A 115,343-nucleotide genomic window follows, 5' to 3' on the forward strand; every position below is an offset into this window, starting at 1 on the left:
AAATAGAATATTAGAATTTAACACGCTGAAAAATAATAGTTTAATAAAGCGAAAAGAATAGAAAAAGGACAGGACAATGGTTAATAACAGCATCACAGCATCCATTAAAAAACACACAGAAGCGATGATTACTTTTCGTCGCGACCTTCACTCACATCCAGAATTGCCTTTTGAAGAAGTGAGAACCACGAAGCGTATTGCTGAAGAATTGGCAAAAATTGGTATTGAGTATCGCCTCACTGAACCTACCGGAATTATTGCGGACATTAAAGGCGGTAAACCCGGAAAGACGGTTGCCTTACGTGCGGATATCGATGCATTGCCCGTTCAGGAATTGAATGATTCCCTTGAGTATAAATCGACAAATAAAGGGAAGATGCACGCGTGTGGGCATGATGCACATACTGCGATGTTATTAACCGCAGCCAAAGCGTTACATGAAGTGCGCGATGAGTTGAAAGGAAATATTCGCCTGATTTTTCAACCGGCTGAAGAAATAGCGCAGGGCGCTAAAGCGATGGTAAAACAAGGCGCGGTGGATAATGTCGACAACGTGTTTGGTATGCATATTTGGTCTACGACGCCTTCAGGAAAAGTATCGTGTAATGTCGGCGGGACATTCGCCTCTGCGGACTTATTGGTCGTGAAATTTAAAGGGCGTGGTGGACACGGTTCGATGCCGGAAGCGACTGTTGATGCTGCAATCGTTGCCTCATCATTTGTGATGAATTTGCAAGCGGTGGTTTCCCGTGAAACTTCTTCGCTAGACTCAGCCGTTGTGACTATCGGAAAAATGGACGTGGGCACCCGATTTAACGTGATTGCAGAAAATGCGGTACTGGATGGAACGGTACGTTGCTTTGACATTGAAACCCGTACTCGCATTGAAGCGGCGATCCGTCGTTATGCCGAACATACTGCCGCAATGTACGGCGCTACCGCTGAAGTGGATTATATCTATGGTACGCTGCCTGTGATTAACGAAGAGCGCAGTGCATTATTGGCGCAGTCGGTGATCAGTGAAGCGTTTGGTGAAAATGCATTAATGGCAGAAAGACCCACACCAGGCGGGGAAGATTTCAGCTTTTATATGGAAAACATTCCGGGGTGTTTTGCATTATTAGGTTCAGGTAACCCAGAAAAAGATACTCAATGGGCGCATCACCACGGCTGTTTTAATATTGATGAAGATGTGATGGCATCAGGCGCAGAACTGTATGCGCAATATGCGTGGTCTTATTTGCAGCAAGATAAGTTTTAATAAAAGAATGAGATTTAATGCAGTAAATAATCTGTTCGGGTTTCACGACATCATAATCGATTATTAAATTAAGCCTGAGCAATAAATAGATTGCTCAGGCTTTTCTTTTGTATTTTAAATCGAGATATGAACCGCCAAATCCCATTTAATTAAACGCTAATTGGGAATTTTATTACGAATTATGGTGAACAAAAATAGCGTCTCTAAGACGTTGTTGCAGCTCGAAGCGTTGTTCTTGGGTAAGCTTATCATCATGAGAAAGCTGCATTAGCATTTCATTCATATTATGAACGGAGTTTTCATCCAGCAATAAGGCGACTTTGTTTGTTATTTCTTGATAGTAATTCACAGCAAATCCTCCAGCTTATTGGGCTAATTAATTCTGTTTATCAATCACCATGACTGCCATGGTGTTGGGTTCAAGCGCGCGCATAATGTGGGGTTCATCACCTCTATAATGAATATAGTCACCGACATTGAGCTCAACAGGGTTGTCGAGTGGTCCAACTAATGCTCGACCTGACATCAAAATAATATGCTCAGTGACATCATGCATATGGGGCTCTGAAACGCGGTCTCGACCGGGTTGAGCGATAACCGTATAAATATCTCGCTGAGAATTAGAGGGCGCAGAAGAGAGCAAATAGGCCAAATAGTTGGCGTGCTCTGCACTTACTGGGGTGCCTTCGCCATGGCGGATCACCGTCACTGCTGCGCGTTTTTCTTCAATTAAACGGGAAAAAGGGATATCCAGAGCAACACATAATGCCCATAGGGTTTCAATGCTGGGATTGCCGCTACCGGCTTCCAATTGGGATAGTGTGGATTTAGCTATTCCCGCTTTACGCGCAAGTTCAGAGAGAGAAAGCCCACTTTTTTGCCTTTCACAAGCCAATGATTTTGAGATTAATTCGATAGGGGGCGTGAATAAGGTCAACTTTAACATCCTATTTGATTGCACTTAGCCTAAAGTAACGACATAATGAACGAATGTTTTTTATATCGAACGGTCGTTCTATGCAGGCATCTTCATTTCAGTTTTCTATTCTCCATAATAGCACAGTGAAAAATATTGCACTGGTGTGTATTGCAGACTTAATTGTGGGGATCTCCTACGGTGCATTAGCCCATTCACAAGGTTTTGATTGGTGGGTGCCGTTGATGCTGTCCATTTTTGTGCTAGCGGGTGCATCCGAGTTTCTGTTTATTGGCGTGGTATTTTCAGGGGGAAGCCCGCTGTCTGCGGCCTTAGCTGGGCTATTAGTCAACTCGCGCCATATTCCATTTAGTTTTGCCGTCAGTGAATTAACGGGAAAAGGGATAAAGTCGCTGCTGGGATATCACATTATGAATGATGAAAGTGTGGTTTTTGGCTTGGCGCAAGATAGTGAACGCGAGAAAACCGCCGCATTTTGGTTATGCGGATTAGGGATTTTAATCTGCTGGCCTGTCGGTGTGGTCATCGGAGAAATTCTGGGAAGCTTTATTCAAGATACCCATGCGCTAGGGATGGATGCCATGTTTCCCGCCATTATCTTAGCGCTGAGTTTACCCGCATTGAAAGATAAGCACTTAAGACTCGCGGCGATAGTCGGGGCTGTGATTGCTGTGGTAGCAACACCGGTATTACCGGCGGGGATCCCCGTTTTACTGGCTTTGTTGAGTTTAGTTATCTATATAAGGAAATCATGATGATGGAACATCCTTGGTTAATCGTCAGTGGGATTTTCATTTTAGCGGTTGGGACGTACTTAATGCGGGCATCCGGCGCATTGCTAAAAGGGCGGGTCAATTTAACAGAACAAAATAAAGCCCTATTTTCAGCTGCCGCCATTGTGATTTTATTTTCAGTCGCGATGACCTCAACGCTCTTTTCAGGTAATGAATTATCGGATTTACCGAAAATAATTGGGGTGGTGGTGGCAGGTATCCTGACTTGGTACCGTAAGCCATTTATTGTGATTGTTTTGTCGGCGGCGATAGTCACAGCGCTATTGCGCTGGTTATTTTAGTTAAAAAAAAGCCCCTATGGCATTAGGGGCTAAAATTAGGGATATACCTAAACGTTATTGTGTCTATTAAGATACTGATTTTTAATTAACAATGCCAAAAGTTTGATGTTATCAGTGTAACAGGCACAGCCTATGGTTTAGGTTGATTCATTCATTATTTAGCTGCGGGTGCTGTAGCAGGAACCGGCATTGGCATCGGTTGTGCTGGTTTGAATTCAGGTACTTCCACGACAGACATCTTCACCATGTAGCGTTTGCCATCTTCAATTTTAGGCGTATCGTTCGCCAGTTTTTTCAAGGTTTCATTCGGTTTGGTGGTTTGTTCAGTCACGCTATACACCATATTATGATGATTTCCACCGTGATGGCGTGGTGATTTGTTCATATCAACATTAGCGGCTGCGGCAGCAAAGCCGACAGACAGTAAAACGGCAGCAAGTAAACCTTGGTTTAATTTGTTCATCTTTTATCTCCTCATTAACGTGATGAGAGGATAATTCATCAATTAGATTTCCCTCGCAATGGCTTTTACCTGCTTTGACTGAAGCTCCATATTTCCTGCACGTTTTATCCTTTCTTTACACATTTTATTGAAAATAATGAGATTATTTTACGTAGGAAAGGGCGTGAGAGGGTAAAGAAGATAACCCAGAAAAATATCTGGGTCATTGACGGTTAGCACGCGATTTGCGGTTGCTGTGGCTCGAGAGGAGGTAAACCATAGGCTGCGCGAGCACGGTCACAGGCTTCATTGTGGATGCCGTTATGCCACGATTGTTCGAATTCTCGGCATGGCGTAGGGCGCTGTTCATAAATAGAGCAAGAGACACATTCCCCGACGGTGCCACCAAGTGCAGTACAGCGGGTATTCGGCTTTTGATTTGTACCTTGCATGCAGCTCATAAAGGGGGTGATTTGCTCTGTTAAATGTTGAGGCACCGAACCACCGCCAGCTTCTGCTTCTGCCCAGTAAAATGAGACGCGAAAGTAAGCACAACAAGCACCACAGCTGACACAGGGGTTATCTGAAGGATCAGTTTTTAGTATATGAATAATATTGGTCATATAAAAAATCTAACAATGAAGTTGATAGTTCCCGTAGGAAACGGGAGACGCAACACAGGCAGGAGGCCTAAGAAAATGTTGCTCAGCCGCTATTATGTTACGCGGCTTTACGTATTGGCAATATTTTTTAGAGTAAAAGACCTGTATTTCCAATAAAGTCAAAATAAAGTAAAAATTTCAAGCTGTTGCAGTTTGATGACATATCGAGAATGGAAAATAGCAGACACAAAAAAACCTGCCGTTTGACGGGCAGGTTTCAATGAGTGTTAGGAGATTAGGACGATTAAACGTGTTTTAAATCACCGTCGTCATCTTGGTTGAAGATTGACTTGTCCGTTTCGCCCATTAACTGGCTAGTGACGGTACCCGCTGTCATGGAACCACTCACGTTCAGAGCGGTACGACCCATATCAATCAGAGGCTCGACTGAAATTAACAGCGCAACTAACGTGACTGGTAATCCCATAGCTGGCAGTACAATCAGTGCGGCGAAGGTTGCACCGCCACCCACACCAGCAACACCGGCAGAGCTGATAGTTACGATACCGACTAAGGTTGCAATCCACAGAGGGTCAAATGGGTTGATCCCCATAGTTGGTGCGACCATCACGGCTAACATCGCAGGGTAGATACCCGCACAACCGTTTTGACCGATAGTTGCACCGAAAGAAGCCGAGAAGCTTGCGATAGATTCTGGCACACCAAAGCGGCGAGTTTGCGTTTCAATATTCAGTGGAATACTGGCTGCGCTCGAACGGCTAGTGAATGCAAATGTCAGTACTGGACCTGCTTTCTTAAAGAACTTGATTGGGTTTAAGCCTGTTGTTGCCACTAAGATACCGTGAACCACAAACATAATAGCTAATGCAACATAGGACGCGACGACGAAAGTTCCTAAGTTAATGATATCGGCTAAGTTAGAGCTTGCGACCACTTTGATCATCAGCGCCATTACACCGTAAGGGGTTAAACGCATGACTAAGCGAACGAGTTTCATTGCCCATGCTTGCATCACATCGATAGCCGCTAATGCTTTTTCACCGCGCTCTTTATCATCTTTAAACAGTTGCAGCGCAGCTACTCCTAAGAAGGCAGCAAAAATAACTACACTAATGATAGATGTTGGGCTTGCACCCGTTAAATCCGCAAACGGGTTTTTCGGGATAAAGGACAGGATTAACTGAGGAACCGTTAAATCTGAGACTTTACCAATATAATTTGTTTCAATGGCCGCTAGACGTGCAGTTTCAGATTGACCTTGAACCAGACCTTCAGCGGTTAAGCCGAACAGGTTTGCGATCAAAATACCCACTAAAGCCGCAATGGCTGTGGTAAACAGCAATGTGCCAATGGTTAAAAAGCTAATTTTCCCTAAAGAAGATGCCTTATGAAGTCGAGCGACCGCACTCAGAATAGAGGCGAACACCAGAGGCATAATCACCATTTGTAACAGTTGAACGTAACCATTACCGACGATATTAAACCAAAGAATGGAGTCTTTTACCGTTTGGTGACCGGAACCATACACGAGGTGAAGTCCGACACCATAAGCAACACCGAATACGAGACCCAGTAAAACTTTTTTGGACAGGCTCCAACCATTCGATCCGAGTTTTGCTAACAGTATTAATAGTGCTACGAAAATCAGCACATTGATAATCAGAGGAATATTCATTCCGCACTCCAAATTGTAATTATTTTACATAATGATTCTTGTTGTTAATCCTTAATAGGTATAAGGATTTCATTTCTTCTAACAACTGGTTATATGATATCAGTTGAAGTTAGTCATTACTTATAATCAAAAGTTATAATTTAGGTTGATTCATGCTTACAGTATATTACAAAAGTGAGCTTTTTGTCGGTAAGTGTATATTTATCTGATTATTAAAATAATTTAGTGCGCTTTCAATTTGCTGGAACCAATCAGCGGAATGACCCGTTGGAATTAAGACCGCACAGACGGTCAAAAGCACAGCAATAAAGCGTTCCCCGCGTTTACTGGACTTACCGCGTAAGATGGGAAAACAAAAACGTGTTGGTAGAGGCCATAAAAAAGGTACTCCAGATGGGGTCAGCATATCCGCCACTAAATGACTCATATAACCTAATAAGAACGCTTGGATAAGGTCGCTAGGTAAGTCCCAATAGTGAGGTAGCCATTGGTAGCTGCTGATCAGTAAAATGAGCCAAGCAATCAGGCTGTGAGTGAACCCGCGATGTCCACACAGTTTTGATATCGGTAATGAAATAATGCGAAAAAGCCGCCCGAGGATAGATGAAGGGTGGTCAATATCCGGCAATAAGGCACCCAGCAACACCCCTGGCACCATATGCAGCCAATCACCCTGAGCGAACTCTGGGGTAATTTGCAATTTATGAGCCATTACAAGTGAGGCGACGGAAAAAAGCAGATGCCCTTCAGCAGTCATGGTGGATAAAATACCATCTGTTTATCTATACAGTAGGCGGGCAGTATAAAGGGTTTGCAGGAAATATGGTAGTAGGGGAGAGTTAAAAAAATTCTTATTTATTAGTTAATAACCGTAGGTTTTTATACTTTTTTGAAATTTCCCCTACGTGAAAAACGTAAGGGAAATCGTGTTTCGTTAACGTCTTTAAGATTAACGTAAATTTTCTGGGCGTAAATCGTTCAATGAGGCGATTTTAACATCAGCCAGACCCCAACGAGGATCATTGAAATGCTTGCTATCAGGTACAACGATAGAGCGCATTCTCGCCGCTTTTGCAGAAATCATCCCATTAAAGGAGTCTTCTAAAGAAGCACAATGGATAGGCTTGGTGGATAACTCGGCCGCGGCTTTTAAATACACTTCGGGATGAGGCTTACTTAATGGTAAGTCTGCTGCTGAAACGACGGCAGAAAAATAATGGCGGATATCAAATAAGTTCAGCACTTTTTCCAGCATATAATCCGGAGACGCAGAGGCTAAAGCGATGTTCAGATCCATTGAGCGGCACAGTTCAAGTGCATGCTGTACACCTGGCAGTAATGGGCGTTTTTCTTCCACTAAACCAATGACGCGGTCAATGATACGCTGTTTTGTTGCTTCTAAACTACAACCTTGCCAAGGAGATGCGTTGTACCAAAGTTCAACAACGTGATCGATACGTAAACCGAGGGTGTCAGGAAGAGTGTGCTTAATGGATAAATCGACGCCTAACTCTGCAAAAACTTCATCTTCCCCTTGTTCCCAAAAAGGTTCCGAGTCAATCAGCAAACCATCCATGTCAAAGATGACAGATTGGATAGGTAATTTATGATACATAGCAAACTCCATTCATTTAGATACCCGCTTAAAAATAGGGTATGGGGATTGTCGCTGTACTTTAATCACAGTCATTTTGGTTTCTGAAACGATTCTAACAAGCTATGACTTGGGGTTATAGAGATATCTGTGCTATCACATGATTTTATTGAAAATTTGAGATTAGTTATTGATGTAGATTCGATTCACTCTTTGAATAATCCGAAACTCGGTTTTTAACTATCATTTTTTTATAGAAATTTGGAGCCAGCAAATATTATCAGCTATGATTAGCGTAGAAAAAAACTTTAAGGAATAGTTGTAATGAATTACCACAAGGCAAATTCTCTTGCGATTGGCAAACGTATTTTGGGCTGGATCGTATTTTTTGTGGCGTTAATTTCCACATTGACATCGTTAATTAAATTAGCGGCTCTGAAAGGAATTCAAGGCGAAGGTATTAACGCAGTTGCCAATGATTTTGTTAAATTAATGGCGGAGATGACTCGACAAAGCACGCCGTTTCTCAATGTATTCTGGAATAATTCACCAGTCCCTGAAGTGAGCCATGGTTTTTCAGGTAGCTGCATCGGATTTTTTGTTATTTTTATTTTTATCTTTGTGGGGCTTGCTTTAAGCGCATCAGGCTTACGCATGTATCGACAAATTAAATTCATTCGCGAAAGCATTGAAGATCATGTCATTCTTGAAAATGCAAAAGGCAGTGAAGTGACTAAAGAAGAGTTAGAATCCAAAGTCACTATTCCTCGACATACTATTTTCAAACAGTTCTTTTTGATGTATTTCTGGCCGATTGTTTTAGGGATCGCCATTTATTTTGCATTGAAACTTCTGAATTGGTAGTTTTTTATCATGTAGGTAGCTTTTCATAATGTAGGCCGCTTTTCATTATGTTGGCTTTTCATTATGTTGGCCTTTCATTATGTTGATAGTGCCCATCATGTTGATATTTCCCCACCATAAAAAATGCACAGCACCGGTATTTATTCCGCTGCTGTGCATCTCTTATTTTCGTCTAATTGATTCGCTGCTATTCGTCGTCTAATAAATTATCAATAATGCTGCGAGCATGCAGATAGCTTTGCTCATTACCAAACATGTTGGCTTGATTGAGTAAAAAATAGAGTTGATAGAGTGGTTGTCTGTCTAAAAAGCCCGTTGGTAATGGCCAAACACTTTGGTAGCCATCAATAATTTGAATCGGAATTTCTTTATATAATGGCAGCATCGCGATATCACATTCCCGATCACCCCAATAACAGGCCGGGTCATAGAGTACGCCATCCATTTGGTTGGTGACTGCGCAGTTTGCAGGCCACAGATCCCCATGTAATAAAGAAGGTTGAGGTTGATGGCCGGATAAACGGTGCTTAACAATATCCACCAGTCTTTGAATATCACCAAAAATCATGCCTTTTTCAGATGCAATTTGTAATTGAAGACCGATACGTTTTTCTGCAAAGAATGTATTCCAACGTTTTTCCCATCCATTTGGTTGAACAATGGTACTGAGCATAGTATCAAAATCGAACCCATAACTTGGCTGTTCTTCCCATTGATGTAATCGCGCCAATTGTTGACCAAAGTGCCATGCATTAGTGCTATCAAAATGTTTTAACGGGAAGTATTCGAGGAGAAGAAAGCTATGGTGCTTGTTGCTACCCAAGCCGTAGACTTTGGGAACGGTGATAGTTTGGCTTTTCGCTAGCATTTCAAGCTGCTCTGCCTCTTGTTTAAAAAGAGGGAGAAACTCGCGGCGATTTTGTTTTACGAACACTGTATGCTCGCCATAATCGATTCTTAAGGTGTGATGAATATCCCCACCAGAAAGAATCACTTTATTTCGCAGCTCTGCCTCACCAAAGTGTTCAATTAATAAACGATTCATCGCTTGCCACATGATCCACCTCGCTGTGATTTGGTCTTCACTCATACCATACTATAGCGTCAATTTAGGAATTAACAGTGATCATTGTTTAATAATTACGCCTTATTCCGAAATGATTGATGGCTGATTTTGTTCAAAAATTGGGGGATTGCTTTTGATGATAACAGGTGGATATCGCTTTTTTCTTTTATAGAGAGCAAGCTTCAAAATAGAAGAGAGTCAAATAGAAGAAAGAAAAAGCTGAATAGGTTTTTAGCGTATTCAGCTTTATATCATTAGGCCGTATGCAAATCTTGGCGTGTGGTGTGGGATTTGCGGCGTGCGAGAATTAATTTGCTATAGAGTAGGGCGATAACAAAGTAGCCCGCTTGGATCACCACAATGGTTGGGCCTGTTGTCGCATTGATATGGAAGCTGACAATCGTACCCAGCACGCTGGATGTGACTGAGGCGATAATCGCGACCACCAACATCCAACCAAAGCTCCGGCATAGGACAAAGGCGATGATCCCCGGAGAAATCAACATTGCAATCACCAGAATGATCCCAACGGCCTGTAGTGATGCCACGATGGTTAACGCTAATAGCGAAAGTAATCCGTAATGCAGCCATTTAACCGGCAAGCCGATAACACGCGCTTGGTTTGGGTCAAAGCAATACAGCATAAAGTCTTTACGTTTGAGTAAGATAATCGCAATGGTTATCCCTGCAAACAGTAAAATTTGTTTAAATTCTTCGTCGGTGATCCCCAAAATATCCCCGAATAAAATATGAGTAAGATGCTGTTCAGTATCGATTTTCGCGAACATAACCAAACCGACAGCAAACATACCCGAGAAGACAATCCCCATGACAGTGTCTTCTTTTATTCGACTGTTCTCTTTTAAATAGCCAGTAGCAACTGCGCAAAATAGCCCTGAAACAAAGGCGCCAATCGCCAGTGGAATGCCAATTAGTGACGCGATAATAATTCCGGGTAATACCGCATGGGAGATGGCATCTCCCATTAATGACCAACCTTTCAAGACTAAAAAGCAGGATAAAATAGCGCAGACGGTTCCTGTAACAATCGCCGTGATCAGGGCTTTTTGCATAAATGGAAATGCAAACGGAGCCATCAGTAAATCCATAAAATCACTCATGGGTCGCTCCTTGTTGCTTACTTTGATGCAGATCAGCGACTTCGCTACGGGCTTTGCGACGAGAAGCAAAGAGCCCATGTTTTGGTGCAAAGAAGAACGCCAGTAAGAAAATCACCGTTTGGAACGTAACAATTAGCCCGCCCGTTGCGCCATTTAAAAAGTAGCTGAGGTAGGCACCAATTGCGCTGGTGGCCGTTCCGATAGAGACGGAAATGATCAGCAAAGTTTTAAATTTATCTGTCAGTAAATAGGCCGTTGCACCCGGAGTGACCACCATAGCAATAACCAGAATAGCCCCGACAGTTTGCAGTGCGGCAACGGTACATGCGCTTAATAAAGTGAAGAAAATAATTTTCAGGCGTAGTGGATTTAAACCGATGGAACGAGCATGGCTTTCATCAAAAAAGACTGCCAGTAAATCTTTCCATAGGCACATCAGGACAACAAATGAAACGGCGATAATAATCTCGACTTGAAGAACATCAGCATCGGCGATCCCTAAAATATTACCGAAGATAATACTTTGCACGTTCACTGAGGTTGGGTTCAACGAAACAATCAATAGTCCCGCCGCAAAAAAGGTGGAAAAGATAAAGCCGATAACGGCATCTTCCCGTAAGCGGGTGAGATGTTTAACAAATGTCATGGCAAGGGCGGCGAGAATACCGGTAAAAAAAGCCCCTGCGGCGTAAGGTAATCCAAGCGCATAAGCGCCCGCCACACCGGGTACAACAGAGTGGGAGAGGGCATCTCCCATCAGCGACCAACCTTTGAGCATTAAGTAAGCTGATAAGAAAGCACACACCGCTCCGACGATGGCACTCACCCAAATAGCTTTAACCATAAAGTTGTACTCAAAGGGTTGCAGTAACAACTCAATCATTCAGATTCCTTAGGCTGATTCTTTCTAACCGGTGCATCGTGATCGTGACCATAGAAGACGGCGGCACGTTCGTCATCAGTAATCACCGTGACAGAGCGTGGGTCATCATCGTCGTGAAGCTCTTGACCAGACAGGTTAATATGACGCAGTACGCCACCAAATGCTTTTTGTAGATTACGCTGGGTAAAGGTGGTTTCGGTTGGACCACTCGCCAGCACAGTGCGGTTTATTAAAATCACATGGTCACAAAATTCAGGCACGCTTCCCAAGTTATGGGTTGAGACTAGAATTAAATGTCCTTCATCGCGCAGACTGCGGAGTAGGTCAATAATGGCATTTTCTGTTTTTACATCGACCCCAGTAAAGGGTTCGTCGAGTAACAGAACTTTACCTTGCTGGGCGAGGGCTCGAGCCAAAAACACCCGTTTTTTCTGACCGCCGGAAAGTTCACCAATTTGGCGATGTTCTAATCCTGCTAAATCTACACGTTCTAAAGCCATTTTTACGGCGTCTTTATCTTCCTTTTTAGGAATACGAAAGAAACCCATTTTGCCGTAACGCGCCATCATCACCACATCAGAAACTAGCACTGGAAAATTCCAATCCACTTCTTCTGTTTGTGGTACGTAGGCAATAACATTCTCTTTTAATGCGGCTTTAATCGGCTGGTCATTGAGAGTCACACTACCGGACGATGGCGTCACTAACCCCATAATGGTTTTAAACAGTGTAGATTTACCACTCCCATTCACGCCCACAAGGGCGCAAATGGAACCACCGTGAATATTGAAACTTGCATCATAAATCGCGGTATGACCATTGTTGTAGGTGACAGTTGCGTCATCAACAACCAGAGTCGGATGTTCGAATTGATTTGTATGGCTCATTTACTGTGAAAATCCTTTTGCGATGGTATCGACGGTTGTGTTCAACAGGTCTATATAAGTTGGTACAGGGCCTTCAGCGGTTGAAAGTGAATCGACGTATAATACTCCGCCGTATTTTGCGCCAGTCTCTTTACTGACCTGCAGAGCCGGTTTGTCTGAAATAGTACTTTCGCTGAAAACAACGGGAATGTTGTGCTCACGAACCGTATCAATCACTTTTTTAACTTGCATTGGTGAGCCTTGCTCTTCAGCATTGATGGGCCACAAATAGACCTCTTTAAAGCCATAATCTTTAGTGAGGTAGCTAAATGCGCCTTCACTGGTCACTAACCAACGCTTATCTTCAGGAATACGATTCAAACGTTCACGTAAAGGTGCATCAAGTGCCGCAATTTCTTGGGAATATTTTTTCGCGTTTGCATTATAGGTGTCTGCATTTTCTGGATCATATTTCACCAGTGCCTTACGGATATTTTCGATATAAATTTGTGCGTTAGCAGGTGACATCCAAGCGTGAGGATTCGGATTATCTTTATATTCCCCTTCACGGATTGGCATCGGCTCAATACCTTCAGTGACGACAACCGCAGGCACATCTTTAAGGTTTTCAAAGAAACGCTGGAACCAAACTTCCAGATTCATTCCGTTCCATAAGATAAGGTTAGCATCGTAGGCTTTCATAATATCTTTTGGTGTCGGTTGATAACCGTGAATTTCTGCTCCCGGTTTAGTGATGGATTCGACAATTGCGGCATCACCGGCTACATTTTGAGCAATGTCTTGTATTATAGTAAATGTGGTGACCACTTTAAATTTTTTAGCTAAAGCGGGTTGGCTGACAAATAAAACGGCAGCTAATGCAATAAATGTAGTACGTAATAGCGTTGATAATCGGAATAAACGGTTTGTCATAAAATAGATCCTAACGTTGGGTCACGAGTTCTATTAACTAAATTAATCTCATTAAATGGTTAATCTAAATAAGTGCGTTGTTGGGTTTGAATATAGCTTCTCATTTATATTGACCTATTTGACTCTACAATGAGTATGGTCTTTCTGGCTGATAGTATTTATATCCCAATTGATAATGATTATCAATATCAATTATGAAAAATCCCGTTAAATGGTAAAAGGGTTATTTTTGTAATCGATGAGTTGCTGGTTATCATTATTATTTAACACGACTAAAACACGTCCAGAAGTAAAAGTTAAGTAAAAAATGTATTATTTTTCTAAAGATTAGCTATTCTTTCGGTGTTTTAATTTGCAGAGGATACAACAGTGAAAAAAATGGTCGGCAGTGCGCTTGTACTTTTGCTATTGGCAGGTTGTTCAAGTGATCCCAATAAAACCGCGAACAGAACAAGAATGCTAGATAATCGCAATCAAATGCCAAATACGGCAGCTAATACTAGCTATCCGCGAACCCCTTATGATGAGTTTATTCGTGAATCCGCGAATCGCTATAGTGTGGATGAAACACTGATCAGAGCCATTATTGAAGTAGAATCTAACTTCCGACCTGAAGTGGTGAGTAAATCTAATGCTATTGGTTTAATGCAAATTAAAGCATCAACAGCAGGGCGTGATGCATATCGTTATCAAGGACGTTCTGGTGAACCAAGTTCTAGCGATTTAAAAGATCCACGCAAGAATATTGATATCGGCACAACGTATATTCGTATTCTCAAAGAGCAACATTTGGCGGGTATTAGCCACCCGCAAACGATGTATTATGCGACCGTTGTGGCTTACGTGAATGGGGCCGGGGCATTATTAAGAACATTTGATAATGATAAAACTAAAGCTATCGCGATGATAAATAATTTATCGCCAGAAGAATTCTATCAACATGTTCAGTCTAAACACCCCGCACCGCAGGCTCCACGCTATTTGTGGAAAGTTAAGAATGCGTATAATGCATTAGCGGTGAATTACTGATATTCCGTCATTAAGTGTGGGAGTTGCGCGATAATTTCAACGATGCCGTTGATGACGAATTGCACTCCCATACAAATTAATAAAAAACCCATTATCCGCCCAATTGCATCAATCCCACTGTTCCCTAGCCATTTCATAATTGACGTTGCGCCCCGTAATCCAATCCAAACAAACACACTGGCTATTAGAAAAACAATAATGGGTGCGACAGTGATAACCCATGGCGCAAAACCAATATCCCCTTGCAAAGACGCGGTGGAACTAATAATGATTGCGATGGTACCTGGACCTGCGGTACTTGGCATCGCGAGGGGGACAAAGGCAATATTTTGGTTGCCTTGACGTTTTTTGGGAACACTTAAATCATCAGTGGAGACATTACTGTTGTCTTCACTATTTTCTGAATTAGGAAATAGCATCCCAAAACCAATAAAGACCACGATAAGTCCCCCTGCAATACGTAGTCCAGGAATAGAAATTCCGAAGGTGTTCATAACTAATTGGCCCGCATAAAAAGCGACGAGCATGATACAAAAGACATAAATTGCAGCCAGCAGTGATTGGTGGTCACGTTGTTCTTTGGTCATGTTGGCGGAAATACTGAGCATCACGGCAATGGCGGTCAGTGGGTTAGCCAGTGGAAGGAGTAAAACTAAGCCAAGGCCAACGGCTTGAAAAAGTTGTAAAATATCTTGCATGTCGAAAATTACCCTCCAAATTAATCTAGAATGGCTTCTCGTTGGAACTATAACAAACATTGTTACTAATTTGTGGAATCAGAAGGGTATTCTCCCATCAAATATAGGATAAAGAGACTTTTTTTACGTGAAATTGCGTAATGTTTTCACTTAATGAATGACAAAGTTGTTCACATTAACTGTGGATAACATCCCGATTCATGTGTGAATAAGTGTATTTATTTGTTGAATAACAAAGAGGTATGCCGCTGGATTAAAAACATTCAATATTTTGAGCAAAAAAAAACCTTTTTATGTGAGATAAAAAGGTCAAGGGCATTATTGCTAGAGGGGGTTTATGTTCATTTGTTAGTGAGTATATACAGTGCTATCTGTTTTACTGACAGGTTATGTAAATTCGTTAAAAGATTATTGTCAGGCGATAATCTTATTTCTTGGTAATATAATTGGAATATTCTTTACAAACTCTTTTTTATTTTAAAAACTGCTTTACGGTTTATTGTGTATTCTAAATTCCATGTTAAATAGAATTTTAGGATAGCCAATGAGAAAGTTACTGTCGCCATTAGTTACTTCATCAATGCTGCTTGTTTTGGCTATTGCTGCCGTGCTGATCCTATTTCCACAAACGTGGAAACAATCTATTTTTCCTTCGCTCTCTCAATTATTACCCGCTTCAGTCAATTCCTTTATGGAACAAAACGGATTGACGAATAATGCGTGCGATAGTTTAGAAAATAATTTAAGAAGCTTTACAGATTATCTGCAAGCAAATGCAGATGTTGTCGAAGTGAAGGGAATGAATGGGTTAGAAGAGCAACTTGCTAATATCCAAGCCAGATTAAATAATTTACCCAGCGATGTGCGTAATTCTGTATGTGAACAAGAGTATGCCAATCTTGAAGGTCTAAAAAGCGTTTTTTCTTTAGGATATCGTTCATAAAATAACAGAGTATCCCTTCACTCTGTGTTATGAAATATTATTGACATCGGTGCCAATTCTTATCGTTTTATCCATGATATGCTTGCCAGATGAATATCAATTTAGGATCTGTGATGAGCATTTTTAAACTTCCATTTGTGAATTGGTTAGCGCTCAATGGATTTGCTGCTTATTATCTGCATATCAAAGAGGGTTTTTTCTGGAGTTTTTCTGGTTGGATGGGAATTATCGGCATCCTGATTGCCTTAGAGGCTTTCGGCTGGATTGGCGCAAGTTTATATTATTTTGTTCAGCAAAAAACCTCACCAAATCCTATTAGCCCCGCGTCTTCTCTTATTACTAGAGGCCCTTATCGGTTATCTCGTAATCCGCTGTACCTTGCTTTTACCTCGATGAGTTTAAGCTTCGCTTTATTTTCGCATTCACCTTATTTCTTGGTTTCAGGTTTGGTTTTCTGGTTAATTACTGATTTGTATACTATTCCCCAAGAAGAAAAATTCTTATCTGAGCGCTTTAAAGAGGAGTGGGCTAATTATATTCAGCAAACTCGGCGTTGGTTATGATTTATCTTGGTCTAATTCGTTAATTATTCATTTTTAATAAGCGTTTTTACCTATTTAATTGTGAGTTATTGTCATCATCATCTGATAATTTAGCTTTTGATGCGAATTTTGACATTTTTCAAGGCGGTTTCCCTTCGGTAAAAGTAAACTGGTATAACCCAAAGACTTGTGAGGTTATTGCCGTGAACAAAAAAGTGTTATTAGGTGCTATCGTTTCTTCAGTATTACTGTATTCGGCATCGGCTGCTGCATGCCCTTACTGCAATGGAAACTATGATCACCGCTATCAAAACAATTATCACCAGAACAATTATCGACAAAACGATTATCGCCAAAGTAATGAAATCGCTAAGTTAGCGAAAGAGTTTGATGATAAGCGTTTTGAATTGAATAAGCTGTACGATGCTGGCGCCAAAGATGATGATGCGAAAGTGAAAGCGCTGGTGAAAGAGCTTGATGATTTATCACTGCAACTTCGAAACGAAGAAGACAAACAATATAACCGCCCATATCGTGATGGTGGATGGGGTGGACGCGGTAATCATCGCGGTTGTTGGTAACGTTTTGTTGTAATAAGGCTATTCAAAGTCATGTTGAGTAGCCTTATTGTCGTTTTTTGCAGGATGATGGAATGGTATTTTTCTCCCCTTAAGGATTTATCGTAAAAAAGTGTGGTGAGAGATGAAAAAAGGCATAATTACCACGTTATTGGCGTTATCAACCTTTGTGTTGCTGGCTCCGAGAGCCTCTGCACAGCTTGTTTATACCGCAGATGAAATGAGTGCAATCATCGATAAGCAAGGTATCCCGTATCATGAGGATTGGCATGCTATTTATGCTGATCATATTAATTTTGAACTCTGTTCAGCCACCACAGATTTAGCCTATCTTATTAGCGCATTAGAGCATCCGACAACCCTGAATCTTTCATTATCGCGTTCAAAATCACGTATTGCTTGGTTACCTGAATATGCGGTGAGAACGGATTGTAATGGCTATGGTAATAATGTTCTTATTATGTCGGCGGACTACACGTTAATGAGCTCGGAGCAACAGTAATTTTAGCGCTAGAATAATCAACAACTGGCTATCGCCATAAAATATGTCTGTGTTATGATTACGAGTTGAGTTGCTAGCGATGTGCATAATTGCGTTATCAATTATATCTGCCTCGGCTTATATAATGTGTACATAGTTGTGTGCCTATCTCGCATAGTGAAGTGAGAAATCGTCAGTAACGTATTGATTTATAAACTTTGGAATAATCAAGCAAGTGATCTTTCGTGTGGGTCACCACTGCTGATAAGGATTTTTTAATGCCTGTTATTACTCTTCCTGATGGAAGTCAGCGTCAATTCGACCATGCAGTTTCTGTCATGGATGTGGCTCGCGATATCGGTGCCGGCCTAGCAAAAGCATGTATCGCTGGTCGTGTTAATGGTGAGCTGGTGGATGCTTGTGAACTGATCGAGCATGACGCAAACCTGTCAATTATCACGAGTAAAGATGATGAAGGTCTAGAAATCATTCGTCACTCTTGTGCTCACTTATTAGGTCATGCAATTAAACAATTGTGGCCAAATACCAAAATGGCAATCGGTCCGGTTATCGACAACGGTTTCTATTATGATATTGACCTTGACTATACGCTGACCCAGGAAGATTTGGACAAGCTAGAAAAGCGTATGCTTGAGCTTGCCAAAACAGATTATGACGTGGTTAAAAAACGTGTTTCTTGGGCGGAAGCTCGTGAAACATTCGTAAACCGTGGCGAAGATTATAAAGTTGAAATCTTGGATCAAAATATTAGCCAAGATGATCGCCCAGGTTTATATCACCACCAAGAATATATTGATATGTGTCGCGGTCCACACGTACCAAATATGCGTTTCTGTCACCACTTTAAATTACAAAAAGTAGCAGGAGCATACTGGCGCGGTAACAGCGACAATAAAATGCTGCAACGTATTTACGGTACAGCATGGGCAGATAAAAAGCAGCTTGCTGCGTATCTGTTGCGCTTAGAAGAAGCGGCGAAGCGTGACCACCGTAAAATTGGTAAGCAATTAGATTTATATCATATGCAGGAAGAAGCGCCGGGTATGGCGTTCTGGCATAACGATGGTTGGACAATTTTCCGTGAACTGGAAACTTTTGTACGTACCAAACTGAAATCCTACAATTACCAAGAAGTTAAAGGCCCATTCATGATGGACCGCGTATTGTGGGAAAGAACAGGTCACTGGGAAAACTACAAAGATGCAATGTTCACAACCTCATCTGAGAACCGTGAATATTGTGTTAAACCAATGAACTGCCCAGGTCACGTTCAGATCTTTAACCAAGGGTTAAAATCTTACCGTGATTTACCATTGCGTATGGCAGAATTTGGTAGCTGTCACCGTAATGAGCCTTCAGGTGCACTGCATGGTTTGATGCGCGTACGTGGCTTTACCCAAGACGACGCCCATATCTTCTGTACTGAAGATCAAATTCTGGGCGAAGTGACTAGCTGTATTGAGATGATTTATGACGTTTACAGCACTTTCGGTTTTGAAAAAATCGTTGTAAAACTGTCTACTCGTCCTGAAAAACGTATCGGTACAGACGATATGTGGGATACGGCAGAAGCAGACTTAGCCAATGCGCTGAAGTCGAAAGGTATTGAGTTTGAATACCAGCCGGGCGAAGGTGCATTCTACGGTCCGAAAATTGAATTTACACTGTATGACTGCCTTGACCGTGCATGGCAATGCGGTACTGTACAATTAGACTTCTTCTTACCAGGTCGTCTAAATGCTTCTTATGTTGGTGAAAATAATGAGCGTATTACGCCAGTTATGATCCACCGTGCGGTTCTGGGTTCACTAGAGCGCTTTATCGGGATCTTAACGGAAGAATATGCAGGTTTCTTCCCAACATGGTTAGCACCACAACAAGTTGTTGTGATGAACATTACAGATAGTCAAGCAGACTATGTTCAAGAATTAGTTAGCAAGCTGCAAAGTGTTGGCATTCGTGCGAAAGCGGACTTACGTAACGAGAAAATCGGCTTTAAGATCCGCGAACACACCCTGCGTCGTGTTCCTTACATGTTGGTTTGTGGTGAGAAAGAAGTTGAATCAGGTAAAGTGTCTGTTCGTACCCGTCGTGGTAAAGATTTAGGCAGCCTTGATGTTAACGAATTCATGACTAAACTACTGGAAGAAATTCGCAGTCGTCAGCTCAATCAGATGGAGGAATAAGGTATTAAAGGCGGAAAAAAACTCCCAACAGCACGCCCGAATCGTATTAACGAAGAGATCCGTGCAACTGAAATCCGTGTTACTGGCATTGACGGTGAACAACTTGGTGTAATGAGTGTGCGTGACGCACTTGCCAAAGCGGAAGAAGCTGGTGTTGATTTAGTTGAAATCAGCCCAAACGCAGAGCCACCAGTTTGTCGTATCATGGATTACGGCAAGTATCTTTATGAGAAGAGTAAATCTCAGAAAGAGCAGAAAAAGAAACAAAAAGTTGTTCAAGTGAAGGAAATTAAATTCCGTCCGGGAACAGATGAAGGAGACTACCAAGTTAAATTACGTAGCCTCATTCGTTTCTTAGAAGATGGTGATAAAGCGAAAATCACACTGCGTTTCCGTGGTCGTGAAATGGCTCATCAACAAATCGGTATGGAGATGCTTAACCGCATCAAAGCTGATTTAGAAGAGCTAGCCGTCGTTGAATCATTCCCTTCACGTATTGAAGGTCGCCAAATGATCATGGTGATGGGGCCTAAGAAAAAATAATAGGTCATGATTAAGAACGCGAGTGGGGGATTGCACCTCACTCGCGTTTTTTTATTGTTAGACTTGGCTATTTACATGATCCTCTGCGAATAATTTGAATATCTGCTTGAGTAATCTCACAATAAGCAGTAAAATCCGCGGTCGAATCGCTTTGTAAAACTCGCTTTGTTCGAGTTAGAGCCAAAAAAGAATATCGCGTTTGGGTAATAAATTGTTTAAAAAGACATTACCGAGGCGCTTGCTTTAGAGAATGTAGCAAATCTCTTTATCCAGTTGGAGGAATGAAGTATTAAAGGCGGAAAAAGAATCCCATCAACACGACCAAATCGTATTAATGATGAAATCCGTGTTCCTGAAGTCCGTTTAACCGGTTTAGACGGCGAACAGTTAGGCATCATGAGCGCACGTGAAGCGCTTGAAAAAGCTGAAGAAGCAGGTGTAGACCTCGTTGAAATCAGCCCAAATGCTGAACCGCCAGTTTGTCGTATCATGGATTACGGCAAATTCCTTTATGAGAAGAGCAAGTCTCAAAAAGAACAGAAAAAGAAACAAAAAGTTGTTCAGGTGAAGGAAATTAAATTCCGCCCTGGTACAGATGAAGGTGATTATCAGGTCAAACTACGCAACCTGATTCGCTTTCTAGAAGATGGTGATAAAGCGAAAGTAACACTGCGTTTTCGTGGTCGTGAAATGGCTCACCAGCAAATCGGTATGGAAATGCTTAACCGCATCAAGTCTGATTTGGAAGAGTTAGCATCTGTTGAATCATTCCCTTCGAAGATTGAAGGGCGTCAAATGATTATGGTGCTAGCACCTAAGAAGAAATAATTAGGCAACCAAGTAATAGTTTCACAGTAATGTGAGTATTATTCGCCTAATTAATTCGTAGTTAATCACAATGCGAAGTTGGAAATAAAAGAAATGCCAAAGATTAAAACTGTACGTGGCGCAGCAAAGCGCTTTAAAAAAACTGCAGGCGGTGGCTTTAAGCGTAAGCATGCAAACCTTCGTCACATTCTGACTAAAAAGTCTACTAAGCGTAAACGCCATTTACGTCCGAAAGGAATGGTATCTAAGGGCGATCTGGGTCTGGTTGTTGCTTGCCTGCCTTACGCATAAGTAAACATTTAGTTAATTAAGAATAAAGACGATAGGAGATAGCTATGGCTCGCGCAAAACGTGGTGTAATCGCACGTGCACGTCACAAAAAAATCATGAAACAGGCGAAAGGTTACTATGGTGCACGTTCACGTGTTTACCGCGTAGCATTTCAAGCGGTAATCAAAGCTGGTCAATATGCTTACCGTGACCGCCGTCAACGTAAACGTCAGTTCCGTCAACTGTGGATCGCACGTATCAACGCTGCGGCTCGTCAGAACGGCCTGTCTTACAGCCGTTTCATCAATGGCTTGAAAAAAGCTTCAATTGAAATCGACCGTAAGATCCTAGCAGACATCGCAGTTTTCGATAAAGCAGCATTCACTGCTTTAGTTGAAAAAGCAAAAGGCGCTTTAGCTTAATGTTTGCTTGAAGAGAGGAAGGAAACTTCCTCTTTTCATTTATAATGTTTGTATTAAAAATCAGCTTGTGTTAATACTTTCAGTCAATATTAGTCACTTTAAACCTGTGTTTTTGAGACTCTTTTAATGAACAACGTTATTTTTCGTTTCTTTTTTTACTTTAGCACCTGAATCTCGGGGGCTTTTGCGTATAGCGAGTAGAATAGAAACGAAAAGTTACGCTAAAGCCTCCGTCAGGAGGCTTTTTTGTTTTTGGTTTGATAGAAAATACAGTAAAATCAGTCAGGTATTCACATCTTATTAATATGACTTGTGAAATTTGATAAATTTAGTGAATAACTAGCAAAAGACCGAGTGGTCATAAAGGGGAAACAATGCCACATCTCGCTGAATTGGTTGCACAGGCAAAAGCAGCCATTGAACAGGCCCAAGATGTTGCGACGTTAGAGTCAGTGCGTGTTGAATTTTTAGGCAAAAGCGGCCACTTCACACTCCAGATGAAAACGTTGCGTGATCTGCCTGCGGATGAACGCCCAGCAGCAGGGGCTGTGATTAATGAAGCTAAAGTCCAAGTTCAAGATGCACTGAACGCCCGTAAAGATGCAATGCAAGCCGATATTCTGAATGCACGTTTAGCATCAGAAAAAATCGATGTTTCATTACCGGGCCGCCGTATGGAAAATGGTGGATTACACCCAGTAACTCGCACCATTCAGCGAATTGAAGAATTTTTTGGTGAGTTAGGTTTCTCTGTTGAGACAGGGCCTGAAATCGAAGATGACTACCATAACTTTGACGCTCTGAACATTCCGGCTCATCACCCAGCGCGTGCTGATCACGATACTTTCTGGTTTGATGCGAAACGTTTATTACGTACCCAAACATCCGGTGTGCAGATTCGTACTATGAATGGTCAGCAGCCACCAATCCGCATCATTGCGCCAGGTCGCGTTTATCGTAATGACTATGATCAGACTCATACCCCAATGTTCCACCAAACTGAAGGTCTGATTGTTGATAAAGACATTAGCTTTACCAACTTGAAAGGTACTCTTCATGACTTCCTGAACAACTTCTTTGAAGAAGAAGTTCAAGTTCGTTTCCGTCCTTCCTATTTCCCGTTCACTGAGCCTTCTGCTGAAGTTGATGTTATGGGTAAAAACGGTAAGTGGCTGGAAGTATTAGGTTGCGGTATGGTTCACCCTAATGTATTACGCAATGTCGGTATTGACCCTGAGGTCTACTCTGGATTTGCATTCGGTATGGGAATGGAGCGCTTAACCATGTTGCGTTATGGCGTATCTGACCTTCGTGCATTCTTCGAAAACGATCTTCGTTTCCTCAAACAGTTTAAATAAGGCGGGTCTATCTCATGAAATTCAGTGAACTATGGTTACGCGAATGGGTGAACCCGGCGGTAAGTAGTGAAGAATTATCAGACCAGATCACAATGGCAGGTCTGGAAGTTGATGGCGTTGAAACCGTTGCGGGTCAATTCCACGGTGTTGTTGTGGGTGAAGTTGTTGAATGTGGACAACACCCTAACGCAGACAAATTGCGTGTCACAAAAGTGAATGTTGGCGGTGACCGTTTATTAGATATCGTGTGTGGCGCGCCAAATTGCCGCCAAGGCTTACGTGTTGCCGTGGCAACCGTTGGAGCTGTATTACCGGGTGATTTCAAAATTAAAGCGGCGAAATTACGTGGCGAGCCATCAGAAGGCATGCTGTGCTCATACTCTGAGTTAGGTATTTCTGATGACCACAGCGGCATTATTGAATTACCACAAGACGCGGTTATTGGTACTGACATCCGTGAATATCTAAAATTAGATGATCACGCGATTGAAATCAGCATTACACCAAACCGTGCAGATTGCTTAAGTATTTTAGGTGTGGCGCGTGATGTAGCGGTTATCAACAAATTAGATTTAGTTGAACCTGCAATTAGCCCAGTAGCTAGCACAATTAAGGACACGTTCCCAATTCGTGTTGAAGCACCTGCTGCCTGCCCACGCTTCTTAGGTCGTGTGATCAAAAATATCGATGTTAGCGCACCAACGCCAATGTGGATGAAAGAGAAACTGCGTCGTGGTGGTGTTCGTTCTATTGATGCAGTGGTTGATATCACGAACTATGTTCTGTTGGAATTAGGTCAGCCACAACACGCTTATGATTTAGATCGTTTAAATGGCGCAATCGTTGTGCGCATGGCGAAAGATGAAGAGAAGTTAGTACTGCTAGACGGTACAGAAGCTACTCTGAAATCTGACACGCTGGTTATTGCTGATGAAACTCAAGCTTTGGGTATCGCAGGCATCTTTGGTGGTGAGCACTCAGGTGTTAACACTGAAACCAAGAACATTTTATTAGAATGTGCATTCTTCGAACCTCTGGCTATCACAGGCCGTGCTCGTAATTACGGTCTGCACACTGATGCTTCACACCGTTTTGAACGTGGTGTTGACTCTCAGCTACAATTTAAAGCGATGGAACGTGCAACCGCATTGATCGTGGGAATTTGTGGCGGTGAAGTTGGCGATATCATTGATGTTTCTAGCGAAGCTCATTTACCGAAACAGGCAAACATTAAGCTAACGCGCAAAAAGTTAGACCGTTTAATCGGTCATGTGATTGCAGACGAAACGGTGACCGATATTCTGACGCGTTTAGGTTGCCAAGTACAAGTTTCCGCGGATTGCTGGGATGTTGTGGCGCCAAGCTGGCGTTTCGATATGCAAATCGAAGAAGACTTAGTTGAAGAAGTCGCTCGCGTATACGGATATAACAATATCCCAGACGTACCGCTGCGCGCAGATTTGATCATGACTGACCATAAAGAAGCTAATTTACCGCTGAAACGTATTAAAGCGATGTTAGTTGACCGTGGTTATCAAGAAGCGATTACTTACAGCTTCGTAGACCCTAAAATTCAGAGCCTATTACACCCGCAGGAAGAAGTGCTTTCCTTGCCAAATCCAATTTCAGCTGACATGTCCGCAATGCGCTTGTCTCTGTTGACTGGTTTATTAGGCACTGTGGTCTATAATCAAAATCGTCAACAAAACAGAATTCGTTTATTTGAGACAGGTCTACGCTTTACGCCTGATAATCAAGCAGAATATGGTATTCGTCAGGAAAACATGCTGGCGGGTGTGATCACGGGCAACAAATTCGATGAACATTGGTCATTAGATAAACAAGTTGTTGACTTCTTTGATTTAAAAGGTGATCTTGAAGCTGTTTTTGAATTGACTGGAAAACTAAATCAAATTACATTTAAATCAGAAGCACATCCAGCACTGCATCCTGGGCAAAGTGCTGGGATTTATCTGGAAAATGAACATATTGGTTTTATCGGTGTTGTTCACCCAGAACTAGAACGTAAACTCGATTTAAATGGTCGTACAGTCGTGTTTGAAGTTCGTACTGATGCAATCGCACAGCGTGTTATTCCAGAAGCGAAAGCGATTTCGCGTTATCCGTCGAACCGTCGTGACATTGCTGTGGTTGTGCCAGAAACTGTAGCAGCTGCCGAAGTTTTAGCAGAATGTAAAAAAGTTGGCATAAATCATATAGTTGGCATAAACTTATTTGATGTGTATTGTGGTGAGGGGATAGCAGAGGGTTATAAGAGTCTCGCTATCAGTCTCGTCTTCCAAGATACCCAGCGTACCATGGAAGAAGAAGAGATTACCGCGACCGTTGATCTGTGTGTTGCTGCGTTAAAACAGCGATTCCAAGCCTCCTTGAGGGACTAAACTTATGGCGCTTACTAAAGCTGAAATGTCAGAAAATTTGTTTGAAAAACTAGGTGTTAGCAAACGTGATGCGAAAGACCTTGTTGAAACTTTCTTTGAAGAGGTTCGCCTTTCCTTAGAAAACGGTGAGCAAGTTAAATTATCTGGATTCGGTAACTTTGATTTACGTGATAAAAATCAACGTCCCGGTCGTAACCCTAAAACAGGGGAAGATATTCCAATCACTGCTCGTCGTGTTGTTACTTTCCGTCCAGGCCAAAAATTAAAAAGCCGTGTGGAAAAAGCAACGCCAAAAGAGTAATCCTATTCTCTGAATAGCAGAGTAATAAAAAAGACCGCCTAGGCGGTCTTTGTTTTTAAGTAAAACATTTTTAAGTAAAAGACATCTTTTAAAGACGGTGAAATAGACTTTTCTCTTGATGGATTAACGCGGCAATATAATTTTCAGCGAGTTTAGTCACTTCAGCTTCTTTTCGGAGCTCAGCAAGAGAATCCTGACTATTATGTTGCGGTGTACTGCTTGTATTGATCAAGTGCGGCGCGAAAATCATGGCCAAATTTCTGATGGACATTTTATGGGATGCTTCATCATTGGAAATAAGAGCGCAAAAGCGAGTAACAAGTTGCAATGTTAATGGCGGTGGTGCCAGGCGACTCAATGCACTGTGGATCCTCTTGTCGCAGTTTTTTAAAATGGAAGGGGCTTTATTTTTTAATTGCTCAATATTTTTAATTTGTTGGGCCACATCTTCTTTGTTTTTAACTGCATCAGCACAGGCTTGTAAATCATCAAATGAAATATCTGATTTGAAATCGATGTTGTTAGTTTTTCTGAGTAATTCCCCTGCTATTTTTTTAAACGCGCTGGTTAATGTTTGTAAAGAACAGTTCACGGCGAGTGTAAGATGGCCATTCGGGTCATTTATCATATTAACGAGTTCACTGACAGCATTTTTGCTACCTTCAGTACGAAGTATACCTTCACTTGTTGCATACTCATTATGTTTAAGAATCTTACAACCAAGCAGGTTAATGGCGTGATTTTTCTCTCTATCTATGTCAGAAAGACGGTCATAATTATTAATGAGTAGCTCATTGCTTTGCTGCAATTTATCGGTTTCGTTTTTTCGTGTTTTTTCTGCACGCTGGGCTTTATGTTGAGCGACTGCGTTTAATGCAGCAGCTCGTGCCGCATCGACTCGAGGATTCCCGGTTAAACCCGCTTTGGGAATAATGCCATCTTGAGGTGATAAGTTTTTTGCGGAAGTTTCATCTGCAAAGGAAACCGTGCGTGATGATGCCCCCTTATTCGGAAGGCTAATCATAACAAAGGCTTCATCTGAAACAGTTTTTTTCTTGCTTACATGTTTGCTTTGGCAACTAAAAAGTAAAGAAAAAAAGCTAGTAAATGATTGAGTTACTTTTCTTAGCGATGTTTTAAAATGGCTGCTAGCCTTATTCTCAGTTTGATTAGTCTCTTTTGCGTTATGTGCAGAGAGTTGCGGTTTGGGTGGATGGTTAACTGTATTTAGTGCCATGTGTAAACCTTTATTGTAGTTAAAATTAAAATTGGCAGCAGTTTAAATTTTTTCTTATGCTCTCTCTTATATAAAACGCGCTTATTTTTTAATGAAAGATAATTATTGTAAATGTAATGACTATTTCCTTGAAAAACTTACAAAAAAAACAACATCAATCCGATATGGGGTTGATTATTTTGTTGTTACTGAGTCTTTGTATCATTGCAATGCTATCGCTCAGTGCAGGGGAAATTTGGTATTGGCCGAACCAATGGATGGATGATTCTGCACAATTATTTGTCTGGCAAATTCGCTTACCTAGACTCCTTGCGGCTATTACCATTGGAGCATCACTGGCAGTAACGGGTGCTATCATGCAAGCGTTGTTTGAGAACCCATTAGCGGAACCGGGATTGCTAGGGGTCAGTAATGGTGCTGGAGTTGCGGTTGTTTTTACCGTATTGCTCTCATCAGGAGTTACCTACTATTGGTTAGTTAGCATGAGTGCCATTATTGGCGCTTTAGTCCTCACGGGTGTTTTACTCTATTTTGCTCGTCATCAACATTTAAATAATGCCAGCTTATTATTAGTTGGTGTTGCGCTTGGTGTGATCAGCGGTGCGTGCATGACATGGATGGTCTATATGAGCAGTAATCTAGATTTACGCCAATTACTGTATTGGATGATGGGCAGCTTCAGTGGTGTTGATTGGCGTCAAATTGGATTAGTCATTGCTTGCCTCCCATTTTTATTTTGGGCCATAACTCAGGGAAGAGTTTTAAATTATTTATTGCTGGGTGATATTCAAGCTTATCAATTGGGTATTTCTACGCATCGTTGGCGATTAATATTAATTATCATTACTGGAATATTAATTGGACTCAGCGTGGCAATTGCGGGGGCAATTAGTTTTATAGGATTAGTGATCCCCCATATATTAAGGCTAAGTGGGATCACTGATAACCGTTTTTTATTACCAGCCTGTGCAATTGCTGGGGCGCTAAGCTTATTAATTGCAGATTTGTTATCCCGATTATTGATAGACAATGCTGAAATTCCGATAGGCGTGATTACCGCGACCTTGGGCGCCCCTATTTTTATTTATCTTCTCGTCAAAAATCATACGTGGCGACAATAATATGAATAAAACAGTGATGATTGAAACGCAAAATCTGACTGTGGGAAGCCGGTTACGGGGTATTAACCAGCCCATTTTTGCAGGGGAGCAGATACATCTATTGGGTGCGAATGGAGCAGGAAAAAGCACATTACTTTCAGTGTTGAGTGGTTGCATATCTTACACAGGAGCGATTTTTTTTAATCGTGTGAATCTGAAAGATTATGCTGTTCAAGATCTTGCAAGGTTTCGCTCTTATCTCACACAGCAGACGGGTATTTTACCAAGTTTAAAAGTGTTTCAATACTTATCCTTGTTTATTGAGCAGCATGTCGTTCCGCCCGCAATTTTTAGCGAATTATGCGAAGATTTTCAACTTTCACCATTGCTATCTAAACCTATTAGCCAATTATCAGGTGGGGAATGGCAGCGAATTCGGATAGTCGCTGTATTTTTGCAGGTATGGGATCGGGACTGTTTGAGCGGAAAAATAATCTTATTTGATGAACCAATAAACAATTTAGATATTATTCAGCAAGGAATGCTAGATAAATGGGTGAAATGTTTTTGTCATTGCGCAGGAACAGTTATAATGAGTGGACATAATCTTAGTCATTCTTATAAAAATGCAAGTCGAATTTGGATGATGAAGAAAGGTGCGATTATCTATGAAGGTGAGCCTGACAATGTCATGACAGAAAGTCATTTGTCAGATGTATTTATGGCTGATATAAAACTCAATCAGAGTTCATCGAATAAAGTATGGCAAATTAACGATCATAATAATTAGCTAATCGTGTTCTTATTGCCCGTATCACGGCAATTATTGCAGTAATGATGACTGGTGTTGAGGTTCGGTTAAAGTAATTTTAACTAGAATATCCTATTCATAATGAAACTAGGCTACAGACAATATGAGCAATTTCCTTCCGTTTTCAAAACCAGCAATCGGGGATGAAGAGGTTAAGGCAGTAGAAAACGTTCTGCGTTCAGGCTGGATAACTACAGGCCCACAGAATCATCAATTAGAAGAAGATTTTTGTAAACGTTATGGTTGCAAGCATGCGATTGCCCTTGCATCGGCAACTGCAGGTATGCATGTTGTTTTGATGGCGCTGGGTATCGGTCCAGGTGATGAGGTTATCACTCCGTCACAAACATGGGTTTCAACTATCAATATGATTGAGCTGCTAGGTGCAACGCCAGTTATGATTGATGTTGATCGTGATACCCTCATGATTCAGCCAGAAGCAGTAGAAAAAGCCTTAACGAGCAAAACGAAGGCAATTATCCCTGTTCATTATGCGGGTGCGCCTTGTGATTTAGATGCCCTGCGTGCCATCGCGAAAAAAGCAGGTGTTTACCTCATTGAAGATGCGGCTCATGCGGTCGGAACACGTTATAAAAATGAGTGGATTGGTGAGAAGGGCACTGCCATTTTTTCATTCCATGCAATCAAAAACGTAACCTGTGCTGAAGGTGGTCTAGTCGCCACTGACGATGATGCACTTGCTCAGCGTGTTCGTGCATTAAAATTTCATGGTTTAGGTGTAGATGCGTTTGATCGCCAAATGCAAGGCCGTAAACCGCAAGCCGAAGTGGTTGAGCCAGGTTTCAAATATAACCTATCTGATATTCATGCGGCGATTGCAGTAGTACAATTATCCCGCGTTGAGTATTTAAACCAGCGTCGAGCTGAATTGACGGCACGCTACCGTGAGTTACTAAAAGACTCTCCATTACAAATGTTATCTGTGCCAGAATACCCACATTTACACGCTAACCACTTATTTATGGTACGTGTTGATGAATCTGTGTGTGGCATTGACCGCGATGCATTTATGGAGAAGCTAAAAGAGCATAATATTGGTACGGGATTACATTTCCGTGCGGCTCATACACAAAAATATTACCGCGAAAAATACCCAGAGCTGTCATTGCCAGAATCAACATGGAATAGTGCAACGCTTTGCTCATTGCCTCTGTTCCCAGACATGACTGACGCGGATGTTGAACGGGTAGTAAGTGCGATTAATACAGTCCTTTTGGAGTCAAAATAGTGTCATTAGCTGATGAATTTGATGAGATTAAAAAAGTCTCAGTGGTAATCCCTGTTTATAACGAAGAGCAAAGTTTGCCTCAACTGTTAGAACGTACGATTAAGTCCTGTAAACAACTGACTCAAGCTTATGAGTTAATTCTAGTTGACGATGGAAGTAGCGACCGTTCTGCAAAAATGTTGGTTGAAGCGGCTGAAAATCCAGATAACCATGTGATTGCGATCATTTTAAACCGCAACTATGGTCAACACTCTGCGATCATGGCGGGTTTCAATCAAGCGGATGGCGACTTAGTTATCACGCTTGATGCGGACTTACAAAACCCACCGGAAGAGATCCCTCGTTTAGTACAAACAGCGGCTCAAGGCTATGATGTTGTTGGTACTCGTCGTGCTAATCGTCAAGATTCATGGTTCCGCAAAACGGCGTCAAAAATGATCAATGCAATGATCACCAAGGCGACTGGTCGTTCAATGGGTGACTATGGTTGTATGCTGCGCGCTTATCGCCGTCACATCATTGAAGCGATGCTTCAATGCCATGAACGCAGCACATTTATTCCTATTTTAGCGAATACCTTTGCGCGTAGAACCATCGAAATTGATGTAGCGCATGCTGAGCGCGAGTTTGGTGATTCAAAATACAGCTTTATGAAGCTGATTAATTTAATGTATGACTTATTAACTTGTTTAACGACGGCGCCTCTGCGTTTGTTAAGCGTGGTTGGTAGCATTATCGCTGCTGGCGGCTTTGTGCTGGCAGTGTTGTTAATTGTTTTACGTTTACTGTTCGGTGCGAGCTGGGCAGCTGACGGCGTATTTACACTGTTTGCGATACTCTTTATGTTTATCGGCGCGCAGTTTGTTGCTATGGGATTATTGGGCGAATACATCGGTAGGATCTATAATGATGTGCGCGCGAGACCTCGTTATTTTATTCAAAAAGTCGTCGGTGCAGACCTTAAAACCGACAAAAATCAGGAAGAAAACTAATGAAAGCTATTGTTTTTGCCTATCATGATATTGGCTGTGTAGGGATAAAAGCGCTTGAGAAAGCGGGTTTTGATATTCAGGCAGTATTTACACACACTGATGATCCAAATGAAAACCACTTTTACTCTTCTGTAGCTCGTGTCAGTGCAGATATGGAACTTCCTGTTTTCGCTCCAGAAAACGTTAACCACCCACTGTGGATTGAACGTATTCGTGAGATGAAACCCGATGTGATTTTCTCTTTCTACTATCGCGATATGTTAAGCGAAGAACTGTTAGCATTAGCACCGAAAGGCGCTTTCAACCTGCACGGTTCTTTACTGCCTAAATACCGTGGTCGTGCACCAATCAACTGGGCACTGTTAAATGGTGAAAGTGAAACTGGCGTAACGCTGCACAAAATGGTTGCTAAAGCTGATGCTGGCGATATCGTAGCGCAAGAAAAAGTGGCTATCACGGATACTGATACTGCCCTGACTCTGCATGCGAAAGTCCGTGAAGCAGCAGAAGTTCTGTTAGATAAAACTCTGCCATTAATCGAAGCGGGCAGCTACAAAACTGTTGCTCAAGATGAGAGCCAAGCAAGCTACTTCGGTCGTCGTTGTGCTGATGATGGTCAAATCGACTGGAGCCGCAGCGCGAAAGAAATTAGCTGCCTGATCCGTGCAGTGACTGAACCATACCCAGGCGCGTTCACCTATTTAGGTGCACGTAAAATGATCGTATGGCGTGCTCGTGTATTAGACGATAACCAAGGTAAAGCTGCGGGTACCGTATTATCTAGCGACCCACTGCGTATCGCATGTGGTCAAGGCGCACTGGAAATCGTTAGCGGTCAAAGCGAAACTGGTCTGTACATGCAAGGCAACCGTCTGGCTAACGAAATGGGCATCGTAACTGACGTTCGCGTTGGTGCTAAACCAACTGCGCAAGTTAAGCGTCGTAAACGTGTTCTTATCTTAGGTGTGAACGGCTTTATCGGTAACCACTTAACTGAGCGCCTGTTGCAAGATGACAACTACGATATCTATGGTATGGATATTGGTTCATCTGCAATTGAACGTTTCATTGGTAACCCTCGTTTCCACTTTATCGAAGGTGACGTAAGCATCCACACTGAGTGGATTGAATACCACATCAAAAAATGTGACGTTATTCTGCCACTGGTTGCTATCGCGACACCAATCGAATATACCCGTAACCCACTGCGTGTATTCGAATTAGACTTCGAAGAAAACCTGAAAGTTGTTCGTTACTGCGTGAAATACAACAAACGCATCATTTTCCCATCAACTTCTGAAGTTTATGGTATGTGTGATGATAAAGAGTTTGATGAAGACGAATCTCGTCTGATCGTTGGTCCAATCAACAAACAACGTTGGATTTACTCTGTATCTAAACAGTTACTTGACCGAGTTATCTGGGCATACGGCGCGAAAGAAGGTCTGAAATTCACCTTATTCCGTCCATTTAACTGGATGGGACCACGTTTAGACAGCCTGAACTCTGCGCGTATTGGTAGCTCACGTGCAATCACTCAGCTGATCCTGAACTTAGTTGAAGGTTCACCAATCAAGTTAGTCGATGGTGGTGCGCAAAAACGCTGCTTCACAGATATCAAAGATGGTATCGAAGCACTGTTCCGCATCATTGAAAACAAAGACGGCAAATGTGATGGTCAAATCATCAACATCGGTAACCCAACTAACGAAGCAAGTATTCGTCAGTTAGCGGAAATGCTGTTAGAAAGCTTCGAAAAACACCCAGCTCGTAGCAAATTCCCTCCATTTGCTGGCTTCCGTGAAATCGAAAGCGCGAGCTACTATGGTCAAGGTTACCAAGACGTTGAGCATCGTAAACCAAGTGTTGAAAACGCACGTCGTTTACTTGACTGGGTTCCGACTATCGACATGAAAGATACCATTGAAGAAACATTAGACTTCTTCTTACAGGGTGCTGTAGAAGAGCTGGAAAGCAAAAAATAATGAAAAAAGTTGGCTTGAGAATCGATGTGGACACCTATCAAGGTACATTGAAAGGGGTTCCTCAATTACTTAAAGTGCTCAAAGAGCATGATATTCAGGCCAGCTTTTTCTTCAGTGTAGGACCCGATAATATGGGGCGCCATTTATGGCGCCTTTTGCGTCCTAAATTTCTGTGGAAAATGCTACGGTCGAATGCGGCATCTTTGTATGGTTTAGATATTTTACTGGCGGGTACTGCGTGGCCAGGTAAAAAAATCGCCAAAGATTTAGGCTATTTGATGAAACAAACCTTGGACGCTGGGCATGAAGTCGGCTTACATGCGTGGGATCATCAAGGATGGCAAGCCAAAGTGGCTAAATGGAGCGAGGCTCAACTCACTGAACAAGTGAAATTGGGTGTCGACGCACTGCACAACGCGACAGGTCAACGAGTCACTTGTTCAGCGGTAGCAGGGTGGCGTGGTGACGAGCGTGTACTCGAAGTTAAACAAGGGTTTAATTTTGACTACAACAGCGACTGCCGTGGAAAGTTCCCATTTAGACCTATTCTACGTGATGGTTCGTTGGGAACAGTGCAAATTCCTGTGACGTTACCGACCTATGATGAAGTCGTTGGTACAGTGGTAGCGGACGAAGAATTTAATGATTTTATTCTTCAAGCAATCAAAGATGACCAAGGTGTTCCTGTTTACACTATCCATACGGAAGTGGAAGGAATGTCAAAGTCACAACAATTTTCACAATTATTGGAACGAATTAAGCAAGAAGAAATCCAATTCTGTACATTGAGTGAATTGTTGCCTGAAGACATCAATACGCTTCCAAAAGGAAGAGTGGTTCGCGCCCCATTCCCGGGACGAGAAGGTTGGCTGGGCTGCCAAGAAGAGGAATAAAATACCCATGTTGAATAACCGAGCGAGCAAAGTAGGAGCCTCTCTGCTGGCTCTTTTTTTTGTCTTGACCTATTTGTTGCCGTTAAACAGCCGTTTACTCTGGCAGCCGGATGAAACCCGTTATGCGGAAATCAGTCGCGAAATGCTACAACGCGGCGACTGGATTGTGCCGTACATGCTGGATATTCGTTACTTTGAAAAACCAGTGGCGGGGTATTGGATCAATAATATTAGCCAAATGATTTTTGGTGACACAAACTTTGCAGTTCGTTTCGGTTCTGTCTTCTGTATTTTATTGAGCACTCTGTTGGTTTACCGCATGGCAAAAATGATGTGGCGTAATAGCCATGTTGCTTATGTGGCAAGCTTCATCTACATTTCGATGTTTTTGGTGTTTGCAGTAGGAACATACAGCGTTCTCGACCCGATGCTATCGTTATGGATAGCCGCCAGTATGTTCTGTTGCTTATGGGCAATGAAAGCTCGAGAGGTTAAAACCAAACTCGCCGCGTGGGGAGCTCTTGGCTTGGCTTGCGGTATGGCATTCATGACCAAAGGCTTTTTAGCCTTAGCCATTCCCGTTATCGTGATGCTACCTATCACCTTGTATCAAAAACGTTTTCTTGAAATGCTCAAATATGGTCCATTAGCGATTATTACTGCGGTGATCATTAGTTTGCCATGGGCATTGGCAATAGCCAAACAAGAACCGGATTACTGGAATTACTTCTTCTGGGTTGAGCATGTGAAACGCTTTACGGCGGATGATGCTCAGCACGTCGCGCCATTCTGGTACTACATTCCGATTATTTTGCTTGGGGCTATTCCGTGGATGGGCTTAGTACCTGGCTCTTTAATTAAAGGATGGAAAGAGCGTAAATCTAGCCCGGATATGTTCTTTTTATTATGTTGGTTTGTGGTGCCGGTGATTTTCTTCAGTGTTTCACGCGGAAAATTACCGACTTACATGCTGCCGTTTATGGCGCCATTGGCGCTATTAATGGCGAAATATGGTGTGGATTGTGTACGCAATGGCACCATGAAGGCATTGAAAGCTAACGGAATTATTAACATTGTTATCGGGATTGCAGCCGTGATCGCGGTGATTATTGTCAGCAGTGTGATCAAAAAGCCCCTATATGAGCATGATGAATGGTCAAAAATGGTACTGGGTGTTGTCGCATTTTCGATTTGGGCGATCATCGGTTATCTCTGCACGGTACTGAATGCAAAATACTGGTTATGGGCGGCGTCTTGCTCATTGGCAGTCAGTTTATGTATTGGTAGCGCATTGCCAAATAACACGATTGACTCGAAGTTACCGCAGAATTTTATTCATCAAAATCATGATCTTTTGATGAACAGCCAGTATTTGATGGCAAGTAACGTTGGAGTGGCTGCGGGACTGGCATGGGAAACCAAAAATTCCAATATTTATCTCTATAATAGCAGCGGTGAATTAACCTATGGCTTGGAATACCCGGACAGTGCGCATCGTTTGGTTAAACCGAATGAATTTGCGGCATGGCTAGCGAAAGCTCGCCAAGAAGGGCAGGTCACCGTGGTGTTCTTGTTAGGTAAAAAAGAAGGTTTGCCAGACATTCCTAAGCCGGATGAAGTCATTAAGAATTCCCGTATGGCAATAGTAGTTTACCATAAACAATGATAGCGCAATTACTTCTATTACTCCTTGTCAGTGTGTTGACTTGCATTGGGCAAATTGCCCAAAAGCAAGCGGTCGTCACTTGGCAAGGAGACAAACATAATAAAGCCGCATCTGCCATTCGTTGGTTGGTGCTGGCGGTATTAATGCTGGGATTGGGAATGCTGTTTTGGCTAAAGTTATTGGAAACAATGCCACTCAGTATTGCCTACCCGATGCTCAGTATTAATTTCGTCTTGGTCACATTGATAGGGCAATTTGTCTACCATGAGCAAACTGGACTAAACCACTGGCTTGGGGTTGCCTCAATCATGATAGGGATACTACTGATGAGTATAAGTGTATGAATAAAGGATACTTATGGGTACTCGGTAGCGCGCTATTAGTCACCGTCGCACAACTTAGTCTGAAAGCGGGAGTTGTGGAACTTCCATCGTTCTCTCTAGGTTGGCACTGGTTGCAGCTAGAATGGCTAGCAGATAATGCGGCAAGTTTAGGGATTATCTTTGTCGGGTTAGTCTGTTATGCGTTATCAATGTTGTGCTGGTTATTCGCGTTAAAATACATTGCGCTCAATAAAGCCTACCCGCTTATCAGTCTCAGCTATGTGTTTGTTTATATACTGGCAGTGGTGCTTCCATGGTTCAATGAGCCTGCCACTGGATTAAAAGCCGCGGGGATAGCGTTTATTCTGTTAGGCGTATGGCTGATCAGTCGACCTTCCAAGCCTTTAACCAAAAAAGCTAAATAGCATCAGATAATTAGCCTTAGGTGTTTATTTTCTGCGCGTTGTACATTATAGTCTCGCGTATTAGGATATCACTTAAGGTGATTGTTTTTTAGTTATCTATACCTACGGGTTATCTATAAGGTACGCTATGATAGTGAATCTCAAACACCTACCATTGCTGTGTTGCCTCGTGTTGATTGGCTGCTCTTCATCCGTAAAACGGACATCAGCACCGCCAATGAAAACCCAATTGTCTGATCCAATCATGACTATCGCTCAACTCAAAGACCAGCTAAGCCAATGGTATGGTACGCCGTATCATTATGGTGGCATGAGCCAAAACGGTGTGGATTGCTCGGGTTTTGTCTATCGAACATTTAGTGACCGGTTTGCGATTGAAGTCCCCCGTACGACGGTTGACCAAACGCGTTTAGGTACGCGGATTGATAAATCGGATTTAATGCCGGGTGACTTGGTATTCTTCAAAACGGGATCAGGGGAAAACGGCCTGCATGTTGGGATTTACGATACGGACAACACATTTATCCATGCATCCACCAGTAAAGGCGTAATACGCTCATCGATGGATAATAGCTATTGGCGAAAAGTGTTTTGGCAGGCTCGGCGTATCTAATTTCGTTTCATTCCTCATTAATTCTTCAGTGATTATGCTATCTTAGGAGCAAGTTTTGCTTTTAGGATAGCCGAATGTCTACATTACGTTTATTTATCTCTGAATCCTTCGACCCTTGGTTTAATTTAGCGGTAGAAGAGACTATTTTTCGCCAAATGTCCGCCAACCAACGCGTGATGTTCCTATGGCGTAATGCCGATACCGTGGTCATCGGTCGTGCTCAAAATCCATGGAAAGAGTGTAACACCCGTAAAATGGAACAAGATAATGTTCGGTTAGCGCGTCGTAGCAGTGGTGGCGGGGCTGTATTTCAAGATTTAGGGAACACCTGTTTTACTTTTATGGCAGGAAAACCCGAATATGATAAAACCATCTCAACACAAATTATTGTGGATGGACTGGCACAAGTCGGGATCCACGCAGAAATATCTGGGCGCAATGATTTAGTTCTTGAAACCGAAAATGGCCCGAGAAAAATTTCAGGCTCAGCCTACCGTGAAACTAAAGATCGTGGCTTCCACCATGGCACTTTATTGATTAATACCGATTTAAGTCGTCTAGCAAACTACCTCAATCCCGATCCTAAGAAACTGCAAGCCAAAGGGATTACGTCAGTACGTTCTCGCGTTGCCAACTTAAATGAGCTAGTACCTGATATTTCCCATGAAAAAGTGTGTGAAGGGATCATAAATAGTTTCTTTAGCTATTATAGTGAAACCGTCAAGCCGGAACATATCTCACCGGAAAAACTCCCTGATTTACCTAATTTCGCAGAAACATTCGCGAAGCAAAGTAGCTGGGAATGGAACTTTGGGCAAGCGCCTGCTTTTAGTCATATGGCAGATACTCGATTCCCATGGGGCGGTATTGAATTCCACTTTGATATTGAAAAAGGCGTGATAACGCGCTGCCAATTTTTCACCGACAGTCTCGAACCATCGCCATTGGAGTGGTTAAGTCAGCAACTCGTGGGGCAAGCCTATCAAACGGAAACTGTGCGTCAGTTGATGGCAAAAATGACCGTATTGTGGCCAGAATTGACTGAACAATTTGCAGATTTAGAAGGTTGGTTGGTGAACGAACTGAGATAAAAAAAGAGCCGATTATTTATCGGCTCAAAAAATAGATTTCGTTGGAATGGGTGTTTGAGGGTGTAACGAAAATCTAATGCGCGCTTAATGATGGCAATTGCAAGTCATAAAGGTTTTGCATTCTGGTAACTCACCTGCTTGACGGAATTTAGCAGGGGTAGTATCAAAGTGTTTTTTGAAAATACGGGTAAATGTCGCTTGTGAGCTAAAGCCATATTGCAACGCGATATCGAGAATAGGTAAGTTGCCTTCGCGTAATGATTTAGCCGCTTCTAATAGGCGACGTTTACGAACATATTCACCTAGTGTGCAGCCCTTAAGCTCTTTAAATACACGCTGTAAATGCCATTTCGAATACCCGCTTTTATCCGCGATAGTATCAATTTTGATGCCTTCATTACGTTGTAATTGGCTTTCAAGCCATCTAATGATTTCATTGACTACACTTTCTGACATATCTACCTCCTACTCTAGTAGGCTATTGTTCATTAATAACTAATAATAACTCATGAAATTATGGTCTATTCTTCCTTTTTTCCGATATATCGATAGGCTAATCGTGCGGTTTTTGAATGAGAATAACTATTGTTACGATAGTTTTCATTAAAATGCGAAAAACTAAACATACATGAATGAATGTTAATTGCTAATAAAATACAATTAGTTATGTTTGTTTTTGTGAGTGAATATAGCTTTATTTAAGCTGCCAATAGACTTATTCAAATTTATTGTTGGTGCTGTTCTATTTTATTAACCAAGTAAATTATTGAAATTTTATTTGATGCAATAATGAACAAAATACTTCAAGACAATATAACAATTAACAGGAAATTCCGAAGTGAATTGTTTTCTTAACGATAGTGCGTGTATTGAAAGGTTCATTTACCCATGGAATTTAAGATTGGGATAAATGAACCTGATTTCAATATGTAGTTACTTATTAATTACCATTGATAACTGACGTTCCAATAAAAATTACGACCTTCCTGAGGCACGTCCATAGAAGAGACATAGTTTCTATCAAACGCATTCTTGAGGGTTAGGGTAGTATTGAGCCCTTTGACAAATTGGTCGGCTTTGTAGTTTACGTAAAAATCATGAACGCCATAACCAGCCCGCTGGAAAATCTCACGGCGGTAGCGGTCTAGATCGTTAGAATTTTTTCTATCAGGCAGTTTATAGGTACTATCTCCCGTAATTTTTGTTCTTGCGGCAAATTCGCCAGTCCAGCCCACATTAATTCCGGTGTTCGCTATAGGTGCATTGAATTTAATCATCATCGATTCAGGTCGAATAGAAGAAAGAGCGTGATTTTCTAAATCTTCTTTTCCAGAGGTTAAATTATGGTTGAGGCTCAAATCAAACCACTGAGACTGATAGTGAATAAAGCTATCGAAACCAGTAATGGTGGCCGATGGCACATTGGCATAGAAAATTTCTTCAGGGAACCAGACATAATATAAATCGCGGTTCACTTTCCTTTTATATTGGCTATGCATCGCAATGTAGTTATGAGCTTTAGTATGGAAATAGGTTGTTCCAAAGCTGAGCGTATCACCCGTTACCACAAAATCGTCGAAGCTGAGTTTTAGGCCTGCTTCTGTAGTTTTATTGGTTTCTGGTTTTAAATCAGGAGACGTTCTAAAGATTGAAGTGCCAGCCCATTTGGTGGAAAAGTGAAGTGAGTTATTGTACAACTCCGCCATTCTTGGCGCGCGATAGCCTTCGGCATACGAGGAATGAAGACTTAGCCAATGCGTTGGTGTCGCGCTAATAGCAAAACGTGAAGACCAATTGGTATGTTTGCTTTTGGCAAAACCATCGCGATTGACACTATATTGTGTAAAACGCGTTCCAGCTGAAAGCGTCACAGGCACATGGGCAAACGTGAGTTCATTGTTTAGCCAACCGGAGGTATTTGATAACTCTGTGGGTGGATAGCTAATTGCATATTGATTCGGTTTTTGTTTTTGTTGATAGTGTTCAATACCACTTTGAATATTGCTGTATGCCCAGCTCGATACAGGTAAAGTAAAGTGGTTTGAAAATTTAGAACCATAGGTATATTGATTACGACTTTCGGCACCATACTCCGTTGGTTTTTTAGCGGCTTTAACTAAATCTAATTGGCTTAGGCTGAGATCAGTATAATAAATATCCCATTCACCTTCCCATTGAAGCTTGTTTGTCGGTTTAAAAGCCTGATTAATGAGGATATCACGCTGATGAGCATTACGTTGAGTTGGGGTATTTGGGAACATCTGTTTCTTTGTATCTACGGAAGCCGGTTGTTTAAGGCTTAGCCCATCATTGCGATACTCTCTCAGCTGTAATCCAAGGTGATAAGCAGGGTTTGCCATCCAGGTGGTTTTAAACATCCAATTATGGATCTTTTCTTGGTTATCAAAAGGGGCTGAATCAATTGATGCCATTAAATATTTTTTGCGTTGGCTATAGCTGAGTAGGGCATCAACAGAATCACTGCGCCCAAGTAATGTTCCCCCCGCATAATAACCATGATCATTACGGTTGATACCACTAAACAAGCGCCCCCCGAAATTTTGTCCAGGTGCTAACACTTCTGAAGCGCTGAGGGTTTTAAGGGAAATAACACCAGCAAGCGCGCCGCTGCCGTGTTGTACAGAAGATGCGCCTTTATGCACATAGGCTTTACTGATCAGTGAGGGATCAATCAGTGTGGCATCGAATAGGCCAGAATTAAAATCCTGAACCACATTATCTACCATAATTTTTACGCCACGTGAATCGTAGCCTCGCATTTGCACTGACTGTCCATAGGTACTGCCTGCACCCGTCACAAAAATACCAGCCTGACCTTTTAATAGGTCGAGCGCAGATGTGGCGGTTTGTTGTTCTGGTGCGGTTGCGTCAATCACCTCAAATTGCTCAGCAACGGTAAACTTTTCGTGGCTCAATGGAGTGGTGGTGACGTGAATGATATCGTCGGCGGCAAAACTTGCAGTATTGAACCCAGTCATAGCAAGGGCGACGGTTAATGTTGATAAAGAAAATACTTTGCTGTGTGAAGCACCTGAAGTTGATGCTGATCTCAATGTAAGCGCCATTAGGAAATCCTTTCCTGAGTAATATGATTCTAGCAGCCAAGATAATAAAAAAATTATCTATGGGTAGCATATAGTTAAAAACGAGAATCATTATCGTTAATAAAATGACGGTATCAAGTGTTTTTCGGTTAATAATATTAAAATAATTGAGATTGTAAGGCAATTATATTGTTGAATGAATGTATTGATAGTGACTTATTTGGGCGAGGAATGGAGATAAGCGCTTTAGATTATAATACAATTTAAAACGCTTATCTTGGCTGTGGACAGCGAGACTTATTTGAAGCGGAAGTTAACCGCGTCAGCCAGAATTTCAATCAACTGTTCGGTGTCTTCCCAACCTAAACATGGATCGGTAATCGATTGACCATAAACTAGAGGTTGGCCTGCACAGATTTTTTGATTACCTTCTTTTAAGAAGCTTTCTGCCATCACACCACTAATTGCTGTGGAACCTTGCTTAATTTGTTGAGCGATATCTTGTGCCACATCTAATTGGCGACGATGAATTTTCTGGCAGTTACCGTGGCTGAAGTCCACCACTAAATGCTCAGCTAAACCAAATTCATTTAATTTTTCACAAGCTTGTGAAATGTACTGCGCTTCATAGTTAGGCTTCTTGCCACCACGCATAATGATATGCCCATGAGGGTTACCACTGGTTTGGTAGATGGTCATCTGCCCGCTCTTATCTGGCGATAAAAACATATGTTGTGCTTTGGCTGCACGAATAGCATCAATAGCGATGTTGATATTGCCATCTGTACCGTTTTTAAAACCAACAGGACAGGAGAGCGCCGAAGCCATTTCTCGGTGGATCTGACTTTCAGTGGTACGAGCGCCAATCGCTCCCCAGCTAATTAAGTCCGCAATATATTGCCCCGTCACCATGTCGAGGAATTCGGTGGCGGTTGCTAACCCTAATTGATTAACTTCAATCAAAAGCTTGCGCGCTAAACGGATACCGGTGTTTACTTGACATGAATTATCAAGATGCGGATCAGAAATTAAACCTTTCCAGCCCACAACGGTACGCGGTTTTTCAAAATAGGTGCGCATGACAATTTCTAAGCGATCTTGATATTTTTGACGTAACGTATTTAGCTTATTAGCGTATTCAATTGCGGCATCAATATCATGAATAGAGCAAGGACCTACAATTACCAGCAAGCGCAGGTCTTCACCGGATAGGATCTTTTCAATTCTTTTACGTGACGCTGTCACGTTATCGGCAATTGCTTGGGATATCGGAAATTCCTCAGCGAGCACTTGTGGTGTAATTAAACTGTCCACTCGCTGAGTTCGTAACTCATCTGTTTTATGCATTTTATTTCTCAAAACTTTTACTCGGCTGAGCCATTTCGTACAGCCGTATTAGTGACTAAGGTCACAATAAACGAAACTGGCTCAAATTCAAACCACCAACTTGGGTTGAATGAATAATTTTTTATATTTTATTTTGTTAAAAAATACGACGTTGTAATCCCATCGTATCAATCACTTTCGCTGAAATTTCTTCAACAGAGTAGTTGGTAGTATTTAAGTAATTGATTTTATTCTGTCTAAATAGAGCTTCTACTTCAGCAATTTCAATACGACACTGACGAAGTGAGGCGTAACGGCTGTTTTCACGTCGCTCTTCACGAATTGCCGCGAGCCGTTCAGGGCTGATGGTTAAACCAAAAAGTTTATGGGTATAGGGGCGTAATGCGGCAGGCAGCTGTAAATTGTCCATATCATCGGCAGTGAACGGGTAGTTGGCGGCTTGTATGCCAAATTGCATCGCTAAATATAAGCTTGTTGGCGTTTTACCGCAGCGAGAGACGCCAATTAAGATCACTTGCGCTTGTTCAAGGTTACGCAATGAGATGCCATCATCGTGAGCGAGGGTATATTCAATTGCTGCAATACGGGCATCATATTGATTCATATTTTGCATGGATAACCCGTGGGTACGATTAAGTTTTGGCTCTGGTTCTAGCCCGACTTCTCTCTGTATTGGGGCGACCAAACTTTGCACGATATCCTGACAAAAACCCGCACTTTGAGTAATGATTTCTTTCACTTCAGGGGAAATTATTGAATAAAACACCAGTGGTCGAAGGTCTGTTTCAGCATAGATAGTGTCGATTTTTTGTTTAATTTCAAGCGCTCGTGCTTGCGTAGTCACGAACGGTAAGGTGTAAGAAATAAAGGATAATGGAAATTGGGATAAGACGGCGTGCCCTAACGTTTCAGCTGTGATTGCAGTACCATCAGAGATGAAAAAAACGGTGCGTTGGACTTGACTGGCATTTTTACTCATAGAATTTAATTCGCTCATAACTGGCTTCTTTTTATCGTATTTTTTCTGAGTTTTGGAAAATATTGTAAGTGAATAAACATTTAAAAATCATTTATGGGGGGAAGTATAGACAAATTTTGAACAATTTTTAGAACAAAAAAATTTTATTAATTGATGGAACGATTCACCAGTCCATCTTCCCATAACGTCTGTGCTAGTCTATTCGCGAGGCGAATTTTCGCCAACGAGATTTTTTACGATTTGTTGTCTGTCACTAAATTGCTATAAAAGGATCGCTTTCAATGTCCACAAATGGCCTTACTCCGTGTAATGTACTTTGGTATAACCAATTAGGGATGAATGATGTTGACCGTGTTGGAGGCAAAAACGCTTCCCTCGGTGAAATGATCACCAACTTGTCCGATCTTGGTGTATCCGTACCAAACGGTTTTGCGACAACCGCACAGGCGTTTAATGATTTTCTGGAGCAGAGCGGTGTAAACCAGCGTATTTACAACCTGCTAGATGAAACGGATATTGATGATGTGAATCAACTGGCGACAGCCGGTGCTCAGATCCGCCAATGGGTGATTGATACCCCATTGACGCCAGCATTAGAGCAGGATATTCGCGAAGCTTTCCTTCAATTATCTGAAGGTGAAGCAGAAGCGTCATTCGCTGTTCGCTCATCAGCAACCGCTGAAGATATGCCTGATGCCTCATTTGCTGGGCAGCAAGAGACATTCCTCAACGTTCAAGGGATTGATGCGGTTTTGGTTGCCATTAAACATGTATTTGCGTCGCTGTTTAATGACCGTGCTATTTCTTACCGTGTACACCAAGGCTACGATCATCGTGGCGTCGCGTTATCTGCGGGTGTGCAAAGAATGGTGCGTTCTGACCTCGCTTCTTCCGGTGTTATGTTTACTATCGATACTGAATCTGGTTTCGACCAAGTTGTCTTTATTACTTCCGCTTATGGTCTTGGTGAGATGGTTGTACAGGGCGCGGTAAACCCAGATGAATTCTATGTCCATAAACCAACCCTACAAAATAATAAGCCTGCGATTGTACGTCGTACATTAGGCTCTAAAAAATTGCAGATGGTCTATGCCGACAGTAAAGAGCACGGTAAACAAGTGAAGATTGAAGATGTGCCAGAAGCGCTACGCAATCGTTTCTCTTTAGCTGATCACGAAGTGGAAGAGCTGGCTCGTCAAGCTTTACAGATCGAAAAACACTATGGTCGCCCAATGGATATCGAATGGGCAAAAGATGGTCATAATGGTCGTCTGTATATTGTTCAAGCGCGTCCGGAAACCGTTCGTTCTAACCAACAGGTTATGGAACGCTATCAACTGAAAGACCAAGGGCAGGTCTTAGTTGAAGGTCGTGCAATCGGTCATCGTATTGGTGCAGGTTCGGTTAAAGTTATCCATAACTTAAGTGAGATGGATAGAATTCAGCCGGGTGACGTATTAGTGACGGACATGACGGATCCTGACTGGGAACCTATCATGAAAAAAGCCGCTGCTATCGTGACAAACCGTGGCGGTCGTACTTGCCATGCGGCGATTATCGCGCGTGAACTTGGGATCCCAGCCGTTGTTGGTTGTGGTGATGCAACTGAGCGTTTGAAAGAAGACCAAGAGGTCACGATTTCTTGTGCTGAAGGGGATACTGGCTTCGTTTATGATGGCAAATTAGATTTTGAAATTCACAGCTCTGAAGTGGATAACATGCCTGACTTGAACGTCAAAATTATGATGAACGTGGGTAACCCAGACCGTGCATTTGATTTTGCTTGCTTACCAAACGAAGGTGTCGGCTTAGCGAGACTCGAATTTATCATCAACCGTATGATCGGTGTTCACCCAAGAGCGCTGTTAGAGTTCGATGCTCAGACGCCAGAATTACAAGCAGAAATCCGCAATATGATGGTCGGCTATGACGACCCTGTTGAATTCTACGTTAGCAAGCTGACTGAAGGGATTTCAACACTCGCCGCTGCATTCTGGCCAAAACGCGTGATCGTACGTTTATCTGACTTTAAGTCCAATGAATATGCCAACTTAGTCGGTGGGGATATTTATGAGCCTGAAGAAGAGAACCCAATGTTGGGCTTCCGTGGGGCTGGGCGTTATGTGTCGGATAGCTTCCGTGCATGTTTTGCACTGGAATGTGAAGCTGTTAAACGCGTTCGCAACAAGATGGGTCTGACTAACGTTGAAGTGATGATCCCGTTTGTTCGCACAGTAGCACAAGCCGAGTCGGTGGTTGCTGAGCTGGCAAAACACGACCTGAAACGTGGTGAGAATGGCTTAAAAGTGATTATGATGTGTGAAATCCCATCTAACGCACTGCTAGCTGACCAGTTCCTTGAACACTTTGATGGCTTCTCCATTGGTTCTAACGACATGACTCAGTTAACCCTCGGTCTTGATAGAGACTCGGGTGTTGTATCTGAATTGTTTGATGAGCGTAATGATGCGGTTAAGGCAATGTTATCAATGGCGATCAAGGCTGCGAAGCGTCAGAACAAGTATGTCGGTATTTGTGGTCAAGGTCCATCAGACCACCAAGACTTTGCACAATGGCTGGTAGATGAAGGCATTGATAGCCTATCGTTGAACCCAGATACTGTGGTGCAAACTTGGCTAACAATCGCTGAAAATCAATAATTTAATTATTCATTTTTAGATTGTTCATTATAAGAAGGTCGGTAAATAATTATTATTTACCGACCTTTGTTTATATATAGAGGCAACCTATTACAGCAATAGAATTAAACCTAATATAAGTTTAATTTACGTAAATATTCATAATATATTATTCAGATTTTCAGCAAAATAAAACTATAGTCTCATAAATAGATTCATTATTAATGTTAAATAAAAAGTTATTAAATAATTAAAACCATTAAATCCATTACTCCAATTATGCGTAATTACGTATAAGGAGAGTAATTAGAATATTATATTGCCACTGTAATAGTGAAAGTTGGGGATGGGGGATGTAGGGATAAAAAAAAAGCCTATCATGGGCTGACAGGCAAAGACTACACACAGCAATTTGGTTAAGTAAGTCACGTTAGAAATTAAATAACATAACTTATTAATTCGTTATCGAAGAGATATTAACAGGGATATATTAAACTGTTTAAATAAGTTAATCACTCGGAACACTCTTAATAAGATATTACTTATTGTTCCCAAATGATTATTCATTCGATGGGGGGAATATTAACATAATTAAAGATAAAAACTAACAGTAGTGTGTTAAATATTGTTTCTAAATATTAATGAGAATAGATAGACGAGAAAATATGTTCAAAATGAAACATATTTTCTCGAATTAAATGAAATTTATTTCTTCATTAAGAATTCTTCTTCAAGGAATTTTTCGGTGGCCTCTAAATTCTCACTTGGTGGAGCCACTTCATTCATCCACGCTTTGAGCAGGCTATAAGAGACAGCCAGCACCACAGGACCAATAAATAAGCCAATCATACCGAATGATAAGATACCGCCGATAACACCCACTAAAATAAGTACCATGGGAAGATCTGCACCCATTTTAATCAGCCAAGGGCGTAATACGCCATCCATTGTGGCAACCACTGCCGCCCAGACACCGAGAATGATTGCCCAGGTGGTATCCCCAGTCCAAAATAGCCATAGAACGGAAGGAACCATGACTAATAGTGGGCCAAGTTGTGCGACGCAGCAGATAAAAATCAAGACCGTCAAAATGGCGGCGTAACTAATACCCGATAGAGCTAAACCGACGCCACCTACAATGGCTTGAATTAACGCGGTAACAACCACGCCAAGTGCGACTGCACGAATAGATTGTGCTGCAAGTACCACCGCTGCGTCGCCACGGATGCCCGCAAGACGTACGGCAAAGTGACGAACACCGATTGTCACAAGCTCACCTTTATAATAGAGCAGCCCACTAAACAGTAACATTAATACGAGGTGGAATAAGAAGCGGCTGGCACTAACGGCCTGCGTTGCAAACCATCCTGCGGCTTGACCGAAATAAGGTTGAACTTTAGCCAATAACGCATTACCACCACTCGCGACTAAACTGTGCCAAGCGTAATAAAGTTTCTCTCCGACCATAGGCACTTGATTCAGCCACTCTAAATCCGGCAAGGTGATACTAGCCGGTGACTTCGCTAATTCGATAAGCGGCGCACTGTTTTGAATTATGCTGCCAATCAAAATACTGGTTGGAATAACAAAAAGAAGGAAGATCAATAGAACCATGGTCAGTGAAGCAAGCCAGCGCTTATTCCAAAGACGTGCTTGTAGTCGTAAGAGAATTGGCCAAGTAGCAATCACCATCATCCCCGCCCATACGAATCCTAAAATAAATGGGCTTAAGACCCAAAAACAGGTCGCTATCATAAAGATAATGGAGAGCAGTCCCAGGACGAGTTTGGGTAAATCCAAACGTTTTTGCGATTTTTCCATTAATGATCAATCCTTAACAAATGAAAATTCTGTGGGGTTAGGGCTTTTACAGGTGAAAATAACGTAATTATTTTTCATGCTTAAAAGAAACGATATTGTGATATGGTTTTACTGACAATGTCACCGGCAGATGCGCTATCTTTACAGGCTGCGAGGGAACACTTCAATAAACCTTGTGCCTATTGTGCTACTTAAACTAAAGATAGTACATAACGACAAATGCGATTACTCAACAACAAGAGTCATGATTAATAATGATCCCGCGTATATCTGAAGCACCACATCTTAGTCAGCTAGCTATCCAATTTCTGCACGAGCTACAACAGCAAGGTTTTACTGGTGATACTGGCACCAGTTACGCTGAGCGCTTATCCATGGCCACTGACAACAGCATTTATCAGCTATTACCACAAGCCGTCATCTTCCCTCGTTCCAGCGCTGATGTACAAATTATTACCCGCGTTGCTGGGCAAGATAAATACCGCGAATTAAGTTTCACGCCGCGTGGCGGGGGAACGGGCACCAATGGACAATCGCTCACCGAAGGGATTGTGGTGGACATGTCCCGCTATATGAATCGAATTTTAGAAATCAACCCAGAACAGGGATGGGTAAAAGTTGAAGCTGGCGTGATTAAAGACCAACTCAACCAATTTCTAAAACCGTATGGCTACTTTTTCTCTCCGGAGCTATCCACAAGTAACCGAGCAACATTGGGCGGAATGATCAACACTGATGCCTCTGGACAGGGGTCTTTAGTATATGGCAAAACGTCAGACCATGTTTTAGGTGTCAAAGCGATGGTTTTAGGGGGCGCTTGCCTCGATACTCGCGCTATGCCTATCGAACTCGCACAAACGATTGCGTTAGAGGATTCAGTCGAAGGGCGTATCTATAAAACCGTTCTTGAACGCTGCTTAGAACAGCGTTCGTTAATCGAAGAAAAATTTCCAAAACTAAACCGATTTTTAACGGGCTATGACTTACGCCATGTTTTTAATGATGACCTTACTCAGTTTGATTTAACGCGAATTTTAACGGGGTCTGAAGGCTCGCTGGCGTTTATAACGGAAGCCACTCTGGATATCACGCCGCTACCGAAAGTACGCCGTTTGGTGAACGTCAAATATGATTCGTTTGAATCCGCGTTGCGTAACGCACCATTTATGGTACAGGCGCAAGCGCTCTCGGTAGAAACCGTCGACTCGAAGGTTCTGAATCTCGCGAAAGAAGATATTGTTTGGCACTCTGTAAAATCGCTGATCACTGATGTGCCGAATAAAGAGATGCTTGGGCTGAACATTGTTGAGTTTAGTGGCGATGATGAAGACGAAATCAATCATTTGACTGATAGTTTATGCCAACGCCTTGATGAATTGATGGCGAGCCATCAAGCGGGCGTGATTGGCTACCAAGTTTGTCATGACCTTGCTGATATTACCCGTATCTATAATATGCGTAAAAAGGCGGTGGGGTTATTGGGCAACAGCAAAGGTGCAGCGAAACCCATCCCATTTGTTGAGGATACCTGCGTACCACCAGAGCATCTTGCGGATTATATTGCGGAATTCAGAGCGCTATTGGATAGCCATAAACTGAATTACGGAATGTTTGGTCACGTAGATGCGGGTGTTTTACACGTTCGCCCAGCACTAGATATGTGCGACCCTCAGCAAGAAATGTTAATGAAGCAAATTTCGGATGAAATTGTTGCTTTGACGGCAAAATATGGCGGTTTATTGTGGGGGGAACACGGTAAAGGCTTCAGAGCTCAATATAGCCCAGAATTCTTTGGTGAAGTGCTTTACGGTGAACTGCGCAATATTAAGGCGGCATTTGACCCTGATAACCGTTTGAACCCTGGAAAAATTTGCCCTCCAGCGGGTGTCGATGCCCCAATGAAACAGGTGGATGCAGCTAAACGTGGCACATACGATCGTCAAATCCCAATTCAAATACGCCAAGAGTTCCGCGGTGCGATGGATTGTAACGGCAACGGGCTCTGTTTCAACTTTGATGTGAAAAGCCAAATGTGCCCATCGATGAAAATTAGCCGTCAGCGTGTACATTCACCGAAAGGTCGTGCAACGTTAGTTCGAGAATGGCTGCGTTTATTGGCGGAGCAGGGCGTCACACCAGAACAAATTGAAAAAGGTGTGAAAAGTGCGTCTCCATCGTTACGTGGATTGATTGAAAAAACGCGTAACTCATGGCGGGCGAAGCAAGGGGATTATGATTTTTCACATGAAGTGAAAGAGTCAATGTCTGGGTGTTTAGCCTGTAAAGCGTGCTCGACTCAATGCCCAATTAAAATTGATGTGCCGTCTTTCCGAGCAAAATTTCTTGCTCTGTACCATAGCCGTTACTTGCGACCAGTTCGTGACCATATTGTGGCGAATGTGGAAGCCAGCGCTCCGTTGATGTCAAAAGCGCCGGGCGTTTTTAACTTCTTCTTGCGTCAAACAGTGATTCAGAAACTTAGCGAGCACACCATTGGTATGGTGGATTTACCGTTATTTTCTCAACCGACGCTGAAACAGGAGTTATCAGGGCATTCGGCGACCTCCCTGACATTGGAGCAACTTGAAGGCATGTCTGCCAGCCAGCGTGAAAATCATGTGCTTGTGGTGCAAGACCCATTCACTAGCTATTACGATGCCAAAGTGGTGGTAGACTTTGTTCGCCTGATTGAAAAATTGGGCTATAAACCCGTGTTACTCCCATTCTCACCGAATGGTAAAGCGCAGCATATCAAAGGTTTCTTAAGCCGTTTTGCGAAAACCGCACGTAAAACATCGGACTTTTTAAATCGCGTTGCTAAACTGCAATTACCGATGGTGGGTGTCGACCCTGCATTGGTACTGTGTTATCGCGATGAATACCATGAAATTTTAGGTGAGCAACAATGTCAATTTACGGTAATGCTGGCTCATGAATGGTTAATTTCATTACCGGAACAAACCAAGAATGACGGAACGGATGAGCAGCCTTGGTATCTCTTTGGCCACTGTACCGAATCAACGGCATTACCTAATAGCGCCAACCAATGGGCGACACTGTTTTCCCGTTACGGGCGTAAACTCACAAACGTGAGTGTTGGATGCTGTGGAATGGCAGGAACGTATGGTCATGAAGTCGCTAACCTTGAAAATTCAAAAGGTATTTACAACCTGTCGTGGAAACCTGCGATAGAAAAACTGCCCCTAGAACGTTGCTTAAGTTCGGGATATTCTTGTCGTAGCCAAGTAAAACGAATGGAAAAAACGGCAATCAAACACCCAATTCAAGCCTTACTGGAGATTGTTTCATGATTTGGAAGCGTCAATTTAACTTGCAACAAATGGCGGCGATGGCTGAAAGCTGTATGTTAGGCCATATAGGGATTGAAATTACAGGTTTTGGTGATGACTACCTTGAAGGTACCATGCCAGTCGACCATCGCACCAAACAGCCTTTTGGTTTGCTACACGGTGGAGCCTCGGTTGTATTAGCTGAATCCTTAGGCTCAATCGCAGGCTACCTATGCAGTGAAGGTGATCAACGTGTAGTTGGTGTGGAAATTAACGCAAACCATATTCGTGCTGCGCGAGAAGGTGTGGTGAGAGGCGTATGCAAACCGATTCATCTGGGGCGCCGTCAGCAAGTATGGAATATCGAAATTTTTAACGAGAAAAACCAACTGTGTTGCACCTCCCGTTTAACAACTGCCGTATTGTTTGAATAATCAGCAGTTTGTTTCTTCTGATACCCTCAGTTTATTTGAGGGTATCAATCCTATATTTATCTTTCATATCAATTCTTTATAACTTATCTAATTTATTCATTCTCATTCAATGAATGTGGTACTAAACCGAATATCACTTTATTAATTTGTGTTATTTTTATGTACTCAATAATACATAAAAAATATTATCATGAATGAGATTTATTTCTTAATTATTAATTGGTTAGATATTTCCATAAACTAAAATCCTGTCAGTAAACCGTTCTCATCGCTATAACCTCTTAAAACAAATGGTTGAAGTCATATGGGTAATCATTACCATGTCATATAGAGAAGAAATCGCTGATAACAGGCTGAAAAACCATAAGAAAAGTGAGGTCAAAATGACTGATGGTGTAGAAACATTTTCATTGGATGAAAATTCATGGCAGGGCGTCAGCCTAACCCCTAGTGCCGCTAAACAGATCAACAAATTGGTTCTTCAAACACCCAATAGCAAAGGTCTATCTCTCGGCGTGAAACAGTCGGGATGTGCAGGTTTTGGATACGTCTTCGAGATGATTGAAAACCCAACCGATGACCACTTAGTGTTTGAACTCGATGGTGCACACTTGTATGTGCCTAAAAAAGCAATGCCATTCATTGATGGCACGGTAGTGGATTATGTCCAAGAAGGGCTTAACCATATTTTTAAATTTAATAACCCGAAAGCTCAACATGCCTGTGGGTGTGGTGAAAGCTTCGGCGTTTAACTTGTGAAGCTAGATTATGTCTCAGAGCAATGTAGAAGTTGGCGAAGATGTTCAAAGCTGGCTTGATGAAAAACGTTATAAAGAAGGCTTTTTTACCCAAGTTGCCACCGATGAAATGGCGAAAGGGCTAAATGAAGATGTGGTTCGTGCTATTTCTGCGAAGCGTAATGAACCTGAGTGGATGCTGCAATTTCGTCTTGATGCCTTTAATCACTGGAAAGGCATGGAAGAGCCACACTGGCTGAAAGCCCATTATCCAAATTTGGATTACCAAGATTACAGCTATTATTCCGCGCCATCGTGCGGGTCGTGTGATGATGCCTGTGGCTCACAGCCAGGCGCGACGCAATCAACAGGCGCTGCGGAAGAAGCGAATTACCTGACGAGTGAAGTTGAAGATGCCTTCAATCAGCTTGGCGTGCCTGTCCGTGAAGGCAGCAAAGTGGCGGTAGATGCAATTTTTGACTCCGTTTCTGTATCGACAACCTACCGTGGCGACTTAGCCAAACACGGGATTATTTTCTGTTCGTTCAGCGAAGCGATTCAAGAGTACCCTGAACTGGTGCAAAAATATTTAGGTAGCGTCGTTTCTAGCCACGATAACTTTTTTGCTGCACTGAATGCAGCAGTGGCATCGGACGGAACCTTTGTTTACATCCCGAAAGGGGTGCGTTGCCCGATGGAGTTATCGACCTATTTCCGTATTAATGCGGCAAAAACAGGGCAATTTGAACGCACAATCTTAATTGCGGATGAAGGCAGTTATGTGAGCTACATAGAAGGGTGTTCAGCACCGGTGAGAGATAGCTATCAATTGCACGCTGCGGTTGTGGAAGTGATTATCCATAAAGATGCCGAAGTGAAGTACTCGACAGTTCAAAACTGGTTCTCGGGTGGTGATAGCGAAACAGGGGGAATTCTCAATTTCGTGACTAAGCGTGCCCTGTGCGAAGGGGAAAATTCCAAAATGTCATGGACACAATCCGAAACGGGTTCTGCCATTACGTGGAAATACCCAAGCGTGATTTTAAAAGGGGACAATTCGGTTGGGGAGTTTTTCTCTGTCGCACTGACCAATGGTAACCAACAAGCGGATACGGGCACTAAAATGATCCACATCGGCAAAAATACCCGCTCAACGATTATCTCGAAAGGGATTTCGGCAGGTAAAAGCCAAAATAGTTATCGTGGGCTCGTCAAAATACTCCCGAGCGCCCATAACGCCCGTAACTTTACCCAGTGCGATTCCATGCTGATTGGTACCCAATGTGGCGCTCATACCTTCCCGTATGTGGAAGTGAAGAACAATACCGCGCAATTGGAACATGAAGCGACAACGTCGCGCATTGGCGAAGACCAGCTGTTTTATTGCTTACAACGTGGGATCAGCGAAGATGATGCTATCTCAATGATTGTTAACGGCTTCTGTAAAGATGTTTTCTCAGAGTTGCCATTAGAGTTTGCCGTTGAGGCACAAAAATTATTGGCTATCAGCTTAGAACACAGTGTGGGCTGATCCTAACCGAGTTTAGTTGCGCTTGAGCGCTAAAGGCATGTTGATATGTTAAGTATTAAAGATTTACATGTAAGTGTAGAAGGTAATGAAATCTTAAAAGGGCTGTCTCTGGAAATTAAACCGGGGGAAGTTCATGCCATTATGGGACCAAACGGTTCGGGTAAAAGTACCTTGTCCGCCACCCTAGCAGGTCGTGAAGATTACCAAATTGATAGTGGTGAAGTGACGTTCAATGGCAAGGACTTACTTGAGTTAGATCCTGAAGAACGTGCGGGTGAAGGGATTTTTCTTGCATTCCAATATCCGGTTGAAATTCCGGGTGTGAGTAACCAATTTTTCCTGCAAACGTCAGTGAATGCGGTGCGTGAATATCGTCAGCAAGAGGCGTTAGACCGTTTTGATTTCCAAGACTTTATCGAAGATAAAATCAAATTGTTGGATATGCCACAAGACCTGCTCACCCGTTCAGTTAACGTGGGTTTCTCCGGTGGAGAGAAAAAACGTAATGACATTTTACAGATGGCGGCGTTAGAACCTAAGTTATGTATTTTAGATGAAACCGATTCTGGTTTAGATATCGATGCGCTAAAAATCGTCTCTAATGGTGTGAATTCACTGCGTACTCCTGAGCGTTCATTCATTATCGTGACTCACTATCAGCGCATTTTGGACTATGTAAAACCTGATTTTGTTCACGTCCTGTATCAAGGGAAAATCATCAAATCTGGTGATTTCAGTTTAGCGAAAAAACTGGAGGAGCAAGGCTATGGCTGGCTTATTGACCAACAGTGAAAGAGCAGAAAAACGCGCTGCGGTTGATGCTTTAAATCAGCAGGCAATGCGCCGTTTTGAAACGCTATATGAGCAAGGATTAGGTGGAAAATCTCAGCACGCTCAAACCCATTGGAGTCTCGCTAAACACGTTGGGCTGCCCGCATTTCGTCATGAAGATTGGCACTATACTCCGTTAAATAGCGTGTTAAATACCCAATACCGTTTTAGCTCGCAAGAACAGCAGGCTCCGCTAAGTGATGCGCTCGCATTAGCTATCGATGCTTATCGTATTGTGCTGGTGGACGGACGCTACAATGCGGAACTCAGTTCGGTCGATACGGGGGAATTTCAAGTTTCTCTTCTCGATAGCCAAGACTGGCTACCTGATGCGGTGAACAGCGAGATTTTCTTACATTTAACGGAATGCCTAGCCGCTCAACCGCTTATTATCCAGTTAGCTGCCAATAAAGTTGCGACTAAGCCACTCTATTTACTGAATATCTCCAGTAGCAGCCATGATCTAGACTCGGTGAACATGAGCCAATATCGCTACCATTTGACACTGGGAAATAATAGCCAGTCTCAAGTGATTGAACACTTTGTCAGTCTAGATGATAAAGCACATCTGACTGGTGGGCGATTAACGGTCGAAGTGGGTGATAATGCGCAATTTACCCACTTCAAGTTAATGACAGAAAACTCACAGGCTCAGCATTTCGCTCATAATGACATTGTGGTGGGGCGTGATAGCCAAGTGAAAAGTAGCAGCTTTTTATTAGGCTCTGGGCTAACCCGTCATCATACAAGTAGCCGTCTTGACGGTGAAAATACAGAATTTGAGTTAAACAGCCTGTTGTTGCCGCAAGGTAATGAAATAGCCGATACACGCAGCTATCTTGAGCACAATGCGGGTTATTGTAATAGCCGACAGTTGCATAAAGTGATCGCCATGGATAGCAGCAAAGCGGTATTCAATGGCATGATCAAAGTTGACCCTAAGGCGCTGAAAACAGACGGTCAAATGACTAACAATACCTTATTGCTGGGTGAAAAAGCGGAAATCGACACGAAGCCTCAACTGGAGATCTATGCCGATGACGTGAAATGTGGTCATGGGGCAACGGTTGGGCGTATCGATGATGAGCAACTTTTTTATCTACGCTCTAGAGGGATTGATAGCCAAGCGGCTAAGCAGATGATCATCAATGCATTTGCTGCTGAGTTAACAGAATCAATTACTATCGATGGGTTAAAACAGGCTGTGATGGAGAGTATTCATCAACGTTTAGCGGAGGTGTAAACCGATGCCATATGACGTTGAATCGGTCAGGCAGGACTTTCCTGCCTTAGCGCAATCAGTAAATAACCATCCATTGGTCTATTTAGATAGCGCGGCGAGTGCTCAAAAACCTCAGCAAGTTGTGGATACGGAAAGCCAATTTACGTTGCATCAATATGCGGCAGTGCATCGTGGTGTTCATACGCTAAGCGCGAATGCCACCACGCTGGTGGAAAATGTTCGCCAAAAAGCAGCGGATTTTTTGCACGCGGCTTCCCCTGAAGAGATAGTGTTTGTTAAAGGGACAACGGAAGGGATCAACCTTGTTGCTAATAGCTTTGGGCGCCAGTTTATCCAGCAAGGCGATAATATTATTATCACTGAAATGGAGCACCATGCGAACATCGTTCCTTGGTTTATGTTGGCGCAAGAGCGTGGTTTTGAAGTACGGATCCTGCCTATTCTTGAGGATGGTACCCTTGATGTCTCTCAGCTCGCACAACTCATAGATGCGCGCACAAAGCTATTCAGTTTTACGCATATTTCTAATGTGCTTGGTACCGTTAACCCGGTGAAAAAATTGATTTTACAAGCGCGTGAAATTGCAGGCCAGCATGGAAATACACTGACTATCCTCGTGGATGGTGCGCAAGGGGCGATGCATCAGCAGGTTGATGTGCAAGCGCTGGATTGCGATTTTTATGTCTGTTCAGGTCATAAGCTATATGGACCAACAGGTATTGGGATCCTTTACGGCAAGAAGGCATTACTTGAGAAGATGCCACCTTGGGAAGGTGGTGGGGCGATGATCCGCCAAGTCAGCCTGAAAAAAGGGATCACATTTGCTGATGTTCCATGGCGATTTGAAGCGGGTACCCCGAATATTAGTGGAATGATTGGTTTAGGTGCAGCTTTAGACTATCTCAATGGGTTGGGATTAAGTAAAACTTTTGCGTATGAAAAGCAATTGATGCAATATGCGACGGATTTGCTTAAGCAAGTGCCTTCCCTTCATTTATATGGTAATGACCAACGTGAAGGTGTGATAGCCTTTAATTTAGGTGAACATCATGCCTATGATGTTGGCGCATTTCTGGATAGATATGGGATTGCCATTCGTACTGGGCACCACTGTGCGATGCCATTAATGGAACATTATCAAGTTCCAGCGATGTGCCGTGCATCTATTGGTGTTTATACGACTAAGCAAGATATCGATGCTTTGTATAATGCGTTATTGCGTATTAAACAATTACTCGGCTAAACACCGACGATATATCAAAGTAACTGTATTGCAGCACATAAAGATTGTAGCGAATAGATAGAAGGAAATATTATGTCGGCGTTACCCGATGAAGCGAAGCTATTACGCAATTTTGCACGTTGCCAAGATTGGGAAGAGCGCTATTTGTATATGATTGAACTGGGCGGGCGTTTACCGGCGTTATCTGAAGCTCAACAGGTGGATGATAACTTGATAGCGGGTTGCCAAAGCCAAGTGTGGATTGATATGCAAAAACAACCGGATGGCCATGTTGTTCTTGCTGGAGATAGTGATGCCGCTATTGTTAAAGGGTTAGTGGCGATTGTGATTATTCTCTTTCAAGGGAAAACACCTGAGCAGATCCTTGCGGTGGATGTAAAACATTTTTTCCAGCAATTGGCGCTTGAACAGCATCTTACACCTTCTCGAACTCAAGGTTTAAATGGCATGATCAAGTCGATTTTGGCGAGAGCTCACCAACTTCTTTAAGTGTTCTGTGGGAAATCTTCGGAATTTCCCACACTTTTCTTTTCTTCCTATTATTCTTATCCTAGAAAATATGCCTAAGTAACTTACTGTATTTTATTGTTAAACTAACAATAACGAGACAAAGTTAGCTCACATTCAAATTATTAGCGGACTAAAATATTTATTAAGTATTAAAGATATTCGAGATAGTTGCTATTATGAGCGATATTGTTTGAATTTTGTAATGAATCTTATTTTCCTTGGAGTAGGTATGAAAAGAGTTTTGACGGCGGTAAGTCTGTTTGTCATGAGTGCGGTGCTGGCACCAGCGCAGGCTAAAGATTATCCATTACCCAATAACAACACACGCCTGATCGGGGAAAATATCACCTATGTGGTGCCTAACGATGGACGTCCACTGGAAGCTATCGCAAGCGACTATCAGATTGGTTTGTTGGCGATGTTAGAGGCGAACCCAGGAACAGACCCCTATTTACCTGAAGTGGGTAAGCCACTGATTATTCCTGCTCAAATGTTATTACCTTCGACACCGCGTACCGGTATCGTGATTAACTTGGCGGAAATGCGTCTTTATTATTACCCTGAAAACAGCCATAAAGTGGCTGTATATCCGATTGGAATTGGTCAGCTAGGACGAGATACACCTGAAATGGTGACGTCTATTAGCCAATTGATTAAAGACCCTACATGGACACCAACCACCAATATCCGTAAACATTATGCACAACAGGGGATCACACTCCCGGCGGTGGTACCTGCTGGCCCAGAAAACCCGATGGGGCTGTATGCGTTACGCCTGTCTTATGGTCGTGGCGAATACTTGATCCACGGTACTAACGCCAATTTTGGTATTGGGATGCGTGTTAGTTCTGGTTGTATTCGTTTGCGCCCAGATGATATTAAAGCACTGTTTACAAACGTACCAAAAGGAACACGCGTTCAAGTTATCGATCAGCCAGTTAAATATGCAAAAGAGCCAGATGGTAGCTATTACATTGAAGTGCATCAGCCATTGTCACGTAAAGACAGTGATGATCCACAGACAATGCCAATCAAGCTCACTGAAGATTTCCAAGCGTTTTTAGCGAGTAATCCGGGAATTGATAAAGCGAAAGTTCAAGCAGAGTTGTCTAGACGTTCAGGATTGCCAGTGAGGGTGAATGTTGGGGATGATTCAGAACCGATGAAACGCGATTATCAGCAGTTAAAACCCATTGCGCCATTCACGATTACTCAGCCACAACCTGTATTTGAAGGGGAAGTGAAATCTTCTATTCCAGCGAAATATCAGTCATTTAAAAGCTAATGACTGCCCGCCTTAAATGAATTTCGAAGTAAAAAATAAGGGCCTATAAAATAGGCCCTCAACAATAATTCAGCGATTAAGCTTTTCTAGATAACATCAAGTCGGACTTATTTTTTGTAAGTACGTACTTGGTTGTCCAGACGTTGGTTTGCACGAGCTGCTTCTTCTTGTGCAGTTTGTACATCAGAACGCAGAGACTGAACGTCGTTGCTCAGTTGGTCAACTTTACCGTTCAGAGTTTGCACGTCTGAAGAGAGCTTTTGCACTTCAGTGCTGTTAGAACAACCCGCCAGTAATGCTGAAGCTAATACGATAGAGCCCAGTACAATTTTAGTACGAATCATTATTTTACCCTCTAGATTGATTTATCTTGAAAATATAAAAGCAAGTAACCAAAAAATAGACTTAAGAGCGTTATCTTAAAGCTACCTCTATCCCTTTAAAACAACCTAATGTAAATTAGGGTATGGTACTTACTAAGTCTTATGCTAGTACGTAATTCAAAGTTTTGCTAGAAATACTTTATATTTAACAGGGTGAAAACGAATAAAAATTTCAATTAAGGGTTATTTAGTTTGAAATTTGAGCGAATGGTTATCGTTTTATGATTTATTTTGTAAATGTTTTGTAACCAAAATCTGGGTGAATTATATCTTCGTGGATCATAACGTAACTTATTGAAATTATGTTTCGCACGGATTGCTAAATTTTAGTTATTCCAGATAATAAAAAACCCTACTGCCGTGAAGCAATAGGGTTAATATCACGCTAGGTTATGCAGGACAACTGTTATGCAAGGCAACTACAGAACATGTACTGATGAGGTATTTGTTGTACCACTTTGTACTAATGCTCCGGATACCATCACGACTGCATCACCTTCTACCGCCAATCCGCTTTCTAACGCTGCACGCTTACCTTCACGATAGAAATCATCGGTTGATTCGAAAGGACCCACGATCATCGGAATAACGCCTTTTACTAACAGTAATTGGCGAGCAGTTTCTTCGTTAGTTGTCAGAGCCAGAATCGGTGCAGTAGGGAAGTATTTACGTACTGATTTTGCAGATTTACCACCATAAGTTGCGACAACGATTAATGGCACATCCAGTTTTTCAGACATTTCAACGGCACCACGGCAGACAGCTTCAGTCACACGTAAGCGCTGGGTTGGTTTTTGATTTTCAATACGCGTTGGCATAACGCGGTCAGTACGTTCACAGATAGTTGCCATGATAGTCACAGCTTCAACTGGATATTTACCTTTCGCACTTTCCCCAGACAGCATAACAGCATCTGTACCGTCTAAGATGGCGTTTGCAACGTCACCAGCTTCTGCGCGGGTAGGGCGTGGGTTTTTGATCATTGAATCTAGCATTTGAGTCGCAGTAATAACGACCTTGCGAGCTTTAACACATTTTTCAATCATCATTTTTTGGGCGAAGATAACTTCTTCTACTGGGATCTCAACCCCTAAGTCACCACGAGCAACCATGATACCGTCAGAGGCTTCAAGGATTTCGTCGAAGTTATTTAAACCTTCTTGGTTTTCGATTTTAGAGATGATTTGAATATTTTCGCCACCATGTTTTTTCAGGTGAGCGCGAATTTCTTCAACGTCTGAACGTTTACGGATAAATGAAGCGGCAACAAAGTCGACACCTTGTTGGCAACCGAAAACGAGGTCTTCTTTATCTTTTTCTGCTAGTGCAGGTAAGCCGATAGAAACGCCCGGTAAGTTAACACCTTTTTTCTCACCAAGATCGCCATTGTTTAATACTTGGCAAATCACTTCAGTTGCAGTGATGTTGGTTACAGTCATGCCAATTAAACCATCATCCACTAAAACGGTGTCACCTACTTTCAGGTCTTTAGTTAAGCCAGGGTAAGTGACTGCAACGCGTTCTTGGTTACCGATAACGGAAGTATCTGTTGTGAAAGTGAAAGTTTGACCTGCAACGAGAGAAACATCATTGCCGCCTTCCAGTTTCATAGTACGGATTTCTGGACCTTTAGTGTCCAGCAGAATAGCTGCTTGTTTACCGGTTTTTGCACAGACAGAGCGGAGGTTGTTGATACGTTGACCGTGTTCTTCATAGTCACCGTGGGAGAAGTTAAGGCGCATGACGTTCATGCCTGCATCCAATAACTGAGTTAATTTCTCTTCTGATTCGGTTTTTGGACCGATGGTACAAACAATTTTGGTTTTTTTCATGGCAGTCTATCTAATGGTTATAAAGGAAATCGGTATTGCCGCCGATGCTTAATGCGCAAGATAGTCTATGTTGCGCAACTCATTTATAAGAATAGGCGACAGTCTGGTATTCAAAATCTGGTTATTTAAAAAACGTCACTTTTTGACTCTTATTATAGTGTAGATGACATTTTTCATTAAAGCTAACATGCTGATTTGTCTTTGTTGAAACCTTTCAGCTTGAGGGATCATTATAAACAACATCAAACTGTGAGACAAATCAAATTTTGCTAAATTTGATGCAGAAGTAATTAAGATCAAACAACAGCGAGATTTTCAGTTGAAAGTGGGTTGCGCAACAAAATAAGGGAAAACAAAATCACAATCAAGATAAATATGATATTTGAAAAGAGTACTTTTATTAGGGTTACTAAGGGGCTCAGGATAAAAAATAATTCGGGAATAAGAAACGAGTCAGAATAAATAGAATGGTGCGTCCGAGTAGACTCGAACTACCGACCCCCACCATGTCAAGGTGGTGCTCTAACCAACTGAGCTACGGACGCACTGAGATGAAGCTTGGTTTGTCACTGATGACAAATTTAAATGGTGCGTCCGAGTAGACTCGAACTACCGACCCCCACCATGTCAAGGTGGTGCTCTAACCAACTGAGCTACGGACGCACTGAGATAAAACTTTGTTTGTCGCTAATGATGAATTTAAATGGTGCGTCCGAGTAGACTCGAACTACCGACCCCCACCATGTCAAGGTGGTGCTCTAACCAACTGAGCTACGGACGCATATCAATCATTACTGCTTTAACGACGGGGACGAATATTAACGTTCTGCTGTCAATCTGGCAAGGGGAAAATGTAATTTTGCGAGAGTTTGCTCGTATTTAAAACTATTCGCAGAAAAACATTCGCCACCTTGCCATAAAATGCTGAAAATTACGCCAATTATCGCGTTGAGCGTAATAAAACGACGCTGTCAGGTTGGCGATGGATCCACAAAATTCGTGTTGCCATACCAATAGCCGCAGCGGTGAGTCCGATAATAAATCCTAACCAGAAACCTTTTGGTCCCATGGGCTCGGTAATGAAGTCGGTCAACGCCAAGATATAGCCAGACGGTAAACCTAAAATCCAATACGCCGTAAAGGTAATAAAGAAGATTGAGCGAGTATCTTTATACCCACGTAACACACCGGCACCAATAACTTGAATAGAATCTGAAAGCTGATAAAGCGCGGCATAGAGCATCAAGCTAGACGCCAAAACAACCACTTCAGGATTCTTGTTATACATCATCGCGATAGGCTCACGGAATGTGCTGGTAAAGATGGCCGTTAAGCAAGCTAGACTTAATCCTACCGCTAAACCAGTATAAGAAGAGACTTTTGCGGCTTCGGTAGACTGACGTCCCAAGTTATAGCCAACTCGAATGGTGACAGCGATACCCATTGATAACGGGAACATAAACATCACAGAACTAAAGTTAAGCGCTACTTGGTGACCTGCGACCGCAACAACCCCTAAAGGCGCGACCAATAGGGCAACAACCGCAAACAGGGTGACTTCAAAAAACAGTGCTAACCCAATCGGTGTTCCGAGCACAATAATGCGTTTCAGGATATCTGGATTTGGCGCGCCTAATGGTTGCGCAGGACGGATATCTCTCTGATTTGGTGCGTGCTTAACATACCATCTCATCATCAGACACATTGCCCAATACACCGTTGCTGTCGCCACGCCGCAACCAACACCACCTAAGGCTGGTGCACCAAAGTGACCATAAATGAAGATATAGTTCACGGGAATATTGACCATCAAGCCAAGAAAACCAATGACCATGCCGGGTTTCGTTTTTGACAACCCTTCACATTGGCTACGGTACACTTGATAAAATAGGTAACCTGGGGCTCCCCACATAATTGCGTGTAGGAAACGAACCGATTTATCGGCTAACTCTTGGTCAATATGGGGCATGTTGCTGATGATCAGTTTACTGTTATACAACAGCAACATGATACTAACGCCTAAAATAAAGGCTAACCACAAGCCTTGTTGAACTTGATCGCCAATCAGGTTTCTGCGACCTGAACCGTTCATTTGAGCGATAATTGGCGTGAGCGCCATGAGAATACCTTGCCCTAATAAAATAGCAGGCAACCAAATAGAAAAACCAACAGCCACAGCTGACATTTCGATTTCGCTAACACTTCCCGCCATGATGGTGTCCACAAACCCCATTGCAGTTTGGGAAAATTGGGCGAAGAAGATAGGGATACCGAGAGCCAACAAGCTACGCGCTTCTGTAATATATTTCTGCACGCATACACCTTCACAATAAGTTTCGAATTAAAAAAAGAAAAAAGCGGAATGAAATTCTATGATTTACTAAAAAATCAGATAGTTAATGCTAACCCCTTATTCTATCTCTTTTATGTAATCAATCCAACATAGTTATAGATAAGAATAATAAAACAGCAGATTAGTATAGAAACCGTTTAAATGTTTTGTGATGGCAGCATAAATATAACCACTCAAATAAGATAGATCTCTGAAAATTCTTAGGTAAACTGAGTTTATTAATTCACTGCACTGAGAGTCATTATGTTTACAGGCATTGTTCAAGGAACCGCTCCAATTATCTCAATCACGGAAAGAGCTAATTTCCGTACTCATGTCATGAAATTCACGCCGGAATTATTAGTGGGTTTAGAAACCGGTGCATCCGTTGCGCATAACGGTTGCTGTTTAACCGTGACTAAAATTGAGGGGGAGAACGTTAGCTTTGATTTAATCAAAGAGACATTGCGCCTCACTAATTTAGGTGAGTTAAAAGAAGGGGACGTGGTTAATATTGAGCGTGCTGCTAAATATGGTGATGAAATTGGCGGACATGTGGTTTCGGGTCATATCGTGACCACCGCAGAAATTAGCAAGATTTTCACCTCTGAAGATAATCATCAAGTTTGGCTCTCTATTTATGATAAAACCTTGATGAAATATATCTTACATAAGGGATTTGTGGCGATTGACGGAATTAGCTTAACGGTCGGTGATGTTATCAATAACCGTTTCTGTGTGCATCTGATCCCAGAAACATTGGCGAGAACCACTCTAGGAAGCAAACGACTCGGTCATAAAGTCAACATTGAGATTGACCCACAGACTCAAGCTATTGTTGATACTGTTGAGCGTGTTTTGCATCAGAAAGAACAAGAAATGTTATTGAAGCAGAAACAAGAGAGTGAAGACTCAGTAGACAGCGAAAAATCATCAATCTAGTTTTGAGAAGGTTATGGCTCTGTGCAGAGCTATAACCTGTTGAATCGGTAGGTAATAAATTCACCGGAATATTCTATTACTTCTCACTAAAATTGACCGAAAAAATGGCATTGTCACGTTCAATTGCGTCAACAAGTTGTTTGAAATGAGCGCTTTTTTGATACATTTCTAATGCTTGTGCATTTTCCCACTCTTCAAACACAATGTAGCCATTTTCTTTTGCCATCAGATCATACTGCAAACATCCTTTTTCCATCCGGCTGCGTTTGGCAATTTCGCGAACGATTTTTTTCGTTAAATACCCATCCTTTTTTTCGGTAGTGATTTGGGCATATACAACAATACTCATACCATTCTCCTTATGTACTCAGAACTATCTTAATGGAGACTTTGTTTTTGTATTGTAAAAAAGCGAATAATTTGACTTTAAAAATGCCGACGGTGTCATGGTAAAGTAACGCTTAAAATCGCGATAAAAGTGGGATTGGTCATAATAACCCGTTTCAAACCATCGATAAGTATCTTGTTCTTTCACCATGGTTTTCATCACTTGCTCTAAGCGACAATTGATCTGGTACCGTTTTGGTGTGATCCCAAATTCTTTTAACAACTCTTTTTGAACTAAGCGCGCACTGTAGCCAATGTCATCGGCAATTTCGGTAATTTTTTTATTTGGATTGCGATAAAGAGAGTCCAGAACGTGATCGATAAAATGTGCCTTTTTCGCTGCCTTAGTGACATAAAAGCACTCATGCAACTCTTTGAATGAAGAGTTAGCCAATGATTTAAACCAATTATTGCTCCATATTTGGCTAAGCGGAGTAGGGATATCCGTATAATTTAACGTGCGTTGGGGAAGTAAAAAACGTAAGGCATCGTGGCGAATACGTAGAACCATCACGCTGGCATTATTCGGGATAGCCGTAAATATATTGACTCTGGGGATGATTAGCTGAAATGGATTGACGGATGTATGCTCGTGAGTCGACATACTGATATTTTCAGTCGAAACCCATATTTCAGCTCCTGTGCCTGGGAAGATCTTAATAGCATCAGTAAATTTCTTGATAATCAAAACTGAACTAACAAATTCTTTTAATTCATCAGGAGGATAATACTGTTTCAGCATGGCTCTTCAAAACGTCATAATTGAATATGCTAATAATAGCGTGTTATAGATAAAAAATTAACTCTATAAAATACGTATTAACTAAAATAAAAAAGTCAGCCACGTTATCAATAATGGTAACGTGGCTGATTATTATGAAGCTAAAAAATAACGTTAACTAACGATTAGTCATGTTGATACTCAGTGTGCTTAATCGCATTATTTGATTTGCTGGCACAACGCTGCATGAAATAGCCTATAATCATTGGGATCACCGTAAATGCCATCACGCCAGTCGTGGCGAGTAACGGGTCAAAGGTGAGCGCAGAGACTAATAAGCTGGCTAAGAAACATAACCCTAATTGTAAGGCATTTTGTAATGCAGCGGCCTTACCACTGGCGGATGGGAATGTGTTAAGGGCTTTGGCTACGGCAATTGGGTATGATGCGCCATTCATGGCGGCCATAAAGCAGAATGGTACTAAAATCATAGTTAATGTTGGCTGAGTATAAATCGCCATCACAAATAATATAATCATGCTAACGGCATAACCGGCTAGCAGGATTGGGAACAACGTTTCAGCACGCACTTTAGCTAATACGAAGCGGCAGCCGTATCCTCCGACAATAAATGCCAGTGTTTGAGGGATATAACTTAGGCCGATATCCGAAGGGTTAAAACCCATATTGCGTAGAATAAACGGCGAACCCGTTAGCCATGCAAAAAAGCCAGCGCTACATGCTGCGTATACAAGCACGTTACCACTGAAAACAGGGGAGCTTAACAAGGTAGCAAAGGAAATTTTGGTTTGTGTCTGGTTTTCTTCTGCGATGACTTTCGGCGCCACTTTTTTTAGCATCAAAGTCGGTAGCAGGAGTAAAACGCCTACCATCATCAGCACGATGAAGATAAATTCCCAGTTTTTGTGCTCAAGCACCCAAGCACCTAAAAGAGGCGCTAATGCTGGAGAAAGTGCCACTAAAGGCATGATAGAGGCAAATACTTTTTGGGTATCAGCTTCGTTATAGCGGTCGATAACGAGGGCTTGCCATAAAACTGCAGCAGAACAAACACCAACGGCCTGTAAGAATCGAAGGATTAATAACTGAGTGGCATCGGTGACCCAAATCATAGCCAAGCAACTAACAATAAATAGGGAAAGCCCTACAATGAGAATAGGTTTGCGTCCTAATTTATCTGAAAGGGGGCCCCATAGTAGCTGGGCAAAAGCAAAGCCAGCTAGAAAGATACTTAATGAGGCGCTGATAGCACCTTCAGTCGTATTTAAGGTTGTTTGCATTGAACCAAAGGCAGGCAGATACATATCGATGGCTAAAAACCCCAGCATGCTTAGGCCGGCAAGGTAAATCAAAAATCCAGAGGAGTTTTTTGTCGCAGTATTTGTCATAGTTTTGCTTAATCTGTATTTAAAATAATGTTAATAGTTATCTTATTGTATAGGCTATTTTTTTACGTTGTGAAACGGTAATATTTGGACTCTGCTATCAAATAATTTGAAAGGAAAGAAAATGTGGTCAGCTCATGCACTTGAAGTCATAGACGCAGTTGCTCGAACGGGAAGCTTTAGTGGTGCTGCGGATGAGTTGCATCGAGTCCCTTCAGCGATCAGTTACACAGTAAAGCAAGTCGAAGAATGGTTGGCGGTTCCGCTATTCGAGCGCCGTCACCGTGATGTGGTATTGACGGAAGCAGGAGTTATCTTTATTAAAGAAAGTCGAAGTGTTATCAAAAAAATGATTGATACTCGACATCAATGCCAACAAGTCGCCAATGGGTGGCGTGGGCAGTTCAGTATTGCCGTTGATTGCATCGTAAAACCGCAGCGTACGGAACAGCTGATTTTGGATTTTTATCGTCATTTTCCTGATATCGAACTGTATATCCACCCTGAAGTGTTTAATGGGGTTTGGGATGCATTAGCGGATGGGCGTGTGGATGTGGCGATTGGAGCGACCCGTGCTTCACCCATTGGAGAGCGCTATAGTTTCCGCGACATGGGCTTTATGTCATGGCGTTGTGTTGCGAGCCCCACTCACCCATTAGCGAAAATTCAGGGCAAACTGACGGATGACCAAATGCGTGAATATCCAAGTTTGTGCTTAGAAGATACCTCAAGAAGCTTACCGAAAAGAGATACTTGGGCGCTGGACAACCAACGACGCTTAGTTGTGCCTTACTGGGAAAGTGGTTTAGCGTGTTTGGCAAATGGTCTGTGTGTGGGGATGGTTCCAGAGCACCGTGCAGCACCTTTGTGTGCAGAAGGTAAGTTAGTTGAGCTGGAATTAGCGCAGCCGTTTCCTGAAAGCCCTTGCTGCTTAACATGGGTTGAGAATGATACATCTCCAGCGCTGAGATGGCTTCTTGACTATCTTGGTGATAGCGAAACTCTCAACGCGGAGTGGTTTGCGAGCTAATGTGCTGAGATAGACTTAGCGGCGATAATCAATAAATGGACCATCAGCCACGGAACGGCGCTCAACTAAACGCGGGTGAACTTCAATCGTTTGTGCATCTTCGCGTTTATTCACAATACGATCGAGCAACATCGCAAACGCCATTTGTCCTAAACGCTCTTTTGGTTGGTGGATTGTGGTTAATGCAGGCGTGAAATAGCGCGCATTACGCACGTTATCATAACCAATGATGGAAATGTCTTGAGGGACGCGTAATCCCATCTCGTCAGCTGCACAGATTGCTCCCATCGCCATGATATCTCCACCACAGAAGACAGCCGTTGGGCGGTGTTTGTTACTGAGGATCTGCATCATCGCTTTATAGCCTGATTCTGGCTCGAAATCCCCTTGAACAATCCATTCATCTTTCAACGTGACTTTGGCTTCTTCCATGGCTTTTTGGAAGCCGGTTAAACGCCCAATGCCTGTATTTCTTTCAAGGGAGCCAGGGATCACACCAATTTCACGATGACCACGGTCAATAAGATAACGACCTGCTAAATAACCACCGTGGAAAGAGTTATCAATAATACTGTCAGTGAAATCTCCGCGAGAGGTACCCCAGTCCATGACGACCATTGGAATATTTCGGTAATCTTCCAACATACCAATCAAGGTGTCAGGGTATTCTGAACACATCACAAGTAGCCCATCGACACGTTTTTGTGCCAACATTTGCAAGTACGCTTTTTGCTTACCTAAGTTATTGTGAGAGTTACATAAAATTAGAGTATAGCCTTTCTCATAGCAACTATTCTCGACAGACTCGATCACTTCTGCGAAATAGGGGGCTTCACTTGATGTTGCCAACAGGCCAATTGATTTGGTGTGGTTGACTTTTAAACTACGTGCAACCGCACTCGGAGAATAATTGAGCTCTTTGATGGCGGCCCAAACGGCTGTTTTTGTATCATCAGCGACAAAACGCGTCTTGTTGATAACATGGGAGACGGTTGTGGTAGAGACGCCCGCACGTTTCGCCACATCTTTAATTGTTGCCATGAGAAGAAAAAACTCCTAACCAAAACTTGGTCTCTAAAATAATTCTAGTTAAATAATTACCTGCATATTGATGCATAGTACCTTTGCTGGCAATAATTTAGCGATTTGTTGTCGATTTTGTCTGATCTAGCGCAAAAACGAAAGAAATAATTGATGTTATAACATGTGATATAGACACTGGTTTTACGTTTTTGTGCATGTATACTGAAATAACCTTTTTATTTTATGGTTATTTGATAATTCAATTTCTTTATATGAGAGGGTCTCATGGATACAGATTTTAAATATGGATTGCTAGCTGCGCTTGGCTCTTTAGCTGTAATTATTTTGTTTGCTGTGCACATTTTCTGATTTCATTTCCATCCTATCTAATAAGGATGAGAAATAATTAAGGGCGAGTATTATACTCGCCCTTAGTCATTTTAGATCTGAACTAAAATTAAGCCAGATTTTCTTCAACAAATTTCCAGTTAACCAGCGCCCAGAAGTTTTCTAAGTATTTTGGACGTGCGTTACGGTAGTCGATGTAGTAAGCGTGTTCCCAGATATCAACAGTCAAAACTGGCTTGTCGTCACCAGAAATTGGTGTTGCCGCGTTAGACGTGTTAACGATAGCCAGGCTGCCATCTGCTTTCTTCACTAACCAAGTCCAACCTGCACCGAAGTTTTTAACTGCGGCATCAGTGAATTGCTCTTTAAACTGAGCAAATGAACCGAATGCTTTGTTGATAGCTTCTGCAACTTTACCTGTTGGTTCACCGCCTGCGTTTGGAGCCAAGCAGTGCCAGTAGAAAGTGTGGTTCCAAACTTGAGCCGCGTTATTGAATACGCCAGCTTCAGAAGTTTTGATGATTTCTTCTAAAGACAGACCTTCAAATTTGGTGCCTTTGATCAGGTTGTTCAGGTTAACAACATAGGTGTTGTGGTGCTTACCGTAGTGGTATTCTAGGGTTTCAGCAGAGATATGAGGTTCTAAAGCATCTTTAGCATAAGGTAGAGCTGGTAATTCAAAAGACATTGCGTACTCCTTGATTGCTTTTATTCAGTGTTTAGGGTGTTTGCTCGTAAAATGAGCGAAATTAAATGTACTGCTATTAATTAATCTACTTCTAGTATAGTGACGTCGAGCTGTAGTTAGCTATTGCGAGCATCGTAAGTTATGTATTTATCATAACAGAATACAGGTTACAGTAAGAAAAAACCTGTTCCATGATGCTATTTATGCCTTAATTGTTAGTAAGTTGCATAATTATTATTCCACTGCATGTCATTATTTTCATTGAAGAGCAGGGAAATACATCAAGTGTTATTAATTTGCTAATATATTAACAAATAACTCCCATGATTACACGGCAAAAACGCCCATCGTGAATTTTTTATAGTAAAAAGAAAACGTTGCTATTTGCTTTTCACCTTTTGAGTACAGCAAATAGGAGTGCTATAGTATTCACCTTATAAAACTGGCATATTGTATGAAACAATCACGGAACAATTTGCGATGTTTTGACTATGCCGGCGATTACACCGGTCAATGTGTTCTGTCTAATGAGTTGCCTTGCAAATGATTCAAAGTGGCTCAGTGACTGCAAAATCAGCACCCACGTTTTAGGATATAAAATGACAACTATCGAAAAAATTGAGCGCCAAGTTAAAGAAAATCCAATTTTATTATACATGAAAGGCTCTCCAAAACTGCCTAGCTGCGGTTTTTCTGCTCAAGCTGTTCAAGCTCTGTCTTCTTGCGGTGAGCGTTTTGCTTACGTTGATATTTTACAAAACCCAGACATTCGTGCAGAGCTGCCAAAATATGCTAATTGGCCAACCTTCCCACAGTTATGGGTTGATGGCGAGTTAGTCGGCGGTTGTGACATTATCGTTGAGATGTTCCAACGCGGCGAATTACAAGCTCTGATCAAAGAAACTGCGGACAAATACCGTCCAGCAGATGAAACCATCACTGAGTAATCAAATGGTTGAATAAGCTTTCCTGCTTATATTGATGAAAACCGTATTAGCGTAAAACTAATACGGTTTTTTTGTATTTAGGGGGCGAGATTATTGAGGCTCGCTAGGCAGTGGCCATCCGCCTAATTTTTTCCATTTATTGACTAATTCGCAAAATAATAGTGCGGTACGGTTAGTATCGTATAGGGCACCGTGGGCTTGCTTGCCATCAAATGGAATACCTGCGGTGACACACGCTTTCGCAAGAATGGTTTGTCCAAAGACTAATCCGCTCAGTGCTGCAGTATCAAAGGTTGCGAATGGATGGAAAGGGTTGCGTTTTAACCCTGAACGCTCTGCCGCATTCATAACAAAGCTGTGATCAAAATTTGCGTTATGAGCTACCATGATCGCGCGATTGCAATCGGTATTTTTCATGCCTTTTCGAATTGTTTTAAAAATGGCATGAAGTGCTTCATATTCGCTCACTGCACCACGTAGAGGGTTAGTGGGGTCAATACCTGTGAATTCCAGTGCGGAGGGCTCCAAATTCGCTCCCTCAAAAGGTTCTACATGAAAATGTAACGTTTCATCAATGGCCAGCCAGCCATCTTTGTCCATTTTGAGTGTAATGGCAGCTATCTCTAATAGACCATCAGTTTTGGGGTTGAACCCACCAGTTTCGACATCAATAACGACAGGGTAGTAACCCCGGAAGCGGTTAACCAGTGAGTTAGGGTTATTTTTTTCAGACATTAGGCTTTCAATTTACAGTTTCTGGTTGGCTTTCATTATGCCAAAGGGAATATATTTTTGCAGGTAGATACTGAAGAAATTTTAGGTGATGGTTATCATCACCTAAAATATAAAATGTATGCGAGGGATTAATTGCCTAATCCTTTGCTTGCACTTTTGTTTTCGATAAGCTCAATTTTATAGCCATCAGGATCTTCAACAAATGCGATAACGGTTGTGCCGCCTTTGACTGGGCCTGCTTCACGAGTGACATTTCCACCTACTTGACGAATGTCCTCACAGGTTTTAGCGACATCATCAACACCTAATGCAATATGACCATAAGCATTGCCTAAATCATATTCTGTTACGCCCCAGTTATAAGTTAACTCGATAACAGCACCTTCACTTTCATCACTGTAACCGACGAACGCTAAAGAATATTTGTATTCTGTATTTTCGCTCGTGCGCAGTAAGCGCATACCTAATACTTTGGTATAAAAATCAATGGAGCGTTGCATGTCAGTAACACGGAGCATGGTATGTAGTAAGCGCATAATAGTAGTTTCCCTATAAATTCTTCAGGCAATAATGCTTAAAGTCGAATCGATTTATCTATCAATATAACGTGGCAATATGACTAAATACAGCGATTGAGGTTTATTTTTTAGTCATATCATGGTTATACTCAATTTGAGGGAGTATATCATAATTTTATGTTTATATTACGGGTGGTTAACGATGGCAGAACAACTTGAGTTTTTTGACATACCAAGCCCTTGCCGTGGAATATGTCAAACCAACGAGCAGGGATATTGCCGAGGTTGCTATCGAACCCGTGATGAACGTTTTGGTTGGTTACAGTTAACTAACTCTGAAAAACGTCATGTCATCCGTTTATGTCGCCAGCGATTTTTAAGAGCAAATAATAAGAAAGTGGTTCAAGAAGACATGAATGACCCTCAACAGTCTCTGTTTTGATTGATAATAAAACAATTCCATGCAAAATGATTCAATAACAAATCAATTCACTTTAATTAATTTCAATGGTTACATTTCAATAAAATTTTATTTATTCAAAATGATGATGAAATTCATATAAATCAACTGTAAATAACATAATTTTAAGAATAACTATATTGCTTTGTTTTTAAAGAGTTTATTTGCTGTTGCATTTTTTATTGTTAGTTGTAATTACTATAAGGGTTAAAATAGATAGATTCGAAAGAAGAGTAAGGCTATTCTTATTAATAAGATAATTGATAGGTTGTCTTATTAAGTGATTATATTATTTTTATATGAAAAAGCATGGAGGAAAACAAGATATATATCACTCAATAATTTATTGATGCTCACTATATATAGGTATTTATTAGGTGTTGGCTCAATAAAAGGTTGTAAAGATAAAAGGGAATTAATATATAATTTAAAAAATAATATGTATTCGGTATATTTTTTAGACATTATAATTATATAAAGGAGGGTAAATTGGAATCTCAAATTGGAACTGAATTATCTCGTGTAGTCCGTATGTGGCGAGCATTGATTGACTATCGCCTCAAGCCACTTAAACTCACACAAACACACTGGGTAACACTGCATAATATTAGCCAGTTACCGCCCGAGCAATCACAGATTCAATTGGCAAAAGCAATCGGCATTGAACAACCTTCTCTGGTCAGAACATTAGATCAATTAGAAGAAAAAAGACTCATTTCACGTCATACATGTGCAAATGACCGACGCGCTAAGAGAATCAAACTCACAGAGGAGTCAGAGCCTTTTATCAAAACGGTTGATCAAGTGATTAATAATACTCGGACAGAGATTTTAAGTAATATTAGTCATGACGAGCTAAGCCAGTTATCTTTATTGCTATTAAAACTGGAGAAAAACATTCTACGTTTACAGAACGATTCATAGACTACTAATTATTTTTTCTCATTTAATTTTATTACTATGAATATAATTAACCTAAATATATATTAAACTAATAACTATAGCCACCATGCACGTAATATGTATTTCTATATAGATGCATGATTTTTTACGTGAGGCGGCTTTGTGTTCTATCACTATGGATTAATTATTAAAAACATACGGTATTAAGAAGGATTAGAGAGTGAAAATATGAATAAAAAATTTGGGTCAAGAAAAATAGAGAATACATACGGTGTAAATTACATTTTACTTGAATAGATATCAATCACAATTATTCAATAAAGTTCTGCTATGGAACCCATAAACGAAAAGATAGCGAAGTGCTCAGGGCGATAAAAATATTATTACTAATAAGCTAAAAAAATAAAACACTAATCATGATTTAAATAAAAAATGCGTTCATCGATTAATTAGTCGGTGAACGCATTTTATTTTGAATTTATGTCAAATTAGCGAGGTGATACAGTAACTGTATTTCCGCTGTTTGCGATCATAACACGCTGACCTACACGGAAAGCGGCAGGATCTTGTTTCTGAACAACAACAATGTTTTTACCACTGTCTAAACGGATTTCAAGCTGCACACCTTGGCTTTTGTTTAGAGCCCCTTGTGCTTGTTGACCAGCTAAACCACCTGCGATTGCCCCAGCCGCTGTTGCTAGCGTTTTACCAGTACCACCACCGACGGTATTACCTAACAGGCCACCGATAACTGCACCGCCAATTGCACCAATCACGTTACCATCTTCACCCGCTTGAATGGTCACTGGGCGTGCGTTGAGTACCGTACCATAAGTCACAGTTTGGACTTGTTTAGCATCTTGAGCTGAAATAGTATCACCAGAAAGCGTACTTGTATTGACACAGCCAGATAACGCAACAACAGCAGCAACACCTACAAAAACTTTCTTAAGCATAATAACTCCTATGAGACTTGCTGTTCGTGGCAGTAACGTAGCATCGAAGATTTGTTCTTACCATAAGCACAACAACATCAAAAATTTATTTTTAGATAACAGAGCCTAGACTACTAATTTTGAATTAAATAATGCATCAACACTAGGTAAAATATCTCAAATTCCACCCAAAATCCCAATTCAAAGCACCCTTTGCTAAAGAATTATCTATTTTTTGACTATTTTAGAACATCAATTTATAGCAAAGGCTAAATAGGGGATTTTTACCTGTAATAAGAACTACTCACCTTAAGGTGTAGCAGATAATTACAGAATAAACCATTATAAATCAAATAAAATAATCAAGAGATAAAAAAACGATTTATTGCTGCTATTTTGCTCACTATTTTCATCTCTTCTATCAATTATTTATTATTCCTGCGAAGCGCTACGAGAAATTGAATCGATCAGTTGACAAATTTTTCTCTAAAAGCACAATCTTTCCTAGTTTATCTCATTGAGTGAATAGACACGTTAAAGGGAATAATGATGATTAAATCGGGTCGCTATATTGGTGTTATGTCAGGAACCAGCCTAGATGGTGTTGATGTCGTATTAGCTGCAATTAATGATAAGTTTGTTGCAGAACAAGCTAGCTTGAGCGCCTCATTTCCGATTGAACTAAAAAAGCGCATTCTCAATATTTGCCAAGGGCAAGAAACAACACTTTCTGAATTGGGAAAAATAGACAGAGAACTTGGCACAATATATGCCGATGCCATTAATCAGCTTCTTCATCAAACGGGTCTATCTCCTGAAGATATTATTGCGATTGGTTGTCACGGGCAAACGGTTTGGCATGAACCTGATAGTGAAACACCGTTTACTATGCAGATTGGTGATAACAACCGCATAGCGGCGTTAACGGGAATAACGACTGTGGGGGATTTTCGCCGCAGAGACATGGCTTATGGTGGACAAGGTGCTCCGTTAGTTCCTGCATTTCATTTAGCCGTATTAGGGCATCCGATTGAAAAACGTATTGTGCTAAACATTGGCGGGATTGCTAATGTTACCGCATTGCTACCAAATGCATATGTAAAAGGCTATGACACAGGACCAGGCAACATGTTAATGGACACTTGGGTCTGGCGTAATAAGCAACAAGCGTATGATAAAGATGGTGAATGGGCAAAAACAGGAACGGTGAATCAGGCATTATTAAATGCGATGCTTAATGATAGCTATTTTAAACGTTCAGCTCCTAAAAGTACTGGGCGTGAATATTTTAATATGCAATGGCTAGAACAGCATTTGGCGAATTTTCAATTGCTATCTCCTGAAGATGTGCAAGCAACATTGTGTGAATTGACCGCCGTATCTATCATAGATCAAGTTAAGTTATGTGGTGGCTGCGAGCGTTTAATTGTTTGTGGCGGCGGCGCTCAAAATAAATTCTTAATGTTGCGATTAGCGACATTACTGCCGGGGATTGAAGTCGCGCCAAGTGATAAATATGGGCTGAGTGGTGATGATATGGAAGCACTGGCATTTGCTTGGCTTGCCGCTCGTACAGTTTCAGGCTTATCAGGTAGCCTTGCATCAGTAACGGGCGCAAGCAGAGATAGTGTATTAGGTGCGATATACCCCGCAAATATTGATATAAAATAACCGCTTGAAAGGACAGTAAAATGAACGAACTTGAAGAGATCGATCTTGCTGCGGTACGACGTGAATATACAAAAGGTGGATTGAGACGCAAAGATTTAACGCCAGATCCTATTCCACTGTTTGAGCGCTGGTTAAAGCAAGCTTGTGAAGTTCGATTAACTGACCCAACAGCAATGTGTGTGGCAACAGTTGATGAAACAGGGCAGCCTTATCAACGGATCGTGTTATTAAAGCACTTCGATGAAAACGGATTAGTCTTTTATACCAATCTGGGAAGTCGTAAAGCGCAGCATTTAGAGCATAACAATAAAATCAGTTTGCATTTTCCATGGTATCAATTGGAGCGCCAAGTTCATTTTACGGGTGTTGCTGAGCGTTTAAGCCCGATTGAAGTACTGAAATATTTCCATAGTCGCCCAAAAGATAGCCAAATCGCGGCTTGGGCGTCCGCTCAATCTTCACGGATTTCGGCACGTGGAATCTTAGAAGGGAAATTTTTAGAACTTAAGCAGAAATTTCAAAATGGCGAGGTTCCATTACCGAGTTTTTGGGGGGGGTATCGCGTTGTTTTTAATAGTGTCGAATTTTGGCAAGGTGGCGCTCACCGCCTGCATGACCGCTTTCTATACCAAAGAGAAGGGGATGGCTGGGTAATTGACCGATTAGCCCCGTAATAAATGGTTTTTTAGCTGGCACTTAATTGATATGCGCTTTATGCTATAGCCTCGTTTAAGAAAATTGACAAACCATACTGGCGAGCCTTTGAGCGACGTCTCATTCTGCCAATTTTCTACATTAAAATAGATAGACAAAATTCAACTGATGGAGTCATTGATGTCTAGCAATAACCTGATTAAACAATTGCAAGAGCGGGGCCTCGTTGCCCAGGTAACGGATGAGGATGCGTTAGCAGAGAGACTGGCGCAGGGCCCTATCTCTCTCTATTGTGGCTTCGACCCTACCGCCGATAGCTTGCACTTGGGACATCTGGTTCCTTTGCTGTGTTTAAAACGATTCCAACTAGCCGGGCACAAGCCTGTGGCGTTGGTCGGTGGCGCAACGGGCCTTATTGGTGACCCGAGCTTCAAAGCTACTGAACGTAAATTAAACACCACAGAAACCGTTCAAGAGTGGGTAGAAAAAATCCGTAACCAAGTTTCACCATTCCTTAGTTTTGATTGTGGTGAAAACAGCGCACGCCTAGCTAACAACTATGATTGGTTTGGCAAAATGGATGTGCTGACATTCTTACGTGATATTGGTAAACACTTCTCTGTTAACCAAATGATCAACCGTGAGTCTGTTAAACAGCGTTTAAACCGTGATGATGTCGGGATCTCTTTCACTGAGTTCGCCTATAACCTATTACAAGGTTATGATTTTGCGAACATGAATAAAGAGATGGGGGTTGAGTTACAAATTGGTGGTTCAGACCAATGGGGTAACATCACTTCAGGTATCGATTTAACTCGTCGTCTGCATCAAAACCAAGTGTTTGGTTTAACTGTTCCACTGATCACCAAAACAGACGGTACCAAGTTTGGTAAAACTGAAGGTGGTGCGGTGTGGTTAGATCCGAAGAAAACTAGCCAATATAAATTCTATCAATTCTGGATTAACACCGCGGATGCTGATGTTTATCGCTTCCTGAAATTCTTTACTTTCATGGAATTAAGCGAAATTGATGCGTTAGAAGAAGAAGACAAAAACAGTGGCAAAGCTCCTCGTGCACAGTACGTATTAGCTGAAGAAGTGACTAAATTAGTTCACGGCGAAGCGGGTCTAGCGGCTGCAAAACGCATTACTGAAAGCTTATTCTCTGGCGCAGTATCTGATTTAACTGAAGCTGACTTTGAACAGCTAGCTCAAGACGGTATGCCATGCATCACCCTAGAAGATGGTGCAGATCTCCAGCAAGCATTAGTTGATTCAGAGCTGGTACCTTCTCGTGGTCAAGCAAGAACGGCAATCAGCTCAAATGCAGTCTCTGTCAATGGTCAGAAACAAACTGAACCAATGTATGTATTCACTGATGCTGACCGTTTATTTGGTCGTTATACACTTATCCGCCGCGGTAAGAAAAATGACTGCTTAGTTAACTGGAAATAGCTCTGACGAACCTTTGTAATATATAGCCCGGAAATTTCCGGGCTATTCATATTGGCAAATGGCTACTCACTGATTTCTCTTCATTCGACATAACAATTCTCTGGGTTTCCAATGAAAAGCGTATTATCAATTCAATCCCATGTTGTTTTCGGCCATGCAGGAAACAGTGCTGCTGCATTCCCTATGTGCCGTATGGGCGTAGATGTGTGGCCACTTAATACAGTGCAATTCTCCAACCACACTCAGTATCCACAATGGACGGGCTCAGTATTTCCAGCTCAGCATTTGACAGATATTGTCGAAGGATTAGCAAAAATCCATAAACTGGCAATCTGTGATGCCGTGTTAAGTGGCTATATTGGTTCTGCTGAGCAAGGCAATGATATTCTAGCGATTGTTCAAAAGGTTAAAGCGGCGAATCCGCAGGCCATCTATTTTTGTGACCCAGTAATGGGACATCCAGAAAAGGGATGCATCGTTGCGCCAGGAGTCGCAGAGTTTCTTTGTCAACAAGCGTTAGCGGCGAGTGATGTGATTGCGCCTAACTTGTTAGAGTTAGAAACGTTAGCGAATGAGAAAATAGCGACGGTAGAGCAAGCTGTCCAAGCTGCACGTCGATTATGTCAGCAAGGCCCTAAAACTGTATTAGTTAAGCATTTAAGCCGTGCTGGCTATCGTGCAGACCGCTTTGAAATGATCTTAGTTACTGCGGAACATAGCTGGCATGTTAGCCGCCCATTAGTAGATTTCGGTGAAAAACAGCCTGTGGGAGTTGGTGACTTAACGAGTGGTTTAATGTTGGTCAATATCTTAAAAGGTGAGCCACTCGATAAAGGCTTAGAGCATGTTGCTGCGGCAGTCTATGAAGTCATGCTGAAAACCAAAGAAATGGGTGAGTACGAACTTCAGTTAGTTGCAGCTCAAGATTTGATGGTTAACCCTCAACATAAATTCTGCGCCACTCAGTTAGACTGATTGAGCATAGTAGTAACTTATTAAATATAGTAATAAAAAACAGCGCCGAATAGCGCTGTTTTTGTAAATATATTTCATACAATAGATTACTTTTTCAGTAACCCTTCCGCTTCTAATGCCTCTTGTACTTTTGGGCGCTTCGCAATCTTCTCACAATATTCATTCAGATTGCTTAATGCGCTGATATCAACGCCAACTAAACGAGTCCAGTTGGTGACGGTAAACAGATACGCATCAGCAACACAGAAATCACTTTTAGCGACAAAGTAAGGCTGATTTTTCAGAATATCGTTCACGTACTGGAATTTTTTCAGTAAATTTGCGCGAACAACATCTTTATATTCTTCAGGGGTATTTGGCGCAAATAATGGGCCAAAATTCTTATGCAGCTCAGTAGAAATGAAGTTTAGCGCTTCTAACTGATGGTAGCGCTTCATTGAGCCTGGCAGGGCAATTAAGTTTCTATTTGGGTTTTGATCTGCAATATATTGGACAATCACAGCACCTTCAGTTAATTGCTCATCACCATCTAAAACGAGAGTAGGAACTTGACCTTTAGGGTTAATTTCTAAGAAGTTTTCACCCGTTTCTGTGATTTTCTCTTTTAAGTTAACACGAACAATACTGAAATCTAATCCTGCTTCACGCAGAATAATATGAGGAGAAAGTGAGCAGGCACCGGGAGCGTAATACAATTTCATCATAAAACTCCTAAGTCATAGAATGGTCATCATTATTGTTCTTTCAAGTATACACTAGATTTAAAAAGAGAATTGCCAAAGGATGCGGGGCGGCTCCCAATATCTAAAATCACTCTAATGTATGGCAAGATTACGGGAGACGAGTATTTCTCAGGGGAATTATCTATTTAATTGATATTCCATTAAAATTAAGAATGTTACGGGATAGGTATCTGAGTGGGTTTTGTTATAATTTTGCCTCACATTGAGCTATTCTCTCAATCCTTAGCCACATTTTATGAGCTGTCAAAATGGCATCCATTTTTCACAATCTTAATTACTTAACCAAGCTAGATGCCATCTTAATGGCTCATAAACCGAATAGTAGTAAAGGATTAAAACGCTTTATTCTTGAATTTTGGTTTTTTGGTTTAATTAACGCTCGTTCTTGTCTGTTTGCTGGTTTCTTCTTTTTGGCTTTATTCCTAGTGCCAGCGAAAGGGATTCTAGGTATTCCTCGTTATGATGCTTTACTGATTTTCGCAGTCTCTTTTCAAGCGTTCTTGGTATGGTCAAAATTAGAAACATGGGATGAGCTAAAAGCCATTTGTGTATTCCATTTAGTGGGTTTTATGATGGAATTATTTAAAACCTCAGCAACAATTGGTTCATGGCAATATCCTGATGAGGCGTACACTAAACTTTGGGGAGTTCCTCTGTTCACAGGGTTTATGTATGCGGCAGTGGGTAGCTATATCATTCAATCTTGGCGTTTTTTTAATGTCAGGATTGAACATTATCCACCTTATTGGATGGCGACATTAGTGGCTTTAGCCATTTATATTAACTTTTTTAGCCATCACTATATTGATGATTATCGTTGGTACTTAACGGCGTTTATATTTGGTTTGTATGCCCGCAGCGTGGTGTTTTATACCCCGTTAGATAAAGAACGTAAAATGCCGCTATTGCTTGCATTTATGCTGATAGGATTCTTCATTTGGCTGGCGGAAAATTTCGGAACGTTCTTTGGTGTTTGGCAATATCCAAATCAAATCGGAGCATGGTCAATGGTACATGCAGGGAAGTGGGGAGCATGGTCGTTACTGGTGATTGTGACTTTCACGATTGTGGTGCATCTCAAACACATAAAAAGTTGTGTATCCATAGCGCGCTAGCAACGAACTTTTGTTAAAGACGGAGGCTATTCCCCCGTCTTTTGGTCATTATAAATCTTGTCGCCACGCATCAATGGACAATGGCTCTCCAAAGTGGCTTTCAATCAGGCGACGCGTCACGTCATGAAGTGGAGCCGCTAAAACCTCCGCTGTATTTCCTCGCTCAACGACTTCGCCTTTATCCATTACGAGCATTTTGTCACTAATATGCTTCATCATGCCTAAATGTTGGGTGACGTAAATATAAGCGATATCTTGCTTAGCTTGTAAGTCGAGCATCAAGTTGATTATCTGCGAGCGCATCGACATATCCAGCGAGGCAAGAGCTTCATCAGCCACGATAATTTCCGGTTGTAGAATTAACGCACGGGCGAGGGCGATCCGCTGTTTTTGACCTGATGCTAGCATGTGTGGGTAATATTCTGCGTGATCGGCCAGTAATCCTACTTGGCGTAATGTCTGGATAATGCGTCTTTCCCGCTCAATACCGGTAAGGTTAGTATTCAGTTTTAAGGGTAATTCAAGGGTTTGCCCAATACGCTGGCGCGGATTTAAGGAAGTACTTGGATCCTGAAATATCATGCGAATACGTTGGCTGCGGTAGCTATAATCGCCAAAACTTAGTCGTTGGCCACGGATTAAAATCTCTCCACCAGAAGGCTCCGTCACCCCAGACAACATGCGAGCCAAGGTGGATTTTCCTGAGCCGTTAGCACCGATGATGGCTAAAGTTTGCCCTGCTTGTAGGTTGAAACTCAACGGCTTGACGGCTTGTAATTCATGGCGACGAAATAACCCTTCACGAAAACGGAACGTTTTTGTCAGGTTACGTACCTCAAGTAACGTTTCCATTAGGGTTGTTCCTCGGTATTCAGTGGATAATGACAAGCAACTAGGTGCCCTTTAATGCTGCGCAGTGGTGGTGCATCGATACAGGTTCGTTGCGCGTAAGGGCAACGAGGACCCAAACGACAGCCAATTGGTAAGTGTTCCAATGAAGGAATAGCCCCTGGGAGTGTATTTAAACGACCTTTATGGGGGATCGGGCTTTCAAAATCAGGAATAGAGCGAATTAATGCCTGCGTATAAGGGTGGCGAGGTCGCTGCAAAATATCATTCGGTGTGGCACTTTCTACAGTCTGACCGCAATATAGGACATTAATTCGGTCAACCAATTTAGACATCATTTCCATATCGTGGCTGATCAGCAAAATTCCCATATTATTGTTTTGGTTTAATTTATCTAATAAACGGAAAATTTGAGCCTGCGTGGTGGATTCCATCGCATTGGTAGGCTCATCCGCAATTAACAAGCGAGGCTGATTAGCAATCGCAATGGCGATCATTACTTTTTGGCATTCACCATCCGTCAGTTCGTACGGATAACTGTGCATGATATCTTTGTGATCTTTGATACCCACACGATGCAATAATTCAATTGCTCGGCGTTTTCGCCAATTAAAGCGCTGCCACCAGCGCCCTTTGTATGTCCAGCCGGGGATTGATTGGATCAGCTGTTTCCCAATATCGGCCGCAGGGTCAAGACAGGATTGTGGCTCTTGGAAAATCATCGAAATATTATGGCCAATCAGGCGACGACGCTTGCGTGGACTGAGCTTTAAGAGGTCAATATCTTGGAAGCGAAAACGGTCCGCAGTGACGCGGATATTATCTTTGGTGATCCCACAAATGGCTTTCGCAATTAAGCTTTTACCGGAACCCGATTCACCCACTAAGCCACGAACTTCACCTTCAGATAAGGTCATGGAAACACGGTCAACGGCTTTGACGGGGCCGTTAGCCGTCATAAATTCAATGGTTAAATTACGAATATCAAGTAATGGCATTATTCCACCCCCGAATTAATCGCTCGGTGCAGTCCATCACCCAGTAAGTTCACAAATAAGACACTCGACATAATCGCAACACCGGGCAAAATGACTGTCCACGGTGCCACATAAATCAATTCTAACGTATCGCCTAGCATAGCGCCCCATTCAGATGATGGGAGTTGCGCCCCTAAATCTAAAAAGCCTAATGCCGCAATATCCAAAATTGCAATGGAGAGGGCACGGGTTAATTCAGTGACCAAAATAGGGGTAATGTTTGGCAGTACGGTGTACCACAAAATAAAGATGTTTGAAGCGCCATCTAAACGTGCCGCCACAATATACTCTTTGTCTAGCTCATCGTGCACGGCAACGTAGATGGTACGCACCATACGAGGGATCAGTGCGAGGCAAATCGCAAGCATCGCATTAGTTAAGCTGGCACCCATAAATGCCACTACGATAATCGCCAGTAGTAGAGAAGGGATCGAGAGTAATGTATCCAGAACGTGGTTAAACACAGCGGATTTTAGTCCGCGGGTCATGCCCGCAAGACAACCTAACACTAAGCCGATTATCGTCGCAATCGCTGTGACCAACAAGGCTGAGCCGAACGTGGATTTAGTACCAATCAAGAGACGGCTTAAAATATCGCGTCCTAAATCATCCGTACCAAAGAAGAATGCCACTTCACCATAGTGTGACCATGATGGCGGTGTAATTTGGTAACCCAAAAATTGTTGGTCGATGGCATAAGGTGCTAAATAAGGGCCAGCAAAACAGAGGACGATTAAAAAAATCACCCCAAAAAAGCCGGTCATTGCCAGTATGTCGGAGGAGAAAATATTCCACACCACCCGTGTCGGGGATGGCATTTTCTGTTCACGATAAAAATTATCTGAGGACATACCAATCCTTATGTTTTAACGGGTCCATCATTGCGCCTAAAATATCGGATAACACGTTCACGGTGATCACCAGTGCGCCAATTAACATCACACCTGCAGAAATCGCCGAGTAGTCTCCTTGGCGGATTGCAGTGACCAACCAGCGACCTAATCCCGGCCAGTTAAACACTAATTCTGTCACCATGGTTAATGTTAGCATCGTGGAGAATTGTAGCCCTAATTTCGGGATAATCGGCGGTATGGCGTTATGAAAAATATGGCGGCGAATAATTTTAAAGCGAGAAAGTCCACGAGTAGCTGCGGCTTTGACGTAGTTACTGCTAGCGACCTCATCCGTACTAATCCGGACTAAGCGAATGACTTCTGTGGTTGGCGCTAATGCGAGTGTGAGTACTGGCAGGATCATATGTTCTAACACATTGATGATCATATCTTTACGGTATGGCGAATCCGAAAGCCACGCATCCACAAGGGCAAAGCCTGTCACAGGCTTCAAGTTATAAAGCAAGTCGATTCGCCCGGAAACGGGGAGCCATCCTAAGTGAAGCGAGAAAAATAGGGTTAGTACTAACGCTAAAACGAATACAGGCACGGAAAAGCCTAATAGGGCAAACGTGCTGATCGCGATATCAACGGGTTTGTTTCGCCAGAATGAGGCAATCATCCCTAACGGGATCCCAACAAATAACGCGAATAAGAAGGCGAGAATGCACAGTTCCATGGTGGCAGGGAATGTGTCTTTAAGTTGCTCGGTGATAGGCTCCCCGTTAATGCTAGAGACGCCGAAATCGAAATGCAGTAAGCCATCAAAGTAGAAGATATACGCATCAATAAGTGATGCGCCGCTAAGAGGCGCATTGGGCGTGAAATAGCTTAAGCTGAAACTGACCAGCGACAAAAAGAAGACTGTCACCAGTAATAGCAGAAATCGTCTCAGTGAGTAGATGATCATGGTTGCGGCTCCTGCTGCCGAGGTGGTGCTTTTTTCGGCTCTTGCATCTCGCGATAAACGCCAGCAAATGAGGTATTGCCGAACGCGCTGATCACCAATCCTTTCATATCAAAACGATAAGCTTGTAAACGCAGCGAGTAAGCTAATGGCAATATGGGCAGTTCTTCCGCGAGAATTTGTTGTGCTTGATGATAGTAATCAATGCGGTCTGCCAGCTCTTGCGTTAGTAAGGCTTTATGCAAAACGTCATCAAATTTAGAATCACACCAATGGCTTAAGTTGGTTTGTGAGCCAATGGCGGCACAACTGAGCAGTGGGCGGAAGAAACTATCTGGGTCATTACTGTCTGTTGTCCAGCCCGCTAGTGTCATATCGTGGGAGCGATCCATTAATTGATTTTCTTGGAAGCGACCTTCCACTGAGCGGATACTCATGACGATACCCACTTGAGCGAGGTCAGCTTGGATTAATTCCGCCATTTTCAATGGGCTAGGGTTATAAGATTGGGAAGCGACAGGAACCCATAACTCTAATTTCAGGTTTTCTAATCCCATTTCTTGCAGCATTTTTTTGGCAAGTTCAGGGTTATAATCAGTTATTTTGGTTTGATTATCAAATGCCCAAGATGCACGGGGGAGAATCGATGACGCCGTCTCTGCGGTACCATAATAAATGGATTGCATGAGTCGCTCATTATTAATGGCATAAGAAATCGCTTGGCGAACCTTGAGTTGGTCGAGAGGTGGCTTACTGGTATTAAACGCAAGATATGCGATATTCATTCCCGAACGCATTGAAATACGTAGGCGAGGGTCATCACGTAGCACTTTTAACTGACTTGCGGCTGGGTACGCGAGGACATCGCACTCACCAGTGAGTAGCTTAGAAATACGTCCGGTACCCCCCGCGCCCATATCTACCACCACTTCTTCCATGCGTGGTTCACCTTTCCAGTAATCTTTATTACGCAATAAACGGACAAACTGCCCAGCTTGGTAATCATCAAAGTAGAATGGACCAGTACCTACAGGGCGCCAATCAATCATCTCCTGGCGATTGCTAGCAGAAAGCTCATCTGCATATTCCGCAGATAAAACGGGCGCGTAGTGAGTCGCCAAATGCCATAAGAATGAAGCATCCGGGGATTTTAATCGAAATTCCACGGTGTAGTTATTCAGCTTTTTAATACCTTCGACGCTGCTCGCAAATTGCAAGCTGTCAAAATAGGGGTAGCGCCCGCCATTAATGAAATGGTAAGGATTGCTAGTTTCAAACATGCGAGAAAAACTGAATACCACATCATCCGCATTCATATTGCGTGTTGGTGTAAACCAAGGTGTGGTTTGGAATTTGACGTCTTTTCTCAGATATAGCCGATAGGTTGCGCCATTATCTAAAACTTCCCAGCGGGAAGCCAACTCTGGGATCAGGCGATACGTAAAGGGGTCAACATCCAGTAAGCGGTCATACAGTTGCGCACCTAGGGGATCAATAATTAACCCGCTACTGGCGAGTTGTGGGTTAAATGTGGTGACAATGCCATTGACGCAGTAAATAAAGCCATTTTGACGAATATCGGCCGGGACATCATTGGCAATGGTGTCTTTGTAGCTTATGTCTGTTTGCTCTGCCAATGCAGAAAGAGAAACAGTAAATAAAAACCAAAGAGTTAAAAGGCGCATAGAGCTAATATCGTTGACCTGAATTGCTTTATTGTAGCGTAAAAATAGGGTAACAGGGTATAAGCAAAATTTGTGGTTATATTTTGTTCATACTGCCGAAGGGGGCGAAGCTTTTGAATTGTGAATGAGAATCAATAAGACTCTATCTGATTGTAATGGTTACTATTATTTTTAATTCGATCTTAATGAGAAATAATCGCATTAAAATGCTTTACAAATGATACTAATAACTATTATCATTAACTCAGTCTCTTGAGTGCTTAGCTTTAGCAGACAAGGCATGACATTGCTCACATTGCTTCCAGTGTTTTATTGCTTTCAGTGTTTTAGTTATATAGCCAGCTCGGGTGCTGGCTTTTTTTTGCGTAAAAATCAGCTTTCCAAGCTAATTTGATGTTTCTTTATCAATCCTCGAAATTGATCATAGCTCAGCGATAAGCATTGGGCCGCTTTGCGTTGATTAAAATTTGCTTGGCGTAGCGCCTCTTCCACATACTGTTTTTCTGACTCCAATTGCCATTGGCGTAAGTCAAAAGGAAAAACGGGTGCCAATTTGGGGCTTTCTGATGGCGCCGCTGGCATCTCATGAAGCTCTGCTAGCTTCTCACCAAAGGGATCTAAAATAATCGTATCCACCGGTAAGTCACTTTCACCATGTCGATAAACTGATCGCTCGACGACATTTTTCAATTCACGAATATTACCCGGCCAAGAATGGCGCATCAGTGTTTGCTGGGCGTTGTCAGAAAACCCAGTGAAATAAGCACGTTTTAGCTCACGTACCATGCCAATGGCAAAGTGCTCAGCCAATAACAGGATGTCAGGAACACGTTCACGTAATGGCGGCATACGGAGTACTTCAAAGGCAATCCTGTCGAGTAGGTCAGCGCGAAACAGCCCTTGGCGAGCCAATTCAGGAAGATTGGCGTTAGTGGCACAGACCAAGCGAACATCCACTTTTAATGACTGACTTCCTCCCACACGCTCTAATTCACCATACTCAATGACACGCAAAAGTTTTTCTTGCACGGACATCGGTGCGGTTGCCAGTTCATCAAGGAATAACGTACCTTTATCTGCACGTTCAAAGCGACCTTGATGGCGTTTCTGCGCTCCGGTAAAAGAACCTGCTTCATGTCCAAATAATTCAGAATCCAGCAAGTTCTCATTGAGTCCGCTGCAATTTAAGGAGATAAAAGGTTCTTGCCAGCGGGGAGATAGATAGTGAAGGCGATCCGCGATTAACTCTTTACCGGTTCCTCGTTCGCCAATAACAAGTACAGGTTTATTTAGCTTGGCAAGCTCAGAAGCACGCTCTAGGACATCGAGGAAATTACTCGACACACCAAGAATAGTATTATTAGTCTCTGTCATGGTTATTTTCGCCAAATATTGGTTAACTTTACCTATTGCTAACTATAGTATAAATAACCATTGATAGATATTAAAATAATATTTTTGTTATTTATTAATTGGTTATGTGTTTATTAATAAAGTTGGCATGCCACTTGCTATCTTAGAGTTGTAATAGATAGAGATTGAAATAATTATCGGTTTAATAATTTCAATTTTATATTCATGGAGCATCACGTATTGGTTGGACGCCAACATCGGGTTGAGGCTCTACAGAAAGATAACATCCATCAAGAGGATATAAATTATGGGTATTTTTTCACGTTTTGCCGACATCATTAATGCCAACATTGCTTCACTGCTTGATAAAGCTGAAGATCCGCAGAAAATGATCCGCCTGATGATTCAGGAAATGGAAGACATGTTAGTGGAAATCCGTTCCACCTCAGCACGTACCTTAGCTGAGAAAAAAAGTTTAGAGCGCCGCGTCGAAATGGGCGAAAAACAAATTGCAGAATGGCAAGAAAAAGCGGAACTGGCATTAATCAAAGATAAAGAAGATTTAGCTCGCGCAGCATTGATTGAAAAGCAAAAAGTCAGTGCCATGGTCGATACGCTAAAGCATGAACTGATTATTGTTGATGAAACACTGACTCGCTTAAAAGGCGAAATCACGGAATTAGAAAATAAACTGCAAGAAACTCGTGCAAAACAGCAATCAATGACCGTACGTTTAGAAGCTGCACAATCAAGCCGTAATGTTCGTCGCCAGTTAGATAGTGGTAAACTGGATGAAGCAATGGCGCGTTTTGAACAGTTCGAACGTCGCATTGACCATATGGAAGGCGAAGCGCAAAGCTACGGTATTGGTAAACAACGCTCCTTAGAACAGCAATTTGCTGAGTTAAAAGCAGATGACGAAATTAGTGCACAGTTAGCCGCGCTTAAAGCTAAAATTAATAAAGACGAATAATATTCAACACGCAAGGCGCAGTGATTTCATTGCGCCAGTGCGCTAGGCTAAATAACCATAAATAAGGAAATGTGATGGGCTACGTTTTACTGTCTCTCGTATTAATCATCTTTGTCATTTTTGTTCTGCCGATTTGGTTGTGGCTCCATTATGGTAAGAAGAACAATGGGCAGGGAAGTCAGCTTACTGAAAATGAAGTACAACGTTTGATGCAATTGGCAGAGCAGTCATCGCGTATGCAGCAACGTATCAAAACACTGGAAGATATTTTAGATGCCGAGCACCCAAATTGGAGGCAAAAATAATGACTAATTTTCGCAACCGCAAGTTATATCGCTTAACGGATAAACGTGTTTTTGGTGGTGTTTGTTCCGGTCTCGCTGAATATTTAGAGTTACCGGTTTCTTTGGTCAGAGCATTGGCTGTACTTGCCCTGTTTATGAGTTTTGGATTGACCTTGATTGTCTATGTGGTGATGTGTTTCTTTGTGGAAGCTGCGCCAAGCGGTTACCGAAGCGAGCAGGATATCGGACCAGAAGTGACAACACTATTAAACCAAATTGATGCTCAGCTACAAGCTGGGGAAATGAAACTGCGCCAAATGGAGCGCTATGTCACCTCGGACACTTATACCGTTAACAGCAAGTTTCGTCATCTATAACAACTGATTTGCACCATCACATAAATGGGAATAGAGTTTAATGACTGTATTCCCTTTATATTTTTATTGGGAGAGCGAGAACTAGGAGCATTATGAAACGGCTACAAAATGAATTAACTGACTTAATGAACCGTAGCGTTGACCGCCATGTAAGGCTTGCTGTCACTGGATTAAGTCGCAGTGGAAAAACCGCATTCATCACTTCTCTCGTTAACCAACTTCTTAACACCACCACGGGGGCGCGTCTTCCGCTATTTTCAGCGGCGAGAGATAAACGAATTTTAGGGGTAAAACGTATTCCACAGCGCGATATGTCAATCCCACGCTTTGCTTATGATGAGGGAATTGCATCGCTTTATGGCGATCCGCCGCAATGGCCGACGCCTACCCGTGGAGTGAGCGAAATTCGCTTGAAAATTCATTACCGTTCAAATGATTCGTTTGTTCGCCATTTTGTCGATAACTCCTCCCTGTACTTAGAAATTGTCGATTACCCGGGGGAGTGGCTACTGGATTTACCGATGCTAGATCTGAACTATTTAACCTGGTCTAGCCAAATGAAAGTACTCCTTAAAGGTAAGCGGGGGGAGCTAGCGAATGAATGGCTACAACTTTGCCAAAAATGTGATCCATTAGCTCCTGTCGATGAAAATCTATTAGCTGAAATTTCCAATGCTTACACCGCATATCTGCATGAATGTAAGCAACAAGGGCAGCATTTTATTCAGCCTGGGCGATTTGTTTTACCCGGAGAGTTAGCGGGAGCGCCTGCATTACAATTCTTCCCATGGCCAAATATCGAAAAATATGGTGAAAAACAGTTAACGCAAGCGGATAAAAACACCAATATCGGCGCATTACAGCGTCGCTATCAATACTATTGTGACCATGTGGTGAAAGGGTTTTATAAGGATCATTTCCAGCGTTTTGATCGACAAATTGTGCTGGTGGACTGTTTACAGCCTTTAAATAGCGGCGCAGACGCCTTCAACGATATGCGAATGGCGCTCACTCAGTTAATGCGCAGCTTTCATTATGGAAAACGCACATTGCTCAGACGCATGTTTTCACCATGCATTGATAAGCTACTCTTTGCCGCCAGTAAATCGGATCATGTAACGCCAGACCAACATGCAAATTTGGTCTCGTTATTGCAGCAATTAGTCCAAGATGCTTGGCAAAATGCGGCATTTGAAGGGATCAGCATGGACTGTGTGGGGTTGGCTTCTATTCAAGCAACCGAAAGCGGCATTGTGGACTACAAGGGGGAAAAATTACCGGCTTTAAAAGGTGAACGACTCAGCGATGGGCAACCCTTAACGTTCTATCCCGGTGATGTCCCAAAACGCTTGCCTAATGAACAGTTTTGGCAGCAGCAAGGCTTTCAATTTGAAAATTTTCGCCCTCGGCCAACGCCGTTAGATCAACCGTTGCCACATATTCGCATGGACAGTGCTCTGGAATTTTTGTTAGGAGATAAACTGAAATGAGTGAACCTCTAAAACAGCGTGTGGACTTTGCCGATAAAGCCGATAAGCCAACTATGGAATCATTAAAACAAGCGCAAACTTTTGATGAAAAAGCGTTTGAAAAATTTGTACCGGTCGATATACAAGAAGAACAAGATAGCCAAGATGGCGAAGTTGAAAGTCTCATCAATGAAGCCTTAAAACCTAAACGCAGTTTCTGGCGCAAGCTAGTCGGTGCGGCGGCAGGTATTTTTGGGGTGAGTGTAGTCGCTCAATTAGGACTTTGGATCCATCAATCATGGATAACTCAAGACTGGACCGCGTTAGGCACCGCAGCGGCGGGGGGCTTAATTGTGGTCGCTGGTGTGGGTTCAGTCATCGGCGAATGGCGTCGTTTGTATCGGCTCAGAGAACGTGCAGAGGAGCGTGATTTTGCACGTGAATTGCTTCATAGCCACGGCATGGGGCAGGGTAAAGCATTCTGTGAAAAGCTCGCCAAACAGTCTGCATTACCGATGCAACACCCTGCAATTCAAAGCTGGCAAGCCACGGTTCACGATTCACATAATGACCGCGAGGTTATTGAACTGTATAGCAAATTAGTGCAACCGATTTTGGATGAGCAAGCACGTAAAGAGATCAGCCGTTCGTCGGCAGAGTCGGCCTTGATGATAGCGGTTAGTCCATTGGCAATTGTCGATATGGCATTTATTGCGTGGCGAAACATTCGTTTAATCAACCGTATTGCCGCCATTTATGGTATCGAATTGGGCTACTATAGTCGGATCCGCTTATTCCGTATGGTGCTGATTAATATAGCATTTGCAGGGGCATCTGAGCTTATTCGCGAGGTCGGAATGGATTGGCTATCGCAGGATATTACCGCACGGTTATCGACACGTGCTGCGCAAGGAATTGGTGCAGGTCTTCTGACCGCTCGATTAGGTATTAAGGCGATGGAGTTATGCCGTCCATTACCTTGGATCGAAGACAAACCGAAATTAGGTGATTTTCGCCGTCAATTAATTGGCCAACTGAAAAATGCCATTCCCTCAAAAAAAGAGAATCCATAAGCTGTAAATTTTGCTGGCAGGATGAGTTGACAGTTTTAATTATCCTGCCAGTTATGCCTAAAAGGGCAATTCCCTGTCGAATTAATCCACAATCCTCGAGTTAAAGAAAGAAATGCTGCTGATATTTATTAGAAACTAGACGAGTGTCAACAATATGTGACACGGCTCTGTATTACTGGCCTGTTTAACGCTAAAATATTAGCAATTATGTTCTCTACAAAAGGTTTCATCATGCGCCTCGAAGTGACCTGCCAAGACCGAATCGGTTTAACGCGTGAATTACTTGATCTTTTAGTCCTACAAAACATTGACTTAAAAGGCATTGAAATTTCAGCTCAACGTCGAATTTACCTGAATTTTGCACCGGTAGATTTTCAGGTTTTCAGTACGTTAATGGCAGAGATCCGCCGTATAAACGGGGTAATTGATGTTCGCCGCATCTACTTTATGCCTTCCGAACGTGAGCATAAAGCGGTGTGGGCTTTACTGAATTCGTTCCCTGAGCCAGTTTTATCCATTGATAATAAACTGAATATTGAGCTGGTTAACCCAATGAGTTTGCAACTTTTTGGGGTTGATGAAACGAAAATCAAACAAAAATCCTTCTCCCAGTTAATCCCTAACCATGGTTTACATCGTTGGTTTGAACGTGAGTCTCCAGAACCATACACTGAACGAATTTCAGTCAAAGGCAGTGACTATTTAATGCAGGTTACGCCAATTATTCTCGCCGATGAAGATGGAAAATCTCACTGCACAGGGGCGGTGATCTTACTCAAATCCGTGGCAATTCTTGAAAATCAACGTAAGCAAGTAGCTGAAGTTGATATTGAAAACCGTGGATTTAACCAGATTGTAGCGGTCAGTCCTGCGATGATCCAAGTCGTTGAACGTGCTAAACGTGTTGCTATGCTGGATGAGCCGTTATTGCTTGTCGGGGAAACCGGAACGGGTAAAGATATTCTGGCAAAAGCCTGCCATTTACACAGTGCTCGTGGCAATGCGCCATTTTTAGGATTGAACTGTGCTTCTATGCCTGATGATGTCGTTGAAAGTGAATTATTTGGTTATGCAGCAGGGGCTTATCCAAATGCGATTGAAGGGAAAAAAGGCTTTTTTGAGCAAGCGAATGGCGGTACTGTCTTGCTGGATGAAATTGCTGAAATGTCCCCTCAAATGCAAATTAAACTATTACGTTTTCTGAACGATGGAACTTTCAGACGTGTTGGCGAAGAACATGAAGTCAAAGTCAATGTACGGGTGATTTGTGCGACACAGAAGAACCTACCTGAGCTAGTGGAACAGAAAAAATTCCGTGAAGATCTCTATTACCGCTTGAATGTTATAACGCTCACGATCCCTCCATTAAGAGAGCGTAGTGAAGACATTAAACCGCTCACGAAAGTCTTTGTGTCTAATTTTGCCAAAGAATTGAACATTGATGAGCCAAAAATCTCACCAGCATTAATTGAATCACTCAGCTCTTATTATTGGCCGGGTAATGTTAGACAATTACGCAATGCGTTATATCAGGGACTATCTCAATTTAATGGCAATATTTTGGATGTTGATGATATCCAACTTCCTGATGCAGTTAACGCGCCTGCGATTGCTTTAGATACATTAAATGGGTCACTGGATGAAATAACCAAACGCTATGAAGCCTCGGTGTTGGCGAGATTATATCGTGATTATCCGAGTACGCGTAAATTGGCTAAACGTTTAGATATTTCTCATACCGCTATTGCGAACAAATTGCGAGAATACGGGCTCAGTACCAAGAAAGAGCAAGATTAACATGATAAAAAAGCTGTTTAAATTGTGTCTACTTAGCGTATTAATGAGTGTGAGTATTAGCGCTGTTGCACAAGAAAAACCAAATAATAAGTTGATTGATAAACTCTGTAAAAATGCAGAGCAATCCATGGAAGACGTGTATGAAAATGGCGCGCTGACTCAGTGTCATTTCCCTAATAGTTCGCTACTAAGCGCTTATCAAGAATATCGTAATCTGCTTGGTGATGATAAAAAGTTTTTAGAGGCTAAGTTAGAACCTAACAAAAACAAAGAAGTGATTTGCTCGGATGATAACTGTCAGTCGATTATTTATCGATGGAGCGGCGACAAAAAATTAGAAATTGAGCAAAGTTTTCCGGGGGGAGAAACTTACCTCCAATTTATTCAAGATAATAAAGAGACTTCGCTCGAAATAAGATATTTTCCTGACTAACGCCCATTCAGTCACTATCAATAAAACAAGCCACATAAATAAGCTCATTTATTCCAAATCAGTTAAAAGAATGGAGTGAGCTTACTCGATTAAACTAAATTTACATATTTTTCATCGTAAAACGACGTCCTGATCATTGCGGGTTGGTTGTTTTTTCTGCTATAAAAATGGTGAGCAAAGCTTTAATTTTTAAATTAACGATAAAAAATGCTTAAGTCGTGCATTGATTATTAATATTAGCAACGCGGGTTTTATACCTTTAAGGAGTTGCAATGGAACAATTTACGATTAATTTTATTGTCAATTTCAAGCTACGTGAATATATGTCTAAATGTCACTATCAAGGTGATATGTTTGAATCCGCAAATACCGCCGCAGAACTTTATTTAATGAATAAGGCAGCTGCGAACTATTTAGCGAAAAAAAATCGTTTTACGTGGGATGTGTTAGTCAAAAATGGTGTTAAACCACGGGATTTGATTATCGATATTCTTACGTCTTGTTGCCCTGTGACCCAAGAGCAGGCTCAACGGGTATTAAGTACGTTGTCGCACTCGTTAGTGAGTATGATGAAGGAAAATATAATTTTTACGAATGTGGTCAACGCGAAAAATCACAAACCACTATTTTGGGCTTATGTTGATTAAAAACATGATTGATAACCCCTCAACCCCTATCAAATGAAGCCACAATCACCGAAAGCATCGGCGATTGTGGTTCATCATAATTTAAGATTATTTCAGGCTATTTAGCGCATTATCATAATCAGGTTCTTCAGTAATTTCAGGCACTAATTGGCTGTAAATCACTTTGTCGTTCTCATCTAATACAACGACAGAACGAGCCGTTAAACCTTTTAATGGACCAGTGGTCATTTCAACGCCGTAATCTTGGGCAAAATCACTACGGAATGAAGATAATGTCACCACATTGTCTAAGCCTTCTGCACCACAAAAACGTGCTTGAGCAAAAGGTAAATCAGCAGAGATACATAACACAACAGTGTTGTCTAAACCGTTGGCTAATTGATTGAATTTACGCACAGAAGCGGCGCAAACACCGGTATCTACGCTTGGGAAAATATTCAGAACTTTGCGCTTACCTTGGTAAGTATCTAAGGTTGCTTCACTTAAATCTTTAGCGACTAAAGTGAAAGGTTTAGCTTGTGAGCCCGCTTGTAAAAAAGTACCTGCAAGTGAAATGCTATTGCCTTTGAGTTTTACTGTCTGTGACATTCGTTTTTCTCCCGTTTTATAGATTGAGTTACAGAAGATGAAAATATTAAATAATTTTTAAAATCAAATTATTACGTAATTTCACATTCCTAACTTTCTGTTTTTAAATCCTATTATTGACCGAATTGCATTGTTGCCTTCTCGGTGTGCTAAGTAAGAAGGTTGCGCTGCATTATACAAGTAATAAGCCCTATTAAGAGTTTATGTTTTTTATTATGTATCATCCTAAAATACCATATTCAACGCGATAAAAAGAGCGCTTTGTGCCGTGTTTTACTTGTTATATGATGAAGCGAAAGCTAATTTTAAACTGACAATCAAGTCAATGAGTTATTCGCCTATCACGGCTAATACCTTGGCATGTCAAATATCAATTTAGCAGTTTGTAATGGGTTAATTCATAAAAGCTTAGCGAATAACGCTGAGTAATCCTCTTTTTGATTAATAGATAGAAATAATAATATGCATAAACGTTCATTGACCTCTTTAGCTGTATTCATTTCATCACTTTTCCTTTCTACACCGGTTATCAGTGCTACGGTTCCTGCTGGTACTGTTTTATCCGAAAATCAAGAAGTTGTGCGCCATCTGAAAGATGAGCCAGCATCGTTAGACCCAATTAAATCTGTTGGACTGACTGAAGCTCAAGTGATGCGTGATTTGTTTGAAGGCTTAGTTAATCAAGATAATCATGGGAAGCCGATACCGGGTGTTGCACTAAATTGGCACACCGATGACAACCGTACTTGGATTTTTCAGTTACGCCCTGAAGCGTCATGGTCGAATGGCGAGCCTGTTACCGCTGATGATTTCGTTTACAGCTGGCGTCGTTTAGTCACGCCAACCAATACATCGCCATTTGCTTGGTTTGCAGCATTAGCAGGAATTAATAATGCGCAGGATATTATTGATGGTAAGTTGCCGCCAGAACAGTTAGGGGTGGAAGCTGTCGATAAACACACATTGAAAATTGTGTTAAATAAGCCAGTTCCTTATTTCCCGTCATTAACCGCAAATTTTAGCTTATTTCCGGTTCATCGCGGAACTATTGAACAATATGGAGCAGATTGGATTAAAGTCGGTAATTTGGTTGGAAACGGGGCATTTGAGCTGAATGACCGCGTTGTTAACGAGAAAATCGTATTAACACCAAATCCGCACTATTGGGATCATAAAAATACAGTGATCACTAAAGTGACTTTTGTTCCCATCAACCAAGAATCTCATGCGACTAACCGCTATTTAGCGGGGGATTTAGATATCACGGAATCCTTTCCAAAGCAGCGCTATCAAAAATTATTACAAGATATTCCTAACGAAGTTTTTACTCCGGATCAACTAGGTACCTATTACTACGCATTTAATACCCAGCGCGCGCCGACCAATGATGTCAGGGTTCGTCAGGCATTATCAATGGCAATTGACCGCCAATTGATTGCTAGCAAAGTCTTAGGGACAGGGGAAAAACCCGCGAATTATTTTACACCCGATGTGACAGCAGGTTTTAAGCCACAAAAAGGGCTGTATCAGACTCATAAACAGAAAGAGTTAGACCAACAAGCCAAAGCATTATTGAAACAAGCAGGGTACAGTGAAGCGCATCCTTTGGAATTGACGTTGCTGTATAACAGCTCAGAAAACCATCAAAAAATTGCCATTGCGATTGCTTCTATGTGGAAGAAAAAACTCGGGGTACAAGTTAAATTAGTTAACCAAGAGTGGAAAACCTATATTGATAGCCGTAACACCGGAAATTTTGATGTGATCCGTGCTTCTTGGATTGGTGATTTTAATGAGCCATCGACATTCTTATCACTGCTAACTTCTCAACATAGTGGCAATATTCCTAAGTTTAATAGTCCGCAATATGACGCATTAATGACTTCAGCCAGTATTGAAACGAATGATGCGCAGCGTAATGTGTATTACAACCAAGCAGAAGCCATTATTGCAAAAGAAGCGCCAATTGCGCCAATTTATCAATATACGAATGCGCGCTTGATTAAACCGTGGTTAAAAGGTTATCCGATTGAAAATCCAGAGGATGTGGCATATAGCCATAGCTTCTATATGATTAAGCATTAGAATGAAATTTAGCCAGTGCAGATGTGCTGGTTAAATTTTGGGAGCCCCAAAATAAAAAAAACTCCTTCCACTGGAGAGTCGGAAGGAGGACCAAAAAGGAATAAACACTACAGAACTAATAATAGGAAAAAACTTTGCTGTTTTATTGCTAATTTGTGTCAATCAAATGGGATCTCTCTAGCAAAAATTGAGAAATTTCATTGGGCTATAAATTTTGCATAACATCTTATTTTACTGTTTTTATTTTCCTTTGCTTAACACCTACTTAAACTTTGTATTTTGATTTTGTTATTGAAATCATTGCAATATTCCCTTTAATCAACTAAAAATACCTTACTTTTCAATTTAAGGAGATATTGCATGGCGTCGACCTATGGATCGCAATTTCAACACTCTAACCCCGTTCATGCCTTTCAGTTAGATGGAGACGGTGGTGTTCTTCCAATCGATTTAAATGCCACTGCAACACAGCAATCTCCATTTTGGCTGCATTACGATTATAAAAATAAAGAGACGTCTAGCTGGATCCAACAGACTGATTTGTTTAATGACCAAGTGAAATCGTCACTGACGGGTAAAATGAATCGTATGCGGATGGTGCGTATTGGTGATGGCGTTCTACTGACATTACAAACTCTGAATAACACGGCAGGACAACGCCCTGAACAATTGGTGGCCTTTCGTATTTTTATGAATAGCCGTTTGATTGTTTCATGTCGTCATCGACGTGTTCACTCATTGGATTCTGTTATTGATGATCTTAAAGAAGGCGTCGGTGCTCAGAGTACCGGTGAATGGCTTGCCGATGTCACCGATGCGATGACCGATGAAATTAGTGATTTCACCGATTCTCTTCACGAGCGTCTTATTGAAATGGAAGACTTGATATTACATGGTGAAATTCCTGAGCGTGGGGAATTAGCGTTATTGCGTAAACAGATTATTGTCGTACGCCGTTATATGGCGCCGCAGCGGGATATGTTCTCTCGATTAACCGCTGAAAAATTATTATGGTTAGATGATAACGACAGACGTCGTTTACAAGAAATTTCAGACAGATTAGGGCGCTGTATTGAAGATTTAGATGGTTTTATTGCTCGTACTGCCATTATGTCTGATGAAATTACGAATATGATGACGGAAATGATGAATCGCCGAATTTATACCATGTCATTAATGGCGATGATATTTTTACCAACCACATTTTTAACTGGTTTATTTGGTGTGAACTTAGGGGGGATCCCCGGTAATGAATTTAAGTTTGCCTTCAGTGCGTTTTGTTTATTACTCGCCTGCTTAATCGCTACAGTATTTTGGTGGTTAAAAAGAAGTCGATGGCTATAAGAAAGGTGAATTGTTCTGGATAATGGGCGCTAGTTTGAGATAAATCAATAAAGGGTATAGGGTTTTAAGGCAATATTACTCCCGCAGGTGAATGCAACGTTGAGCGATGAACGTTGTGCTCCATAATTGTAGTTTTTCTCATATTGAGTTCTTATACAGAATAATTGACCACTGTAATGCCGATGTATTTTACATCGGCTTTTTTTTGCATAAAATCTGACGCTACCCCTGAATTTCTCCAGAGATAGCGGATCAATTTTTATTATCTTACTTAACTTCAATCACATCTAAGCGCTCAGCACTGTAGTCTGGCTGATCATCTTCATCAATCATTGGCTGAGCAGGCAATTCTTCGCGGTCAAAAGCCATATCACCACCATTGATCACTGCATCACCATGTGAAATATTTTTAAAATCAAATAGTTCAGTATCACATAAGTGAGATGATACAACGTTTTGAGTTGCTCTAAACATGGTTTCAATACGTCCAGGGTAACGTTTATCCCAATCGCGCAGCATCTCTTTAATGACTTGGCGCTGTAAATTAGGCTGGGATCCACACAAGTTACAAGGAATGATAGGGAATCCTTTAGCTTCAGCAAAACGCTCAATATCTTTTTCGCGGCAATAGGCCAGAGGGCGAATAACAATGTGTTTGCCATCGTCACTCATCAATTTTGGTGGCATACCTTTTAATTTACCGCCGTAGAACATGTTTAAAAACAGGGTCTGCAAAATATCGTCGCGGTGATGGCCGAGTGCAATCTTGGTCGCGCCTAACTCTGTCGCGGTGCGATATAAGATACCGCGACGTAAACGAGAGCACAGGGAGCAAGTGGTTTTCCCTTCAGGAATTTTTTCTTTTACGATGCCATAGGTGTTTTCTTCGACAATTTTATACTCAACACCGAGTTCGTCTAAGTAAGCTGGCAAAATGTGTTCAGGGAAGCCCGGTTGTTTTTGGTCTAAGTTAACAGCGACCAAAGAGAATGAAATTGGGGCACTTTTTTGCAGGCTTTGCAAAATAGACAGCAGGGTATAGCTATCTTTTCCCCCAGACAGGCAGACCATGATACGGTCGCCTTCTTCGATCATATTAAAATCGGCGATGGCTTGCCCAACATCACGACGAATTCTTTTTTGGAGTTTGTTTAAGTTGTATTGTTCTTTCTGTGTATTCATTCTGTACTATTCTGTGTTGTCGCTGAGTATTTAACTTTATAAAAAATAAAAGAAATTTTGTTTTTTCTGTTATCGCTTTGCAGGCTAAAGTCGCTAGAGACAAAAGCTACGATGCATAAAGGCATTTACGAAACAGATAAAAAACAGAAGCTCATTTATGGAGGTGAAGTTTTCAGGGGCACATGATAGCAGATGGATGAGGATTTTTGATACAGGTTAGTGAAAAAGGTTCTATTCCATGGTCATACTCTTATAGATTTGAAGGTAAGTTAAGTAGGATAATATCCTGATTTATCGCTAAAATAGGCGCGAGACAAGCTTAGAGTGATTTTGGCTTAAGGGCATGACCCAAATACCAAAAGCGGTAAGTGTTCTGTCAGTGCTATACAAGGTGTGAATCTAACTTAATCTGCGTTATTCTTTTTTTCATATCCATATAAATTAATCCTACCAGACAAATACTCACCTAAATACACTTCACTGATTTTACTGAAACCTTGTTTCGAGATATTGTTTTCTAACCACTCAATGTCTTTGTTGATGATTTCGAGTAAGTCATAGTTAGCTAAGCCGTCAACTATAATTGGATAACGTATATTTTCATCGCCACTTTGGATAATGGTCAATTGCCCATTTTGTTCGAGAACAACGCGTTTTAGTTGCTCTATTTCGTATATGCCATTTGATCTTAGTTTGAACATCAAATCATTAGCGGAAACACCATTTTTTAGACATTCTTTAACGTTAACGCTGCCATTATGTACCAAGGTTATAGGCTTGCCGTCAATAATTCGTTTAATGAACGGATTATTCTCTTTTAAAAATTTAAGGGCAAAAACAAGCAAAGTCCAGATGATTAACACAAGTATAAATTGCAGTACTGTTATTGATTCATTGTAAATGACGCCACCGATAATACCGCCTAGAACATAGTTTTGGACTTGATCCATTGCGGATGAGGGGGCTAAATTCCCTTTGCCCATAAGGTTTATTTGAACAATCAGACATAGAATCCCCAATCCAAGTTTTATAATAATAGGTGTATAAATAATCATTTCATGCCTTATTTTTTTATGATTTTAATTTCGGGATTTGTTAACCAAACTTTTTCTAAGCTGTAAGTTTGTTGATCTAAGCTTAAATGAATGCGGTAATACCGGTCATCAATTTTAATGATGATGCCATCGGATAATTGTACAGAGTTAGAAAATATAGAATTTATATCTACACCTTTTTCTTTTGATAATAACCTTACGAAATTAACCATTTGGGATGATTTTGAGTGTATATTTTGACTATCGGTATAATCTTGATACTGAATACCTGAAATGAAAAGTAAAAATAGGAAGGCGATAATCGTTAAATCCCGATATTTAGTTTGTAGGCGATGTCGCATATACAGGATGAAAAAAATGATTAAAGCAAATAAAGTTCCAAAAATGACAATGTATTTTAAATAATCATTTATATTAGACTGCGCTTGCAAATAATCTATCCCATAAAAATTCATATAAAAATCATTCCTGATTGTTCACGATATTCATTGTTATTATAGTGACTTATTAGCATTTTAGCTCTGATATTAAACGCTAATTTTGAGTTGTCAGTCATTACCCAAGATCTGTCATTGATTTTTATGCTGAAGTTAAAAGTTGTCGATGAATTCAGTGGTTATCAAAGAAAGCATTTCGAAAACCTGCATGTGGGATTAATTCAAGATAAGCTTTTAGATAACAAGAATATTAATGGGAATTTTATTCAAATATCGTAATGGAAATAATAATGACGCTTCCCTTCAACAAATAAGTCATTTGAAGAGAAGCGATGAATGATTACTGAGCTCTGATGAATCCCCTAATGATTTTGGTAAAAATCATTAAGTTAAGGTGGATACACATCTTGTCATATGATCAAATGGTTTCGCGAAAAATCAATAATCAGACAACAAGATGTGCGAACTCGATATTTTACACGACTCTCTTTACCAATTCTGCCCCGAATTACACTTAAAACGACTCAACAGCTTAACGTTGGCTTGCCACGCATTACTTGACTGTAAAACTCTCACTCTTACCGAACTTGGCCGTAACCTGCCAACCAAAGCGAGAACAAAACATAACATCAAACGAATCGACCGATTGTTAGGTAATCGTCACCTCCACAAAGAGCGACTCGCTGTATACCGTTGGCATGCTAGCTTTATCTGTTCGGGCAATACGATGCCCATTGTACTTGTTGACTGGTCTGATATTCGTGAGCAAAAACGACTTATGGTATTGCGAGCTTCAGTCGCACTACACGGTCGTTCTGTTACTCTTTATGAGAAAGCGTTCCCGCTTTCAGAGCAATGTTCAAAGAAAGCTCATGACCAATTTCTAGCCGACCTTGCGAGCATTCTACCGAGTAACACCACACCGCTCATTGTCAGTGATGCTGGCTTTAAAGTGCCATGGTATAAATCCGTTGAGAAGCTGGGTTGGTACTGGTTAAGTCGAGTAAGAGGAAAAGTACAATATGCAGACCTAGGAGCGGAAAACTGGAAACCTATCAGCAACTTACATGATATGTCATCTAGTCACTCAAAGACTTTAGGCTATAAGAGGCTGACTAAAAGCAATCCAATCTCATGCCAAATTCTATTGTATAAATCTCGCTCTAAAGGCCGAAAAAATCAGCGCTCGACACGGACTCATTGTCACCACCCGTCACCTAAAATCTACTCAGCGTCGGCAAAGGAGCCATGGGTTCTAGCAACTAACTTACCTGTTGAAATTCGAACACCCAAACAACTTGTTAATATCTATTCGAAGCGAATGCAGATTGAAGAAACCTTCCGAGACTTGAAAAGTCCTGCCTACGGACTAGGCCTACGCCATAGCCGAACGAGCAGCTCAGAGCGTTTTGATATCATGCTGCTAATCGCCCTGATGCTTCAACTAACATGTTGGCTTGCGGGCGTTCATGCTCAGAAACAAGGTTGGGACAAGCACTTCCAGGCTAACACAGTCAGAAATCGAAACGTACTCTCAACAGTTCGCTTAGGCATGGAAGTTTTGCGGCATTCTGGCTACACAATAACAAGGGAAGACTTACTCGTGGCTGCAACCCTACTAGCTCAAAATTTATTCACACATGGTTACGCTTTGGGGAAATTATGAGGGGATCTCTCAGTACTGAGCTGCTTTTTTCAGTTTTTCAACTTGTTCGGCGGTGACGGGTTTACCTTGTCCCCCCCATTCGGCACGTGCCCATGATATTAAATCTGCCATTTCTTGTGGCGTTAAATCATCGGCAAAGCTTGGCATAGCATACATACGCTGCCCATTAGGGAAAGTGGTGGTTGGAATACCCGTTAACACTACACTTATAAAGGTTTCGGGGCTGTTCATTGCTAAGATGGCGTTACCTTTTAACGCTGGAATACCATTAGGTACACCTTCTCCGGTGATCCCGTGGCAGCCTGCGCAGGTAGACATATACATTAAGCGACCCGTTTCCATGATTTGACTGACATCACCCACTTCTGGTGAGTTTGCCTCGGGCAATGGAGCAGGCGAAGCTTCGGCTCCAAGTATTTTTCCTTGTTTATCCGTCATTAAATAAATTGCCATGTCATTAACATCGCTTTTATTCATCTGGCTAGTAGAAAAATGAGTCACTGTGCTCATATCTGCAAATGCAGAGCCTTGCGGGGCATTCCCTGTAAGCAGGAATTGGCGCAAAGAGGCGGTATCGTACCCATGTTTGGAAAGCGCTTCGGCTGTAATATCAGGGATTGCTAAACCGGCTTCTTCACCCCCTTGAAGTGACCGTGAAAACTCGACACCCATCATTAAATTACGTGGTGAGTGACAAGCGCCACAGTGTGCTAGACCTTCAACAATATAAGCACCTCGGTTCCACTCGGCAGAGCGTTGTGGGTCATGAGGTGCATTTTGTTTAGGGAAATTGAGCAAAGTCCAGAAGTTCATAAATGGGCGAACGGGTAGGACAAATACACCTGTATTTTCTTTGTTTGGTACATTGATTGGCGGAAGTGACATCACATAAGCATACAGGGCATCAATATCATCTGATGTCGTCATATGGGTAAATACAAACGGCATGGCAGGGTAGAGATTGCCTCTTTCTTTACCAATTCCGTCTTTCAAAGCACGATGGAAATCAGCACGGGTATAGTTACCGATACCAAATTGCTTATCAGGCGTGATATTTGTGGAATAAATGGTACCAAAAGGGGTTCCGATAGCACGCCCACCCGCAGCCAATGGCCCTTCAGGTAATGAGTGGCAACCAAAGCAATCTCCAGCCGTTGCCAATTCTTGCCCTCTTGGCAGCAATTTGGCGGCTTCTTCTGAAGTCAGCGGTTTATCTAAATCAGGGCCGATACTGGAAGTACGAAAAGCACCAAATAGGATCGTAAGCATTAATATGATGAATAATAAGATAATAATATAAATGCTTTTACGTAGAGAGCTGGATTTAGCCATGAGGTTTCTCCCTAATCGATCACGCAGCCAGGAGTGTCGAGAGCGACTTTCCTCACAGCTTCATAATAGCGAACATAGCCTGTACAACGGCAAATATGCTCATTGAGGGCTTCTTCAATCGCATGTTCGAGTTGGTCTCGTTTCACTGGTTTTTTTTTCAGTTTATCAAGAAATACCGTCGCACCCGTGACGAAACCGGGGGCACAATAGCCACACTGGAACGAAAAGTTTTCGATAAAAGCTTGTTGAATTGGTGTTAATTCAACAAGTTTGCCTTGTTCATCCAGTTTGGCTTGCCCTTCGATGGTAACAATATTTTTATTGTTGAAATAATGGGCACCAAAGATACAGGTACGGCTTTCAACCGTTGAGCCATCGGGCTGAATTTCCATAATGGTGCAAGCATGGCAGATCCCTTGCCCGCAACCAAAGTGAGTGCCTGTGAGGTCAAGGTATTCATGTAAAAACTCAATCATTGGCATCCCTACAGGGACGTCAATAGGACCAATTTTTTGGCCATTAATGGTCAGTGTTAGTGGCTTGCGCTCAATAATCGGAACGGCATTGTTGATTTTCATGAGAGTGCCTTTTTAATTTTATCTACCGTGATAGGGAATTCATAGAAACGCTTACCCGTCGCATGGGTTAATGCGTTACTCGTCGCAGGTAAGATAGGGATCATTCCCAGTTCTGCCATGCCTTTTGGTGGCGAAGTTTCTGATAGGGGAGGTAAGTAATCAATGGTTTGTTGCCAAACAGCAACATCTTTTGCGCGTGGCAGAACATAGCGATTAAAGTTCCAGGTTCCATTACCTGGCCCATCTTCATAGAGTGGTAATTCTTCCATCAATGCGTGGCCAATACCCATCGCGGTGCCCCCCTGAATTTGGCCTGAAACCAATTCAGGGACAATCATCGTACCGGGGTCCATAATCATATGGTGGCGCATGATATCGATCTCACCCGTCATCGTATTGACGTTGAGCTCGACGAGGCAGGAAGCTGGTGTGACTGTAGTTGGGTCAGCTTTTGCGCGTTGTGTTGGTGGGTAATAGGCAATTTTACGTTTAATAAAATGGTAACCGCCAGTTGTCATCTGCTTTTTCAGTTCTTGTGGAGCACCTTCGCCATAACGAACGGATATTGCATCGAGAGGGAGATTTTTCAAGCCCACAGTTGGGATATCGAACTCTGCGCGAGCCCACTGCCAGCTTGAATAGCCGTGAACAGCGACTCCGGTGATAAGCCCCATTTCATGGGCTCTTTTGGCTAAAATGTCAAAAGGAATGGGCTTCATTCCACCACCGCCAATACCGTCTGGTCCGACACGAATGTCTGCAAATTCAACATTTAAGCCATTGAAAGCTCCTCCGCCAGGGCCTTCACTCCAAATGCTTTTGGCCGCAGGCCATAGGGTATTTTCTAATAAAAAATGACCTGCTTGGCGTGTACCAAATCCAATGTAATAAACGCCGCTCGATGAACTCATGTCAGGGATCAGCGCAGGTGTCCAATAGGGATCAGTTTTTGACAGTTCATCTTGTTTTTTCTGATCTGCCCAACTGGTTTTGAGTGGCAGTTCTGCAAATTCAGTTACCCCAAACTCAACCACATCAGGGGCTTTGCTGAGTGCTTGCCACACCATGACTTGCTGTGCGGTTGTGCCTCCGGTACCAATTTCTTGCATGCAATGGCGCATTGTCAGCTTGCCATTCGCATCAAATTCAAGAGAAAGAATCGTTGGAACACCGCTAGAGCCATAAACTTGCTGCACTTGCGCAAAGCCAACGCCGTATAATTTACCGGGATTTTTCGCTTCATAATCGACTTTATTTTTCTCACGATCGACCCAAATCGGGTGTTTTTCCGCAAGATTTAACATTTCGACATTGCGAGGGTCACCCGCTATTACACCACCTTGTGTATTCGGATAACCTTCTAATATGGCATTACGGCGGCGCAGTTCAATTGGGTCAATATTGAGGTTGTGAGCGATTTCATCGACCATCAATTCAGTGACTGCCATCGACTGTAAGGAACCAAAGCCACGCATTGAGCCCGCTTCGACAGCCGGGGTGGCCATGGCGAGAGCGGTGAGGTCAGATTTAGGGAAATAATAAATAGATTGGGCGCCACGTACCGCAACGTGTGATACGGCAACCGAGAGGTTTTCACGGCCTCCACCATTACAGTTATAAGTACCTTTTAATACATCAAATTTGCCCGTTTTTTTATCACCGATAATGGTGACATCCATCTCAATAGAGTGGCGTTTCATTCCCATTTGGAATTGTTCATAGCGGTCATTTGCCATGCGAACAGGCAAACCATCAGCATAGAAACTGGCGACCATCGAGTAGAAAGGAAAAACCGAATAGTCTTTTGAGCCATAACCGACGGTAGAACCGGTTAATAAAATAATATTTTCGACAGGAAAATGTTTGTTGTGCTTCGATAACTCCGCAGCGGCGTTGACAACTCCTGCAGGAGACTGTGTCGCGGTTAAGATATGCAGTGTTTTGGTTTGTGCGTCATACCAAGTATTACAGTTATCAGGCTCCATTGCGCAGGGGTCAATGGATTGTGAAAAACCATGGCGCTCAATCACAAACTTGTCAGGATTCTGGCGAGCTTCTGCGATTTCTTGCTCAATTTGCCGTGCGTAATCCATCGCCTTTTCTTGTTTATCAGGGCTTTTTTCTGCTTGATGAAGGGCTTGAATAAAACCACCACCACGATCTTTACGGATCACTGGTGGAATAGAAATGGCGTGTTTGGGGTCATAAGGAGGCCAAATAGGAGTATTGCCATCGAAGCCACCTTTAATACCTGAATCTTGATAAGGGGAAAAGATAGAAGGTGAAAGTGGGGTGTCACCTCCGATACGTACGTATCGTGCTGCACCATAGTTAGCAGGTGGTTTTGGCCCAGTCACCGTTCCATATTTTACGGTGTTTGTCGCAAAACGTAGCATCCGCTGCGCTGCGCTGTATTTATCGAAATCATGATAAATCAAGATGGCAACAGGGTGGCCAATAATCGGCGGGGTATCCCCTAGCGGCACTAAAATATTGGTGCCATAGAAGCCTTTTCCCATACTGGTGTCTTGAGGGATATTTAAGCCATCACGGATAAGGTCTTCTTGTAAAATAACTTTATCAGGCTGTAAATTTGGACCTAAGATTGAAATATCAATGCCTTCAAAGGTTTTATCTGCCTCTGTTGCTTTTAACATAAAGGCATAGCTTTGTTTTTTAGGCCAGCCGGGGATATCTTTAGCGCGGTAATCACGAGCAAAATTTTTACGTCCGGTGACCTTTTCAACGCCATCCCAACGAAAGCGTGCTTTACCATTTTGACCTATCCAATCGGTTGATGGAGAGTCAGAATCAAGCTCCATTGCTATCGCAAAAGGGAGTTTACCCACCATCACTGCAATGCCTGCAATAGTGCCTAGTTTGATGAAGTTACGTCTAGAAATATGACCCGACATAGTGTGCTCCCCGATGATATTTTTAGGGTTTTTATTATGAGGAATGGAAGTAAATAATATTTTTTAGCCACGCATTATAAGATTGTTTTATTGCGATTTAATTTGCTCGTAATTTGATGGCTAATATCAGATAGCTCAATAAGTTACATAAATAGTATGGGTATCTATAGTGATATATCAAGAACGAGTAAAGAGATTTAGACAAGAAAGTGAATAATACTGCTGGGGTCATCTTAATCTGACAGTATTGAATAAAATAACTGAGTTTTATTAGAATGTAATTTATTTAAATGATAGCAATTATTATTAATGAATAATTAAATCAATATGCATTGTATTATATAAAGCAGATAATTATGCTGAGATCGTGACAAGAGTGACTACAACATCAGAAGCTTAAGAGCCTCACTTCAGTGGGGCTTTTGGGGATTTGTATACATGATGCGCTTAAGTAAGTCGAAGGCTATTCCGAACAACTGATTTTAATTGTCAAAATGAATGGTGTTTTTATTGATTAATGAGATTAATTATCATATTGTTTTCGGCTTAACTTATGAAGGAAAAGGCATGAAAAAGATAATTGATTCATTTTTTGTTGTAGCTTCATTTGTAATTGTTGCACTGTCATTTGTCTTTGCAGGTGGAATGCCTTTTGACCCAACAGAAGATGATAGTATCAAATAATTAATGGATAGAGTTTTGTCCAAGAGGTCGTCTAGTGCGACCTTTTTTATTAAATTGTATTTTATGTATGGATTGATGGGATTTAAAATTATTATTTATCATTGATTTATCTATGTATTCTGGCATTGAATATATTGTTAAATCCATATTGATTATTAAAATAATCGTAGTATCTATGAAAAAAACCTTGCTATACGTAAGGATGTATGAGTAAATGCACTCATCGGTTTGGAAGTACAGACCTATTTATGAAAGCAAGTTTTGAAAAGTTCCCCCCGTTTAGCGTTATCCTATAGATACCCATTCGTAGTGAATTCCTTCTAATTAGTTCCATAAGTATCAAGAAAAATCAAACCTATATGCCATGTGGCAACAATTAAAAATTCAAAGGAATTCAATATGTCTAATACAATGACTGGTTTAGTAAAATGGTTTAACGAATCTAAAGGCTTTGGCTTTATTTCTCCTGAAGATGGAAGCAAAGATGTGTTTGTTCACTTTTCTGCAATCCAAAGTGATAGCTTCAAAACCCTTAATGAAGGGCAAAAAGTCAGCTTCTCAGTAGAAAATGGCGCAAAAGGTCCAGCTGCTGTAAATGTAGTGGCACTTTAAGATCGATATCTTTATGAGATGTCCTTGAGATAAAGGCACTCTATCATTTTGAAGCAACCAAAAGTAACCCTTCCGGTGTTAAATGTATGTAGTGGTCAACTAAAATTGGCCACGGTTTTAGAGTTTTTCCGGTATTGGTTTTCTGATTCGTTTGGTGGTAATCCACCGTTATATTCATGCGGCCTGACTTCGCTGTAATACCCGACGATATAATCCGTTATTGCATGGGCTGCTTCACTGAAGCTGATGTAGCCGGTCACCGGCACCCACTCATTTTTCAGACTTCTGAAGAAGCGCTCCATCGGGCTGTTATCCCAGCAGTTACCACGCCTACTCATACTTTGTTTTATCCGGTATCGCCACAGTAACTGTCGGAACTGCCTGCTTGTATAGTGGCTACCCTGATCACTGTGGAACATGAGCCCGGATGGCTTATTTCGTATTTCCCATGCCATTTTCAGCGCTTTGGTTGTCAGTTTGCTGTCCGGAGAAAATGACATTGCCCAGCCCACGGGTTTCCTTGCGAACAGGTCGAGTACAACGGCCAGGTATGCCCAGCGTTTACCGGTCCAGATATACGTTACGTCGCCGCACCATACCTGATTGGGCTCTGTCACTGCGAACTGTCGCTCAAGGTGGTTCGGGATAGCAATGTGTTCATGACCGCCACGTTTATACCGGTGAACAGGCTGCTGACAGCTCACCAGCCCCATCTCCTTCATTAGCCGTCCGGCAAGCCATCGTCCCATCCGGAAGCCCCTGTGTGTTGCCATTACAGCGATACTTCTTGCACCTGCTGAGCCATGACTGAGGCCGTGCAGCTCCTGAACCTGACTACGTAATACGGCTCTCCTGCCGTCCGGATTGTCAGGCCGGTTTTCCCGGTATCTATAGCTGCTGCGGTGAACTCCGAACACGCAGCAAAGAGTGGCCACAGGATAATGCGCTCTGAGTTTCCCGATCACCGAGACCTGTTCAGGGAGTCTGACATCAAGAGCGCGGTAGCCTTTTTTAATATTTCGTTTTCCATTTCAATACGTTGAATTTTTTTCTTCAGCTCACGTATCTCAATTTGTTCCGGCGTGATAGGGGATGCTTTCGGTGTTTTGCCTGCCCGTTCGTCCCGTAATTGCTTTACCCACCGCGTCAAGGTGGAAAGCCCGACATTCATGGCTTTCGCGGCATCTGCAACTGTATAGTTCTGATCCACAACCAGCTGGGCTGATTCACGTCTGAATTCTGCACTGAAATTTCGTTTTTTCATTAAGGCACCTGTGTTGTTCTGAGGTGAGCATATCACCTCTGTTCAGGTGGCCAAATTTATTAAACCACTACAGTTTAAAGGTTATCTGGTTAGTGAAAAAGGTTCTATCTCGTGTTCGTGTTCTTATCGGTTTGAAGGGAGGTGTAGCTTCACCGGCGATTGTGCAACACTAAATCGATAGATGAGTTTTATTGAAACTGGTTATATATATTTCATTTCAATGTAACTTGGAGTGTATATGAACAGAGCATCATTATCTAAAAGTTCTCCTGATGCGTATAACAAGCTGATTGAGATTAGCAATCATATTGATCAGCAAGCAGTATCATTAGGAATGGAAGAAGGGTTTATTCATCTACTTAAATTGAGAATATCTCAGATTAATGGGTGTGCTTTTTGTGTGAGGCTTCATACGCAAGATGCTCAAAAATGCCATGTTAATATTGATAAAATCGCATTGGTCGCAGTATGGGAAGAGGCTGATTATTTTTCTGAAAAAGAAAAGGCTGCATTCTTATTGGCTGAATCAGTCAATATGGTTCATTCCGGTCATATTCCTAGTGATATTTATAAAAAAGCTGCGGAATACTGGAACGATGAACAACTAGCATTAATTGAATGGATATCTATCATCATTGGTTCTTTTAATCGCATCGCTATCGCGAGCCGCTATAAAGTGAAGCCGTAAGTCTCTAGTCGAATCACAGGTTAATATTAGTGATACTTGTCCTATATTTACAATAAGTAAAGTGACTTCATTTTCAATCTACGTGACACTGGATCGTGCGTATTAATCAGCTAATGGAGTAATGACTTATGTTCCCAGAGTATCGTGATTTAATCTCGCAGCTTCGTCAGTCAGATCCGGATTTTAGAGCCTTATTTAATCGGCATAATCAACTCGATCATGAAATAGCCAGACTGGAGCATCCAGACAGAAGTGGGTATGGCACTGATGTTATAGAGTTAAAAAAAGAAAAACTGCGCCTTAAAGAAGAGATTCATCAAATATTGAAAAACCCACCAGAACTAAGCTAACTCGATAGATTACTACAATTCACAGCCTCGCCAAGTGTGGGGCTGTTTATTGATTTTATTGGAAGCAATTTGCACTTAATCCTATAGGCGAGACTACCTAGCTAAGATAGTGTGTCTAAAAAGGAGAATAAACATGCCTGCATTTAACCCAGTAGAAATGGTCGCTGAAGCGATGTTAAACACAATTAGTATGATTGCAACACCTGTGGAATACCTACTTTATAGTGGAAAAATAGCGGAAATATTTATGATGAGTGTATTTTATATTCAACACTAAGAAGTAAACTCATCAAAAAACGATACTTAGCATAAAGTGAAAGCTAGGAGCTTTATGCTAAGAGGATGATATAAATATTATTGCTCTGGTTTTAAATAAGCGTCGAGCAGTGTTCGAAGCTCAACATCTAATACTGAGCTTAGTGCAATAAGATGCCCAACATATATAGAAGAGGAACCATCTTCATATCGGGAATATGCGTGCTCTGAAACTGAAATGGCTTTAGCTATCTCGGTGACCGTTATTTGACGAGCGAGACGCTGTTCTTTGATGAATTGTCCTAAAGAGAGGTTGTTAAGTTTTCTTTCGTTCATCGGTACAGCCCTAAAATTAGTAGTGGACAATAAATAACATAGATATGTTAAACGTTAATAGGGAAGTATCTGCATTTTGGTAATGATAGGATAATTTTATGATAATTATCCTAATGTATGGAAACTCACTATTACTGGTTTTTTAGTGCGTATTTAACCGCACTCTGCGCATGAATTGCTGTGGTATCAAAAACGGGAACGGAAGTATCATCGTCATTTACCAGCAACGTGATTTCAGTACATCCAAGAATAATACCTTCAGCGCCTTGTTCAACGAGTGATTTCATGATGCGTCGATACTCGGTTCGTGAAGTCTCAGAGATAACCCCTAAACACAACTCATTATAGATAATATCGTGAACGATTTTTCTGTCTGCCTCATTTGGTGTGACCACCCTTAAGTTAAATTTATCAATCAGACGATCTTTATAAAAAGCTTGCTCCATGGTAAATGCAGTACCTAACAACCCAATAGTTGTAATGCCTGATTGTATTATTTGTTCACCTGTTGTATCTGCAATGTGAAGGAGAGGAAGGTTGGATTTTTCTTCGATTTGTGGGGCGACTTTGTGCATGGTATTTGTACACAAAACCAAAAAATCAGCGCCGGCCGCTTGTAATCTCATTCCTGCTTTTGCTAAATGGTCGGCAGCAAGATCCCATTGACCGTGAGATTGAAAATATTCAACTTCAGCAAAATCAACGCTGTATAAAACAATCTTAGCGGAATGTAACCCTCCAAGTTTCTGCTTAATACCTTCATTTATTTGCTGATAATAGAGTTGGGTTGATTCCCAGCTCATTCCCCCGATAAGTCCAATCGTCTTCATTGATAAGTACCTCATATGTGTTGTTTTCTTACTATACTGAGCGTATTTATGGGGAGTCAATCCGGTAATATCAGTTTTTATCGATAATATAAATAAAGCCGAGATTATTTTTAACTGATATCTATCTTATTAGTTTTAATATTGGAGTTATCTTTCTGTAATTAATCAAATATTAGAGATTTATTTTATTGTTACTCTTCGAGAAATTGATTAATAACGCCATGAGACTGTTCAGTAAATCTTCATTAAATAATATTTTATTGCTGCTATACTACTAAAGTTACTTATTTTATTTTTTAGATAATGCGGGAATAAAATAAACCTAGTGACCTACACTGACTATTTTTTTTGATGTTCAGTTTATGAATTTAAATTTTTTAGTTAAGGAGTTTATGATGGTAAGTAATAACCAAGCTCGTCGTTTATTAGGGATGCCGTTCAAGTTAAGTCGTTCTAAGCGTAATATTCAAGTTTCTGTGATTGCAAAGGAAAATGCTACGGCTTTACCTGAAGAGCTAAAAGATAAGCCGTTCGTTGCGGTACAGAAAAATAAAGCTACAGAAAAGAAAACCTATCACTCTATCAGCGTATTTTATCCGGAATATATCTAAGTTAATTTCAGGGTAAGATGTGACCCTCTAGATTGGCTAGAGGGTTTAAGTAATGCAATAATAAATCCCTTTCATATATCCATATCTTTTTTTGAATTATCTGATGGTGTTTTAGCATTGGAATGGTTCATGATCATTCAGCGATTTTTTGTGATCGCCACTCAGTTTCTATCTATTAAAGAAAATAAAATAGTGTGATAGTCATATTCTCTCGATAAAATCGAGGTCGAGGATAATGATAAATACAACTAAAATGGATATGTGTAGATGAAATTATGCCAATGGATGCTATTTTTTTGTTTTCTATTTATAAATGGTTGTTCAACACAATTTAAAACTGACGATGAATCAAATAAGCTGAAATTTAGTATTCAGCATGCAAACACAATCCCGATTAAGGATTCAGTTGAAACATTGACGGTGGCAGATATGTTGCCTGGAGATATCCTTTTATCTTCAGCTACGGGGATGAACTCGTGGGGGATCCGCTTATTTAGCGTGAGCGGGGTGAGTCACGCTTCTATTTATTTAGGATTTGGTCAGGTGGCAGAATCGGTTGGGAGTGGGGTCAGAATTATTCCTCTCGACCAAGCAATCACAGATTCTAATAATATGGTTGTATTACGACATAACTTATTGACGTCATTTCATGCAGAAAAACTGCGTGAGTTTTCTACTGCTAATGATGGAGGTAAATACAACATGAAAGGGATCATCATGATTGCGCCATGGATGCTGACAAAGCGCGTCTGTGAACTACCGCTGATTGGACAGACTATCCGTAATTTTTGTCTTAAAACACTGGCTACAGTGCAATTAGGGGATGATATTGAACAAGCCAACGGTTTCTTTTGTTCGCAGTTTGTCCTAGATGCGTATAAATATGCAGGTGTGCCGCTATTTGAGGGGAACTCATCATGGATTACACCAGCTGATATTTTGCATATGCGTTCAGGGGACGTACCTACCTTTATGCCAACAGAGCGTTTAACTTATGTCGGACATTTAAAAAACTGGAGCTTTGGAGGCGCTATCCTCAATAAATGACGGATATTGCAGGTTAAGTTTTGATGAAATATTGCTAGCCAATAAAATAAAAAAAAGGCCAACTCAAATGAGTTGGCCAGCTAAACTGGAAGCAATGTGAGCAATGTCGTTGTGAAAAGACCGAGTAATTTACTCAACTATTCACGAGATAAAAGATAACTATTCTCATTTAAGAAATCAACCCCTTTTTTCATATAACTATTAAAATTTTTTATCTCATCG

Annotated in this window: 114 protein-coding genes, 3 tRNA genes and 1 other annotated feature; of the genes, 67 read left to right on the forward strand and 50 right to left on the reverse strand. The window is 41.8% G+C overall.

Features of this window, described 5'->3' with window-relative positions:
• Window positions 1-76: 76 nt before the first annotated feature.
• Window positions 77-1,261: a M20 family metallopeptidase gene (locus QS795_RS06775; protein WP_286269429.1), complete on the forward strand. Its 1,185-nt coding sequence runs from the start codon at window positions 77-79 to the stop codon at window positions 1,259-1,261.
• A gap of 172 nt (window positions 1,262-1,433) precedes the next feature.
• On the opposite strand, the gene QS795_RS06780 is transcribed toward QS795_RS06775, so the two are convergent.
• Together QS795_RS06780 and QS795_RS06785 are read right to left on the reverse strand one after the other, a co-directional pair.
• Window positions 1,434-1,610, reverse strand: coding sequence for a DUF2526 family protein (locus QS795_RS06780; RefSeq protein WP_108479034.1), 177 nt, complete (start codon window positions 1,608-1,610; stop codon window positions 1,434-1,436).
• Window positions 1,611-1,637: 27 nt separating this feature from the next.
• Entirely contained in the window at window positions 1,638-2,207 is a 570-nt protein-coding gene (locus QS795_RS06785) for a helix-turn-helix domain-containing protein (RefSeq protein WP_286269431.1), read from the reverse strand.
• Between the two features lie 71 nt (window positions 2,208-2,278).
• Between QS795_RS06785 and QS795_RS06790 the strand changes: the two genes are divergently transcribed.
• Together QS795_RS06790 and QS795_RS06795 are read left to right on the forward strand one after the other, a co-directional pair.
• The gene (locus QS795_RS06790) at window positions 2,279-2,953 is read left to right on the forward strand and encodes an AzlC family ABC transporter permease (RefSeq protein WP_318627100.1); all 675 of its coding nucleotides are present in this window, start codon (window positions 2,279-2,281) and stop codon (window positions 2,951-2,953) included.
• Window positions 2,950-3,273 carry an AzlD domain-containing protein gene (locus tag QS795_RS06795; protein ID WP_154604092.1) on the forward strand — a complete coding sequence of 108 codons (324 nt, stop codon included), beginning with the start codon at window positions 2,950-2,952 and terminating at the stop codon, window positions 3,271-3,273. Before QS795_RS06790 ends, QS795_RS06795 begins: the two co-directional genes overlap by 4 nt.
• Before the next feature lie 154 nt (window positions 3,274-3,427).
• Here QS795_RS06795 and QS795_RS06800 read toward each other — a convergent pair whose 3' ends face one another.
• The 5 genes from QS795_RS06800 to hxpB all read right to left on the reverse strand — a co-directional run bounded on the left by QS795_RS06800 (window position 3,428) and on the right by hxpB (window position 7,628).
• Window positions 3,428-3,736 carry a hypothetical protein gene (locus tag QS795_RS06800; protein ID WP_154604091.1) on the reverse strand — a complete coding sequence of 103 codons (309 nt, stop codon included), beginning with the start codon at window positions 3,734-3,736 and terminating at the stop codon, window positions 3,428-3,430.
• A 212-nt stretch (window positions 3,737-3,948) separates the two neighbouring features.
• Window positions 3,949-4,338 (reverse strand): YkgJ family cysteine cluster protein, encoded by a 390-nt coding sequence (locus QS795_RS06805; protein ID WP_036950513.1) that lies wholly within the window; start codon window positions 4,336-4,338, stop codon window positions 3,949-3,951.
• Between the two features lie 283 nt (window positions 4,339-4,621).
• Entirely contained in the window at window positions 4,622-6,013 is a 1,392-nt protein-coding gene (locus tag QS795_RS06810) for an L-cystine transporter (RefSeq protein WP_154638929.1), read from the reverse strand.
• A gap of 166 nt (window positions 6,014-6,179) precedes the next feature.
• Window positions 6,180-6,770 carry a metal-dependent hydrolase gene (locus QS795_RS06815; protein WP_154638928.1) on the reverse strand — a complete coding sequence of 197 codons (591 nt, stop codon included), beginning with the start codon at window positions 6,768-6,770 and terminating at the stop codon, window positions 6,180-6,182.
• A gap of 192 nt (window positions 6,771-6,962) precedes the next feature.
• A complete protein-coding gene (gene hxpB / locus QS795_RS06820) occupies window positions 6,963-7,628 on the reverse strand; it encodes a hexitol phosphatase HxpB (protein ID WP_132494803.1) in 666 nt (221 codons plus the stop codon).
• A 303-nt stretch (window positions 7,629-7,931) separates the two neighbouring features.
• On the opposite strand from hxpB, the gene QS795_RS06825 reads away from it, so the two are divergent.
• Window positions 7,932-8,471, forward strand: coding sequence for a YniB family protein (locus QS795_RS06825; protein ID WP_154604089.1), 540 nt, complete (start codon window positions 7,932-7,934; stop codon window positions 8,469-8,471).
• Between the two features lie 187 nt (window positions 8,472-8,658).
• Here the strand turns inward: QS795_RS06825 and QS795_RS06830 are convergent, their stop codons facing one another.
• The 5 genes from QS795_RS06830 to QS795_RS06850 all read right to left on the reverse strand — a co-directional run bounded on the left by QS795_RS06830 (window position 8,659) and on the right by QS795_RS06850 (window position 13,340).
• Complete coding sequence (locus tag QS795_RS06830; RefSeq protein WP_286269551.1) at window positions 8,659-9,528, reverse strand: fructosamine kinase family protein; 870 nt, start codon at window positions 9,526-9,528, stop codon at window positions 8,659-8,661.
• 263 nt (window positions 9,529-9,791) lie between these two features.
• The gene (locus QS795_RS06835; RefSeq protein ID WP_154604088.1) at window positions 9,792-10,658 is read right to left on the reverse strand and encodes a metal ABC transporter permease; all 867 of its coding nucleotides are present in this window, start codon (window positions 10,656-10,658) and stop codon (window positions 9,792-9,794) included.
• On the reverse strand, window positions 10,651-11,541 hold the full coding sequence (locus tag QS795_RS06840; RefSeq protein ID WP_154627923.1) for a metal ABC transporter permease: 891 nt from the start codon (window positions 11,539-11,541) through the stop codon (window positions 10,651-10,653). Before QS795_RS06840 ends, QS795_RS06835 begins: the two co-directional genes overlap by 8 nt.
• Window positions 11,538-12,428, reverse strand: coding sequence for a manganese/iron ABC transporter ATP-binding protein (locus QS795_RS06845; protein ID WP_318627101.1), 891 nt, complete (start codon window positions 12,426-12,428; stop codon window positions 11,538-11,540). The genes QS795_RS06840 and QS795_RS06845 overlap by 4 nt, the downstream gene beginning before the upstream one ends.
• Window positions 12,429-13,340: a metal ABC transporter substrate-binding protein gene (locus QS795_RS06850; protein ID WP_286269443.1), complete on the reverse strand. Its 912-nt coding sequence runs from the start codon at window positions 13,338-13,340 to the stop codon at window positions 12,429-12,431.
• A 369-nt stretch (window positions 13,341-13,709) separates the two neighbouring features.
• On the opposite strand from QS795_RS06850, the gene QS795_RS06855 reads away from it, so the two are divergent.
• Window positions 13,710-14,369 (forward strand): transglycosylase SLT domain-containing protein, encoded by a 660-nt coding sequence (locus QS795_RS06855; RefSeq protein WP_181478487.1) that lies wholly within the window; start codon window positions 13,710-13,712, stop codon window positions 14,367-14,369.
• Here QS795_RS06855 and QS795_RS06860 read toward each other — a convergent pair.
• Window positions 14,363-15,067, reverse strand: a complete 705-nt coding sequence (locus QS795_RS06860) for a MarC family NAAT transporter (RefSeq protein WP_154638925.1) — start codon at window positions 15,065-15,067, stop codon at window positions 14,363-14,365. The two genes, QS795_RS06855 and QS795_RS06860, sit on opposite strands and share 7 nt — an antisense overlap.
• Before the next feature lie 544 nt (window positions 15,068-15,611).
• Here QS795_RS06860 and QS795_RS06865 point away from each other — a divergent pair.
• From QS795_RS06865 to ihfA, 13 genes are all read left to right on the forward strand, one after another.
• The gene (locus tag QS795_RS06865; protein ID WP_154604083.1) at window positions 15,612-16,010 is read left to right on the forward strand and encodes a hypothetical protein; all 399 of its coding nucleotides are present in this window, start codon (window positions 15,612-15,614) and stop codon (window positions 16,008-16,010) included.
• Between the two features lie 113 nt (window positions 16,011-16,123).
• Window positions 16,124-16,573: a methyltransferase family protein gene (locus QS795_RS06870; RefSeq protein ID WP_318627102.1), complete on the forward strand. Its 450-nt coding sequence runs from the start codon at window positions 16,124-16,126 to the stop codon at window positions 16,571-16,573.
• A gap of 182 nt (window positions 16,574-16,755) precedes the next feature.
• The gene (locus QS795_RS06875; protein ID WP_286269448.1) at window positions 16,756-17,133 is read left to right on the forward strand and encodes a hypothetical protein; all 378 of its coding nucleotides are present in this window, start codon (window positions 16,756-16,758) and stop codon (window positions 17,131-17,133) included.
• A gap of 121 nt (window positions 17,134-17,254) precedes the next feature.
• Window positions 17,255-17,632, forward strand: a complete 378-nt coding sequence (locus QS795_RS06880) for a hypothetical protein (protein WP_286269449.1) — start codon at window positions 17,255-17,257, stop codon at window positions 17,630-17,632.
• 257 nt (window positions 17,633-17,889) lie between these two features.
• A complete protein-coding gene (thrS, locus tag QS795_RS06885) occupies window positions 17,890-19,818 on the forward strand; it encodes a threonine--tRNA ligase (protein WP_154604022.1) in 1,929 nt (642 codons plus the stop codon).
• Between the two features lie 3 nt (window positions 19,819-19,821).
• Window positions 19,822-20,361, forward strand: coding sequence for a translation initiation factor IF-3 (gene infC / locus QS795_RS06890; protein ID WP_071992134.1), 540 nt, complete (start codon window positions 19,822-19,824; stop codon window positions 20,359-20,361).
• Window positions 20,362-20,649: 288 nt separating this feature from the next.
• Window positions 20,650-21,189 carry a translation initiation factor IF-3 gene (gene infC / locus QS795_RS06895; protein ID WP_071992133.1) on the forward strand — a complete coding sequence of 180 codons (540 nt, stop codon included), beginning with the start codon at window positions 20,650-20,652 and terminating at the stop codon, window positions 21,187-21,189.
• 93 nt (window positions 21,190-21,282) lie between these two features.
• The gene (rpmI, locus tag QS795_RS06900; protein WP_004263702.1) at window positions 21,283-21,480 is read left to right on the forward strand and encodes a 50S ribosomal protein L35; all 198 of its coding nucleotides are present in this window, start codon (window positions 21,283-21,285) and stop codon (window positions 21,478-21,480) included.
• 44 nt (window positions 21,481-21,524) lie between these two features.
• On the forward strand, window positions 21,525-21,881 hold the full coding sequence (rplT, locus tag QS795_RS06905; RefSeq protein ID WP_006659451.1) for a 50S ribosomal protein L20: 357 nt from the start codon (window positions 21,525-21,527) through the stop codon (window positions 21,879-21,881).
• A 120-nt stretch (window positions 21,882-22,001) separates the two neighbouring features.
• Window positions 22,002-22,132 (forward strand) — a sequence feature (Phe leader region).
• Window positions 22,008-22,052, forward strand: coding sequence for a pheST operon leader peptide PheM (pheM, locus tag QS795_RS06910; protein WP_126437459.1), 45 nt, complete (start codon window positions 22,008-22,010; stop codon window positions 22,050-22,052). Its footprint overlaps the feature before it by 45 nt.
• Before the next feature lie 123 nt (window positions 22,133-22,255).
• Window positions 22,256-23,239 carry a phenylalanine--tRNA ligase subunit alpha gene (gene pheS, locus QS795_RS06915; protein WP_036950469.1) on the forward strand — a complete coding sequence of 328 codons (984 nt, stop codon included), beginning with the start codon at window positions 22,256-22,258 and terminating at the stop codon, window positions 23,237-23,239.
• 14 nt (window positions 23,240-23,253) lie between these two features.
• Window positions 23,254-25,641, forward strand: coding sequence for a phenylalanine--tRNA ligase subunit beta (gene pheT, locus QS795_RS06920; RefSeq protein ID WP_286269454.1), 2,388 nt, complete (start codon window positions 23,254-23,256; stop codon window positions 25,639-25,641).
• A gap of 4 nt (window positions 25,642-25,645) precedes the next feature.
• A complete protein-coding gene (gene ihfA, locus QS795_RS06925) occupies window positions 25,646-25,942 on the forward strand; it encodes an integration host factor subunit alpha (protein WP_004263721.1) in 297 nt (98 codons plus the stop codon).
• An 88-nt stretch (window positions 25,943-26,030) separates the two neighbouring features.
• On the opposite strand, the gene QS795_RS06930 is transcribed toward ihfA, so the two are convergent.
• Entirely contained in the window at window positions 26,031-27,179 is a 1,149-nt protein-coding gene (locus QS795_RS06930; protein WP_286269456.1) for a RhoGAP domain-containing protein, read from the reverse strand.
• 116 nt (window positions 27,180-27,295) lie between these two features.
• On the opposite strand from QS795_RS06930, the gene btuC reads away from it, so the two are divergent.
• The 11 genes from btuC to QS795_RS06985 all read left to right on the forward strand — a co-directional run bounded on the left by btuC (window position 27,296) and on the right by QS795_RS06985 (window position 38,327).
• Complete coding sequence (gene btuC, locus QS795_RS06935) at window positions 27,296-28,300, forward strand: vitamin B12 ABC transporter permease BtuC (RefSeq protein ID WP_286269459.1); 1,005 nt, start codon at window positions 27,296-27,298, stop codon at window positions 28,298-28,300.
• A gap of 1 nt (window position 28,301) precedes the next feature.
• Window positions 28,302-29,069: a vitamin B12 ABC transporter ATP-binding protein BtuD gene (locus QS795_RS06940; RefSeq protein WP_286269460.1), complete on the forward strand. Its 768-nt coding sequence runs from the start codon at window positions 28,302-28,304 to the stop codon at window positions 29,067-29,069.
• A 124-nt stretch (window positions 29,070-29,193) separates the two neighbouring features.
• A complete protein-coding gene (gene arnB, locus QS795_RS06945) occupies window positions 29,194-30,339 on the forward strand; it encodes a UDP-4-amino-4-deoxy-L-arabinose aminotransferase (protein WP_154604017.1) in 1,146 nt (381 codons plus the stop codon).
• Window positions 30,339-31,331: an undecaprenyl-phosphate 4-deoxy-4-formamido-L-arabinose transferase gene (gene arnC, locus QS795_RS06950; RefSeq protein ID WP_036950457.1), complete on the forward strand. Its 993-nt coding sequence runs from the start codon at window positions 30,339-30,341 to the stop codon at window positions 31,329-31,331. Before arnB ends, arnC begins: the two co-directional genes overlap by 1 nt.
• Window positions 31,331-33,316: a bifunctional UDP-4-amino-4-deoxy-L-arabinose formyltransferase/UDP-glucuronic acid oxidase ArnA gene (arnA, locus tag QS795_RS06955; RefSeq protein WP_108479020.1), complete on the forward strand. Its 1,986-nt coding sequence runs from the start codon at window positions 31,331-31,333 to the stop codon at window positions 33,314-33,316. The genes arnC and arnA overlap by 1 nt, the downstream gene beginning before the upstream one ends.
• The gene (gene arnD / locus QS795_RS06960) at window positions 33,316-34,209 is read left to right on the forward strand and encodes a 4-deoxy-4-formamido-L-arabinose-phosphoundecaprenol deformylase (protein WP_154627934.1); all 894 of its coding nucleotides are present in this window, start codon (window positions 33,316-33,318) and stop codon (window positions 34,207-34,209) included. Before arnA ends, arnD begins: the two co-directional genes overlap by 1 nt.
• Before the next feature lie 7 nt (window positions 34,210-34,216).
• Entirely contained in the window at window positions 34,217-35,875 is a 1,659-nt protein-coding gene (gene arnT / locus QS795_RS06965) for a lipid IV(A) 4-amino-4-deoxy-L-arabinosyltransferase (RefSeq protein ID WP_318627104.1), read from the forward strand.
• Entirely contained in the window at window positions 35,872-36,219 is a 348-nt protein-coding gene (gene arnE / locus QS795_RS06970; protein ID WP_154604014.1) for a 4-amino-4-deoxy-L-arabinose-phosphoundecaprenol flippase subunit ArnE, read from the forward strand. The genes arnT and arnE overlap by 4 nt, the downstream gene beginning before the upstream one ends.
• Window positions 36,216-36,623 (forward strand): 4-amino-4-deoxy-L-arabinose-phosphoundecaprenol flippase subunit ArnF, encoded by a 408-nt coding sequence (arnF, locus tag QS795_RS06975; RefSeq protein ID WP_154604013.1) that lies wholly within the window; start codon window positions 36,216-36,218, stop codon window positions 36,621-36,623. Before arnE ends, arnF begins: the two co-directional genes overlap by 4 nt.
• 127 nt (window positions 36,624-36,750) lie before the next feature.
• The gene (locus QS795_RS06980; protein WP_286269472.1) at window positions 36,751-37,236 is read left to right on the forward strand and encodes a C40 family peptidase; all 486 of its coding nucleotides are present in this window, start codon (window positions 36,751-36,753) and stop codon (window positions 37,234-37,236) included.
• Between the two features lie 74 nt (window positions 37,237-37,310).
• On the forward strand, window positions 37,311-38,327 hold the full coding sequence (locus QS795_RS06985) for a lipoate--protein ligase (RefSeq protein WP_286269473.1): 1,017 nt from the start codon (window positions 37,311-37,313) through the stop codon (window positions 38,325-38,327).
• 84 nt (window positions 38,328-38,411) lie between these two features.
• On the opposite strand, the gene QS795_RS06990 is transcribed toward QS795_RS06985, so the two are convergent.
• From QS795_RS06990 to ppsR, 4 genes are all read right to left on the reverse strand, one after another.
• A complete protein-coding gene (locus QS795_RS06990; RefSeq protein ID WP_006813273.1) occupies window positions 38,412-38,783 on the reverse strand; it encodes a helix-turn-helix domain-containing protein in 372 nt (123 codons plus the stop codon).
• A 488-nt stretch (window positions 38,784-39,271) separates the two neighbouring features.
• Window positions 39,272-41,413 (reverse strand): TonB-dependent receptor domain-containing protein, encoded by a 2,142-nt coding sequence (locus QS795_RS06995; RefSeq protein WP_286269478.1) that lies wholly within the window; start codon window positions 41,411-41,413, stop codon window positions 39,272-39,274.
• 276 nt (window positions 41,414-41,689) lie between these two features.
• A complete protein-coding gene (locus QS795_RS07000; protein WP_154604009.1) occupies window positions 41,690-42,739 on the reverse strand; it encodes a 3-deoxy-7-phosphoheptulonate synthase in 1,050 nt (349 codons plus the stop codon).
• A gap of 136 nt (window positions 42,740-42,875) precedes the next feature.
• On the reverse strand, window positions 42,876-43,718 hold the full coding sequence (gene ppsR / locus QS795_RS07005; RefSeq protein WP_154604422.1) for a posphoenolpyruvate synthetase regulatory kinase/phosphorylase PpsR: 843 nt from the start codon (window positions 43,716-43,718) through the stop codon (window positions 42,876-42,878).
• A 281-nt stretch (window positions 43,719-43,999) separates the two neighbouring features.
• Here ppsR and ppsA point away from each other — a divergent pair, with 281 nt between their 5' ends.
• Window positions 44,000-46,378 (forward strand): phosphoenolpyruvate synthase, encoded by a 2,379-nt coding sequence (ppsA, locus tag QS795_RS07010; RefSeq protein ID WP_154604008.1) that lies wholly within the window; start codon window positions 44,000-44,002, stop codon window positions 46,376-46,378.
• Between the two features lie 684 nt (window positions 46,379-47,062).
• On the opposite strand, the gene ydiK is transcribed toward ppsA, so the two are convergent.
• The gene (ydiK, locus tag QS795_RS07020; protein WP_036950431.1) at window positions 47,063-48,178 is read right to left on the reverse strand and encodes an AI-2E family transporter YdiK; all 1,116 of its coding nucleotides are present in this window, start codon (window positions 48,176-48,178) and stop codon (window positions 47,063-47,065) included.
• A 254-nt stretch (window positions 48,179-48,432) separates the two neighbouring features.
• Between ydiK and ydiJ the strand changes: the two genes are divergently transcribed.
• The 9 genes from ydiJ to QS795_RS07065 all read left to right on the forward strand — a co-directional run bounded on the left by ydiJ (window position 48,433) and on the right by QS795_RS07065 (window position 59,282).
• Complete coding sequence (gene ydiJ / locus QS795_RS07025; RefSeq protein ID WP_154638918.1) at window positions 48,433-51,489, forward strand: D-2-hydroxyglutarate dehydrogenase YdiJ; 3,057 nt, start codon at window positions 48,433-48,435, stop codon at window positions 51,487-51,489.
• Window positions 51,486-51,902 (forward strand): hotdog fold thioesterase, encoded by a 417-nt coding sequence (locus tag QS795_RS07030; RefSeq protein WP_036950426.1) that lies wholly within the window; start codon window positions 51,486-51,488, stop codon window positions 51,900-51,902. Before ydiJ ends, QS795_RS07030 begins: the two co-directional genes overlap by 4 nt.
• Before the next feature lie 383 nt (window positions 51,903-52,285).
• Complete coding sequence (sufA, locus tag QS795_RS07035) at window positions 52,286-52,654, forward strand: Fe-S cluster assembly scaffold SufA (protein WP_154604421.1); 369 nt, start codon at window positions 52,286-52,288, stop codon at window positions 52,652-52,654.
• A 16-nt stretch (window positions 52,655-52,670) separates the two neighbouring features.
• Window positions 52,671-54,170 (forward strand): Fe-S cluster assembly protein SufB, encoded by a 1,500-nt coding sequence (gene sufB, locus QS795_RS07040; RefSeq protein ID WP_132494846.1) that lies wholly within the window; start codon window positions 52,671-52,673, stop codon window positions 54,168-54,170.
• A 45-nt stretch (window positions 54,171-54,215) separates the two neighbouring features.
• On the forward strand, window positions 54,216-54,962 hold the full coding sequence (gene sufC, locus QS795_RS07045; protein WP_154604006.1) for a Fe-S cluster assembly ATPase SufC: 747 nt from the start codon (window positions 54,216-54,218) through the stop codon (window positions 54,960-54,962).
• Window positions 54,937-56,244, forward strand: a complete 1,308-nt coding sequence (gene sufD, locus QS795_RS07050) for a Fe-S cluster assembly protein SufD (protein ID WP_286269482.1) — start codon at window positions 54,937-54,939, stop codon at window positions 56,242-56,244. Before sufC ends, sufD begins: the two co-directional genes overlap by 26 nt.
• A gap of 4 nt (window positions 56,245-56,248) precedes the next feature.
• Complete coding sequence (gene sufS, locus QS795_RS07055; protein WP_286269483.1) at window positions 56,249-57,487, forward strand: cysteine desulfurase SufS; 1,239 nt, start codon at window positions 56,249-56,251, stop codon at window positions 57,485-57,487.
• 72 nt (window positions 57,488-57,559) lie between these two features.
• Complete coding sequence (gene sufE, locus QS795_RS07060) at window positions 57,560-57,976, forward strand: cysteine desulfuration protein SufE (RefSeq protein WP_036950416.1); 417 nt, start codon at window positions 57,560-57,562, stop codon at window positions 57,974-57,976.
• A gap of 250 nt (window positions 57,977-58,226) precedes the next feature.
• On the forward strand, window positions 58,227-59,282 hold the full coding sequence (locus QS795_RS07065; protein ID WP_154604003.1) for a L,D-transpeptidase family protein: 1,056 nt from the start codon (window positions 58,227-58,229) through the stop codon (window positions 59,280-59,282).
• A 107-nt stretch (window positions 59,283-59,389) separates the two neighbouring features.
• Here QS795_RS07065 and QS795_RS07070 read toward each other — a convergent pair whose 3' ends face one another.
• The 6 genes from QS795_RS07070 to QS795_RS07095 form a co-directional block, all read right to left on the reverse strand.
• Window positions 59,390-59,626: a major outer membrane lipoprotein gene (locus QS795_RS07070; RefSeq protein WP_004263789.1), complete on the reverse strand. Its 237-nt coding sequence runs from the start codon at window positions 59,624-59,626 to the stop codon at window positions 59,390-59,392.
• A 458-nt stretch (window positions 59,627-60,084) separates the two neighbouring features.
• On the reverse strand, window positions 60,085-61,497 hold the full coding sequence (pykF, locus tag QS795_RS07075; RefSeq protein WP_036950412.1) for a pyruvate kinase PykF: 1,413 nt from the start codon (window positions 61,495-61,497) through the stop codon (window positions 60,085-60,087).
• Window positions 61,498-61,965: 468 nt separating this feature from the next.
• Window positions 61,966-62,042, reverse strand: a tRNA-Val gene (locus QS795_RS07080).
• A 41-nt stretch (window positions 62,043-62,083) separates the two neighbouring features.
• Window positions 62,084-62,160, reverse strand: a tRNA-Val gene (locus tag QS795_RS07085).
• 41 nt (window positions 62,161-62,201) lie between these two features.
• Window positions 62,202-62,278 (reverse strand) — tRNA-Val (locus QS795_RS07090).
• Between the two features lie 159 nt (window positions 62,279-62,437).
• The gene (locus QS795_RS07095) at window positions 62,438-63,811 is read right to left on the reverse strand and encodes an MATE family efflux transporter (protein ID WP_286269488.1); all 1,374 of its coding nucleotides are present in this window, start codon (window positions 63,809-63,811) and stop codon (window positions 62,438-62,440) included.
• Between the two features lie 282 nt (window positions 63,812-64,093).
• On the opposite strand from QS795_RS07095, the gene QS795_RS07100 reads away from it, so the two are divergent.
• Complete coding sequence (locus QS795_RS07100; RefSeq protein ID WP_154604002.1) at window positions 64,094-64,771, forward strand: riboflavin synthase subunit alpha; 678 nt, start codon at window positions 64,094-64,096, stop codon at window positions 64,769-64,771.
• 76 nt (window positions 64,772-64,847) lie between these two features.
• Here QS795_RS07100 and QS795_RS07105 read toward each other — a convergent pair whose 3' ends face one another.
• From QS795_RS07105 to punC, 3 genes are all read right to left on the reverse strand, one after another.
• Window positions 64,848-65,120 carry a putative quinol monooxygenase gene (locus QS795_RS07105; RefSeq protein ID WP_154604001.1) on the reverse strand — a complete coding sequence of 91 codons (273 nt, stop codon included), beginning with the start codon at window positions 65,118-65,120 and terminating at the stop codon, window positions 64,848-64,850.
• Window positions 65,121-65,144: 24 nt separating this feature from the next.
• Entirely contained in the window at window positions 65,145-65,900 is a 756-nt protein-coding gene (locus tag QS795_RS07110) for a helix-turn-helix transcriptional regulator (protein ID WP_286269490.1), read from the reverse strand.
• 164 nt (window positions 65,901-66,064) lie between these two features.
• Window positions 66,065-67,288: a purine nucleoside transporter PunC gene (gene punC, locus QS795_RS07115; RefSeq protein WP_286269493.1), complete on the reverse strand. Its 1,224-nt coding sequence runs from the start codon at window positions 67,286-67,288 to the stop codon at window positions 66,065-66,067.
• 121 nt (window positions 67,289-67,409) lie between these two features.
• Here punC and punR point away from each other — a divergent pair, with 121 nt between their 5' ends.
• Entirely contained in the window at window positions 67,410-68,315 is a 906-nt protein-coding gene (gene punR, locus QS795_RS07120) for a DNA-binding transcriptional activator PunR (protein WP_154603998.1), read from the forward strand.
• A 15-nt stretch (window positions 68,316-68,330) separates the two neighbouring features.
• On the opposite strand, the gene purR is transcribed toward punR, so the two are convergent.
• Window positions 68,331-69,356, reverse strand: a complete 1,026-nt coding sequence (purR, locus tag QS795_RS07125; protein ID WP_154603997.1) for an HTH-type transcriptional repressor PurR — start codon at window positions 69,354-69,356, stop codon at window positions 68,331-68,333.
• 267 nt (window positions 69,357-69,623) lie between these two features.
• Here purR and cydH point away from each other — a divergent pair, with 267 nt between their 5' ends.
• On the forward strand, window positions 69,624-69,707 hold the full coding sequence (gene cydH, locus QS795_RS17500) for a cytochrome bd-I oxidase subunit CydH (protein ID WP_225577282.1): 84 nt from the start codon (window positions 69,624-69,626) through the stop codon (window positions 69,705-69,707).
• Window positions 69,708-69,795: 88 nt separating this feature from the next.
• Here the strand turns inward: cydH and sodB are convergent, their stop codons facing one another.
• Entirely contained in the window at window positions 69,796-70,374 is a 579-nt protein-coding gene (gene sodB / locus QS795_RS07130; protein ID WP_036953529.1) for a superoxide dismutase [Fe], read from the reverse strand.
• Window positions 70,375-70,973: 599 nt separating this feature from the next.
• On the opposite strand from sodB, the gene QS795_RS07135 reads away from it, so the two are divergent.
• Window positions 70,974-71,321 carry a Grx4 family monothiol glutaredoxin gene (locus QS795_RS07135; RefSeq protein WP_036953526.1) on the forward strand — a complete coding sequence of 116 codons (348 nt, stop codon included), beginning with the start codon at window positions 70,974-70,976 and terminating at the stop codon, window positions 71,319-71,321.
• A gap of 90 nt (window positions 71,322-71,411) precedes the next feature.
• On the opposite strand, the gene rnt is transcribed toward QS795_RS07135, so the two are convergent.
• Both rnt and gloA read right to left on the reverse strand, forming a co-directional pair.
• A complete protein-coding gene (gene rnt, locus QS795_RS07140; protein ID WP_036953524.1) occupies window positions 71,412-72,056 on the reverse strand; it encodes a ribonuclease T in 645 nt (214 codons plus the stop codon).
• A gap of 128 nt (window positions 72,057-72,184) precedes the next feature.
• On the reverse strand, window positions 72,185-72,592 hold the full coding sequence (gene gloA, locus QS795_RS07145; protein ID WP_154603996.1) for a lactoylglutathione lyase: 408 nt from the start codon (window positions 72,590-72,592) through the stop codon (window positions 72,185-72,187).
• Window positions 72,593-72,776: 184 nt separating this feature from the next.
• Here gloA and QS795_RS07150 point away from each other — a divergent pair, with 184 nt between their 5' ends.
• Window positions 72,777-73,016: a DUF1289 domain-containing protein gene (locus tag QS795_RS07150; protein ID WP_154603995.1), complete on the forward strand. Its 240-nt coding sequence runs from the start codon at window positions 72,777-72,779 to the stop codon at window positions 73,014-73,016.
• A 507-nt stretch (window positions 73,017-73,523) separates the two neighbouring features.
• On the forward strand, window positions 73,524-73,958 hold the full coding sequence (gene slyA, locus QS795_RS07155; protein WP_154603994.1) for a transcriptional regulator SlyA: 435 nt from the start codon (window positions 73,524-73,526) through the stop codon (window positions 73,956-73,958).
• A 467-nt stretch (window positions 73,959-74,425) separates the two neighbouring features.
• Here slyA and QS795_RS07160 read toward each other — a convergent pair whose 3' ends face one another.
• Window positions 74,426-74,893 carry an outer membrane lipoprotein gene (locus tag QS795_RS07160; protein ID WP_036953512.1) on the reverse strand — a complete coding sequence of 156 codons (468 nt, stop codon included), beginning with the start codon at window positions 74,891-74,893 and terminating at the stop codon, window positions 74,426-74,428.
• A 525-nt stretch (window positions 74,894-75,418) separates the two neighbouring features.
• Between QS795_RS07160 and anmK the strand changes: the two genes are divergently transcribed.
• The 4 genes from anmK (at window position 75,419) to pdxY (ending at window position 79,627) form a co-directional block, all read left to right on the forward strand.
• Window positions 75,419-76,543, forward strand: a complete 1,125-nt coding sequence (gene anmK, locus QS795_RS07165) for an anhydro-N-acetylmuramic acid kinase (RefSeq protein WP_286269497.1) — start codon at window positions 75,419-75,421, stop codon at window positions 76,541-76,543.
• 20 nt (window positions 76,544-76,563) lie between these two features.
• A complete protein-coding gene (gene pdxH, locus QS795_RS07170; RefSeq protein ID WP_286269498.1) occupies window positions 76,564-77,217 on the forward strand; it encodes a pyridoxamine 5'-phosphate oxidase in 654 nt (217 codons plus the stop codon).
• Between the two features lie 160 nt (window positions 77,218-77,377).
• A complete protein-coding gene (tyrS, locus tag QS795_RS07175; RefSeq protein ID WP_132494872.1) occupies window positions 77,378-78,652 on the forward strand; it encodes a tyrosine--tRNA ligase in 1,275 nt (424 codons plus the stop codon).
• Window positions 78,653-78,763: 111 nt separating this feature from the next.
• The gene (pdxY, locus tag QS795_RS07180) at window positions 78,764-79,627 is read left to right on the forward strand and encodes a pyridoxal kinase PdxY (protein WP_154638912.1); all 864 of its coding nucleotides are present in this window, start codon (window positions 78,764-78,766) and stop codon (window positions 79,625-79,627) included.
• An 86-nt stretch (window positions 79,628-79,713) separates the two neighbouring features.
• Here pdxY and gstA read toward each other — a convergent pair whose 3' ends face one another.
• Window positions 79,714-80,328 (reverse strand): glutathione transferase GstA, encoded by a 615-nt coding sequence (gene gstA / locus QS795_RS07185; protein WP_286269554.1) that lies wholly within the window; start codon window positions 80,326-80,328, stop codon window positions 79,714-79,716.
• Window positions 80,329-80,618: 290 nt separating this feature from the next.
• Here gstA and QS795_RS07190 point away from each other — a divergent pair, with 290 nt between their 5' ends.
• A complete protein-coding gene (locus QS795_RS07190) occupies window positions 80,619-81,485 on the forward strand; it encodes a DUF817 domain-containing protein (protein ID WP_286269503.1) in 867 nt (288 codons plus the stop codon).
• A 48-nt stretch (window positions 81,486-81,533) separates the two neighbouring features.
• Here the strand turns inward: QS795_RS07190 and sapF are convergent, their stop codons facing one another.
• The 6 genes from sapF to pspF form a co-directional block, all read right to left on the reverse strand.
• Entirely contained in the window at window positions 81,534-82,337 is an 804-nt protein-coding gene (gene sapF / locus QS795_RS07195; protein ID WP_154603991.1) for a putrescine export ABC transporter ATP-binding protein SapF, read from the reverse strand.
• On the reverse strand, window positions 82,337-83,332 hold the full coding sequence (gene sapD, locus QS795_RS07200; RefSeq protein WP_036953491.1) for a putrescine export ABC transporter ATP-binding protein SapD: 996 nt from the start codon (window positions 83,330-83,332) through the stop codon (window positions 82,337-82,339). The genes sapF and sapD overlap by 1 nt, the downstream gene beginning before the upstream one ends.
• Window positions 83,332-84,222 (reverse strand): putrescine export ABC transporter permease SapC, encoded by an 891-nt coding sequence (gene sapC / locus QS795_RS07205; protein ID WP_154603990.1) that lies wholly within the window; start codon window positions 84,220-84,222, stop codon window positions 83,332-83,334. Before sapC ends, sapD begins: the two co-directional genes overlap by 1 nt.
• Entirely contained in the window at window positions 84,209-85,174 is a 966-nt protein-coding gene (gene sapB, locus QS795_RS07210) for a putrescine export ABC transporter permease SapB (protein ID WP_154603989.1), read from the reverse strand. The genes sapC and sapB overlap by 14 nt, the downstream gene beginning before the upstream one ends.
• Window positions 85,171-86,856, reverse strand: coding sequence for an ABC transporter substrate-binding protein SapA (gene sapA, locus QS795_RS07215; RefSeq protein WP_318627105.1), 1,686 nt, complete (start codon window positions 86,854-86,856; stop codon window positions 85,171-85,173). The genes sapB and sapA overlap by 4 nt, the downstream gene beginning before the upstream one ends.
• A gap of 372 nt (window positions 86,857-87,228) precedes the next feature.
• Window positions 87,229-88,230, reverse strand: coding sequence for a phage shock protein operon transcriptional activator (gene pspF, locus QS795_RS07220; RefSeq protein ID WP_318627106.1), 1,002 nt, complete (start codon window positions 88,228-88,230; stop codon window positions 87,229-87,231).
• 286 nt (window positions 88,231-88,516) lie between these two features.
• Between pspF and pspA the strand changes: the two genes are divergently transcribed.
• The 8 genes from pspA to QS795_RS07260 all read left to right on the forward strand — a co-directional run bounded on the left by pspA (window position 88,517) and on the right by QS795_RS07260 (window position 95,262).
• On the forward strand, window positions 88,517-89,182 hold the full coding sequence (pspA, locus tag QS795_RS07225) for a phage shock protein PspA (protein WP_006660058.1): 666 nt from the start codon (window positions 88,517-88,519) through the stop codon (window positions 89,180-89,182).
• A 74-nt stretch (window positions 89,183-89,256) separates the two neighbouring features.
• The gene (gene pspB / locus QS795_RS07230; RefSeq protein WP_006660057.1) at window positions 89,257-89,487 is read left to right on the forward strand and encodes an envelope stress response membrane protein PspB; all 231 of its coding nucleotides are present in this window, start codon (window positions 89,257-89,259) and stop codon (window positions 89,485-89,487) included.
• Window positions 89,487-89,843, forward strand: a complete 357-nt coding sequence (gene pspC, locus QS795_RS07235; RefSeq protein WP_286269524.1) for an envelope stress response membrane protein PspC — start codon at window positions 89,487-89,489, stop codon at window positions 89,841-89,843. Before pspB ends, pspC begins: the two co-directional genes overlap by 1 nt.
• 92 nt (window positions 89,844-89,935) lie before the next feature.
• On the forward strand, window positions 89,936-91,333 hold the full coding sequence (locus QS795_RS07240; protein WP_036953475.1) for a YcjX family GTP-binding protein: 1,398 nt from the start codon (window positions 89,936-89,938) through the stop codon (window positions 91,331-91,333).
• Complete coding sequence (locus QS795_RS07245) at window positions 91,330-92,385, forward strand: YcjF family protein (protein ID WP_286269529.1); 1,056 nt, start codon at window positions 91,330-91,332, stop codon at window positions 92,383-92,385. Before QS795_RS07240 ends, QS795_RS07245 begins: the two co-directional genes overlap by 4 nt.
• 231 nt (window positions 92,386-92,616) lie before the next feature.
• Window positions 92,617-94,182 (forward strand): transcriptional regulator TyrR, encoded by a 1,566-nt coding sequence (gene tyrR / locus QS795_RS07250; RefSeq protein ID WP_286269531.1) that lies wholly within the window; start codon window positions 92,617-92,619, stop codon window positions 94,180-94,182.
• Window position 94,183: 1 nt separating this feature from the next.
• Window positions 94,184-94,615 (forward strand): hypothetical protein, encoded by a 432-nt coding sequence (locus QS795_RS07255; RefSeq protein WP_181478520.1) that lies wholly within the window; start codon window positions 94,184-94,186, stop codon window positions 94,613-94,615.
• A 272-nt stretch (window positions 94,616-94,887) separates the two neighbouring features.
• On the forward strand, window positions 94,888-95,262 hold the full coding sequence (locus tag QS795_RS07260) for an ATP-binding protein (RefSeq protein WP_154603980.1): 375 nt from the start codon (window positions 94,888-94,890) through the stop codon (window positions 95,260-95,262).
• Window positions 95,263-95,349: 87 nt separating this feature from the next.
• Here QS795_RS07260 and tpx read toward each other — a convergent pair whose 3' ends face one another.
• Window positions 95,350-95,850 carry a thiol peroxidase gene (tpx, locus tag QS795_RS07265; RefSeq protein ID WP_272521117.1) on the reverse strand — a complete coding sequence of 167 codons (501 nt, stop codon included), beginning with the start codon at window positions 95,848-95,850 and terminating at the stop codon, window positions 95,350-95,352.
• Between the two features lie 462 nt (window positions 95,851-96,312).
• Here tpx and QS795_RS07270 point away from each other — a divergent pair, with 462 nt between their 5' ends.
• Window positions 96,313-97,935, forward strand: coding sequence for a peptide ABC transporter substrate-binding protein (locus tag QS795_RS07270; protein WP_154638904.1), 1,623 nt, complete (start codon window positions 96,313-96,315; stop codon window positions 97,933-97,935).
• Window positions 97,936-98,295: 360 nt separating this feature from the next.
• A complete protein-coding gene (gene zntB / locus QS795_RS07275; RefSeq protein WP_108479002.1) occupies window positions 98,296-99,279 on the forward strand; it encodes a zinc transporter ZntB in 984 nt (327 codons plus the stop codon).
• A 267-nt stretch (window positions 99,280-99,546) separates the two neighbouring features.
• Here the strand turns inward: zntB and ttcA are convergent, their stop codons facing one another.
• From ttcA to QS795_RS07290, 3 genes are all read right to left on the reverse strand, one after another.
• The gene (ttcA, locus tag QS795_RS07280) at window positions 99,547-100,461 is read right to left on the reverse strand and encodes a tRNA 2-thiocytidine(32) synthetase TtcA (RefSeq protein ID WP_154603977.1); all 915 of its coding nucleotides are present in this window, start codon (window positions 100,459-100,461) and stop codon (window positions 99,547-99,549) included.
• Window positions 100,462-100,865: 404 nt separating this feature from the next.
• A complete protein-coding gene (locus QS795_RS07285; RefSeq protein ID WP_154603976.1) occupies window positions 100,866-101,516 on the reverse strand; it encodes a DUF421 domain-containing protein in 651 nt (216 codons plus the stop codon).
• An 8-nt stretch (window positions 101,517-101,524) separates the two neighbouring features.
• Window positions 101,525-101,971 carry a DUF3290 domain-containing protein gene (locus QS795_RS07290; RefSeq protein WP_286269539.1) on the reverse strand — a complete coding sequence of 149 codons (447 nt, stop codon included), beginning with the start codon at window positions 101,969-101,971 and terminating at the stop codon, window positions 101,525-101,527.
• A 439-nt stretch (window positions 101,972-102,410) separates the two neighbouring features.
• On the opposite strand from QS795_RS07290, the gene QS795_RS07295 reads away from it, so the two are divergent.
• Window positions 102,411-103,619 carry an IS4-like element ISVsa5 family transposase gene (locus QS795_RS07295; RefSeq protein ID WP_001339197.1) on the forward strand — a complete coding sequence of 403 codons (1,209 nt, stop codon included), beginning with the start codon at window positions 102,411-102,413 and terminating at the stop codon, window positions 103,617-103,619.
• A 9-nt stretch (window positions 103,620-103,628) separates the two neighbouring features.
• Here the strand turns inward: QS795_RS07295 and QS795_RS07300 are convergent, their stop codons facing one another.
• From QS795_RS07300 to QS795_RS07310, 3 genes are read right to left on the reverse strand one after another with little or no spacing between them, the layout of a single operon-like run.
• Window positions 103,629-104,951, reverse strand: coding sequence for a cytochrome c (locus tag QS795_RS07300; RefSeq protein ID WP_318627107.1), 1,323 nt, complete (start codon window positions 104,949-104,951; stop codon window positions 103,629-103,631).
• Between the two features lie 11 nt (window positions 104,952-104,962).
• On the reverse strand, window positions 104,963-105,529 hold the full coding sequence (locus QS795_RS07305) for a (2Fe-2S)-binding protein (protein ID WP_286272855.1): 567 nt from the start codon (window positions 105,527-105,529) through the stop codon (window positions 104,963-104,965).
• On the reverse strand, window positions 105,526-108,444 hold the full coding sequence (locus QS795_RS07310; RefSeq protein ID WP_318627108.1) for a xanthine dehydrogenase family protein molybdopterin-binding subunit: 2,919 nt from the start codon (window positions 108,442-108,444) through the stop codon (window positions 105,526-105,528). The genes QS795_RS07305 and QS795_RS07310 overlap by 4 nt, the downstream gene beginning before the upstream one ends.
• A 1,083-nt stretch (window positions 108,445-109,527) precedes the next feature.
• Here QS795_RS07310 and cspE point away from each other — a divergent pair.
• Window positions 109,528-109,740 (forward strand): transcription antiterminator/RNA stability regulator CspE, encoded by a 213-nt coding sequence (gene cspE, locus QS795_RS07315; protein ID WP_036954791.1) that lies wholly within the window; start codon window positions 109,528-109,530, stop codon window positions 109,738-109,740.
• Window positions 109,741-109,835: 95 nt separating this feature from the next.
• Here cspE and QS795_RS07320 read toward each other — a convergent pair.
• Window positions 109,836-111,004 (reverse strand): IS3 family transposase gene (locus QS795_RS07320; protein WP_166685554.1). Its coding sequence is split into 2 segments (ribosomal slippage): window positions 109,836-110,755 and window positions 110,755-111,004, totalling 1,170 coding nucleotides; the frame shifts between segments, so codons are not numbered across the junction.
• Between the two features lie 238 nt (window positions 111,005-111,242).
• Between QS795_RS07320 and QS795_RS07325 the strand changes: the two genes are divergently transcribed.
• The 3 genes from QS795_RS07325 (at window position 111,243) to QS795_RS07335 (ending at window position 112,319) form a co-directional block, all read left to right on the forward strand.
• Window positions 111,243-111,692: a carboxymuconolactone decarboxylase family protein gene (locus tag QS795_RS07325; RefSeq protein ID WP_154603965.1), complete on the forward strand. Its 450-nt coding sequence runs from the start codon at window positions 111,243-111,245 to the stop codon at window positions 111,690-111,692.
• A 128-nt stretch (window positions 111,693-111,820) separates the two neighbouring features.
• A complete protein-coding gene (locus QS795_RS07330) occupies window positions 111,821-112,042 on the forward strand; it encodes an HP1242/YdcH family protein (protein WP_108478997.1) in 222 nt (73 codons plus the stop codon).
• 133 nt (window positions 112,043-112,175) lie between these two features.
• Entirely contained in the window at window positions 112,176-112,319 is a 144-nt protein-coding gene (locus tag QS795_RS07335) for a hypothetical protein (protein WP_286271811.1), read from the forward strand.
• Between the two features lie 77 nt (window positions 112,320-112,396).
• On the opposite strand, the gene QS795_RS07340 is transcribed toward QS795_RS07335, so the two are convergent.
• Together QS795_RS07340 and QS795_RS07345 are read right to left on the reverse strand one after the other, a co-directional pair.
• On the reverse strand, window positions 112,397-112,633 hold the full coding sequence (locus QS795_RS07340) for a helix-turn-helix domain-containing protein (protein WP_286271812.1): 237 nt from the start codon (window positions 112,631-112,633) through the stop codon (window positions 112,397-112,399).
• Window positions 112,634-112,764: 131 nt separating this feature from the next.
• A complete protein-coding gene (locus QS795_RS07345; RefSeq protein ID WP_154603963.1) occupies window positions 112,765-113,463 on the reverse strand; it encodes an aspartate/glutamate racemase family protein in 699 nt (232 codons plus the stop codon).
• 395 nt (window positions 113,464-113,858) lie between these two features.
• On the opposite strand from QS795_RS07345, the gene sra reads away from it, so the two are divergent.
• Window positions 113,859-114,074 carry a stationary-phase-induced ribosome-associated protein gene (sra, locus tag QS795_RS07350; protein ID WP_154604417.1) on the forward strand — a complete coding sequence of 72 codons (216 nt, stop codon included), beginning with the start codon at window positions 113,859-113,861 and terminating at the stop codon, window positions 114,072-114,074.
• A gap of 267 nt (window positions 114,075-114,341) precedes the next feature.
• Complete coding sequence (locus QS795_RS07355; protein WP_154603962.1) at window positions 114,342-115,121, forward strand: YaeF family permuted papain-like enzyme; 780 nt, start codon at window positions 114,342-114,344, stop codon at window positions 115,119-115,121.
• Window positions 115,122-115,343: the final 222 nt, after the last annotated feature.

Origin of the sequence: Providencia zhijiangensis, assembly GCF_030315915.2 — a bacterium.
Lineage (GTDB): Bacteria > Pseudomonadota > Gammaproteobacteria > Enterobacterales > Enterobacteriaceae > Providencia > Providencia zhijiangensis.

Bases quoted from the DNA above. Each gene is read 5' to 3' on its own strand.
- QS795_RS06775 (WP_286269429.1), top strand. From the start codon at position 77: ATGGTTAATAACAGCATCACAGCATCCATTAAAAAACACACAGAAGCG.
- QS795_RS06785 (WP_286269431.1), bottom strand. From the start codon at position 2,207: ATGTTAAAGTTGACCTTATTCACGCCCCCTATCGAATTAATCTCAAAA.
- QS795_RS06790 (WP_318627100.1), top strand. From the start codon at position 2,279: ATGCAGGCATCTTCATTTCAGTTTTCTATTCTCCATAATAGCACAGTG.
- QS795_RS06795 (WP_154604092.1), top strand. From the start codon at position 2,950: ATGATGATGGAACATCCTTGGTTAATCGTCAGTGGGATTTTCATTTTA.
- QS795_RS06800 (WP_154604091.1), bottom strand. From the start codon at position 3,736: ATGAACAAATTAAACCAAGGTTTACTTGCTGCCGTTTTACTGTCTGTC.
- QS795_RS06805 (WP_036950513.1), bottom strand. From the start codon at position 4,338: ATGACCAATATTATTCATATACTAAAAACTGATCCTTCAGATAACCCC.
- QS795_RS06810 (WP_154638929.1), bottom strand. From the start codon at position 6,013: ATGAATATTCCTCTGATTATCAATGTGCTGATTTTCGTAGCACTATTA.
- QS795_RS06815 (WP_154638928.1), bottom strand. From the start codon at position 6,770: ATGACTGCTGAAGGGCATCTGCTTTTTTCCGTCGCCTCACTTGTAATG.
- hxpB (WP_132494803.1), bottom strand. From the start codon at position 7,628: ATGTATCATAAATTACCTATCCAATCTGTCATCTTTGACATGGATGGT.
- QS795_RS06825 (WP_154604089.1), top strand. From the start codon at position 7,932: ATGAATTACCACAAGGCAAATTCTCTTGCGATTGGCAAACGTATTTTG.
- QS795_RS06830 (WP_286269551.1), bottom strand. From the start codon at position 9,528: ATGTGGCAAGCGATGAATCGTTTATTAATTGAACACTTTGGTGAGGCA.
- QS795_RS06835 (WP_154604088.1), bottom strand. From the start codon at position 10,658: ATGAGTGATTTTATGGATTTACTGATGGCTCCGTTTGCATTTCCATTT.
- QS795_RS06840 (WP_154627923.1), bottom strand. From the start codon at position 11,541: ATGATTGAGTTGTTACTGCAACCCTTTGAGTACAACTTTATGGTTAAA.
- QS795_RS06845 (WP_318627101.1), bottom strand. From the start codon at position 12,428: ATGAGCCATACAAATCAATTCGAACATCCGACTCTGGTTGTTGATGAC.
- QS795_RS06850 (WP_286269443.1), bottom strand. From the start codon at position 13,340: ATGACAAACCGTTTATTCCGATTATCAACGCTATTACGTACTACATTT.
- QS795_RS06860 (WP_154638925.1), bottom strand. From the start codon at position 15,067: ATGCAAGATATTTTACAACTTTTTCAAGCCGTTGGCCTTGGCTTAGTT.
- QS795_RS06865 (WP_154604083.1), top strand. From the start codon at position 15,612: ATGAGAAAGTTACTGTCGCCATTAGTTACTTCATCAATGCTGCTTGTT.
- QS795_RS06870 (WP_318627102.1), top strand. From the start codon at position 16,124: ATGAGCATTTTTAAACTTCCATTTGTGAATTGGTTAGCGCTCAATGGA.
- QS795_RS06880 (WP_286269449.1), top strand. From the start codon at position 17,255: ATGAAAAAAGGCATAATTACCACGTTATTGGCGTTATCAACCTTTGTG.
- thrS (WP_154604022.1), top strand. From the start codon at position 17,890: ATGCCTGTTATTACTCTTCCTGATGGAAGTCAGCGTCAATTCGACCAT.
- rpmI (WP_004263702.1), top strand. From the start codon at position 21,283: ATGCCAAAGATTAAAACTGTACGTGGCGCAGCAAAGCGCTTTAAAAAA.
- rplT (WP_006659451.1), top strand. From the start codon at position 21,525: ATGGCTCGCGCAAAACGTGGTGTAATCGCACGTGCACGTCACAAAAAA.
- pheS (WP_036950469.1), top strand. From the start codon at position 22,256: ATGCCACATCTCGCTGAATTGGTTGCACAGGCAAAAGCAGCCATTGAA.
- pheT (WP_286269454.1), top strand. From the start codon at position 23,254: ATGAAATTCAGTGAACTATGGTTACGCGAATGGGTGAACCCGGCGGTA.
- ihfA (WP_004263721.1), top strand. From the start codon at position 25,646: ATGGCGCTTACTAAAGCTGAAATGTCAGAAAATTTGTTTGAAAAACTA.
- QS795_RS06930 (WP_286269456.1), bottom strand. From the start codon at position 27,179: ATGGCACTAAATACAGTTAACCATCCACCCAAACCGCAACTCTCTGCA.
- btuC (WP_286269459.1), top strand. From the start codon at position 27,296: ATGACTATTTCCTTGAAAAACTTACAAAAAAAACAACATCAATCCGAT.
- QS795_RS06940 (WP_286269460.1), top strand. From the start codon at position 28,302: ATGAATAAAACAGTGATGATTGAAACGCAAAATCTGACTGTGGGAAGC.
- arnB (WP_154604017.1), top strand. From the start codon at position 29,194: ATGAGCAATTTCCTTCCGTTTTCAAAACCAGCAATCGGGGATGAAGAG.
- arnA (WP_108479020.1), top strand. From the start codon at position 31,331: ATGAAAGCTATTGTTTTTGCCTATCATGATATTGGCTGTGTAGGGATA.
- arnD (WP_154627934.1), top strand. From the start codon at position 33,316: ATGAAAAAAGTTGGCTTGAGAATCGATGTGGACACCTATCAAGGTACA.
- arnT (WP_318627104.1), top strand. From the start codon at position 34,217: ATGTTGAATAACCGAGCGAGCAAAGTAGGAGCCTCTCTGCTGGCTCTT.
- arnE (WP_154604014.1), top strand. From the start codon at position 35,872: ATGATAGCGCAATTACTTCTATTACTCCTTGTCAGTGTGTTGACTTGC.
- arnF (WP_154604013.1), top strand. From the start codon at position 36,216: ATGAATAAAGGATACTTATGGGTACTCGGTAGCGCGCTATTAGTCACC.
- QS795_RS06980 (WP_286269472.1), top strand. From the start codon at position 36,751: ATGATAGTGAATCTCAAACACCTACCATTGCTGTGTTGCCTCGTGTTG.
- QS795_RS06985 (WP_286269473.1), top strand. From the start codon at position 37,311: ATGTCTACATTACGTTTATTTATCTCTGAATCCTTCGACCCTTGGTTT.
- QS795_RS06990 (WP_006813273.1), bottom strand. From the start codon at position 38,783: ATGTCAGAAAGTGTAGTCAATGAAATCATTAGATGGCTTGAAAGCCAA.
- QS795_RS06995 (WP_286269478.1), bottom strand. From the start codon at position 41,413: ATGGCGCTTACATTGAGATCAGCATCAACTTCAGGTGCTTCACACAGC.
- QS795_RS07000 (WP_154604009.1), bottom strand. From the start codon at position 42,739: ATGCATAAAACAGATGAGTTACGAACTCAGCGAGTGGACAGTTTAATT.
- ppsR (WP_154604422.1), bottom strand. From the start codon at position 43,718: ATGAGTAAAAATGCCAGTCAAGTCCAACGCACCGTTTTTTTCATCTCT.
- ppsA (WP_154604008.1), top strand. From the start codon at position 44,000: ATGTCCACAAATGGCCTTACTCCGTGTAATGTACTTTGGTATAACCAA.
- ydiK (WP_036950431.1), bottom strand. From the start codon at position 48,178: ATGGAAAAATCGCAAAAACGTTTGGATTTACCCAAACTCGTCCTGGGA.
- ydiJ (WP_154638918.1), top strand. From the start codon at position 48,433: ATGATCCCGCGTATATCTGAAGCACCACATCTTAGTCAGCTAGCTATC.
- QS795_RS07030 (WP_036950426.1), top strand. From the start codon at position 51,486: ATGATTTGGAAGCGTCAATTTAACTTGCAACAAATGGCGGCGATGGCT.
- sufA (WP_154604421.1), top strand. From the start codon at position 52,286: ATGACTGATGGTGTAGAAACATTTTCATTGGATGAAAATTCATGGCAG.
- sufB (WP_132494846.1), top strand. From the start codon at position 52,671: ATGTCTCAGAGCAATGTAGAAGTTGGCGAAGATGTTCAAAGCTGGCTT.
- sufC (WP_154604006.1), top strand. From the start codon at position 54,216: ATGTTAAGTATTAAAGATTTACATGTAAGTGTAGAAGGTAATGAAATC.
- sufD (WP_286269482.1), top strand. From the start codon at position 54,937: ATGGCTGGCTTATTGACCAACAGTGAAAGAGCAGAAAAACGCGCTGCG.
- sufS (WP_286269483.1), top strand. From the start codon at position 56,249: ATGCCATATGACGTTGAATCGGTCAGGCAGGACTTTCCTGCCTTAGCG.
- sufE (WP_036950416.1), top strand. From the start codon at position 57,560: ATGTCGGCGTTACCCGATGAAGCGAAGCTATTACGCAATTTTGCACGT.
- QS795_RS07065 (WP_154604003.1), top strand. From the start codon at position 58,227: ATGAAAAGAGTTTTGACGGCGGTAAGTCTGTTTGTCATGAGTGCGGTG.
- QS795_RS07070 (WP_004263789.1), bottom strand. From the start codon at position 59,626: ATGATTCGTACTAAAATTGTACTGGGCTCTATCGTATTAGCTTCAGCA.
- pykF (WP_036950412.1), bottom strand. From the start codon at position 61,497: ATGAAAAAAACCAAAATTGTTTGTACCATCGGTCCAAAAACCGAATCA.
- QS795_RS07100 (WP_154604002.1), top strand. From the start codon at position 64,094: ATGTTTACAGGCATTGTTCAAGGAACCGCTCCAATTATCTCAATCACG.
- QS795_RS07105 (WP_154604001.1), bottom strand. From the start codon at position 65,120: ATGAGTATTGTTGTATATGCCCAAATCACTACCGAAAAAAAGGATGGG.
- QS795_RS07110 (WP_286269490.1), bottom strand. From the start codon at position 65,900: ATGCTGAAACAGTATTATCCTCCTGATGAATTAAAAGAATTTGTTAGT.
- punC (WP_286269493.1), bottom strand. From the start codon at position 67,288: ATGACAAATACTGCGACAAAAAACTCCTCTGGATTTTTGATTTACCTT.
- punR (WP_154603998.1), top strand. From the start codon at position 67,410: ATGTGGTCAGCTCATGCACTTGAAGTCATAGACGCAGTTGCTCGAACG.
- purR (WP_154603997.1), bottom strand. From the start codon at position 69,356: ATGGCAACAATTAAAGATGTGGCGAAACGTGCGGGCGTCTCTACCACA.
- cydH (WP_225577282.1), top strand. From the start codon at position 69,624: ATGGATACAGATTTTAAATATGGATTGCTAGCTGCGCTTGGCTCTTTA.
- sodB (WP_036953529.1), bottom strand. From the start codon at position 70,374: ATGTCTTTTGAATTACCAGCTCTACCTTATGCTAAAGATGCTTTAGAA.
- QS795_RS07135 (WP_036953526.1), top strand. From the start codon at position 70,974: ATGACAACTATCGAAAAAATTGAGCGCCAAGTTAAAGAAAATCCAATT.
- rnt (WP_036953524.1), bottom strand. From the start codon at position 72,056: ATGTCTGAAAAAAATAACCCTAACTCACTGGTTAACCGCTTCCGGGGT.
- gloA (WP_154603996.1), bottom strand. From the start codon at position 72,592: ATGCGCTTACTACATACCATGCTCCGTGTTACTGACATGCAACGCTCC.
- QS795_RS07150 (WP_154603995.1), top strand. From the start codon at position 72,777: ATGGCAGAACAACTTGAGTTTTTTGACATACCAAGCCCTTGCCGTGGA.
- QS795_RS07160 (WP_036953512.1), bottom strand. From the start codon at position 74,893: ATGCTTAAGAAAGTTTTTGTAGGTGTTGCTGCTGTTGTTGCGTTATCT.
- anmK (WP_286269497.1), top strand. From the start codon at position 75,419: ATGATGATTAAATCGGGTCGCTATATTGGTGTTATGTCAGGAACCAGC.
- pdxH (WP_286269498.1), top strand. From the start codon at position 76,564: ATGAACGAACTTGAAGAGATCGATCTTGCTGCGGTACGACGTGAATAT.
- tyrS (WP_132494872.1), top strand. From the start codon at position 77,378: ATGTCTAGCAATAACCTGATTAAACAATTGCAAGAGCGGGGCCTCGTT.
- pdxY (WP_154638912.1), top strand. From the start codon at position 78,764: ATGAAAAGCGTATTATCAATTCAATCCCATGTTGTTTTCGGCCATGCA.
- gstA (WP_286269554.1), bottom strand. From the start codon at position 80,328: ATGAAATTGTATTACGCTCCCGGTGCCTGCTCACTTTCTCCTCATATT.
- QS795_RS07190 (WP_286269503.1), top strand. From the start codon at position 80,619: ATGGCATCCATTTTTCACAATCTTAATTACTTAACCAAGCTAGATGCC.
- sapF (WP_154603991.1), bottom strand. From the start codon at position 82,337: ATGGAAACGTTACTTGAGGTACGTAACCTGACAAAAACGTTCCGTTTT.
- sapD (WP_036953491.1), bottom strand. From the start codon at position 83,332: ATGCCATTACTTGATATTCGTAATTTAACCATTGAATTTATGACGGCT.
- sapC (WP_154603990.1), bottom strand. From the start codon at position 84,222: ATGTCCTCAGATAATTTTTATCGTGAACAGAAAATGCCATCCCCGACA.
- sapB (WP_154603989.1), bottom strand. From the start codon at position 85,174: ATGATCATCTACTCACTGAGACGATTTCTGCTATTACTGGTGACAGTC.
- sapA (WP_318627105.1), bottom strand. From the start codon at position 86,856: ATGCGCCTTTTAACTCTTTGGTTTTTATTTACTGTTTCTCTTTCTGCA.
- pspF (WP_318627106.1), bottom strand. From the start codon at position 88,230: ATGACAGAGACTAATAATACTATTCTTGGTGTGTCGAGTAATTTCCTC.
- pspA (WP_006660058.1), top strand. From the start codon at position 88,517: ATGGGTATTTTTTCACGTTTTGCCGACATCATTAATGCCAACATTGCT.
- pspB (WP_006660057.1), top strand. From the start codon at position 89,257: ATGGGCTACGTTTTACTGTCTCTCGTATTAATCATCTTTGTCATTTTT.
- pspC (WP_286269524.1), top strand. From the start codon at position 89,487: ATGACTAATTTTCGCAACCGCAAGTTATATCGCTTAACGGATAAACGT.
- QS795_RS07240 (WP_036953475.1), top strand. From the start codon at position 89,936: ATGAAACGGCTACAAAATGAATTAACTGACTTAATGAACCGTAGCGTT.
- QS795_RS07245 (WP_286269529.1), top strand. From the start codon at position 91,330: ATGAGTGAACCTCTAAAACAGCGTGTGGACTTTGCCGATAAAGCCGAT.
- tyrR (WP_286269531.1), top strand. From the start codon at position 92,617: ATGCGCCTCGAAGTGACCTGCCAAGACCGAATCGGTTTAACGCGTGAA.
- QS795_RS07255 (WP_181478520.1), top strand. From the start codon at position 94,184: ATGATAAAAAAGCTGTTTAAATTGTGTCTACTTAGCGTATTAATGAGT.
- QS795_RS07260 (WP_154603980.1), top strand. From the start codon at position 94,888: ATGGAACAATTTACGATTAATTTTATTGTCAATTTCAAGCTACGTGAA.
- tpx (WP_272521117.1), bottom strand. From the start codon at position 95,850: ATGTCACAGACAGTAAAACTCAAAGGCAATAGCATTTCACTTGCAGGT.
- QS795_RS07270 (WP_154638904.1), top strand. From the start codon at position 96,313: ATGCATAAACGTTCATTGACCTCTTTAGCTGTATTCATTTCATCACTT.
- zntB (WP_108479002.1), top strand. From the start codon at position 98,296: ATGGCGTCGACCTATGGATCGCAATTTCAACACTCTAACCCCGTTCAT.
- ttcA (WP_154603977.1), bottom strand. From the start codon at position 100,461: ATGAATACACAGAAAGAACAATACAACTTAAACAAACTCCAAAAAAGA.
- QS795_RS07285 (WP_154603976.1), bottom strand. From the start codon at position 101,516: ATGATTATTTATACACCTATTATTATAAAACTTGGATTGGGGATTCTA.
- QS795_RS07290 (WP_286269539.1), bottom strand. From the start codon at position 101,971: ATGAATTTTTATGGGATAGATTATTTGCAAGCGCAGTCTAATATAAAT.
- QS795_RS07295 (WP_001339197.1), top strand. From the start codon at position 102,411: ATGTGCGAACTCGATATTTTACACGACTCTCTTTACCAATTCTGCCCC.
- QS795_RS07300 (WP_318627107.1), bottom strand. From the start codon at position 104,951: ATGGCTAAATCCAGCTCTCTACGTAAAAGCATTTATATTATTATCTTA.
- QS795_RS07305 (WP_286272855.1), bottom strand. From the start codon at position 105,529: ATGAAAATCAACAATGCCGTTCCGATTATTGAGCGCAAGCCACTAACA.
- QS795_RS07310 (WP_318627108.1), bottom strand. From the start codon at position 108,444: ATGTCGGGTCATATTTCTAGACGTAACTTCATCAAACTAGGCACTATT.
- cspE (WP_036954791.1), top strand. From the start codon at position 109,528: ATGTCTAATACAATGACTGGTTTAGTAAAATGGTTTAACGAATCTAAA.
- QS795_RS07325 (WP_154603965.1), top strand. From the start codon at position 111,243: ATGAACAGAGCATCATTATCTAAAAGTTCTCCTGATGCGTATAACAAG.
- QS795_RS07330 (WP_108478997.1), top strand. From the start codon at position 111,821: ATGTTCCCAGAGTATCGTGATTTAATCTCGCAGCTTCGTCAGTCAGAT.
- QS795_RS07335 (WP_286271811.1), top strand. From the start codon at position 112,176: ATGCCTGCATTTAACCCAGTAGAAATGGTCGCTGAAGCGATGTTAAAC.
- QS795_RS07340 (WP_286271812.1), bottom strand. From the start codon at position 112,633: ATGAACGAAAGAAAACTTAACAACCTCTCTTTAGGACAATTCATCAAA.
- QS795_RS07345 (WP_154603963.1), bottom strand. From the start codon at position 113,463: ATGAAGACGATTGGACTTATCGGGGGAATGAGCTGGGAATCAACCCAA.
- sra (WP_154604417.1), top strand. From the start codon at position 113,859: ATGGTAAGTAATAACCAAGCTCGTCGTTTATTAGGGATGCCGTTCAAG.
- QS795_RS07355 (WP_154603962.1), top strand. From the start codon at position 114,342: ATGAAATTATGCCAATGGATGCTATTTTTTTGTTTTCTATTTATAAAT.